The organism is Streptomyces sp. NPDC102462, from assembly GCF_044765425.1.
GTDB lineage: Bacteria > Actinomycetota > Actinomycetes > Streptomycetales > Streptomycetaceae > Streptomyces.
Genome location: NZ_JBIWKB010000007.1, coordinates 55,618 through 167,074, shown reverse-complemented (window position 1 = coordinate 167,074; position 111,457 = coordinate 55,618). Strand labels below are relative to the sequence as shown.

Here is a 111,457-nt window from a genome sequence, read left to right as displayed (position 1 = left end):
GCGCGGCGGCGCGCAGGTAGGCGATCAGTCCCTCGATGGAGATGATCGTCAGGCCGTGTTTGCGGGCGAACGGGATCAGCTCGGGCAGGCGCAGCATGCGGCCGTCCTCGCCGGCGATCTCCACGATCGCGCCGGCCGGCCGCAGCCCGGCGAGCCGGGCGAGGTCGACGGCGGCCTCGGTGTGGCCGGGGCGTGCCAGGACGCCGCCGGGCCGGGCGCGCAGCGGGAAGACATGGCCGGGGCGTACCAGGTCGTCCGGTTGGGCCTTGCCGCTCGCCAGCAGCTGGAGTGTGGTGGCGCGGTCGACGGCGGAGATCCCGGTGCTCACGCCGTGCTCGGCGGAGGCGTCCACGGAGACGGTGAACGCGGTCTTCATGGACTCGGTGTTGTCCTCGACCATCTGCGGGAGGTGGAGCCGGTCGAGTTCCGTGCCCTCCATGGGGGCGCAGATCAGGCCGCGGCACTCGCTCATCATGAACGCGATGATCTCGGGGGTCGCCTTCTCGGCGGCGACGACGAGGTCGCCCTCGTTCTCCCGGTCCTCGTCGTCCACGACCACGACGGGGCGGCCGGCCGCGATGTCCGCGACGGCCTGCTCGATCGGGTCCAGGGTGATGTCCTCGGCATGGTCGGTGCCGTACAGGATCGGTGCCGCGGTCATGCGGGCGCTCCTTCCAGGACGGGCCGCGCGTCCTTGCGGGAGCGCAGCCACCAGTCGCGCAGGCCCCACAGGACGAGTGCGCCGTAGATGACGTAGACGAAGCCGGAGAAGGCGAAGCCGTTGGCGAAGTTGAGCGGGACGCCGACGGCGTCGACCAGGAGCCAGGCGAGCCAGAACTCGACCATGCCGCGCGCCTGGGCGTACATCGCGACGACGGTGCCGACGAAGATGTAGGCGTCCGGCCAGGGGTCCCAGGACAGCGAGGGGTAGGCGTGGAACAGCCCGGACACGGCGAGGGTGCCGACGGCCGCGGCGGCGAGCAGGGCGGCCCGCTCGCGCCAGGTGGCGAACCGTACGGCGATGTGGCCGTCCGCGCCCCGCGCGGAGCCGCGGTTCCACTGCCACCAGCCGTAGCCGGCGACGACCATGACCACGACCTGCTTGCCGGCGCTGCCGGAGAGGTGGGCGGTGGCGAACGCGGCGAACAGGATGAGCCCGGACAGGAACTGCGTCGGCCAGCTCCACAGGGAGCGGCGCCAGCCGAAGGCGAGACCGACCAGGCCGATCACGTTGCCGATCATGTCGGACCACTTGATGTGCTGGCCGAAGAGGGTGAACGCCTGTGAGTTGAGCCAGGTCACCGGGTCGCCCCCTGGTCCGCGAGCAGCCGCTCGACGTACTTGGCGATGACGTCGACCTCCAGGTTGACCGGGTCGCCGGGCTGCTTGTGGCCGAGCGTGGTCAGGGCGAGGGTGGTCGGGATCAGGCTGACGGTGAAGTGGTCGTCGCCCGCCGCCACGACGGTGAGGCTGATGCCGTCGACGGTGATGGAGCCCTTCTCGACGACGTAGCGGGCGAGGTCCGCGGGCAGGGAGATCTTCACGATCTCCCAGTGGTCGGAGGGGGTGCGTTCCAGGACTTCGCCGGTGCCGTCCACATGGCCCTGCACGATGTGCCCGCCGAGGCGCGCGCCGACGGCGGTGGGGCGTTCGAGGTTGACACGGGAGCCGACGGTGAGGACGCCGAGGCTGGAGCGGTGCAGCGTCTCGGCCATCACGTCGGCGGTGAACTCGTCGCCCTCGTGGTCCACGACGGTGAGACAGACCCCGTTCACGGCGATGGAGTCGCCGTGCCGTGCGCCCTCGGTGACGACGGGTCCGCGGAGCCGGAAACGGGAGGCATCGCCCAGGTTCTCGACGGCGGTGACTTCACCCAGCTCTTCGACGATTCCGGTGAACACTTCCCGGGTCCTCCTGCCTCTTCGGGCACGGACTCCGGGGCCTGTCGATGACGACAGAAGAAGCGGATGAGCACTTCGGGAACGACGCCGGACGGACCCGTCCGCGGGGGACGCGTCCCAAGACGGCGGCGTGCACGGATGCCCGCCCGCCGCGCACTGCCTCCCATCCGGACTTTAACCGTCGGTCCAGGAATTTCACCTGGTCAACCGGTCGCTGGAAGCGACCGGGTCGCGGACTGTAACCGCCGGTTCGGACTTTCACCGACCCCGGAGTGCGCTGCTTCTGGTACACGCCCAGTGTGCCACGGCGGATGCCCGTCCCGACAGGGAGGCCGTGTGGGGTGGCTCACAGCGTGGCGCGCCGGGCTCGCCCGCCGGGCCGCCCAGGTCAACTCCCCTGTCCGGGACGACACCTGACCGTGATTCAAACCCATTGACCTTACTGGTCTAGTCCTTTTAGGGTGCGGGCGGGCCCGGTGGCGGTGACGACGGCCCTTGCCCGCCGCCGGGCCGCCAGCCTGAGCAAACCGACCGACGGCGGCGAAGCGCCCCAAAGGGGCGCGGGGAACTGCGCGACCGGCCACGATGCCGCCGCAGCCGACCGACGGCACTTCCCGGCCCTGCCCGCGGAGCGCTCAGCGGTCCGCCAGGGTGAACAGGTCGTCCTGGGCGCGTTCCCGGGCGGTCAGCAGGGCCCCGCGGAGCACGGCCGCGCCGCCGAGGGTGCTCGGCCGTACGTCGGTGGCCAGCGGCGACATCCGCCGCACCCGGTCCCGCACCCGGTCCGCGAGCGGGTCTGCGCCGGCCTGGCCGACCTCCCCGCCGAGGACCACGCAGCCCGGGTCCAGGACGGCGACGACGGAGGCCGCGCCGATGGCGATCCGGTCGGCGAGGGCGGCGAGAAAGCGGTCGGCGGCCGCCGTGGCGGCCCCGGTCACGGCCGTCCGCACCAGGCCGGCGGCGCGCGGCCCGTCCGTGTCGTCCGCGGCGCCGGTCAGCCCGCACTCGTCGGCCAGCGCCTCGATGGCCGCGGCGCCCGCCAGGGAGTGGAAACCGCCCTCGCAGTCCGTCGCCGAGGGCAGCGTCGAGGTGCCGGGGACCGGCAGGAAGCCGATCTCGCCGGTGCCGCCGGATGCGCCGCGGCGCAGGGTGCCGTCCAGGACGACGGCGGCGCCCGCGCCATGGCCGAGCCAGAGCAGGACGAAGGTGTCGCGGTTGCGGGCGGCGCCCTCGCGCTGTTCGGCCACGGCGGCGAGGTTGGTCTCGTTCTCGACGCTGACCCGGGCCTCGGGCAGGCGCTCCTGAAGGGCCGCGACCAGCCGCCGGTGCCAGGCGGGCAGGCCGGAGGAGTCGCGCAGTTCACCCGTGGCCGGATCGATCAGGCCCGGTGCGCCGATGCCGACGGTGTGCAGCCGGTCGGCCCCGGCCTCCTTCGCGGCCCGCTCCACGAGCGTCACCGCCTGCTCCACCGCGAGCCCGGTCCCGATGTCCCCGGCGATGGGCAGGGACGCCTCGGTGAGCACCCGGCCCAGCAGATCGGACACCAGCACGGAGACGCCCTCCGTGCGGACGTCGAGCGCGGCGAGGTGGGCGCGGTCGGCGACGATGCCGTAGAGCCGGGCGTTCGGGCCGCGGCGCTGCTCACCCGACTCGCCGACGACCGTGATCAGGCCGCGCTCGGTCAGCCGCTCGACGAGGTCGGCGACGGTCGGCCGGGACAGCCCCGTCAGCTGCTTCAACTGCCCTGCCGTGAGCGGGCCTTCGTCCTGCAGCAGCCGCAGGGCGAGCCGGTCGTTGATGGCCCGGGCGGTGCTCGGGGATGCGGGCATGACGGGAATCCTCCCAGATCGGCGGAGCCGGCCGGCCGGCCGCTGCGTGCCGGGACGGCGACGATACTCCCTATCTATCAGGCAGGGTCCCTGATAGTTTACGGCCCGAGACAGCGGGGCGACCGTCCAGGGAGGGGCCGGAAGATGAGTGGCGTGCGCTACGCGCAAGGTGAGGTGAAACGCGCCCGGTACGCCGTAGCGGCCGTGTTCGCCGTGCACGGGGCCGTCACCGGCTCGTTCGCGACCCGGGTGCCCTGGATCCAGGACCATGCCTCCCTGGGCGCGGGGCAACTCGGGTTCGCGCTCGCCTTCACGGCGTTCGGCGCCTCGTGCTCGATGCCGGTGGCGGGCCGGATCAGCCATCGCTTCGGCAGCCGGACGGCGCTGCGCGGACTGATCGCGCTGTGGACGCTCGCGCTGATCCTGCCGAGCCTCGCGCCGAACCTGTCCACGCTGTGCCTGGCGATGTTCGCCTACGGCGCGAGCGCCGGTATGGCCGACGTGGCGATGAACGCGCTCGGGGTGGAGGTGGAGCGGCTGCTCGGCAAGTCGATCATCTCGGGGCTGCACGGCATGTGGAGCGCGGGCGCCCTGATCGGCTCGGCCGCCGGCACCCTCGCCGCGCACCTGGGCTCGGACGCACGGCTGCACTTCGGGCTCGCGGCGGCCGTCCTCACGCTGCTCGGCGTGCTGGCCGCCGGCCGGGTGCTGGACCTCCAGCCCGCCGAGGACGAGGAGCCGCCGCCGCGGTTCGCGCTGCCGCCCCGCTCGGCGCTGCTGATCGGCGCGGTCGGCTTCTGCGCGGTGTTCGCGGAGGGCGCGAGCCTCGACTGGTCGGCGGTGTTCCTGCGGGACCGGCTGGACAGCTCCGCCGGGCTCGCCGCGGCCTCCACGACCGGGTTCATGCTGACCATGGCGATCGCCCGGATCGCCGGGGACGCGGTGGTGAACCGCTTCGGCGCGGTGCGCACGGTCCGGGCGGGCGGGGTGCTCGCCGGGGGCGGCGGTCTGCTGATCGTGGTCGCGGGGCATCCGGCGGTGGCGATGACCGGGTTCGCGCTGATGGGGTTCGGCATCGCGGTCGTGGTACCGCTGTGCTTCGCGGCGGCCGGGCACAGCGGCCCCAATCCGAGCCAGGCCATCGCGGGCGTGGCGACCATCACATACACCTCGGGCCTGATCGCGCCCAGCCTGATCGGCGGGGTGGCCCAGGCGACCAGCCTGATGGTGTCGTTCTGCCTGGTGACCGTGCTGGCGTGCGGGCTCGCGGTGTTCGCGGGCGTGCTGCGCCCTGGCGGGCGGGCCCAGGCCGAGGCCGGCCGCCCCACCACGGCGGTCCCCGACCCACGCCCCTGAAGCTGCCGCCCGTCGCCTCGGTGCCGCTGGCTCTGGGCTGCGGGCGGCGCCGTAGTTCCCCGTGCCTACCTGCCCAGGGCGGGCGCTCGCCGTGGGACGGCACGTCGTCAGCCGTGTGCCGGCGGCCCGTGGCTGGGCGCGCAGTTCCCCGCGCCCCCTTCGGGGCACGGCAGGCCGTCGGTCGGGTGCGGCACTGTGGGGGCTCAGCGCGCAGTTCCCCGCGCCCCTCGGGGCGTATCAGGTTCCGCAGGTCATATGACAATGGTGCGGATCCTCCTCACGTACAGAGAAAGCGAAACCTCACCATGGACCTCGGCGTGCGCTGGAAGCTGCACGGGGACGGGCGTACGCCCGCGCCCGGAGCGGTGGTACGCCCCGACGAACGGCTGTCCTGGCCCCGCACGATGGGCCTCGGCGCCCAGCACGTCGTGGCGATGTTCGGCGCGTCCTTCGTGGCCCCCGTCCTGATGGGCCTCGACCCCAACCTCGCGATCATGATGTCGGGCGTCGCCACCGTGATCTTCCTGCTCGCGACCCGCGGCCGGGTGCCGAGCTATCTGGGCTGCTCCCTGTCCTTCGTGGGCGTCGCCGCGGTCATCCGCGCCCAGGGCGGCACCAGCGCGACGGTCACCGGGGCGGTCTTCGTCGTCGGCGTCGCCCTGTTCCTGGTGGGGCTCGCCGTGCAGCGGTTCGGGGCGCGCATCATCCACGCGGCGATGCCCCCGATCGTCACCGGCGCCGTGGTGATGCTGATCGGTTTCAACCTGGCACCGGTCACCGCGTCCACCTACTGGCCGCAGGACCAGTGGACGGCGCCGCTCGTGATGCTGTTCACCGGTCTTGCCGTGGTCTGTCTGCGCGGCTTCTGGTCACGTATCGCGATCTTCCTGGGCCTGGTCTTCGGATACGTCGTCTCCTGGGCCTTCGACCGGATCTTCGGCCGGATCCACTCGGTGGACGCGAGCGGCAGGCTCACCGACCACTGGCGCCTGGACCTGTCCGGCGTCGGCAAGGCCGACTGGATCGGACTGCCCTCCTTCCACGGCCCGTCCTTCCAGTGGTCGGCGATCCTGGTCGCCCTGCCGGTCGTCATCGCGCTGGTCGCGGAGAACGCCGGACATGTCAAGGCGGTCGGCGAGATGACCGGTGACCCCCTGGACGACCGGCTCGGCACGGCGATCTCGGCGGACGGCGTGGGGTCGATGCTGTCGACCGCCGTCGGCGGCCCGCCGAACACCACGTACTCCGAGAACATCGGCGTGATGGCCGCCACCCGCGTCTACTCGACGGCCGCGTACTGGGCCGCGGCCGGCTTCGCGCTGCTCTTCGGCCTGTGCCCCAAGTTCGGCGCGGTCGTCGCCGCGATCCCGGGCGGGGTGCTCGGCGGCATCACCGTCATCCTGTACGGCATGATCGGCCTGCTCGGCGCGCAGATCTGGCTGCACGCCGAGGTGGACCTGCGCAACCCGCTGAACCTGGTCCCGGCCGCCGCCGGCATCATCATCGGCGTCGGCAACGTCTCCATGAAGTTCACCGACACGTTCTCGCTGAGCGGGATCGCCCTCGGCACGCTGGTCGTCACCACCGGCTACCACGCGCTGCGCGCCTTCGCGCCCGCCCATCTCAAGGGACAGCAGCCGCTGCTGGACGAGGGCACCTCCACCTACGACGAGAGCGCGGGCCCCGACGGGGAAGGCCACCGCGCCGGCTCGTAGGCGTGCTCCGGCGCGCATCTCACCTGGGCGCCCTCGCGGCCCGCGGCGTTCCGTCCTGCGGCCCACCGCGGGACGGGCCGGTTCCCCCGTTCCGGGGACGCGCCGGGCCCGTCGGCACGCGGCTCGGCCGCGGACTGGGACCCTGCCCCCATGGCGCAGTTGGAACAGTTCACGACGTCCGTCCGCACCGTGGACTCCGTCGTCGCGCGGATGCGCGCCCTGGACGCCGCCCTGCCGGCCCGGGACGGGGTCGCGGTCTTCAACCGCGTCTACCTCACCGTCACCGAAGAGGTGGAACGGCGGCTGGATGCCGGGTACTTCGCCGACCGGCGGGCCGCGACCGCGCTGGACGTCCGGTTCGCACACCGGTACCTGGACGCGGTGGACGCGGCGGCGGACGGCCGGCGCGCCCCCGCCTGCTGGCGGCCGCTGTTCCAGCTCCGCCGCCATCCGGGCGTACGGCCGCTGCAGTTCGCGCTGGCGGGCGTCAACGCACACATCGGCCACGACCTGGCGCTCGCCGTGGTGGACACCTGCCGGACGCTCGGCTGCGCACCCGACGACCTGGAGGACGAGTTCGACCGGGTGGGCGATCTCCTCGTCTCGCTCGAGGAACGCGTACGGGAGGATCTGATGCCGGGTCCCGACCTCCTCCAGATCGCCGACCCGCTCACCCATCTGCTGGGCTCCTGGAGCCTGGAGCGGGCCCGGGACGCGGCCTGGTCGGCGGCGCGGGCACTGTGGGCGCTGCGCCGGTACGGGGACCTCGCCGAGGAGTTGGCCGAACGCCTCGACGCGGCCGTCGGCCTCGCGGGCCGGCTGCTGCTCACCCCCCTACCGGACTGATCCGGCCATTGCCCGAGCGTTGCCCGGAAACCCGTGTACACCGCAGGTAGGTTGACCGGCAGGCACCCGATTGCGAAGGAGCAGCGGTATGGCGATCCGGCTCGGTCTCGGTCTTCCCCAGATGCGGCAGTACTCCATCGGCAAGGACGTACCCGACGTGGCCCGCGCGGCCGAAGGGATCGGCTACGACAGCCTGTGGGTCTTCGAACGGGCCCTGTTCCCCGAGCCGGCCACGCAGGGCCTGTACGGCATCGAGGGGCTTGCCTGGCCGGACAGTTACCGTGATGTCGCCGAACCGCTGGTCACGCTCACCCTGGCGGCGTCGGCCACCGAACGGGCCCAGCTCGGCTCCAGTGTGCTGATCGCGCCGCTGCACCAGCCGTTCCAGCTGGCCAAGGCCCTCGCCTCGCTGGACGCGGCGAGCGGTGGTCGGGTCCTCGCCGGCTTCGGCACGGGCTGGTCCCTCGACGAGTACGCGGCGGCCGGGATCCGGCCGTTCGAGGAGCGCGGCCGGGTGCTGGACGAGCTGATCGAGGTCTGCCGGGCGGTGTGGGGCCCCGACCCGGTGCGCTACGAGGGCGGCATCACCAAGATCGCCTCGGCCGTGGTCGGGCCGAAGCCCGCCCGGCCGATCCCGATCCTGCTGGCCGCGGGCACCAAGCGGGCGCTGCGGCGGCTGGTCGACCACGCCGACGGCTGGCTGCCGGTGGGCCTGGGCGCCGACCAACTCGCCGCGCAGTGGCGGCAGGTGCAGGACCTGGCGGCCGAGCGGGGCCGCACGGAGCCCGTCCGGACGGTGCTGCGGGTGAACACGACCCTGACGGCCGCGCCCTACGCCGGCGCCGACCGCCGGCCCTTCCAGGGCGATGCCGGCCAGATCGTCGAGGACCTGGTGGCCCACGCGGCCGTCGGCCTGGAGGAGATCATCGTCGATCTGCAGAGCGGCGCCCGCGACGCCGCACACCTCAAGGACGTCGCCGCGGAGGTGTACGAGAAGGCACGGGCCGCGGGCGTCTGAGCGCGGTCATTCCTCGGGGAGTTCCACCGGGGCTATCGCGTCGTAGACGTCGCCCGGGCCGGGGTTGGCGGGGTCCGTCGCCCCGCCGAGGTGGTGCAGCACGCCCCAGACCGCGTTGAGCGCGGTCTGGACGGCGCCCTCGGCCCAGCCGGCCGTCCAGGAGATGTCGTCGCCCGCGAGGAAGATGCCGCGCTTGCCGGCGGGCAGCCGGTCCTGCATGAAGTGGGTGAACAGGCGCCGCTGATAGCGGTAGTGGCCGGGCAGGTTGGCCTTGAACGCGCCCATGAAGTAGGGCTCGTTCTCCCAGGAGACCGTCACCGGGTTGCCGATGATGTGACTGCGGATGTCGACGTTCGGATAGATCTCGCCGAGGGACTTCAGCATGACCTCCATCCGCTCCCGGGCGCTGAGCGGCAGCCACTTCAGGCTGTCGTCGCACCAGGTGTAGGACAGGCAGATCACGGCCGGCCGGTCCGGGCCGTCGTCGAGCAGATAAGTGCCGCGGGTCATACGGTCGGTGAGCGTCATCGACATCACGTCCCGGCCGGTGGCCGGGTCCTTGTCCCGCCAGAACGGCCGGTCGACCGGGACGAACAGTTTGCTGGACTCCATGTAGTGGGTGCGCTCGATCGCCGTCCAGTGGTCGATCGGGAACAGCGAGTCGTCGCAGGCGATCTGGGAGAGCAGCATCCAGGACTGGGCGGTGAACACGACCGCCCGGTAGGTGCGGATGTCGCCGTGCGCGTCCGTCACCGTGATCCGGTCGCCCGCCGTACGGTGCAGCCGGGTCACCGCGGGCCGGGGCGCACCACCGTCGTGCAGCGCCGCGAGGGAGGTCCCCTGGGCCCAGTGCACGATCTTCTCCGGCGCCCGCTCCCACAGCCGCAGCGGCAGTTGCTGGGAGCCGCCGACGATGCCGCGGTGGTGGTCGTCGGCCTCGGTGTAGACGACGCGCAGGATCTCCAGGATGGAGTTGGGGAAGTCGGTGTCCCAGCCGCCGGTGCCGAAGCCGACCTGTCCGAAGATCTCCCGGTGCCGGAAGGAGCGGAACGCCGCGGAGTCGCACAGGAAGCCGTAGAAGGTCTGGTTGTCGAGTCCGGCCACCAGCCGTGCCCAGATCTCCCGGATGCGCGGCACGTCCCGCTCGCGTATCGCCCGGTTCATGGCGGAGAAGTCCGCGCCCTCTTCGAGGCACCTGTGCCAGGCGTCGGCGACGTCTCGGTAGACCTGCGGCAGATCGTCGATCGTCTCGGCGTAGTGCGACTCGCCCTTGAGGTCGACGACGGTCGACGGCGTCGCCTCGGCGAGGGGGTTGGGGAAGGGGCGCGTCCGCAGGCCGACCAGGTCGATGTAGTGCTGGAAGGCCGTGGAGGACGGCGGGAAGCGCATCGCGCCCATCTCGGCCGTCAGGGACGGGTCGCAGCCGTCGAAGCCCACCGTGCGCAGCCGGCCGCCGAGCCGGTCGGCCTCGTACACGACGGGCCTCAGGCCCATCTTCATCAGCTCGTAGGCGGTCACCAACCCGGACAGGCCGCCGCCGACGACCGCGACCTCGGTGCCGTGCTCGGTCGCGGGGATCTGGCCGAGGCCCGCCGGGTGGGCGAGGTAGTCGTCGTACGCGTACGGGAAGTCCGGTCCGAACATGGTGATCGGCGGCTGCTGCCCGGGGGCGCGCCCGGCGGCACCGGGCACCGTGGACGTCATGGGCTGGGGACTCCTTGCTCGGGTGAACTCGGGTGAGCTGTACGGGGGTTCAGACGACGGGCCGGTACAGGCCGGGGCGGCGGTCGCGCAGATACGGGTTGGCCTCGCGGGAGGCCGCCAGGAAGCCGGGGTCGACGTCGGCGACGAGCAGGTCCTCGGTGCGGCCGGCCCGGGCGCGGGCGGTGCCGTCCGGACCGGCCAGCGTGGACAGCCCGACGAAGTCGAACTCGCCCTCAGGGCCGACCCGGTTGACGTAGGCGACGTACATCTGGTTCTCGAAGGCCCGCACGGGGACCAGCGACTCCGCGACGAACTGGTACGGGTGCATCTGTGCCGTCGGCACGACGAGCAGGTCGGTGCCGGCCAGCGCGTGCGCGCGGACGTTCTCCGGGAACTCGACGTCGTAGCAGATCAGCAGGCCGACGGTGAGGCCGTCCAGGTGGGCCTGGACGACCGGCCGGTCGCCGGGGGTGAAGTGCGCGTGCTCGAAGGGGCCGAAGAGGTGGGTCTTGCGGTAACCGGCGAGCCGGGTGCCGTCGGCGGAGATCAGCTGGGCGGAGTTGTGCACGGCGGCGCCCGCGCGCTCCGGGTAGCCGTAAGCGATCGCAAGGCCGTGCCGGCGGGCGATGTCGGCGACCGCGGCGGCCCGGTCGCCGTCGGCGGGCTCGGCGAGGCGGCCGATGTCCGCGCCGATCGCGTACCCCGTCAGGAACATCTCCGGCGTCGCCAGCAGCGCGGCGCCCGCGGCGGCGGCACGGGCCGCGGCCTCGTCGAGGACCTTGAGGTTCTCGGCGACGGAGCCGGGGCGGCCGGAGCTCTGGAGCAGGGCGATGCGCATGGGTGATCCTCACCGGTGCGGGGGTTGGGGGCCACCTAGACCGTACGGTCGGCGTACGGGCCGGACAAGAAGCACCCGTTGCGCGCCGACGAGCGGTTCATTGCGCGCGTCCGGGCCCACCCGGCGATTCGTTGCGCAGCCTGAGCGCTCCGCTGGATGAGCCGCGCTGTGCCGTCAGTTGTCCGCGGCGCCGTCGTGGCTGGGCGCGCCCGCGCGGCGGAGCCGCATATCAATACAGCCCCGCGCCCCTTCGGGGCGCGCTGCCGCACCGCAACGGACTTCGTCGGGCCTGCTCAGCGACGTCGGTCAGGTCTTCCAGGGTGAGGCCGACGAGGCTGGTGCGGACGGTGCGGCCGGGTGCGGCGTTGATCGGCGCGAGGGACGGCACGGCCAGGACGGCGCAGCCGGCCGCCTCGGCGGAGGCGACTCCGGTGCCGGTGTCCTCGACCGCCACACAGGCCGCCGGGTCGACGCCGAGGGCGCGGCAGGCGGCGAGGTAGGGGTCCGGGTCGGGCTTGGTGCGGCCGGTGTCGTCGGCGGTGACGGAGACCGCGAACCGGCCGGGCCCGAGGGCGTCGAGCACGATGTCGGCCACGGCCCGCGGGGACGCGGTGACCAGGGCGGTGGGAATGCCGGCCCGGCCGAGCGCGTCGAGCAGGCCGACGGCGCCGGGGCGGGGCACGACGCCCGTGCGGACGCGGGCCGTGAACTCCCGGTGCAGTTCGTCCGCGAGGCCGGCGGCCGGGCGCCCGGCCGCCGCGGCCAGCCAGCCGGCGGTGTGTTCGACCGCGCGGCCGAGCACTTCGGGCCGGTCGGCCGCGGTCAGCGGGCGTCCCGCGACCCGCTCCACCGCCTCCCACCACAGCCGCTCGGTGTCCACGAGCGTGCCGTCCATGTCGAACAGGACGGCCTGCAGCGGGAGTCGGGGATGGGAGGTCACGTCGGTCCTGCTCCTCACTTCTGGATACGTTCCGCCACCAGCACCGGCCGCTCGGGCAGCGACACCCGCACGGTGGTTCCCGCGCCGAGCCCGGCGGCCTCGTGGGCGGGCAGGTCGGCCTTGGCCTCGGTGCCGTCGGCGAGCCCGACGGTGACCCGGACCACGGCGCCCAGGAAGGCGGTGGCGGCGATCCGGGCGGTGCCCGTCTCGTCGGCGCTGACCCGGACGGCCTCGGGCCGGACCAGGACGTCCACCTCGGTGGCGGCCGGGGCCGTCCCGTCGACGGGCAGCCGCTGCCCGAGCACGTCCACCGTGTCGCCGGCGAGGGTTCCCGGGATCCGGCTCATCGTGCCGACGAACTCGGCGACGAAGGCGGTGGCGGGCCGCCCGTACAACTCGGCGGGCGCCGCGCACTGTTCGAGCCGTCCGGCGCGCATGACGGCGACCCGGTCGGCGACGGACAGCGCCTCCTCCTGGTCGTGCGTCACGAACAGCGTGGTGATGCCGAGTTCCTGCTGGAGCCGGCGGATCTCCTCGCGCAGGGTCAGCCGCACCTTGGCGTCGAGCGCCGACAGCGGTTCGTCGAGCAGCAGCACGCGCGGGCGCAGCGCGAGGGCCCGGGCCAGCGCGATGCGCTGCTGCTGGCCGCCGGAGAGCTGGTGCGGGAAGCTCCGGCCCTTGTCGGCGAGGCCGACCAGCTCCAGCAACTCGGCGGCACGGGCCCGCCGTTCGGCGGTGCGCACGCCCCGCATGCGCAGTCCGAAGGCGACGTTGTCGAGGGCGTTGAGGTGCGGGAAGAGGCTGTACGACTGGAAGACCATCCCGGCGTCGCGGCGGTGGGCCGGCACCCGGGTGATGTCCTCGCCGTCCACCAGCACGGCGCCGGCGTCCGGCTGCTCGAACCCGGCGAGCATGCGCAGCGCGGTGGTCTTGCCGCACCCGGACGGGCCGAGCAGCGCCAGGAACTCCCCCTGCCGCACGGCCAGGTCGAGCCCGTCGAGGGCGACGGTGGTTCCGAACGCGCGGCGCAGTTCACGGAATTCGACGGTGGCGGCCCGCTGAGCGACGGCCTTCTCCAGCGTGGTGGCGGTCATGGTGTCTGTCATCCCTGGGACGAAGCGGTTCGGGTACGCCCGCCGGCACCGGCGAGCGCGAGGAGCAGGGCCCAGGTGACGAGCAGGCTGAGCACGGACACGGCGACGGACAGCTGGGCCTGGGAGCCGCCGACGTTGTAGATCCATACCGCGAAGGGCTGGAAGCCCAGCAGCCGGGCGACGGTGAACTCGCCGAGCACCAGCGCCAGCGTGAGGAAGGCCGCGTTCAGCAGCGCCGGGCGCAGATTGGGCAGGACGGCCCGCAGCAGGGCCTGCGGCCAGGAGGCGCCGCAGCTGCGGGCGGCCTCGACCAGGGTGCGCACGTCGATGGCGCGCAGCCCGGCGTCCAGCGCCCGGTGCACGAACGGCAGCGCCATCACGACGTAGGCGAGGACGAGCACGATCGGGAAGTCGGGGTTCTGGACGGCCATGAACGTCTGGAACAGCGGTGTGCGGGAGAGGTGTTCGGGTCCCCATCTGAGCACCGTGGCGATCCCGGCGACGAACGCGATGGGCGGCACGACCAGCGGCAGTGAGCACACCACCTCGACGACGGGCCGCAGCCGGGGCGCGCCGAGCCGCAGGGCGACCAGGGCGGGCACCATCAGCAGCAGCACGACGGCGATGGTGGCCGCGGCCAGCTCCAGCGAGAGCAGCAGGCCCGGGACGAAGCCGTCGGCGGACAGGATCTGCGCGTAGGCGTCGACGGTGAGGCCCTGCCCGGGCACGTCCACCGTGAAGACCACGGACGCGGCGAGCGGCACCAGGAAGTACAGCGCGGCAAGGCCGAGCACGGCCCACCGCCCGGGGTTCAGGCGTCGAGCCATCGGGTGCTCCGTCGTTGCAGGGGCAGGTACACGGCCATGACGAGGCCCGCGACCAGGACCATGTCGAGGCTGAGGGCGAGTGCCACGTTCTCCTGGCCGACCAGCACGTTGCCGGAGAGGGCGTCGGCGATCTGCAGGGTCACCAGCGGGACGGTGCTGCCGACCATGGCGGCGGCGGTCGCGTACGCGGCGAACGCGCTGCCGAAGAGCAGGACCAGGGCGCCGAGCAGTGACGGCGCGAGGACGGGCAGGGCCACGTGCCGCCAGTACTGCACGGCGGTGGCGCCGTTGTTGCGGGCGGCCTCGCGCCACTGGGAGCGCAGTCCGTCCAGCGCCGGGGTGATGGTGAGGACCATCAGCGGGATCAGGAAGTACAGGTAGACGATCACCAGCCCCCAGAAGCTGTAGAGGTTCCAGCCGGCGTCCGCGAGGCCCAGGTGCCGGGTCAGCACGCCGGCGTTGCCGAGGGTGGCGACGAAGGCGAAGGCCAGCGGGACGCCGCCGAAGTTCGCGAGGACGCCGGAGCCGGTGAGCACCGCGTCGCGCAGCGCCGGGGAGCGGGAGGCCACGACCGCCTGCGCGAGCGGCAGTCCGAGCAGGACGCCGAGGACGGCGGTGACGGCGGACAGCTTCACGCTGCCGGCGAGGGCGGTGAGGTACGGCCCCTGCAGCGAGGTGGTCAGGTTCTCGACGGTGTACGACGTCGTGCCCGTGGCCCGGTCCTCGATGGTGAAGGCGCCGTGCAGCATGGCCAGCGCGGGCACGCCGAAGGCGACGGCGGTGAAGACCAGCAGCGGGGCCACGGCGAGCCAGCCGGGGGCGCGGCGCCGCCGCTTGGGGGAAGCGGTCGGCGCCACGTCCGCGCGCGGGAGGGCGGCGGTCATCCGGAGACGGCCTTCGACCAGCCCTGCGCGAGGACCGTCTTGGCCTTGCTCTGCTGCTCCTCGGTGGGGAAGGCGGGGGTGCCGGTGACGCTCGGGAGCTTGGCGGCGGCCTCCTTGTCGAGGGTGCCGGCCTTGTCCAGGGCGGCCATCAGAACCGGGCGGGCGTACCCCTTCAGCCACAGGTTCTGGCCCTCGGCGCTGTAGAGGTACTCCTGCCACAGCCGGGCGGCGGCCGGGTGCGGGGCGTCCTTGTTGACGGCCTGGGAGTAGTACTGGGCGAACTTTCCGTCGGTGGGCACCGCGACCTTCCAGTCGACGCCCTTGGCGCGGAACTCGTCGGCGTAGCCGGCGTTGAGGTAGTCCCAGTCGATGCTGATCGGCGTCTCGCCCTTCTCGACGGTGGCCGGCGTGGACTCGACGGGCGTGTAGTTGCCGTTCTTCTTCAGCTCGGCGAAGAAGTCGAGGCCGGGCTGGATGTCGTCGAAGGAGCCGCCGCCCGCCAGGGCCGCCGCGTATACGCCGCCGAAGGCCGAACCGGACTGGGTGGGGTTGCCGTTGAGCGCGACCTGGCCCTTGTACTGCGGCTTCAGCAGGTCCTTGAACGTGGTCGGGCACTGCTTGACCCGCTTGGCGTCGCAGCCGATGGAGATGTAGCCGCCGTAGTCGTTGTACCAGCGGGCCTGCGCGTCCTTCTGGCCCTCGGGGATGTCGGCGAACGAGGCCACCTTGTAGGGCGCGAGCAGTCCCTGCTCGGCGGCGCTGAGCGCGAAGGAGCTGCCGAGGTCGAGGACGTCGGGGGCGCGTTTTTGTCCCTTGCGGGAGGTGACGGCGTTGATCTCGTCCTGGCTCGATCCGTCGGGGCTCTCCACCGCGATCTTGATGCCGTACTTCTTCTGGAAGCCGTCGATGAGGGCGCCGTAGTTGGCCCAGTCGCGGGGCAGCGCGATGGCGTTCAGCGTGCCCTCCTTCTTGGCGGCCTCGACCAGCGCGTCCATGCCGCCGAAGTCGGCGGCGGAGGTGGCGGTGGCGGCGCTCTTGCCGTCGGCGGTGGTGGAGGCGTCGTCGGGGGCGGCGCCGCAGGCGCTCAGGGCGAGCGCGGCTACGACGGCGAGGGAGCCGCTGAGGACGGCGGTTCGCGGCAGGGACACGGTCACGGTCTCTCCAGGAGTACGCACGAGGGTGAGGTGACGCAGAAAACTTGTCTGAACAAGTTGGCACTCAGTACGCCCGCCGCCGATGTCCTGACCGTGAACATCGCCCAAACCCCGACCAGAGATTCCCTGCACAATCCCGGCTGGCACACAGCACGGGGAAGCGTCGATTAGGCTGCTCACGCTGTGCACAGCGACCTACGCAGAGGGGATACATGGCCGCGCGACACGAGGAGATCGCCGACGAACTGCGACGGGCGATCGACCGCGAGGAGTACACAGTCGGCAGCCGGCTGCCCGCGGAGACCGAACTCATGGCGCGGTACGGCGTCTCGCGCGGCACGGTGCGCCAGGCCGTCGCGGCCCTCACCGCCGAGGGGCTGATCGGCTCCCGCCAGGGCGCCCGGCGGGTGGTCCTGGCCAGCCGCCGCAGCCAGAGCTTCGCGGAGCTGCGCAGCTTCGCCCAGTGGGCGCGGGCGATGGGCCGCGAGGCGCGGGGGCGGGTGGTGGCGCAGGAGCACCGCGCGGCCACCGAGGAGGACGCCGTGCGCCTCCAACTGCGGGCCGGGACACCGGTGTTGCATGTGCTGCGGGTGCGCGGTCTGGACGGCGCACCGGTCCTGCTGGAACGGACCGTGTACGCGGACTGGATCGCGCCGGCGGTCGAGGCGATCGAGCCGGACTGCCCGTCCGTCACCCAGCGGCTGTTCGAGGACACGGGCCTGGTCTTCGCCTACGGCGAGCATGTCATCGACGCGGTCGCGGCGGGCGCCCAGGACGCGGAACTGCTCGGCGTGCGCCGGACGAGCCCGCTGCTGCGGGTCCGCCGGGTGACCACGACCCGCGAGGGCCGCCCGGTGGAGTGGTCGGATGACCGCTACCGCTCGGACGCCGTCAGCTTCAGCGTGCGCAATTCGATCGGGAACAACGCCCTGACCCGCAAGACCGCCGACCGACCCCGCTGAAGGAAACCCGACGCCCGGGGCGCGCGGCGCCTGGTGACGGCGGTCGGCCGCCGCTGCGGGTGACGGCGGTCAGCCCGGTGTGCCCGAGGTGAAGCGGCGGAGCAGGGGGGACAGGACCAGCACGGACTTGGTCCGCTCCACGAACGGCTCGCCCGCGATGCGTTCCAGCACCCGCTCGAAGTGGCGCATGTCGGCGGCGAAGACCTGCACGACGGCGTCCGCGTCCCCGGTGACGGTGGACGCGGCCACCACCTCCTGGTAGCGCTCCAGGCCCCGCTGGATGGTCTCCGGTGAGGTGTTGCGCCGGCAGTACAGCTCGATGAACCCCTCGGTCTCCCAGCCGAGCGCCGCCGGGTCCACCCGCACCGTGAATCCGGTGATGGCCCCGGTGGCACGCAGCCGGTCCACCCGCCGTTTCACGGCCGGCGCGGACAGGCCGACCAGCTGCCCGATGTCCGCGTAGGAGCGGCGGGCGTCCTCGGCGAGGGCGTGCACGATGCGTTCGTCGAGTTCGTTCAGCACTGCGCGTGGTTCACTTCTTCGTTCGGGTCCCCCTCCGCCGCCGCGGGGGCCTGCGCCGACGCGGGACGGGAACGGCGATGGCCGTACCCGAAGTAGAACACGGGCCCGGCCGCCGTCCACACGCACAGGCCGGGGCCCGGCGCGGACGGCACCGTTGACAGCGGGGTCAGTTCCAGCTGGCGTGCAGGGGCTTGCCCTCGGCGTAGCCGGCCGCGCTCTGGATGCCCACGACGGCCTTCTCGGCGAACTCCTCCAGGGAGCCCGCCCCGGCGTAGGTGCACGCCGAGCGGACGCCCGCGATGATCGAGTCGATCAGGTCCTCGACGCCCGGACGGACCGGGTCGAGGAACATCCGGGAGGTGGAGATGCCCTCCTGGAACAGCCCCTTGCGGGCCCGGTCGTAGGCCGACTCCTCCGAGGTTCGGTTGCGCACGGCGCGCGCGGACGCCATGCCGAAGGACTCCTTGTACAGGCGCCCGTCGGCGTCCTGCTGGAGGTCGCCCGGCGACTCGTACGTGCCCGCGAACCAGGAACCGATCATCACGTTGGAGGCGCCGGCCGCCAGCGCCATCGCCACGTCCCGCGGGTGGCGGACCCCGCCGTCGGCCCACACGTGCTTGCCGTACTTGCGTGCCTCGGCGGCACACTCGAGCACGGCCGAGAACTGCGGCCGGCCCACGCCGGTCATCATGCGGGTCGTGCACATGGCGCCCGGCCCCACGCCCACCTTGACGATGTCCGCGCCCGCCTCGATCAGATCCTGTACGCCCTCGGCGGAGACGACGTTGCCCGCCACGACCGGGACCCGCGGGCCGAGGTCGCGCACCAGCTTGAGCGCGCTGATCATCGACTCCTGGTGGCCGTGCGCGGTGTCGATGACGAGCGTGTCGATCCCGGCGTCCAGCAACTGCTGCGCCTTGCCCGCCACATCGCCGTTGATGCCGACCGCGGCGGCGATGCGCAGCCTGTCGTGCGCGTCGGTGGCCGGGGTGTACAGCGTGGCGCGCAGCGCGCCCTTGCGGGTGAGGATGCCGGCCAGCCTGCCGTCCTCGTCCACCGCCGGGGCGTAGCGGCGGTTGGCCGCGTCCAGCGTGTTGAACGCCTCGCGCGGGTCGATGTCCGCGTCGAGCAGCAGCAGGTCGCGGGACATGACCACGGCGAGCTGGGTGAAGCGGTCGACGCCGGACAGGTCCCGGTCGGTGACGACGCCGACCGGCCGTCCGGCCTCGTCTACGACGACACCGGCGTTGTGCGCACGCTTCGGCAGCAGGGCCAGCGCGTCGGCGACGGTCTGGTGCGGGGCGAGCACGATCGGTGTGTCGAGGACCAGGTGGCGGCTCTTCACCCAGGTGACGACGTCCGTGACGACGTCGATCGGTATGTCCTGCGGGATCACCACCAGGCCACCGCGCCGGGCCACCGTCTCGGCCATGCGGCGGCCCGCGACGGCGGTCATGTTGGCGACGACCAGCGGAATCGTGGTGCCCGTGCCGTCCGGGGAGCTGAGGTCCACACCCTGACGCGAGCCGACCGCGGAACGGCTCGGCACCATGAACACGTCGTCGTACGTCAGGTCGTACGCGGGCTGGATGTCGTTGAGGAAACGCACGTGCTGCACATCCCAGTCGATCAGAGGTGGCCCCCGGACAGGTCTGCCCAGGGGAAGAGCACGTACTTCATTGTCCCATGGCGACCGGAATGCGTGGACCGGGCAGATCGTCCAGGCAGGTCAGGGGCGGATTCGGAGGATCCGACGAAGACCGGCCGGGCGCCGCCGCGGCGACGCGAGGGGGGCCGCCGTCAGCCGAGGGCGAGGGCGACGGTCAGCCGGGGTTCACGCCCGGACGCCTCGGTGAACACCTCCTGCGCGACGGACCACTCCTCGGGCCGCTCACGGGCGTACTCCCGCCAGCCGGTGACGACGACGAGCAGCGCACGGCCGGCCGTCGCCGTCGGCCACACGGACGGATCGGCGAGGCTGTCGGCGAGGGCGTCCCAGTTGCGGCCGAACCAGTCGGGCAGGCCCAGCGCGTGCGCCGACCGGTCCATCAGCCCGGCCTTGTCGGCGATGCCGCCGAGGTCGACCGTCACCACGTACGGGGTCGTCATCTCAGCACCGCCCGGAACGACTCGTAGTGGTCATCGGTGTAGTAGACCTCCTTGCCCTGCCCCGTGACAATCCGCCGGGCGCCGCGGTCGCGCGATCCCGGGGTCCGCACGGTGTATTCGTGGTAGTAGCCGCGCGGGTGCCGGGGCAGCCGTCCCTCGAAGTTGCCGAAGACGACGCCGTCCCTGGCGTACGGGAAGGGGCCGCCGCGGTCGATGAGGGCCAGGGTCTGCCGGGCCTGCTCCGGCAGCCGGGACTCGGCGACGGTGGGCAGGCCGGCCGCCCAGGGCGGCGCGGAGGCGTCTGCGGCACCGGTCGGGGCCGACGAGCAGCCCGTGAGAAGGACGGCCAGACAGAGCAGGAGCGCCGAAAGCGCACGGGGGACGAACCGTGGCAGCATGCGTCGATGCTGCCACGGCCGTCCCCGCATCGCATCGGTCCGCTGCCGCGGCCGGTCAGGGTCCGTCGGGGTCCGCCCGGTTCAGGGCGGGGCGCGGGGTGGGGCCCGCGGTCATCAGACAGTCCGCGGCCGAGGTGTCCGTCACCAGGCTGGTGACCAGGCCGGAGCGCAGCACCGCGTCGATCGCCGCCGCCTTGCGCTGCCCGCCCGCGATCGCGACGACCTCGGGGACCCGGCGCAGCTGGTCGGCCTTGACGGTGATGCACCGCTCCCCCAGGTCCCGGCCGACCCGGCGGCCCTCCGCGTCGAAGAGGTGCGCGGACATCTCGGCGGCGACCCCGAGCGAGGCGTAGTGGCCGCGCTCCTCGTCGCTGAGCATGTCGTGCACCGTCGAGATGCCCGGTTCCCAGGAGCCGATCGAGACACAGGCGACCGTGACCTTGTCGAAGTACTCGAAGGCCCGGGCGATCCCCGTCTGGTTGCGCAGCGCCGCCGCGGTGGCCGCGTCCGGCAGCAGCATCGGCGCGTAGATGGGGTGCGCGTCGCCGCCGGACACCTGGGCGGCGCGGCGGACGGCCTCGACCGAACCGCGCTCGGCGGTCCCGGCGTCGTACACACCGGTCAGCTGGACCACCGTGCACGGCGGCAGCCGGTCGAGGGCGGCGGCCATGTGAATGGTGGACCGGCCCCAGGCCAGGCCCAGCACATCGCCCTCGTTGACCAGCTCGCCGAGCAGGTCGGCCGCGACCTCGCCGAGGTTCTCCGGATCCGGGGTCTCCTCCGCCTCGGCCGGGGACTCGACCACGACGGCGTGTCTGAGGCCGTAGCGGGCGCGGAGCGCGTCGGAGCGATCGGCGTCCAGTTCGGCCGGCACACGGATCTCGATGCGCACGAGATCCCGTTCCAGGGCCGTCTCCAGGACCCGGGCCACCTTGAAGCGGCTGACGCCGAACTCCTCCGCGATCTGGATCTTGGACTTGCCCTCAAGGTAGAAGCGGCGGGCCATGGCCGCCGCCTGCACCAGCTCAGCGGGTCCCATCCGCATGCGGCCCGCCGACATACCCGACACGGCGCTCTCCTCACTGCTGTTCACACTCTGGATTCGCCGTTCATCCTTGCAGATCCGGCGCGGTTGATCAGCCCTGATGGCCGCCGTTCACGTACCTGTGGCTCAGTGGCCGCATGCCCAGGACGCCTTCGCGGTGGCCGTCTGCGCCTGTGCGCGCAGTGCACGGACCGCCGCCGCCGGGTCCTGCGCCCCGTAGACGGCCGAGCCTGCCACGAAGACGTCGGCTCCCGCGTCCGCGCACCGCTCGATCGTGGCCGCCGAGACGCCGCCGTCCACCTGGAGCCACAGTTCGAGGCCGTGCTTGTCGATCAGCTCACGGGTGCGGCGGATCTTCGGCAGCATGATGTCGAGGAACGCCTGGCCGCCGAAGCCGGGCTCGACCGTCATGATCAACAGCATGTCGAGTTCGGGGAGCAGGTCCTCGTACGGCTCGATGGGCGTCGCGGGCTTGAGCGCCATGGAGGCGCGGGCGCCCTTGGCGCGGATCTCGCGGGCGAGCCGCACGGGCGCGGCGGCCGCCTCGACATGGAAGGTGACCGAGGAGGCGCCCGCCTCGACGTACTGCGGGGCCCAGCGATCGGCGTCCTCGATCATCAGATGGCAGTCGAGCGGCGTGTCCGTGGCCCGGGCCAGGGACTCCACGACCGGCACGCCGAGCGTGAGGTTCGGCACGAAGTGGTTGTCCATGACGTCGACGTGGAGCCAGTCGGCGCCCTCGACCGCCTTCGCCTCGTCCGCGAGACGGGCGAAGTCGGCGGACAGGATGCTGGGGTTGATCTGCACGGCCATGCCCCAAGCCTGCCACGCCGCTGCGCTCGGCTGTAACGGCGGTGCGTTCCGTTGTGGTTTGTCTGCGGGTCGGTGGGGGCAGGTCGCGCAGTTCCCCGCGCCCCTGGGCCGGCCGGCCCCAGCGGTGTCTCAGCCGGTTCTGCGGATCAGGGCCAGGTACATGGCGTCGGTGCCGTGCAGGTGCGGCCACAGCTGGATGTCGGGGCCCTCGCCCAGCGCGGGCATCCCCGGCAGCAGCGGTCGGGCGTCGATGAGTTCGGTGTGCGGCCGCTGCTTGAGCACGTCCGCGACGACCGCCCGGGTCTCGGCGAGATGCGGCGAGCAGGTGGCGTAGCCGACGACGCCGCCGACCCGCACCGAGTCCAGCGCGCTGCGCAGCAGGGCCCGCTGCAACGGCGCGAAGCCGTCCAGGTCCTCCGGGCGCCGCCGCCAGCGGGCCTCGGGCCGCCTGCGCAGGGCGCCGAGACCGGTGCACGGCACGTCCACCAGCACCCGGTCGAAGCTGCCCGCACGCCACGGCGGCCGGGTCCCGTCGGCGACGACGACCTGGTACGGCCCCGGATTGCCGTGCAGCGCCCTGGCCACGAGACCGGCCCGGTGCGGCTGCCGCTCGGCGGCGACCAGGACGGCCCCGCGCTCGGCCGCCAGCGCCCCGAGCAGCGCGGCCTTGCCACCGGGTCCCGCGCACCCGTCGAGCCACGACTCGTCCGGCCCGTCCAGGGGCGCGCCGGCCAGGGCGAGCGCGACCAGCTGGCTCCCCTCGTCCTGCACACCGGCGCGGCCTTCCCGTACCGCGTCGACGGCGCCGGGCTCCCCGCCCTCGGTGAGCCGCACGGCGTACGGCGACCAGCGTCCCGGCACGGCGGCGTCCTCGCCGAGCAGTTCCTGCGGGTCGGCCCGGCCCGGCCGGGCGACGAGGGTCACCTCGGGGCGTTCGTTGTCGGCTTCCAGCAGCGCCTCGATCCCGGCGCGCCCGCCGCCGAGCGAGTCCCACAGCGCGGAGACGACCCAGCGCGGGTGCGAGTGCACGACCGCGAGATGGTCCTCGGGGTCCTCGTCGTAGGACGGTGCCACCTTGGCCAGCCAGCCGTCGAGGTCGTCCTGCGCGACCTTCCGCAGCACCGCGTTGACGAACTTGGCCCGCCCGTCGCCGAGGACGACCCGGGCCAGCTCGACGGAGGCGGACACGGCGGCGTGCGTCGGGATCCGGGTGCCGAGGAGCTGGTGCACGCCGAGGCTGAGCACGTCGAGGACCGGCGGGTCGACCTCGCGCAGCGGCCGGTCGACACAGGCCGCGATGATCGCGTCGTAGGTGCCCTGCCGGCGCAGCGTCCCGTACACCAGCTCGGTGGCGAGGGCGGCGTCCCGGACGTCGAAGTCGCCCTTCTCCCGTGCCTTGCGCAGCAGCGGCGGCAGGACGAGGTTGGCGTACGCGTCCCGCTCGTCCACGGCCCGCAGGGCGTCGAAGGCGAGGATGCGGACGGGGTCCTTGTGGGGACGGCGGTAGGGCTTGCCGGGCCGACGGGGCCGGCGGGACTGCTCGCTCACGAAAAAGGTGCTCCGGTGGTGGAATGGGTGCGCCCGCCCAGCGTACGTCGCCTGGCGGGCGCCGGGGCCGGGCGGGGCGTCAGCCGTCCAGCGTCTCCCCGTCGGCGATCCGCACGCCGCGCGCCCAGTCCGCCGCCCGCATCGGCTTCTTGCCCTGGGCCTGCACCCACAGCAGCTCGACGGCGTACGAGCCGGTGCCCACGTGGACGCTGTTCTTGCCGACCGCCGACTGCCCCGGGGCGAGGTCCGTGCGCTCCGGTACGGGGGCGACCTGGATGAGTTTGAGCCGCTCGCCGCGGAAGGTGGTCCAGGCGCCCGGCGCCGGGGTGCAGCCGCGCACCACCCGGTCGACGCGCAGCGCCGGGGCGCGCCAGTCGACCCGGGCGTCCTCGACGGTGATCTTCGGCGCGATGGTGATGCCGTCCGTCGGCTGCGGTACGGCCTTCAGCGTGCCGTCCTCGATGCCGTCCATGGTCGCGGCGAGCAGCCCGGCACCGGCGAAGGCGAGCCGGGTGAGCAGGTCGCCGCTGGTGTCGGTGGGCCGGATCCGCTCCGTGACCGTCCCGTAGACGGGGCCCGAGTCGAGCCCTTCCTCGATCAGGAAGGTGGAGGCGCCGGTGATCTCGTCACCCGCCATGAGGGCGTGCTGCACGGGCGCGGCGCCGCGCCAGGCGGGCAGCAGCGAGAAGTGCAGATTGACCCAGCCGTGGGCGGGGATGTCCAGGGCCACGCGCGGCAGCAGCGCCCCGTAGGCGACGACGGGGCAGCAGTCGGGGGCGATCTCACGGAGCCGTTCCAGGAATGCGGGGTCGCGTGGCTTCGCCGGCTTCAGCACCTCGATGCCGGCCTCCGCCGCCCGCTCGGCCACGGGGGACGCGACCAGCCGGCGCCCGCGCCCGGCCGGCGCGTCGGGCCGCGTGACGACGGCGGCCACCTCGTGCCGCCCGGCGGCGATGAGTGCGTCCAGGGCGGGAACGGCGACCTCGGGGGTACCGGCGAAGACGAGCTTCATGGGCGGATGGGGGCCTCTCGGGCGGGGGCGGACGGGCAGCGCACCAGTCTATGCCGACGAGGCCGCCCGGAGCCGGGCGGTCGCGGGCGGGGGGCCCGGCGTCCGCGCATCTGCCACGGCCGGGTGGTGTGTGGGTGGACCGACGGCGTACGCATATGCCCACGCGCCCCCACACCGTGACCAGCCGCGGGCAGACGCGTTGGTCAAGAAAGAGTTGACCACAACGGGCCGCCAGCGCGGCCCGATTCCTTTCAACGCCGGTTCGAGAGGCTTGTTCATGGCCGACCACGCAACCCACGACGCCCAGGCCCGGGCCAGCCTGCACTTGTTGGTGCGGGACATCGAGCGGGTCCGCCGGCAGGTGGACGCACTGCGTACGCTCACCGCCCAGTTGGGCAATGTCTACCGCCCGCGCCGCTCCGGCCCCTCCACGGGCTTCGTCGTCTACGGACGTGCACCCGCCCCGACCGTCCGTCTCGCCCAGGAACTCCGGGACAGTGTGGAAACCCTGGTCACGGCCGCCGTGGACTTCGACCGCTCGCTGGGCTTCTCGTGGGACGCGGTGGGTTCGGCCCTCGGCGTCACCAAGCAGGCGGTGCACCGCCGTTACGGCGCCCGCCGGGCCGCGGCCCGGGCGACGGCGGAGGCCGAGCACGCGCCGGAGCCGACGGGCACCCGCACGGTGAACGTGAACACCGGCCTGCCCGCGGTGCCGACGGTCCCCGCGGCCCGCTCGATGCCGACCCAGCCGACCGCCGGCAGCCCCACCCTCCGCGAAGAGTCCCGCCCCACGGCCTTCCCGGCCCCCCGCAACGGCTGACCCCCAGTCACCCGCCCTCCCACCCAAGCCCCCGGGAGGGCGACTGAGGCCCCCAACAAAGCACGTCGGGCGACAGCAGCGCCCCCAAAGGGGCGCGGGGCTGTATCGACATGCGGCTCCGCCGCGCGGGCGCGACAAACCACAACGAAGCCGCAGACGACCGACGGCAGGCCCCACCCCAAAGGGGCGCGAGGCTGTATCGACATGCGGCTCCGCCGCGCGGGCGCGACAAGCCACAACGAAGCCGCAGACGACCGACGGCAGGCCCCACCCCAAAGGGGCGCGAGGCTGTATCGACATGCGGCTCCGCCGCGCGGGCGCGACCAGCCACAACGAAGCCGCACACAACCAACGACCCAGCGCGGCCCCACCCAGCGGAGCGCTTAGCCGATGTCCGGCGGGTCGATCCGAATCCGTACCGGCTCGCCGCCGCCCCGTACCATCCGTGCCGCCTGGGCCGTCTTCAGGGCCGCCGCCAGTGCGGACCCACTGCCGGGCGGTACCCGGACCAGCGCCCGTTCCCACCGCTCCCCGGGCGGCGGCCCCCCGGTACGCCGGGGCCGTCCGGCCGCCACGACCGGCAACGGCACCGGACCCAACACCTCGGCGTCCGGCGGAAGTTCGACCGTCGCCAGGAATCCGGCCACGGCCTCGACGGGACCCGACACGGCCGCCATCCGGGAGACCGGCGGGAACCCCAGCTCGGCCCGCTCCGCCAGCTCCCGCACCGCGTGCCCGACCGGATCCCACCGCACCAGGGCCTGCACCGGCCGCAGGGTCGGCTCGGCGACGACCACCACCGTGCCCCCTTCCTGCTGCGGCCGCACCAGCGCCGCCGCCCCGAGCCAGCGCCGCAGCGCGTCCTCACCGGCGCGCAGGTCCGGCCGGCCGAGCATGGCCCAGCCGTCGAGGAGCAGCGCCGCCGCATAGCCACCCTCGGCGACCGGCTCGGCCCCCGGTGTGCTCACGACCAGCGCGGGCGCCCCCGGCACCGTGTCCAGCACCTGCTCGCGCCCCGATGTGCGCACCGGCACCGCAGGGAAGGCCCGCCCCAGTTCCTCGGCGGTCCGGCGCGCCCCCACGACCTGCGCGCGCAGCCGGAACGAGCCGCACTCCGGGCAGTGCCAGGCGGCCTCCTCACGACCGCACCAGCCGCACCAGAGCGCCCCCGCGTCCCGCGCCTCCAGCGGCCCTGAGCAGTGCCGGCACCGGGCGGGCGCCCGGCATGTCGCGCAGGCCAGGCGCGGCACGTATCCCCGCCGTGGCACCTGCACCAGCACCGGGCCGTGCCGCAGTCCGTCCCGGACCGCCTGCCAGGCGAGCGTCGGCAGCCGGGCGGCACGGGCGGCCTCGTCCCGCGCCAGGTCGCCGTCGCCCACGGTCCGCACCAGCGCGGCGGACCGCCGCACCTGTTCCCGGCCGGCGACCAGGGGCCGCGCCCAGCCGCTCTCGACGAGCTGCGCCGCCTCCACGGTGCAGCTCCAACTCCCCAGCAGAAAAGCGCACTTGTCCAGGGCGGCGCGCAGCAGGAGTACATCCCGGGCATGCGGCTGGGGGGCGTGCGGCTCGCTGTGGCTGTCGTCCCCGTCGTCCCAGATGGCGAGGAGCCCGAGGTCGCGCACCGGCGCGAACATGGCGGCCCGCGTCCCGACGACGGCCCGTACCGCCCCCCGGCGCACGGCGAGCCACTGCCCGTACCGCTTCTCGGGCCCGGCGTCCGCGGTGAGCAGTGCGTGCCGTCCCCGGCCGAGCTGCGCGGTGAGCGCGGCGTCCACCCGGGCCGCGGCACGCCCGTCCGGTACGACGACGAGCGCGCCGCGCCCGGAGGCGAGTGTGGCGGCGACGGCGAGGGCCAGTTCCTCGCTCCACCGCGGGCCCGGCAGCGCGTTCCACACGGCGCGCGGCGTGCCCCCTGCGGCCAGCGACGCGATGAACGCCGCCCCCCGCTCGTACCGGGTCCATGGCCCGGCCTCGGGCGGTGGCGGCGGTGGCGGTGGCTCGGGCGACGGCCGTCGCTCGGCCCGCGCGCTGCGCGGTGGCACGGCCAGCTGGAGCACATCGGCGAGGCTGCCCGCGTACCGGTCGGCGACGGCGCGCGCGAGCCCCAGCGACTCCTCGCTCAGCACCGGCTCGGGGGACACCACCTGGGCCAGCGCGGCCAGCGGCCCGGAGTAGTCGGACTCGGCCCGTCGCTCGATGAGGAACCCGTCGATGAGCCCGCCGCCCTCCCGGCGCCCCTCCCGCACCCGGTGCCGGCCGGCCCCGAACCGCACCCGCACCCGCACCCCGGGCTGTGCCTGCTCGTCCAGTTCCTCGGGCACGGCGTAGTCGAAGTACCGGTCGAGGTGGAGCACGCCCTTGTCGACCAGCACCCGCGCGACGGGCAGTTCCTTGGCCAGTGCGGCCCCGCGCCAGGTCCGCGGCTTGGCCCGCGGCACCTTGGCACCGCGCACGCTCTCCCGGATGAGCGCGAGCTGCTCCGGCGGCGCCCCGTCGGCCCCGCCGTCCCGCTGCCCGTTCTCGCTGCTCACGCTTGCATTCTTACCAAATCCCACCGACAACCGACGGCCGACCGCCGCACCGGCGGACCGCTGCGGGCCCGTGCCCTCCGCGCCGCCCGTGTGCGTGGCGCGGCGAGGCCCGGCTCCCCGCGGGAAGCCGGGCCTCGCCCTCGTGCGTCGTCGTGGACTACAGGCCCACGGCCTGGCGCAGGGCGTCCACGCGGTCCGTGCGCTCCCAGGTGAAGTCCGGCAGCTCACGGCCGAAGTGGCCGTAGGCGGCGGTCTGGGCGTAGATCGGGCGGAGCAGGTCGAGGTCGCGGATGATGGCGGCCGGGCGCAGGTCGAAGACCTCGTCGATGGCCTTCTCGATCCGCTCGGGCTCGACCTTGTGCGTGCCGAAGGTCTCCACGAACAGCCCGACCGGCTCGGCCTTGCCGATCGCGTACGCCACCTGGACCTCGCAGCGGGCGGCGAGGCCCGCGGCCACCACGTTCTTCGCCACCCAGCGCATCGCGTACGCCGCCGAGCGGTCCACCTTGGACGGGTCCTTGCCGGAGAACGCGCCGCCGCCGTGCCGCGCCATGCCCCCGTAGGTGTCGATGATGATCTTCCGGCCGGTCAGGCCGGCGTCGCCCATCGGACCGCCGATCTCGAACCGGCCCGTCGGGTTCACCAGCAGCCGGTAGCCCTCCGTGTCCAGCTTGATGCCCTCGTCCAGGAGCGCCTTCAGCTCCGGCTCGACGACGAACTCACGGATGTCGGGGGCGAGCAGGGACTCCAGGTCGATGTCCGAGGCGTGCTGGCTGGAGACGACCACCGTGTCCAGGCGCGCCGCCTTGTCGCCGTCGTACTCGATGGTGACCTGCGTCTTGCCGTCCGGCCGCAGATAGGGGATCGTGCCGTTCTTGCGCACGTCGGACAGCCGCTTGGACAGCCGGTGCGCCAGGAAGATCGGCAGCGGCATCAGCGTCGGCGTCTCGTCGGTCGCGTAGCCGAACATCAGGCCCTGGTCGCCCGCGCCCTGCTTGTCCAGCTCGTCGCCCTGCTCCCCGCGCAGGGCGCCCTCGACCCGGGACTCGTACGCCGTGTCCACGCCCTGGGCGATGTCCGGGGACTGTGCGCCGATCGACACCGAGACACCGCAGGAGGCGCCGTCGAAGCCCTTCTTCGAGGAGTCGTAGCCGATCCCCAGGATCGTGCCCCTGACCAGGGTCGCGATGTCCGCGTACGCCTTGGTCGTGACCTCGCCGGCCACATGCACCAGGCCGGTCGTGATCAGCGTCTCCACGGCGACCCGGGACGTCGGGTCCTCGCGCAGGAGCGCGTCGAGAATGGTGTCGCTGATCTGGTCAGCGATCTTGTCGGGGTGGCCCTCGGTCACGGACTCCGAGGTGAACAGGCGACGGGACACAACGCTCCCTGGGGTTGCAGCGGCTGCTGGCTGATCATTGACGGACGACGCGGGAGCTGCGCCCAGCGACGTCCGACAACAGTTTATCGGTCGCACTCCGTCGCAGGGGCACCCTCCCCCGCTCTCGCCTTCGCTCGACGGGGGCGCGCGCCCACCGGCGGCCGGGGACGCCGTGACCTGCGGCACGGGCATTCTGCCCAATGCCCGGCCCCATTGGCCAGAGGCTCCCCGGGAGAATGTCGGGTTCGCGAAAACCGTCGAACGGCTGAAACACTTCAGGCCAAACGGCCGCGCACCAGGTCCCAGACGGCCTCGGCAAGGGCCTCCTTGGGGCCGCGCGGCACGGGCGTCTCGCTGCCGTCGGCGCCCAGCACCAGGGCCTCGTTCTCCTCGGAACCGAACGTCTTCCCCTCCCCCACCTCGTTCACCACGAGGAGGTCGCACCCCTTGCGCGCCAGTTTCGCCCGGCCGTTGGCGAGGACGTCGTCGGTCTCGGCGGCGAAGCCGACGATCACCTGTCCGGGCCGCGCACGCTCGGCCGAGATCTCCGCGAGGACGTCCGGATTGCGCACCAGGACGACGGGCTCAGGTTCCTGGCCGTCCTTCTTCTTGATCTTCCCCGTGGCGTAGGTGGCCGGACGGAAGTCGGCCACGGCCGCGGCCATCACCACCGCGTCGGCGTCCGCGGCGGCCTTGAGCACCGCCTCGCGCAGCTGGACGGCCGTGCCGACCCGGACGACGTCCACCCCGGCCGGGTCGGGCAGGCCGGTGTTCGCCGCGACCAGGGTCACCCGGGCGCCCCGCGCGGCGGCGGTGCGGGCGAGGGCGTAGCCCTGCTTGCCGGAGGAGCGGTTGCCGAGGAAGCGGACCGGGTCGAGGGGTTCGCGGGTGCCGCCGGCGGAGACGACGACATGCCGTCCGGCCAGGTCGGGCTCCGTGACCCCGCGGGCCAGCACCCGCCGGCAGACCTCGAAGATCTCCACGGGATCGGGCAGCCGTCCCTTGCCGGTGTCGACGCCGGTGAGCCGCCCGACCGCGGGCTCGATGACGACGGCACCCCGGCGGCGCAGCGTCGCCACGTTCTCCTGGGTGGCCGGGTGCTCCCACATCTCCGTGTGCATGGCCGGGGCGAAGACGACCGGGCAGCGGGCCGTCAGGAGCGTGTTGGTCAGCAGGTCGTCGGCGAGGCCGTGGGCGGCCCTGGCGAGCGTGTCGGCGGTCGCGGGGGCCACCACCACGAGGTCGGCGTGCTGGCCGATGCGGACGTGCGGTACCTCGTGGACGTCGTCCCAGACCTCGGTGGCGACGGGGTTGCCGGACAGCGCGGACCAGGTGGCGGCGCCGACGAAGCGCAGCGCGGCGGCGGTGGGGACGACGCGCACATCATGGCCCGACTCGGCGAATCTGCGCAGCAGCTCACATGCCTTGTACGCGGCGATGCCGCCGCTGACCCCCAGAACGACCTTCGGCTTGTCCACCGTCTCTCCCCCGTCTCTCCCCGGACTCGGAACGTACATCCCCATGCTGCACGACGGCGGGGGACGTGTTTCCCCGCACCCCCGAGCAGACCACAGGCCCGGCAGTCGTGCTGCCGGGCCTGTGGAAAAGCCGAGCACAGTCAGAACGTACGAACGTACGACTGCGCGTGCTCCCGCTGCCGCGCGGGTTACTGCGCCGGGCCCTCGATGGCCTCGGAGGTCAGCAGACCCGCGTTGATCTCACGCAGGGCGATCGAGAGCGGCTTCTCGTGGACGTGGGTGTCGACGAGCGGACCGACGTACTCAAGCAGGCCCTCGCCGAGCTGCGAGTAGTACGCGTTGATCTGGCGGGCACGCTTGGCCGCGTAGATCACAAGGCTGTACTTCGAGTCGGTGGCCTCAAGCAGCTCGTCGATCGGCGGGTTGATGATGCCCTCGGGCGCGGTGATGGAAGAGGACACGCTCTACCTTCCGAAAGATGGGAAAAGATCAGACACAATCACACAACGTCCATCAAGGCTAGCAGCTCGCGCGCCACGTCCTCGACGGAGGTGTTCACCAAGGTCTCGTCGAACTCCGGCTCGGCCGCCAGCTCGATCCTGGCCGCCTCGAGGCGGCGCTCGATCACCTCGGGCGGCTCGGTGCCGCGTCCGGTGAGCCTGCGCACCAGCTCCTCCCAGGAGGGCGGAGCCAGGAACACCAGCTGGGCCTCCGGCATGGACTCGCGTACCTGCCGGGCGCCCTGGAGGTCGATCTCCAGGAGGACGGGCTCGCCCGCCTCCAGGCGGTCCAGCACGGCGGCACGCGGCGTGCCGTAGCGGTTGCCGGCGAAATCGGCCCATTCCAGCAGCTCGCCGTTGGCGATCAGCTTGTCCATCTCCTCGTCGGTGACGAAGAAGTAGTGGACGCCGTGCTGCTCGCCGGGGCGGGGCTCGCGGGTGGTCGCCGACACCGAGAGCCAGACCTCGGGGTGTTCCTTGCGCATATGGGCGACGACCGTGCTCTTACCGACCCCGGAGGGGCCGGAGAGCACGGTCAGCCGCGGACGTTCACTCATGCAGCGATTATTCCAGCAATCCCGGGGTGCCCGGGACTCAGGAGCCGGTGCTGCCGAACTCGCGCTCCAGGGAGGCGATCTGGTTGGAACCGAGGCCACGCACGCGGCGGCTCTCGGAGATCCCGAGTCGCTCCATGATCTGCTTGGCGCGGACCTTGCCCACGCCCGGCAGGGACTCCAGCAGGGCGGAGACCTTCATCTTGCCGATGACCTCGTTCTCCTGACCCTGCTTGATGACCTCGTGGAGGGAGGCGCCGGAGTGCTTGAGTCGATTCTTGACCTCGGCCCGCTCCCGGCGAGCCGCGGCGGCCTTTTCGAGCGCGGCTGCGCGCTGTTCAGGGGTAAGGGGCGGAAGAGCCACGCCTACGTCACCTCGGATGTCGAACTGTCGGATACGGACCGGTGAGGAACCTAGTCGCCCCACACCTGGGGAGGCACGAGCAACACGCTGCCCGTTCTCCCCCACTGCCTTGAGCAGCGCGGGAGGTGTCCCCACTGCTCGGAGACTAGCGGGCAAGTCCGCCAGAGTCAGCGAGAACAGCGGAAAAGTCCTGGTCAGCCTCCATCAGGCCGGACATTTGAGACATATTGCCCCGGATTTGAGGATGTATTCAGGCTCAAGGCGGCCCGGCGGCGCTCCTCAGCGCCCCGTCGTGGGACTCAGGCACCCGTCACACCGGCCCGGATCGCGTCCGCGAAGCGTTCCGCGGCGGCCCGCAACGCCCCGACCTCGGGACCGTGACGAAGAACACTCCGGCTGATGTGCGGCACGACGTTGCGCACGGCCGGCCCGAAGAGCCCGGGCAGATCCGCCGGGCTCGCCCCCTGGGCGCCGATCCCGGGCGCGAGGAGCGGCCCGTTGATGTCGAGGTCGTAGGCCGACAGATCGCCGAGCGTCGCGCCCACGACCGCGCCGAACGAGCCGAGCGGCGTCGCGCCGGCGTTCTCCGCGGCGAGGTGGGCCAGCATCGTGGCGCCGACGGTCCTGCCGTCCGCGCGCACCGCGTGCTGCACCTCCGCGCCCTCCGGGTTGGAGGTCAGCGCCAGCACGAACACACCCGTCCCGTGCTCCCGCGCCAGGGCGAGGGCCGGGCTCAGCGAGCCGTAGCCGAGGTAGGGCGAGACGGTCAGGGCGTCCGAGAACAGCGGAGCGTCCGGGTGCAGGAACGCCTCGGCGTAGCCGGCCATGGTCGAGCCGATGTCCCCGCGCTTGGCGTCCATGACGACCAGGGCACCGGCCGCGCGCGCCTCCCGGACCGACGCTTCCAGGACGGCGATGCCGCGCGATCCGAAGCGCTCGAAGAACGCGCTCTGCGGCTTGAGGACCGCGACCCGGCCGGCCACCGCCTCGACGACCGTGCGGCTGAACCGCTCCAGACCGGCGATGTCGTCGTTCAGGCCCCACTCGGCGAGCAGGGAGGCGTGCGGGTCGATGCCCACGCACAGCGGGCCCCGCTCGTCCATGGCGCGCCGCAGGCGGGCCCCGAAGGGTTCGGCCGGCGGGGCAGGCGGCCCGGACGGACCCGCTGAGCGCTGCCGGCCGGGTGACGGGTGGGCACTCATACGGCTGCCTTCTTCACATCGGCGCCGACCGCGTCGGCGAGGGTGGCGTACGGGCTGGTGCGGAGGCGGGCGGCGAGGCCCTTGTGGACGGCGCGGCTCCAGAAGGGCCCCTCGTAGACGAAGGCGCTGTAGCCCTGGACCAGGGTCGCGCCGGCCAGGATGCGCTCCCAGGCGTCCTCGGCGTTCTCGATGCCGCCGACCCCCACCAGGGTGATCCGGTCGCCCACGCGCGCGTACAGCCGGCGCAGCACCTCCAGGGAGCGTGCCTTCAGGGGCGCTCCCGACAGCCCGCCGGTCTCCTTCACGAGCGCCGGGTCGGACGCCGGGCAGAGGCCGTCGCGGGCGATGGTGGTGTTCGTGGCGATGATGCCGTCCAGGCCCAGCTCCACGACGAGGTCGGCGACGGCGTCGACGTCCTCGTCGGCGAGGTCGGGCGCGATCTTCACCAGCAGCGGCACCCGGCGGCCGGGCACCGCGCGGTCGGCGGCCCCGCGGACCGCGGTGAGCAGCGGGCGCAGTGCCTCGGTGGCCTGCAGATCGCGCAGCCCCGGCGTGTTGGGCGACGACACGTTCACGACCAGGTAGTCGGCGTACGGGGCCAGCCGCTCCGCCGACTTCACGTAGTCGGCGACCGCGTCCTTCTCGGGGACGACCTTGGTCTTGCCGATGTTGACGCCCACGACGGTCCGGAAGACGGGTTCGCGCGCGGCCAGCCGGGCGGCGACGGCGAGCGAGCCCTCGTTGTTGAACCCCATGCGGTTGATCAGCGCCCGGTCGGCGACGAGCCGGAACAGCCGCTTGCGCGGGTTGCCGGGCTGCGGCTCGCCGGTCACCGTGCCGATCTCGACGTGGTCGAAGCCGAGCATCGCCATCCCGTCGATCGCGACGGCGTTCTTGTCGAAGCCGGCGGCGAGGCCGAACGGGCCGTGCATGCGCAGCCCGAACGCCTCGGTGCGCAGCTCCTTGTGGCGGGGTGCGAGGGCGGCGGCGAGGAACGTGCGCAGCACCGGGAGACGGGCGGCGAGACGGATCCAGCGGAAGGCGAGCCGGTGCGCCCGCTCCGGGTCCATCCGGGTGAAGACGAGTCGGAAGAAGAGCTTGTACATGTGGATGTCCTCGTGAGGAGCCCCGGCAAGGGGCCCCTGGAAGAGCCCCAAGAAGAGGGGGACACCGTCTCCGGTGTCCCCCTCGGGGCTGCTAGTCGCGGGCCGCGGTCAGGTGGTGCGCGTGTTCCTGGAGCGAGCGGACGCCCACGTCGCCGTGGGTGAGCGCGTCGATGCCCTGGACCGCCGCGGCGAGCGCCTGGACCGTCGTCAGACAGGGCACCGAGCGGGCCACCGCGGCCGTGCGGATCTCGTAGCCGTCGAGGCGGCCACCGGTGCCGTAGGGGGTGTTCACGATGAGGTCGACCTCGCCGTCGTGCACGAGCTGGACGATGGTCCGCTCGCCGTTCGGGCCGGTGCCCTCGGACTGCTTGCGCACGACCGTGGCGTTGATGCCGTTGCGCTTGAGGACCTCGGCGGTGCCGGAGGTGGCGAGCAGTTCGAAGCCGTGGGCGACCAGTTCCCGGGCCGGGAAGATCATGGAGCGCTTGTCGCGGTTGGCGACCGAGATGAACGCGCGGCCCTTCGTCGGCAGCGGCCCGTACGCACCCGACTGCGACTTGGCGTACGCCGTGCCGAAGACCGAGTCGATGCCCATGACCTCGCCGGTGGAGCGCATCTCCGGACCGAGCACGGTGTCCACGCCCCGGCCGTGGATGTCCCGGAAGCGCGACCAGGGCATGACGGCCTCCTTGACGGAGATCGGCGCGTCCAGCGGCATCTCGCCGCCGTCGCCGTGCGCCGGGAGCAGCCCCTCGGCGCGCAGTTCGGCGACGGTCGCGCCGAGCGAGATCCGGGCGGCGGCCTTGGCCAGCGGCACCGCGGTCGCCTTCGAGGTGAAGGGGACCGTGCGGGAGGCGCGCGGGTTGGCCTCCAGGACGTACAGGATGTCGCCGGCCAGCGCGAACTGGATGTTGATCAGGCCGCGGACACCGACGCCCCGGGCGATCGCCTCCGTCGAGGCGCGCAGCCGCTTGATGTCGAAGCCGCCGAGGGTGATGGGCGGCAGCGCGCACGCCGAGTCGCCGGAGTGGATGCCGGCCTCCTCGATGTGCTCCATGACCCCGCCGAGGTACAGCTCCTCGCCGTCGTAGAGCGCGTCGACGTCGATCTCTATGGCGTCGTCGAGGAACCGGTCGACGAGCACCGGCCGGGAGGGGCTGATCTCGGTGGACTCGGCGATGTAGGAGGCGAGGCGGGTCTCGTCGTAGACGATCTCCATGCCGCGTCCGCCGAGGACGTACGAGGGCCGGACCAGGACCGGGTAGCCGATCTCGTCGGCGATGGCCTTCGCCTCCGCGAAGGCGGTGGCGGTGCCGTGCTTGGGGGCCGGCAGGCCGGCCTCCGCGAGGACGCGGCCGAAGGCGCCGCGGTCCTCGGCGGCGTGGATCGCCTCGGGCGGGGTGCCCACGATCGGCACGCCGTTGTCCTTGAGCGCCTGCGCGAGGCCGAGCGGGGTCTGGCCGCCGAGCTGCACGATCACGCCCGCGATCGGGCCGGCCTGCGACTCCGCGTGGACGATCTCCAGCACGTCCTCCAGCGTCAGCGGCTCGAAGTAGAGGCGGTCGGAGGTGTCGTAGTCCGTGGAGACGGTCTCCGGGTTGCAGTTGACCATCACGGTCTCGTACCCGGCGTCGGACAGCGCGAAGGAGGCGTGCACGCAGGAGTAGTCGAACTCGATGCCCTGGCCGATCCGGTTGGGTCCGGAGCCCAGGATGATCACCGCGGGCTTCTCGCGCGGCGCGACCTCGCTCTCCTCGTCGTAGGAGGAGTAGAAGTACGGCGTCCGGGCGGCGAACTCGGCGGCGCAGGTGTCGACCGTCTTGTACACCGGGCGGATGCCGAGGGCGTGCCGCACCTCGCGGACGACGTCCTCGCGCAGCCCGCGGATCTCGCCGATCTGCTGGTCGGAGAAGCCGTGCCGCTTGGCCTCGGCCAGCAGGTCGGCGGTCAGTTCGGCGGCGGCGCCCAGCTCGTCCGCGATCTCCTTGATCAGGAAGAGCTGGTCCACGAACCACGGGTCGATCCGGGTGGCCTCGAAGACCTCCTCGGGCGTGGCGCCCGCGCGGATGGCCTGCATCACGGTGGTGATCCGGCCGTCGGTGGGGCGCACGGACTGCGCGAGGAGGGCGGTCTTGTCGCCCGGATCGCCGACGAACGTGAACTGGCTGCCCTTCCGCTCCAGGGAGCGCAGCGCCTTCTGGAACGCCTCGGTGAAGTTGCGGCCGATGGCCATGGCCTCACCGACCGACTTCATGGTGGTGGTCAGCGTGGAGTCGGCGCTCGGGAACTTCTCGAAGGCGAACCGGGGCGCCTTGACGACGACGTAGTCGAGGGTCGGTTCGAAGGAGGCCGGGGTCTCCTGGGTGATGTCGTTCGGGATCTCGTCGAGGGTGTAGCCGACGGCGAGCTTGGCCGCGATCTTGGCGATCGGGAAGCCGGTCGCCTTGGAGGCGAGGGCCGACGAACGCGACACGCGCGGGTTCATCTCGATGACGATCACTCGGCCGTCGTCGGGGTTCACCGCGAACTGGATGTTGCAGCCGCCGGTGTCCACGCCGACCTCGCGGATCACCGCGATGCCGATGTCGCGCAGGATCTGGTACTCGCGGTCGGTCAGGGTCATCGCCGGGGCGACGGTGATCGAGTCACCGGTGTGCACGCCCATGGGGTCGAAGTTCTCGATGGAGCAGACGACCACGACGTTGTCGTTCCTGTCGCGCATCAGCTCCAGCTCGTACTCCTTCCAGCCGAGGATCGACTCCTCCAGAAGGACCTCGGTGGTCGGGGACAGCGTGAGGCCCTGGCCGGCGATGCGGCGCAGTTCGTCCTCGTCGTGGGCGAAGCCGGAGCCGGCGCCGCCCATGGTGAAGGAGGGGCGCACGACGACCGGGTAGCCGCCGAGTTCGCCGACGCCCGCCAGCACCTCGTCCATGGAGTGGCAGATCACGGAGCGGGCGGACTCGCCGTGGCCGGTCTTGCGGCGGACCTCCGCCACGACGTCCTTGAACCGGTCGCGGTCCTCGCCCTTGTGGATGGCGTCCACGTGGGCGCCGATCAGCTCGACGCCGTACTTCTCCAGGACGCCGTTGTCGTGCAGCGAGATCGCGGTGTTGAGGGCCGTCTGGCCGCCCAGGGTGGGCAGCAGGGCGTCGGGGCGCTCCTTGGCGATGATCTTCTCGACGAACTCCGGGGTGATCGGCTCGACGTAGGTGGCGTCGGCGATCTCCGGGTCGGTCATGATCGTCGCCGGGTTGGAGTTGACGAGGACGACGCGCAGTCCCTCGGCCTTGAGCACCCGGCACGCCTGCGTACCGGAGTAGTCGAACTCGGCGGCCTGGCCGATGACGATCGGACCGGAGCCGATGACCAGGACGGACTGGATATCGGTGCGCTTAGGCACGCTGGCCCTCCATCAGGGATACGAAGCGGTCGAACAGGTAGGCGGCGTCGTGCGGGCCCGCTGCCGCTTCGGGGTGGTACTGGACGGAGAAGGCCGGCTGGTCGAGCAGCTGCAGCCCCTCCACGACGTCGTCGTTGAGGCAGACGTGGGACACCTCGGCGCGGCCGAAGGGCGTCTCGCTGACCCGGTCGAGCGGCGCGTCCACGGCGAAGCCGTGGTTGTGCGCGGTGACCTCCACCTTGCCGGTCGTACGGTCCTGCACCGGCTGGTTGATGCCCCGGTGGCCGTACTTGAGCTTGTAGGTGCCGAAGCCGAGGGCGCGGCCCAGGATCTGGTTGCCGAAGCAGATCCCGAACAGCGGCGTGCGCCGTTCGAGGACGGCGGTCATCAGCGCGACGGGGCCGTCGGCGGTGGCCGGGTCGCCGGGCCCGTTGGAGAAGAACACGCCGTCGGGCGCGACGGCGTACACGTCCTCGGGGGTGGCGGTGGCGGGCAGCACATGGACCTCGATGCCCCGCTCGGCCATGCGGTGCGGGGTCATGCCCTTGATCCCGAGGTCGATCGCGGCGACGGTGAACCGTTTCTCGCCGATCGCCGGGACGACGTACGCCTCCTCGGTGGCGACCTCCTCGTAGAGGCTCGCGCCCTTCATGTGCGGCTGGGCCCGCACGCGCGCGACGAGGTCCGCGTCGGCGGCGATCGCGTCGCCGGAGAAGACTCCGGCCCGCATGGAGCCGCGCTCGCGCAGATGGCGGGTGAGGGCGCGGGTGTCGATCCCGGAGATGCCGACGACGCCCTGCGCGAGCAGTTCGTCGTCCAGGGAGCGCTTGGCGCGCCAGTTGGACGGCACGCGCGCGGGGTCGCGCACCGCGTAGCCGGCCACCCAGATGCGACGGGACTCGTCGTCCTCGTCGTTCCAGCCGGTGTTGCCGATCTGCGGGGCGGTCGCGACGACGATCTGGCGGTCGTACGACGGGTCCGTGAGGGTTTCCTGGTAGCCGGTCATGCCGGTGGCGAACACGGCCTCGCCGAAGGTCTCCCCCATGGCCCCGTAGGCGCGGCCGCGGAAGATCCGGCCGTCCTCCAGGACGAGTACCGCGCAGGGCACCTGTTTCCTCTGTGAGGCGTTCTGCTTCGTGGAGGTCGTCATCGTTCGGCGCCTTCCGTGCTGTCTGTCTTGATCATGGAGTTGATGGCGTCGACCCAGTCGCCGTGCTCGGCCGCGTGGTCGGAGCGGAAGCCGGAGTCGATCAGCCGGTCGCCGTGCGCCCAGGTCACCACGAGCAGGCCGCCCTCGGTGAGGACCTTGCCCGCGATGCCCTTGTCGAGCCGGGCCTCGCGCAGCGCGCCGGCGGGGACGAAGAAGTCGGCGGCCCCCGGGCGTGAGACGTCCAGGCCCGCGTCCGTCAGCGTCAGCTCGGCCCTGCTGCGGGCGCCGAGGCCGTGCGCCACGATGCGGTCGAGCCACTGCCCGGCGGTGGTGGAGCCGTGGTAGCGGCCGCTCATCGTCAGTCTGGCCGGGCCGGGGTCGTGCGGCGCGGTTTCCAGCGCGGGCAGGTCGCCCTGGAGGTGGCCGCGCCACTTCCAGCCCTCACGCATCAGCCAGTAGACGAGCGCCACGAAGAGGGCGAGTGCGACGAGCCAGCCGATCCGGGCGGCCCAGTCGGTGACCGGGGCCGACTTCTGTTCGGCGGCGAACGCGGGCACCAGTCGGGCCGCGAGCTGGGGTGCAGGTGTCACGTGAGTTTCCCGTCGACGAGCGTGGCCTTGCCCCGCAGCCACGTGTGGGTGACACGGCCCGGCAGCTCGCGGCCCTCGTAGGGGGTGTTGCGGCTGCGCGAGGCGAAGCCCGCGGGGTCCACCCGGCCACGGTATGCCGTGTCCACCAGGGTGAGGTTGGCGGGCTCGCCTGCCGAGACGGGACGGCCGTGGCCGGCGGCCCGGCCGATGCGCGCCGGTGCGAACGACATGCGCTCGGCGACGCCCGCCCAGTCCAGCAGGCCCGTGTCGACCATGGTCTCCTGGACCACCGACAGAGCGGTCTCCAGGCCGACCATGCCCATGGCGGCCGCGGCCCACTCGCAGTCCTTGTCCTCGTGCGGGTGCGGGGCGTGGTCGGTCGCGACGATGTCGATCGTGCCGTCGGCGAGGGCCGCGCGCAGGGCCCGTACGTCGCGCTCGGTGCGCAGCGGCGGGTTGACCTTGTAGACCGGGTCGTAGGAGCGCACCAGTTCGTCGGTGAGCAGCAGGTGGTGCGGGGTGACCTCGGCGGTGACGGCGATGCCGCGGGACTTGGCCCAGCGGACGATCTCCACGGATCCCGCGGTGGACAGGTGGCAGATGTGGACGCGGGAGCCGACGTGTTCGGCGAGCAGTACGTCGCGGGCGATGATCGATTCCTCGGCGACCGCGGGCCAGCCGCCCAGGCCCAGCTCCGCGGAGACGACGCCCTCGTTCATCTGGGCGCCCTCGGTCAGCCGCGGCTCCTGCGCGTGCTGGGCGACCACGCCGCCGAACGCCTTCACGTACTCCAGCGCGCGCCGCATGATCACGGCGTCGTCGACGCACCTGCCGTCGTCGGAGAAGACGGTGACGCCCGCGGCGGACTCGTGCATGGCGCCCAGTTCGGCGAGCTGCTTGCCTTCGAGGCCGACGGTGACGGCGCCGATCGGCTGGACGTCGCAGTAGCCGTGCTCCCGCCCGAGCCGGTAGACCTGCTCGACGACGCCCGCCGTGTCGGCGACCGGGAAGGTGTTGGCCATGGCGAACACGGCGGTGTAGCCGCCCGAGGCGGCGGCGCGGGTGCCGGTCAGCACGGTCTCGGAGTCCTCGCGGCCGGGCTCGCGCAGGTGGGTGTGCAGGTCGACGAGGCCGGGGAGCAGGACCTTCCCCGCGGCGTCGACCACCTCGGCGCCGTCGGCGCCCAGCCCGGTGCCCACCGCGGCGATGGTCTCGCCGTCGATCAGGACGTCCTGCGGTGCGCCGCCGAGCACTTCGGCACCACGGATCAGGGTCTTGCTCACGGTTCTCACTTCTCCTCGGTGGTGCGGGCGTGGGTGACGGCGGGTTCGTTGCCGCCGAGCAGCAGGTAGAGGACGGCCATCCGGATGGACACTCCGTTGGCGACCTGTTCGACGGCGGTGCAGCGGTCGGAGTCGGCGACCTCGGCGGTGATCTCCATGCCGCGGACCATCGGGCCGGGGTGCATGACGATGGCGTGCTCGGGCATCCGCGCCATCCGCTCGGCGTCGAGGCCGTAGCGCCGGGCGTACTCGCGCTCGGTGGGGAAGAAGGCGGCGCTCATCCGCTCCCGCTGCACCCGCAGCATCATCACCGCGTCGGACTTGGGCAGCGTGGCGTCGAGGTCGTAGGAGACCTCGCAGGGCCATGTCTCGATGCCGACCGGCAGCAGGGTGGGCGGGGCGACCAGGGTGACCTCGGCGCCCAGGGTGTGCAGCAGGTCGACGTTGGAGCGGGCGACGCGGCTGTGTAGGACGTCACCGACGACGGTGATGCGCCGGCCGGCGAGGTCCCGGCCGAGGCCGGCGTCCCGGCCCACCAGCCGGCGGCGCATGGTGAACGCGTCGAGCAGCGCCTGGGTGGGGTGCTGGTGGGTGCCGTCGCCCGCGTTGATCACGGCTGCGTCGATCCAGCCGGAGTTGGCCAGGCGGTAGGGGGCGCCGGATGCGCCGTGCCGGATGACGACCGCGTCGACGCCCATGGCCTCCAGGGTCTGTGCGGTGTCCTTCAGGGACTCGCCCTTGGAGACGCTGGACCCCTTGGCGGTGAAGTTGATGACGTCCGCGGACAGCCGCTTCTCGGCGGCCTCGAAGGAGATCCGGGTGCGGGTGGAGTCCTCGAAGAAGAGGTTGACGATCGTCCGGCCGCGCAGGGTCGGCAGCTTCTTGATCGGCCGGTCGGCGACCCGGGCCATCTCCTCGGCGGTGTCGAGGATCAGGACGGCGTCGTCGCGGGTGAGGTCGGCGGCCGAGATGAGATGGCGCTGCATCTGTCAGGCTCCGTAAGGCAGTTCAGGTATCGGGAGAATCCGGGCAGGCGTGGGCGCGGTGACGCGGCGCACGGCGTGGCGCGCGCGCCGACGTGCTACTGGTCGCCCGGGGCGGCCTGCTTGACGCCGAGCAGCACGGTGTCGCGACCGTCCTCCTCGGTGAGCTGGACCTTGACCGTCTCCCGCAGCGACGTGGGGAGGTTCTTGCCGACGTAGTCGGCGCGGATGGGCAGCTCGCGGTGGCCGCGGTCGACGAGGACCGCGAGCTGCACGGCACGCGGGCGCCCGATGTCGCCCAGGGCGTCGAGGGCGGCGCGGATGGTGCGGCCGGAGAAGAGCACGTCGTCGACGAGGACGACGAGGCGGCCGTCGATGCCGTCACCGGGGATGTCGGTGCGGGCCAGCGCGCGCGGCGGGTGCAGGCGCAGGTCGTCGCGGTACATCGTGATGTCGAGCGAGCCGGCCGGAATCTTGCGGTCGGTGATCTCGGCGAGCTTGGCGGCGAGCCGCTGGGCGAGGAAGACACCCCGGGTCGGAATGCCGAGGAGCACCACGTCGTCGGCGCCCTTGGCGCGCTCGACGATCTCGTGGGCGATGCGGGTCAACACCCGCGCGATGTCGGCCCCTTCGAGCACGGGCCGGGCATCGGAGGCTTGCATGTCCATACGAAACGGACCTCCTTCTCCGCCTCACGGGACGGACCTTAAAGGACGCCGGAATTGCGCCATCCACCGTAGCAGGTCGTCCGGGGCGCCCCGGTCACCCGATTGGCGCAGTCGTTCGCCGGCACCACGGAAGAGTCGGTGTGGACCATTCGGCTTGACGCAGAAGTGTCACGCTGCGTAACCTCACAGTGAGTTACCAGCCGCGCGGCGGGAATCGCAGCCGGCCGCGTCGACACAGTGTCCGGGGAGCTATATGTCCAGCGAATACGCCAAACAGCTCGGGGCCAAGCTCCGGGCCATCCGCACCCAGCAGGGCCTTTCCCTCCACGGTGTCGAGGAGAAGTCCCAGGGCCGCTGGAAGGCAGTCGTCGTCGGCTCGTACGAGCGCGGCGACCGCGCCGTGACCGTGCAGCGCCTCGCGGAGCTGGCGGACTTCTATGGCGTTCCCGTGCAGGAACTGCTGCCCGGTACGACCCCGGGCGGCGCCGCCGAGCCGCCGCCGAAGCTGGTCCTGGACCTGGAGCGGCTGGCCACCGTGCCGGCCGAGAAGGCGGGTCCCCTGCAGCGTTACGCGGCGACGATCCAGTCGCAGCGCGGAGACTACAACGGCAAGGTGCTGTCGATCCGCCAGGACGACCTGCGCACACTCGCCGTCATCTACGACCAGTCGCCGTCGGTCCTCACCGAGCAGCTGATCAGCTGGGGTGTGCTGGACGCGGACGCGCGTCGTGCCGTGGCCGCCCACGAGGAGAGCTGAGCCGCTGAACGACTCAGCAGAAACGTGCCGCCGGGCTGGCCGGAACCTCATGGTTCCGGCCACCCCGGCGGCTTTTCCTGTCATACGACCGCCAGGGGCGCGGCGACCTGCGTGGATGGCCCGAGGGGCTCCCCAGCCGCCCTTCTGCCGCCTTCCCGCGGCGCCCACGCCCCAGTGGGTGCGAGCCGGGCTAGTCGCGCCGCAGCGACGGCTTCAGCTCCTTGAGCCGGCCGAGCAGCCCGTTGACGAACGCGGGTGACTCGTCCGTGGAGAACTCCTTGGCCAGCTGCACCATCTCGTCGAGGACGACGGCGTCCGGGGTCTCGTCGCCCCAGATCAGCTCGTGGGCGCCGAGCCGCAGGATGTTGCGGTCCACGACCGGCATCCGGTCGAGCGTCCAGCCGACCGAGTACTGGGCGATCAGCTCGTCGATGCGCTCCGCGTGCTCCGCGTAGCCCTCGACCAGCTGCATCGTGTACTCGCTCACCGGCGGCTGCCGCGGGTCGGACCGCGAGAGCCGGATCCAGTCCGCGAGGACCGTCAGGACCCCGGCACCGCGCTGGTCGGCCTCGAAGAGGATCTGGAAGGCACGTTTGCGGGCCGTGTTGCGGGCAGCCACGGTTAGCTGTTCACCCGGCCGAGGTAGTCGCTGGTGCGGGTGTCGACCTTGATCTTCTCACCGGTGGTGATGAAGAGCGGAACCTGGATCTGGTGGCCGGTCTCCAGCGTGGCGGGCTTGGTGCCGCCGGTGGAGCGGTCGCCCTGGACGCCGGGCTCGGTCTCCTGGATGGTCAGCTCGACGGCGGCGGGCAGCTCCACGAAGAGCACTTCGCCCTCGTGCTGCGCGACGGTGGCCTCGAAACCCTCGATCAGGAAGTTGGCGGCGTCGCCGACGACCTTGCGGTCGATGTGCAGCTGGTCGTAGGTCTCCATGTCCATGAAGACGAAGTAGTCGCCATCCATGTACGAGAACTGCATGTCGCGCTTGTCGACAGTGGCCGTCTCGACCTTGACACCGGCGTTGAAGGTCTTGTCGACGACCTTGCCGGAGAGCACGTTCTTGAGCTTGGTACGCACGAATGCCGGGCCCTTGCCGGGCTTGACGTGCTGGAACTCGACGACGGACCAGAGCTGGCCGCCTTCGAGCTTGAGCACCAGGCCGTTCTTGAGGTCGTTCGTGGAAGCCACGGTTGCGGAATCTCCTGGACTGACGTGGACGACCCCGGTGCACGAACCGAGCGGCGGCGGGACGTGCCTGCACCTCCCTGCGTTCGCTACAGCGCGAGCAGCTCCTTGGTCGTGATGGTGAGTAGCTCGGGTCCGCCGTCCGCCTCGGGGCGCACGACGAGCGTGTCATCGATCCGGACACCGCCCCGGCCCGGGAGGTGGACCCCCGGTTCGACGGTGACCGGCACGCAAGCGTCCAGTTTACCCATGACGGCGGGGCCCAACTGAGGGTCCTCGTCGATTTCGAGTCCGACGCCATGTCCGGTGACCGGTGGCAGGCCCTCGCCGTAGCCCGCGCAGTCCAGCACCTGGCGGGCGGCGCGGTCCACGTCGCGGAACGCGGCGCCGGGCGCCAGGGCCTCCCGGCCGGCCCGCTGCGCGGCGAAGACCAGGTCGTACAGCTCGACCTGCCAGTCGGCGGGTGACGTACCGATGACGAAGGTCCGGCCGATCTCGCAGCGATAGCCCCGGTAGGCGGCGCCCAGGCAGACGGAGAGGAAGTCGCCCTCCTCGACCCGCCGGTCGGTGGGGCGGTGACCGCGGCGCCCGGAGTGGGGTCCGGTGGCGACCGAGGTCGAGAACGCGGGTCCGTCGGCGCCGTGGTCGACCAGGCGCCGTTCCAGCTCCAGCGCGAGGTGCCGCTCGGTGCGGCCCACCAGGATCGACTCCAGCAGCTCACCGAGGGCCTGGTCGGCGATCTCCGCGCCGATCCGCAGCAGGGAGATCTCCTCCTCGTCCTTGACCACCCGCAGCTGCTCGACGGCCGCGCCGAGATCGGTGAGGCGCAGACCGGGCGCGACCGAGGCGGCGGCCCGGTAGCGGGCCATGGTGAGGTGGTGTTCCTCGACCGCGAGGGTGTCGGCCCCCTGGCCGGCGGCGAGACCCGCGGCGGCCACGGCCGGGTCACCGCCGGGCATGGGCAGGACGTGCACCCGCAGGTGCTCGTCCGGCCGCCCCTCGGTGGGGCGGTCGTCGGGCGGCTCGGCGCACACCAGCAGGTCCTCGCTGCTGCCGAGGAGCATGACCGCGCCCTGCGGGGCGGCGCCCGCCAGATAGCGCACATTGGCGGGGCGGGTGACGAGCGCCGCCGCGGTGCCGGCCGCGGTGCAGCGCTCCCTCAGCCGGGAGCGGCGGTTCGCGTACACCTCTGACATGAGTCGAGCCTAGAAGCGGTGACGGGATTGTGCCGGTTGGGAGACTGCCGTTCGAGGGATCGGGGGGCACGGACGGCCGTGTCCCGGGTGCCGGGCAGCCCGTAGTCGGGCACCGGCGAGGGGTGCGCCCGTCCCGCTCACCAGGTGGGCGGGCTCGCTATCGCCCTGGCCAGGACGTCGTTCAGGACGCGGGCCGTGCCGGGCACGTCCAGCTGGGAATTGTCGATGATCGGCAGCCCCGAGCCGTACCACCCGGCCATGCGGCCGTGGATGCGGGCGACCTCCTCGTCGGTCAGCCTGCGGTTGCCGGTGCGTTCGGCATTGCGCTCCAGGACGATGTCGAGGCCGGGCAGCAGCACCACCGGGAGCAGGCCCGGGCCGACGTGCCGCTTCCAGCCGCCGAGGCCCACCACCGGACGGTCCGGGAACACGGCGTCGTCCAGGATGCAGGAGATGCCGTTGGCCAGGAAGTTGCGCGCGGCGAAACCGCAGGTGCGGCGGGCCAGCCGGTACTGCGCCTCGGAGTGGTCGTTCCAGCCGGTCTGCGGGTCGGCGAAGCCGGAGCGCACCCATTCGCGTACGTCGTCCAGGCTGATGTGGGCGGTGGGGACCCGTCGGTGGTCGGCCCAGTACTTGGCGACGCTCGTCTTGCCGGCGCCCGCGGGGCCGATGAGCAGCACGGCCAGCGTCGTGGTGGTGGCGTCCGGCGCGGTGGCGGTGGCGGGCGGTGTGCTGGGCGCGGGGACGGGGCCGCCCGGTGGCAGTGGCACATGCCCGGTGCCGTCCGGCACGGGCGGGGCGGCCGGGGCGGGGATGTGCCGCGGGGGTGCGGGCGGCACCGGTCCCGCGGGGGCGCCCGAGCCGGTGTAGCCCGGCACGGGTGGCGGTGGGGGCGCGGGTGCGGGAGGCTGGTGGGCTCCCGCACCCGGGTGGTGTGCGGCCGGCGACCAGCCGGCGGCCGGTTCCTGCCCCGGCTGGTGGGGCTGCGGCAGCGGTGACCCCACTGCGTGCTGCATCCGGTGCCACTCCGTCTCGTTCCTTACGGGCTCGGTCCGCCGCTGGCCCTGGGCGCCGGCCGCGGAGTGCGAGCCCCCGCTTGCTACCGAACGGTACCGTCCCCGGCCGTCGTTTGGTGAAACGGCCGGGGACGGTCCGAAGTGCCCGCTGCGCGAGGGGAATCGGACGTATGGAGCGCGGACGGACTTACTGCCCCACTTCGCCGTAGGCGGCGAGCAGCACGGCCGGGTCCGGTCCTTCGAGGACGGTGGGCTTGGCGAGCCCGTCGAGGACGACGAAGCGCAGCAGGTCGCCGCGGGACTTCTTGTCGACCCTCATGGTCTCCAGCAGCTTGGGCCACTGGTCGTAACGGTAGTGCAGGGGCAGCCCGACCGACTCCAGGACGGCGCGGTGGCGGTCGGCCGTCGCGTCGTCCAACCGGCCCGCGAGACGGCCGAGTTCGGCGGCGAAGTGCATGCCCACGGCCACGGCCGCGCCGTGCCGCCACTGGTAGCGTTCGTTCTTCTCGATGGCGTGGCCGAGCGTATGGCCGTAGTTGAGAATCTCCCGCGGGCCGGACTCCTTCAGGTCGGCGGAGACCACCTCCGCCTTCACCCGGATCGACCGCTCGACCAGTTCGGCCGTGTGCGGTCCTGCCGGGGTGCGCGCGGCCTCGGGGTCCGACTCGATGAGGTCCAGGATGACCGGGTCGGCGATGAACCCGGCCTTGATGATCTCGGCGAGGCCGGAGACGTAGTCGTGCACGGGCAGCGTCTCCAGCGCGGCGAGGTCGCACAGCACGCCCGCGGGCGGGTGGAAGGCGCCGACGAGGTTCTTGCCCTCGGCGGTGTTGATCCCGGTCTTGCCGCCGACCGCCGCGTCCACCATGGCCAGCACGGTTGTCGGTACGGCGATCCAGCGCACACCGCGCAGCCAGGTCGCGGCGACGAATCCGGCGAGGTCGGTGGTCGCGCCGCCGCCCACGCCGACGATGACGTCGGTGCGGGTGAACCCGGACTGGCCGAGCGCCTTCCAGCAGTAGGCGGCGACCTCGGCGGTCTTGGCCTCCTCCGCGTTCGGCACCTGGACGGCGATCGCCTCGTAGCCCTGCTCGGCCAGGTCGGCGCGGAGCGCGTCCCCGGTCTCGGCCAGCGCTTCGGGGTGGATGACCGCGACCCGCTTGGCGCGCGGTCCCACCAGGTGGGGCAGTTCGCCCAACAGCCGGCGGCCGACCAGCACCTCGTAGGCTTCGGTGCCCGCCGTGCCGGCGACCTGGATCCGCGTCACCGTCTCGCTCATGCTTCCTTCAACTCCAGTGCGTCCAGGGCTTCTTGGGTGACCTCTTCGGGCGTGCGGCCGTCGGTGGCCACGACCGCGGTGGCGACCTCCTCGTACAGGTGCCGGCGCGCCTCCATCAGCTCCCGCCACTGCCGGCGCGGATTGACCGCCAGCAGCGGCCGGGCCGCGTTCAGACCGGTGCGCCTGACCGCCTCCTCCACGTCCATGGAGAGATAGACCACCCGGTGCGCGGACAGCAGGGCGCGGGTGTCCGCGTCGAGGATCGCGCCGCCGCCCAGCGCCAGCACGCCCGCGTGCTCGGCGAGCGCGGTGCGCACCGCGCGCTTCTCGATCGCGCGGAACGCGGCCTCGCCGTCGTCCACGAAGATCTCGGCGATGGTCCGGCCCTCGGCGGCCACGATGTCGTCGTCGGTGTCCCGGTAGGGCACGCCCAGCCGGACGGCCAGCAGCTCTCCGACGGTGGACTTGCCGACCCCCATCGGCCCCACGAGCACGATCGCAGGCACGGCGCTCACCGGATCGTGAGACTGTCGAGGTAGGAGCGCACGTTACGGCGGGTCTCCGGCACGCTGTCGCCGCCGAACTTCTCCGCGACCGCGTCCGCCAGCACCAGGGCGACCATCGCCTCCGCGACGATCCCCGCGGCCGGCACCGCGCACACATCCGACCGCTGGTGGTGCGCCCGGGCCGGCTCGCCGGTGGCCACGTCGACGGTGGCGAGGGCGCGCGGCACCGTCGCGATCGGCTTCATCGCCGCCCGTACCCGCAGCAGCTCACCCGTCGACAGCCCGCCCTCGGTGCCGCCGGAACGCCCCGACGCACGCCGGATACCCTCCGGCGTGGTCACGATCTCGTCATGCGCCTTCGACCCCGGCACCCGCGCAAGGCCGAACCCGTCACCCAGTTCGACGCCCTTGATGGCCTGGATGCCCATCAGCGCCGCGGCCAGCCGCGCGTCCAGCTTCCGGTCCCAGTGCACATGCGAACCGAGCCCCACCGGCACCCCGTAGGCCAGCACCTCGACCACACCGCCGAGCGTGTCACCGTCCTTGTGGGCCTGGTCGATCTCCGCGACCATCGCCTTCGACGCGTCCGCGTCCAGGCAGCGCACCGGGTCCGCGTCCAGCCGCTCCACGTCGGCGGGCGTCGGGTACACGCCGTAGGGCGCCTTCGCCGCGGCCAGTTCCACGACGTGGCTGACGACCTCGATCCCCGCGGTCTCCTTCAGATACGACCTGGCCACCGCGCCGAGCGCCACCCGCGCCGCGGTCTCCCGCGCCGAGGCACGCTCAAGGACCGGCCGGGCCTCGTCGAACCCGTACTTCTGCATCCCCGCCAGATCGGCGTGCCCCGGCCGCGGCCGGGTCAGCGGCGCATTGCGGGCCAGGCCCTCCAGCACCTGGGGGTCCACCGGATCGGCCGCCATGACCTGCTCCCACTTGGGCCATTCCGTGTTGCCCACCATGACCGCCACCGGCGAGCCCAGCGTCAGCCCGTGCCGCACCCCGCCCAGGAACGTGACCTCGTCCCGCTCGAACGACATGCGCGCGCCCCGCCCATAGCCGAGCCGCCGCCGGGCCATCTGGTCCGCCACCATCTCCGTGGTGATCGGCACGCCGGCGGGAAGGCCCTCCAGCGTCGCGACGAGTGCGGGACCGTGGGACTCCCCCGCGGTCAGCCAACGCAGCCTGCTCAACGGTGCTCCTCTGGGATCGCGCCCTGGTACTGCCCTGCGTACGCGCGTCCTCGCGTACGGCGACGGCGTGCCCGGGTGCGCGGCCCCGGTCCGCCACCTCCGATCCTCCCACGTCCGGCCCGGCGCAAGGCCGCCGGTCCAGCAGGCGGACGCCGAATGGACACGTCAGCGTTCGGCGAGGGCCTTCTCCCCCGCCCGGCGCATGGCCTCCAGCGGGGCCGGTGCGCGGCCGGTCATCTGCTCGACCTGGAGCACGGCCTGGTGCACGAGGAGGTCGAGGCCGCCGACGACGGCCCCGCCGGCCATGGACCAGCGGGCCGCGAGGGCGGTCGGCCAGGGCTCGTAGAGCACGTCGAAGAGGGTGGCGGGCCGCTCCGGTACGGCGGTGGCGAGCGCGTCGGTGGTGCCCGCCGGGGTGGTGGCGACGACCAGCGGGGCGTGCAGCGCCTCGGCGGCATCCGCCCAGTTCGCGGTGCGGACGTCGACGTCGAGCCGTTCGCCCCACTGCCGCATCTCGGCGGCGCGGGCCGCGCTGCGGACGTAGGCGACGACCTCGCCGGTGCAGATCCGCGCCAGGGCGGCGAGCGCGGAGGAGGCGGTGGCGCCGGCGCCGAGGATCGCGGCGGTGTGGACCTGTTCGATTCCGTGCTCGCGCAGCGCGGCCACCATGCCCGGGATGTCGGTGTTGTCGCCGACGCGACGGCCGTCCTCGGTGCATACGACCGTGTTGACCGCGTCGACCGAGGCGGCCGTCTCGGTGATCTCGTCGACCAACGGGATGACCGCGCGCTTGAGCGGCATGGTCAGCGAGAGCCCCGCCCACTCGGGGCCCAGCCGCGCGAAGAACCCGGGCAGCCCGGCCTCGTCGACCTCGAAGCGCTCGTACACCCAGTCGGTGAGCCCGAGTTCGGCGTACGCGGCGCGGTGCAGCACCGGGGAGAGCGAGTGCGCGATGGGGGATCCGAGCACGGCGGCCCGCTTGTACCGAACGTTTTCCATCACCGCTCCGCCGCTGTTCACCGACCCGATGTGCATCGGGCTGCAACGGTACCCGAGCCGCCCGCCGCCGAGTGCGGCGGGCGGGCGGTGTCAGCGGCCGTTGTTGGCGTTGAACTTGTCCTTCAGTTTCTGGAACTCGTCGTAGGTCTTGGCAAATTCCGTGTTGCTCTGTCCGTCGGTCGCCACGAAGTAGATCCAGCCGTCGTGGGTGGGATTGAGCGCGGCCTTCAGGGCGTCGTCGCCCGGGTTTCCGATCGGTCCGGGCGGCAGGCCCGTGTTGGTGTAGGTGTTGTACGGGTCCTTGTTGCTGTTGATCTCGGACTCGCTGATGTGGATATTGCTCTGGCCCTTCAGGTAGTTGAAGGTCGAGTCGAACTGCAGCAGCCGGTTGGTCTCGGTGTTCGTGGGCTTGAGACGGTTGTAGATCACTTCCGCCATCTTGCGGAAGTCGTCGTGCGTCTTGCCCTCGGCCTGGACCAGGCTCGCGACCGTGACGAGTTGGAAGGGGTCGGCCAGGTCGAGTTCCTTGGCCTTGGCCTCCAGTCCGTAGCCGACGTACTTCTGCTTGGCCTGGGCGACCATCTGCTTCAGGACGGTGTCGGGCTTCATGCCCTTCGCGGCCGGGTACGTGCCGGGGAAGAGGAAGCCCTCCAGCGGGTCCCGGATCCGGCTGTTCTTCTGCGCCCAGCTCGGCATCCCGAGCTTCTTGTACTCCTTCTGGGCGGTCTTTTGCGTGGTGCCGGACGCGAGGCCGAGCTGTTTGTCGATCGCCTGGTACACCTGGGCATTGCGTTCACCCGGTTTGACCAGCACATTACTCTGGCTCGTCGGGTCGAGCATCAATTTCACGGCGCTGGCGGCGGACATCTCTTTCTTCAGCAGATAGGCGCCGGCCTGGATCGTGTCGCCCTCGGGATTCTGCGACTGGGCGGAGACGAACGCGTCGACGCTCTTGACGACCCCTGCGTCCTTCAGCCGTCGCCCGATCTCGTAACCGCCCGCGCCTTTGGGGATTTCCACGGTCACGGTTTCGTTCGTGCCGTTGCCCGCAAAGTCCGGGGCCGCGCCGAAACGATTTTGGTAGAACTTCAATCCGAAGTATCCGACCCCGCCGAGTCCGCCGCCGAAGACGAGCACGACCACCATGCACGCGCAGCCGTTGCGCCGTTTCTTGGCTCCTTTGCCGCCTTTGGCGCCCTTGCCCCTGCGGTCGCCGCGCCCGCGCCGCGTCGCCGGGTCGTGGTCGAGGTCGTCGTCGGTCTCGTCATCGCCGCCGCCCGCGAAGAACGCGTGCTCGCCCTGGTCAGGGCCGGGGTCCCAGTCGGTCTCGGGCTCCGGCTCGGATCGTCTGCGGCCGGGCGGCCGCGGCGGCGGATAGGCGTCGGGGGTGCCGTAGAGGTCGGGCTGCTCCGCGCCGTACGCCCCCGGCTGCTGGCCGTAGGGGTCGCCCGGGTCGGCGGCGTAGGGCACATGGCCGTGGGTGCCGGTGGCGTCCCAGCCGCCCTGCGGGTACTGCGGCTGGGACTGCCCCGGGTACTGCTGCTGGTCGTGCTCGGGGTACTGCTGCTGACCGTGGCCGCCGTAGTGCTGCTGGTCATGACCTGCGTGGGGCTGCTGCTGGTGACCGGGGTACTGCTGCTGGCCGTGGCCGCCGTAGTGCTGCTGGTCGTGACCCGCGTGGGGCTGCTGCTGGTGACCGGGGTACTGCTCGTCGCCCTGCTGTGCGTACTGCTGATGACCCTGTTCGCCGTAGTGCGGGTACTGCTGCCCGCCGTACTGGTCGTACCCGGACTGCTGCTGGTGCCAGCCGTCGTACTGCGGCTGCTGCGGGTGGTGCTGGGGCAGGCCGCCGTAGGGGGCCTGCTGACCCGGCTGGGTCTGCTGGCCTCCCCATCCGCCGTCCCCGTACAACGGGTCCTCCGGATGCCACGGTTCGGAGCCTTGGCCCCGGCCATACTCAGTCATCGATCCCCTAGAGCCGCGAGGCGCCGGTCCCGCGGCTGCCGCCGGTCCCTTTCCGCCTCTTGCTGTGCGGCAGCTGTTCGAACACCACCGCATCGCGCGGAACGTTACCGTATCGCGATCAGATGACCACTTCGACGCCCTCGCCGGGTGGCCTGCCTGACACCCGTTCGGATTCGAGGGTCTGCTGAAGGATGACCACGGCCGCGGCCTGGTCGATGACGGAGCGGCCCTTCTTCGACCTGACCCCCGAGGCGCGCAGTCCCTGGCCGGCCGTCACGGTGGTCAGCCGCTCGTCCACGAGCCGCACCGGGACGGGCGCGATGCCCTTGGCCAGCTCCTGGGCGAAGGCGCGCACCTTGACCGCGGCCGGGCCCTCGCCCCCCTTGAGGGAGCGGGGCAGGCCGACGACGACCTCGATCGGCTCGTACTCCTCGACGAGTTGCCCGAGCCGGCGGTGGGCGGCCGGGACGTCCCGGCCGGGGACGGTCTCCACCGGGGTGGCGAGGATCCCGTCGGGGTCGCACGAGGCGACCCCGATACGGGCGTCCCCGACGTCGATCGCGAGCCGACGTCCTCTGCGCATGATCTGGGCCGTCCCTACTTGGCGGTCTCGGCGACCAGGCGTTCGACGGCGTCCACGGCGTCGCCGATGGCGGCCGGGTGCTGGCCGCCGCCCTGGGCGACGTCCGGCTTGCCGCCACCGCCGCCGCCGAGCGTCTTGGCGGCGGTGCGGACCAGGTCACCTGCCTTGAGGCCGCGCTCGCGGGCGGCCTCGTTGGTGGCGATGACCGTGAGCGGCTTGCCGTTGGCCACGGTGAACAGGGCGACGACGGCGCCCCGGCCGCCCTGGATGCGCCCGCGCACGTCGAGGACCAGCCTGCGCAGGTCGTCCGGCGTGGTGCCGTCCGGCACCCGGCCCGTGACGACGGCGATCCCGCGGACGTCCTTGGCGGACTCGGCGAGACCGGCGGCGGCCTGGAGCACCTTCTCGGCGCGGAACTTCTCGATCTCCTTCTCGGCGTCCTTCAGCTTGCCGAGCATCGAGGAGACCTTCTCGGGCAGGTCCTCCGGGCGGCCCTTGAGCAGTTCGGTCAGCTGGTTGACGACCGTGTGCTCGCGGGCGAGGAAGGCGTAGGCGTCCACGCCGACCAGGGCCTCGATGCGGCGCACACCGGAGCCGATGGAGGACTCGCCGAGCAGCTTGACCAGGCCCAGCTGGGCGGTGTTGTGCACATGCGTGCCGCCGCACAGCTCCTTGGAGAAGTCGCCGATGGTCACGACGCGGACCCGCTCGCCGTACTTCTCGCCGAACTCGGCGATGGCGCCCTGCTTCTTGGCCTCGTCGATGCCCATGACCTCGGCGTGCACGTCGAGGTCGCGGGCCAGCACCTCGTTGATCTTCTGTTCGACGTCGGTCATCACGGCCGTGGGCACGGCGGACGGGGAGCCGAAGTCGAAGCGGAAGCGGCCCGGCTGGTTCTCCGAGCCGGCCTGGGCGGCGGTCGGGCCGAGGGCGTCGCGCAGCGCCTGGTGGGTGAGGTGGGTGGCCGAGTGGGCGCGGGCGATGGCCTTGCGCCGGCGGTGGTCGATGGCGGCGTGGGCCTTGGCGCCGACCGTCACCTCGCCGACCTGGACGACGCCCTTGTGGACGTACACGCCGGGCACCGGCTTCTGGGTGTCGCGGACGTCGATGACGGCACCGGAGTCGACCCTGATCCGGCCGGTGTCGCCGATCTGGCCGCCGCCCTCGGCGTAGAACGGGGTGCGGTCGAGGACGACCTCGACCTCGTCGCCCTCCGTGGCGGCGGGCGAGGAGACGCCGTCGACCAGGATGCCGACGACCGTGGACTCGCCCTCGGTGTCGGCGTAGCCGATGAAGTCGGTCTCGCCGGCCGAGTCGGCGATCTCCCGGTAGGCGCCGAGGTCGGCGTGGCCGGTCTTCTTGGCCTGGGCGTCGGCCTTGGCGCGCTCCCGCTGCTCCTTCATCAGGCGGCGGAAGCCGTCCTCGTCCACGGACAGGCCCTGTTCGGCGGCCATCTCCAGGGTGAGGTCGATGGGGAAGCCCCAGGTGTCGTGGAGCAGGAACGCCTTGTCGCCGGGCAGGACCGTGCCGCCGGCGGCCTTGGTCTCGGTGACGGCGGTGTCGAGGATGTTGGTGCCGGCCTTCAGCGTCTTGAGGAAGGCGGCCTCCTCGGCGAGGGCGACCTTCTCGATGCGCTCGCGGTCGGTGACCAGTTCCGGGTACTGCCGGCCCATCGTGCCGATCACGGTGTCGATCAGGTCCTTGACGACCAGACCGGTGGCACCCAGCAGCCGCATGTTGCGGATGGCGCGGCGCATGATGCGGCGCAGCACATAGCCGCGGCCCTCGTTGCCGGGGGTCACGCCGTCGCCGATGAGCATGGTGGCGGTGCGCATGTGGTCGGTGACCACGCGCAGGGAGACGTCCGAGTCGTGGGCGTCGCCGTAGGGGACACCGGTCAGCTCGGTGGCCTTGGCGATCACGGCCATGGAGGTGTCGATCTCGTACATGTTCTGCACGCCCTGCAGAATCATGGCGAGGCGTTCCAGGCCGAGGCCGGTGTCGATGTTCTTGCTCGGCAGGTCGCCGAGGATCTCGAAGTTGTCCTTGCCGGTGCCCTCGCCGCGCTCGTACTGCATGAAGACGAGGTTCCAGATCTCCACGTACCGCTCGTCGTTGACGGCGGGGCCGCCCTCGGCGCCGAACTCGGGGCCGCGGTCGTAGTTGATCTCGGAGCAGGGACCGCACGGGCCGGGGACGCCCATGGACCAGAAGTTGTCCTTCATGCCCAGGCGCTGGATGCGCTCCTTGGGCACGCCGACGACCTCGTGCCAGATCTGCTCGGCCTCGTCGTCGTCCTTGTAGACGGTGATCCACAGGCGCTCGGGGTCGAGGCCGTAACCGCCCTTGTCCTGGGGGGTGGTGAGCAGTTCCCAGGCGAGCTTGATGGCGCCTTCCTTGAAGTAGTCGCCGAAGGAGAAGTTGCCGCACATCTGGAAGAACGTGCCGTGCCGGGTGGTCTTGCCGACCTCCTCGATGTCCGGCGTGCGCACGCACTTCTGCACGCTGGTGGCGCGCGGGAACGGCGGCTTGACCTCGCCCAGGAAGTAGGGCTTGAAGGGCACCATGCCGGCCGGGACGAGGAGCAGAGTCGGGTCGTCCGCGATGAGCGACGCCGAAGGGACGACGGTGTGACCGCGCTCCTCGAAGAAGCTCAACCAGCGGCGACGAATCTCGGCCGACTCCATCAGTGGTCCTCATTCCGGTCGTGCGAGTACGTCGTGGGGTCGACGTACGTCGGGTTGCTGCGGTTCTCGATGGCGGCGTAGCGCCTGGGGGCGGGGAGCTGCGGGTCCTCGTGGATGCCGAGGGCGTCTTCGAGTTCGGCTTCCCGCTGGGCCATGTTGTCGCGGACGTCGAGGGCGAAGCCCACCGCTCGGTCCTTGACGCGCCGGCCCGTCACGAGTGCCTTGTTGGCCGCGGTCGCGGCGAGGCTTTCCGGGGTCAGCTGCTTCAGCTTGCGGTTGACCTTGGTGGTGGCCCACACACCGGCGGCGACGCCCGTGGTGAACCAGAACGTACGGCGGAACATCGCTCGGTCAGTCTCTCTTTTCCCGGGTGTTCCGCTTCCCCCGCCGCGCGGACGGGATGGTGCGGCCCACGATCACGGTACGCCGGGGCGCCTTGCCGGGCACGTCCTCACGCCGGCCGGTGATGGCCCGGCGCACGCCGTAGCCGAACGCCGCGACCTTGACGAGGGGGCCGCCGAAGGTGGACGCGACGGTCGTCGACAGCGCCGAGGCGTTGGAGGTGACCTCCTGGACGTCCGAGGCGATGGCGTCGACCCGGTCGATCTGGGTCTGTGCGGAGCGCACCGCGGCGGAGGCGTCGGAGAGTAGCGGGACGGCCTGGTCGGTCACGTCCGCCACCAGTTTGGTGGTCGCCTTGAGCGTCTGGGCCAGCCTCGCCAGGGCAACGGCGAGGAAGGAGACCAGGATCGCCCAGAAGACGGCCACCAGGATTCCGGCAACCTCTCCACCGGACACGCTGCACCGCTCCCTGCTGTCACTGGGGTGCCCACGGGCTGTCGCTGGGCACTTGCCGACGGGCACTTTCGAAAGTCGCCATCCGACCCTATCGCGCCCGCGGTGGCCCGCCGTACCGGATTTCGGCTTCCGCAAGGCGTCGGGTGGACGAAAGCGCCCGCCGCTTCCCACCGGTGCGGTGGGAAGCGGCGGGCGAGGCACAAGGCCCGGTGGTACTGCCGCCGCCGAGGGTGATCAGCGGGCGTAGTACTCGACGACGAGCTGCTCGTCGCAGATCACCGGGACTTCCTTGCGGTTCGGCTCGCGATCCAGGCGGAACGCCAGGGCCTTGAGGTTCACCTGGAGGTAGCGCGGGGTCTCGCCGTCGGGGGCGAAGCCGCCCTCACGGGCGATCTGGAAGAGCGTCTTGTCCTTGCTGCGGTCGCGGACCTGGATGACGTCGTCCGGGCGCACGCCGTAGGACGGCTTGTCCACCTTCTGGCCGTTGACCTGGATGTGGCCGTGGACGACCATCTGGCGGGCCTGGTAGATCGTGCGGGCGATGCCCGAACGCAGGACCAGCGCGTCGAGACGGCGCTCCAGCTCGACGATCAGGGCCTCACCGGTCTTGCCCTGGACCTTGGACGCACGCTCGTAGGCGCGCACCAGCTGGCGCTCGGAGATGTCGTACTGAGCGCGCAGGCGCTGCTTCTCCAGCAGACGGACCTTGTAGTCCGAGTTCTGCTTGCGGCCGCGGCCGTGCTCACCCGGCGGGTAGGGACGGGCCTCGAAGTACTTGACGGCCTTCGGGGTCAGCGCGATGCCGAGGGCACGCGACTTCTTGACCTTGGGGCGGGACTGGTTCGCCACTGTTCCTGTCTTCTTTCGTCGTTCGGCTTGTCAGTGTTGAGGGAGGTCGCATCCGCAGCCGGGGAATCCCGCCGGGTCCGCAGGGGACCTGCCGGGCAGCCGCTTCCCTGGTCTGGGCACATACGTGCAGCACGCGAGTGGCCCACCGGCCGGTCCCGGGACTCCGGGGGGTGGTGGGCTGCCCGCGACACCGTTCGACGGTGCGCGACGCTCCTGGAGCCAGCCCCGAGGGACTGGGTCTCCGGCTGGCTGTCCCGCTCTGACGGCGCGGGACTCAGCGCTTCGAGGAAGTCTACAGGGCGCTCAGGACCGCTTGCGACCGAGGTGCTTCCTGGTCCATTCGACCGCGTCCGCGTACCGGGCCTCGGCGCCGTGCCGGGTCGGGGTGTAGTACTCACGGTCCTGGAGAGCGTCCGGCGCGTACTGCTGGGCGGCGATGCCCTCGGGCAGGTCGTGCGGGTACACATACCCCTGGGCGTGGCCGAGCTTGGCGGCGCCCTTGTAGTGCCCGTCGCGCAGATGCGGCGGGACCGGGCCAGCGAGCCCCTTGCGTACGTCGTCCAGGGCGGCGCCGATCGCCGTCGTCGCGGCGTTGGACTTGGGGGCGAGAGCCAGGGCGATGGTGGCGTGGCTGAGGGTGAGGGCCGCCTCCGGGAAACCGATCATGGCGACGGCCTGGGCGGCGGCCACCGCGAGCGGCAGGGCGTTCGGATCGGCGAGCCCGATGTCCTCGCTGGCGGAGATCATCAGCCGGCGGGCGATGAAACGGGGGTCCTCGCCGGCCTCGATCATCCGCGCCAGATAGTGCAGGGCCGCGTCCACGTCGGAGCCGCGGATGGACTTGATGAGCGCGCTCACCACGTCGTAGTGCTGGTCGCCGTCGCGGTCGTACTTCACGGCGGCCCGGTCGACCGTCTCCTCCAGGGTGCCGAGCGCGATCTCCGGCTCGCCCTTGTCGAGCGCGGCGCCGGCCGCCGCCTCCAACGCGGTCAGGGCGCGGCGCGCGTCGCCGCCGGCGATCCGCAGCAGGTGGTCCTCGGTGTCCTCGGGGAGGGCGACGGCCGCGCCGAGGCCCCGCTCGTCGGCCAGCGCGCGGCGGAGCAGCCCGCGCACGTCGTCGTCCGTGAGGGGTTCGAGGGTGAGCAGCAGGGAGCGTGACAGCAGGGGGGAGATCACCGAGAAGTACGGGTTCTCGGTGGTGGCCGCGATCAGGGTCACCCAGCGGTTCTCGACCGCCGGGAGCAGGGAGTCCTGCTGGGCCTTGCTGAAGCGGTGGATCTCGTCCAGGAAGAGGACCGTCTCCTTGCCGAAGCCCCCGGTGGCGCGGCGTGCGCCGTCGATGACCGCGCGGACCTCCTTGACGCCCGCGGTGATCGCGGACAGTTCCACGAAGCGCTTGTTGGTGGCCTTGGAGACGACGTACGCCAGGGTCGTCTTGCCGGTGCCGGGCGGGCCCCAGAGGATCACCGAGGAGGGTCCGGCCGGGCCGCCCGCTCCCTCGCCGACCAGCCGGCGCAGCGGCGAGCCGGGCTTGAGCAGGTGTTGCTGGCCCACCACCTCGTCCAGGGTGCGCGGGCGCATCCGCACCGCCAGGGGGCTGCCTGCCGGGTCCTTCTCCTGGCGCTCTTCCGCCGCCGCGGTGAACAGGTCGGGTTCCACGCTGAAACCCTAAATCACCGCACTGACAACGCGGCCGGGACCCGGTGCCGGCGACGTGGCCGGGGCCCGGTCCGGGCTCAGCCGGTCCAGAAGTCCCACCAGCGGGTCAGGATCAGCATGCCGATGACGCCGACGTGCAGCACCGGGAGCACCCAGGTGAACTCGCCGAAGAAGCCCTTCAGCCAGCGCGGGGCGGGCAGGAAGTCCTTGCGGACGTTGAACGACGTCACGTACCAGAACATGATGATCGTGGCGACCCAGGCCAGGCAGCACCACAGGCACAGCGCGTTGATCCGGTACAGGGACTGGAACTGCAGCCAGGTGCAGAAGCCCACGCCGAAGAGCGTGCCGGCGTTGAAGGTCAGCCAGTACCAGCGCGGGAAGCGGGCCCGGGTGAGCAGGCTCATGCCGACGCAGATGACGACGCCGTAGCAGACCAGGCCGAGCATGGGGTTCGGGAAGCCGAAGACGGCGGCCTGCTTGCTCTCCATGACGCTGCCGCAGGAGACGACCGGGTTGAGGCTGCACCCGGGGGTGAAGGTCTTGCCCTCGACCTTCGCCTCCAGCAGCTTGAACTTGTCGATCGTGATGACCCAGGCGGCGAGCACCCCGGCCGCGCCGGTGATCACCAGCAGCAGGGCGAAGGCGCGGCTGCCGCCCTCCGTCCGCGCTCCGGCGGCACGCTCGGGCCCGGGCTCGGTGGAGGCGTCCTTGACTGTCGTCTTGCTCATCACGCCGATTCCGTCTGCTTGAGAGTTGGACCTTCTTCGGGCAGGGGCCATTGTGCCGCACCTGGGGTCCTGTCCACCGTTCGGTGGACATAAGGAAGTACGCACGGTCGTCCCGGAACGCTCGGTTCCGGCCGACCCTCAGTGCCATGACAGCACACGCGAACGACGTCGCGGTGGACGTACGGGGGCTGCGCAAGCAGTACGGGGACGTGACCGCGGTGGACGGCATCGATCTCGGCATCCGGCGGGGCGAGGTGTTCGGCCTGCTCGGACCCAACGGAGCGGGCAAGAGCACCACGGTGGAGATCCTTCAGGGCAACCGGTCCCGGGACGGCGGCGAGGTCTCGGTCCTGGGGGCGGACCCGGCGACCGCCACGCGCGCGTGGCGATCCCGTGTGGGAATCGTCTGGCAGGACGAATCGGCACCCGCCGAGTTGACGGTGCGCGAGAGCGTGCGGCATTTCGCCCGCTACTACCCGTCTCCGCGCGACCCGGAGGAGGTGATCGGCCTGGTCGGCCTCCGGGAGAAGGCGGACAGCCGGATCAAGTCCCTCTCCGGCGGGCAGCGCCGCCGGCTCGACGTGGCGCTCGGGGTGATCGGCGGACCCGAACTGCTGCTCCTGGACGAGCCGACGACCGGTTTCGACCCGGCGGCCCGCCGGCGCTTCTGGGAGCTGATCCGGCTGCTCGCGGCCGAGGGCACGACGATCGTGCTGACCACGCACTACCTGGAGGAGGCCGAGGCGCTCGCCGACCGGCTCGCCGCCGTCGCCCGGGGCCGGGTCGTCGCCCTGGGCGAGCCCGGTGAACTGCGCGACCGGTACGGCACCGAGGCCACCGTGGAGTGGACCGGACCCGACGGCCGGGTGCGCACGGAACGCACGGCCACCCCGACGCGCACGATCGCGCGGCTCATGCGGCGCTTCGCCGGAGAGATCCCGGGGCTGCGGGTCGGCCGCCCCACGCTGGAGGACGTCTATCTGCGGCTCATCGGACAGAGCACGGACCCGCTTGGCGCGCGGCCCGCCGAAGAAGGCGCCGCGGACCTCCCCGGCGACGGCGCCGACGGCCTCCTCGGACGGGAGGACGCACGGTGACCGCGACCGGGACGCGCCCCCGCACCCAGGCGCCCGCCGACCGGCTGCCCGGGGCCTTTGCCGTCGGGCTGCACCGGGGCGCACTGGAGATCAGGCAGTTCTTCCGGCAGCGCGACCAGGTGGTGTTCACCTTCGCCTTCCCGGTCGTCCTGCTCTTCCTGTTCGCGTCGATCTTCCAGGACGACGTGCGCGGCAGCGGCGTGACCGCCTCCCAGCTGTACGTGCCCGCGATGATGGCCTCGGGGATCATGTCGACGAGCTTCCAGTCGCTGGGCATCTCGATCGCCGTGGAACGGGACGAGAAGGTGCTGCGGCGGCTGCGCGGCACCCCGATGCCGCCGGCGGCGTACTTCCTCGGCAAGATCTGGCTGGTTCTGGTCACCGGATTCCTGGAGACGGCGATCCTCCTGCTCGTCGGCACCACGCTGTACGGCGTCGACCTGCCGTCCGACGCGGGCCGGTGGTTCGACTTCGGGTGGATCTTCGTGCTCGGTCTGACCGGATGCGCGCTGCTCGGCATCGCGGTCAGCTCGGTGCCCAGGTCGGCCAGGAGCGCGAGTTCCGTCGTCGTACTGCCGTTCCTGGTCGTGCAGTTCATCTCCGGGGTGTACATCTCCATCGACAGCATTCCGGACTGGATGCTGAACATCGGTGCCCTGTTCCCGCTGAAGTGGCTGTGCCAGGGGCTGCGCGGGGTGTTCCTGCCCGACTCCGCGCGGGTCCTGGAGCAGGCGGGCAGCTGGGAGTTCGGCCGGATCGCCCTGGTGCTCGCCGCCTGGTGCGTCGGAGGATTGGCGCTGTGTCTGCTGACCTTCCGCTGGAAGAACCGGCGCGACGGATGACCGGCCGGGGCTCGGCGCGCGACGTGCACGCCTGGGACCGCACGATGCGGCTCTGGGACGCGTACTTCGCCATCGCCTGGGCGGCCACCCTGGTGCTCGTCCTCACGGCGGGCCGACCGGGGTGGCCCGTGCGGGCGCTCGCCGCCGGGCTGCTGCTCCCTCTGGTGCCCTGGTACGTGGCGCTCGGCCGGCCGCTGCTCAGGGAGGACATGCCGGACGGGCGGCGGGTGGTGCGCTATCTGTCCGGGGCGATCGCGCCGTTCCTGTCGTCGGCGGTGCTGGCGGGCGAGGCGCGGCTGGCGACGTTCGCGCTCGTCCCGCAGTGCTTCATGACGCTGCGGCTGCGCGGGGCGCTGGTGGCGGTCACCGTGATCAACCTGGTGCCGGTGCTCGGCGGGGCGCTGCTGTGGCGGCCGGCCGGCGCGGAGCTGTTCGCCGAGGCGCTCTCCGCCCTGGTCTCCCTCACCTTCTCGGTGGCGGTCGGCGGCTGGATCATCCGGATCATCCAGCAGAGCTGGGAACGGGCGGAGCTGATCGCGGAGTTGGACGCGAGCCGGCACGAGGTCGCCCGGCTGTCGGCCGCGCACGGCGCGCTGGCCGAGCGCGAGCGCATGGCACGCGAGATCCACGACACCCTCGCCCAGGGTTTCACCAGCCTGCTGATGCTGGTCCAGGCGGTCGAGGCCGAGCTTGAGCACGACCTGCCGCTCGCCCGGCGCCATCTGACGCTGATGGACGAGACGGCCCGGCAGAACCTCGCCGAGGCCCGGGCGCTGGTGGCCGGGGGCACCCCGGCCGACCTCGACGGCGCGTCCCTGCCGGACGCCCTGGGCCGGCTGGCCGCCCGGCACGGTGCGCTGCTGGAGGTGACCGGTGAGGTGCGGGCGCTGCCCGCCGGGCCGGAGGTCGTGGCGCTGCGCTCCTGCCAGGAGGCGCTGGCCAACGCCCGCAAGCACGCGGGGAGTCCGGCGGCGGTGGACATCCGCCTGCGGTACGCCGCGGGGACCCTGACCGTCTCGGTGCGCGACGACGGCCGTGGCTTCGACCCGGGGGCCGTCCAGAGTGGTTACGGTCTTGCCGGGCTGCGCGCCCGGGCCGCCGAGGCGGGCGGGACGGCTTCGGTGCGCAGCGCGCCCGGTGCCGGCACGACGGTCACCGTGTGCCTGCCCGTCCCTGCGGCCCCCGCCGACACCGGTCACGGCACAGGACCGGACACCGGCCCCGCAAACGACCCCGCCCCGGATCCCGGCACCGCGGCGGACACCGACTCCCCCACCCGCCCCCGCACCGCGGTGGACACCGGTTCCCAGGCGTGCCCCCGGACCGGGCCCGGCCCGGATCCGCATACCGGCGCGGGCGCCGATTCCCAGGCCGACCCCGGTGCCGCACCCGTTGCCGACCCCGGTGCCGACCCGGCGTCCGCCGCTGTTCCGTTCGCTGTGAGGAGTGAGAACCCGTGATCCGGATCGTCCTGGCCGACGACCATCCCGTCGTACGGGAGGGCCTGCGCGCCATGCTGAGCGCCGAACCGGACCTGGAGGTGGTGGCGGACGCGTCCAGCGGTCCGCAGGCGGAGGCGCTGGCGGCCCAACTGCGGCCCGACATCGTGCTGATGGACCTCAGGATGCCGGGCGGCGGGGGCGTCGAGTCCATCGTGCGGATGGTCGAGTCCGGGCTGACGTGCCCGGTGGTCGTCCTGACGACGTACGAGACGGACCGGGACATCCTGCGGGCCGTGGAGGCGGGGGCCGCCGGCTATCTGCTCAAGGACCTGGCACGGGGCGAACTGGCCGCCGCGGTACGGGCCGCGGCACGCGGCGAGACGGTGCTGGCGCCGTCGGTCGCGGCCCGTCTTGTGGACCGGCTGCGCACCAGGCCGGAGCGCCCGCGGCTGTCTCAGCGGGAGGTCGCGGTGCTGCGGCTGGTGGCCGAGGGCCGCACCAACGCCGAGATCGGGCGGGAGCTGTTCATCGGGGAGTCCACGGTGAAGACCCATCTGCTGCGGATCTTCGGCAAGCTGGGCGTGGCCGACCGGACGGCCGCGGTGACCACCGCGATGCGCGACGGGCTGTTGTGACGTCCGCGTTCGCGTCGTCACCGTCGGCGCGGGCAGCGGGGCCGGACGGCGGCGCGCCGTCCGGCCCTCAGGTCACCCGAGCCGTGCCTCCAGCTCCGCCACGATCTCGTTCACGCTGACCGGCTGCTGCTCGCCGGAGGCCATGTCCTTGAGCTGGACGACACCCTCCGCCAGGTCGCGCTCGCCGAGCACCAGGGCGTACCGCGCGCCGGAGCGGTTGGCCGCCTTCATCGCGGCCTTGAGTCCCTTGGCGCCGTAGGAGAAGTCCGCCGCGACGCCCACCTTGCGCAGCTCGGTCACCTTGCCGAACAGCACGCGCCGCGCCTCGTCCCCGAGGGGGACCGCGAACACGCTGGTCGGGGCCGGCAGGTCGAGCGCGATGCCCTCCGCCTCCAGGGCCAGCACCGTACGGTCGACGCCGAGGGCCCAGCCGACCGACGGGAGCGCCGGGCCGCCGATCATCTCCGACAGGCCGTCGTAGCGGCCGCCGCCACCGACCGCGGACTGCGAGCCCAGGCCGTCGTGCACGAACTCGAAGGTGGTGCGCGTGTAGTAGTCCAGGCCGCGCACCAGCTTCGGGTCGTCCTCGAAGGCCACGCCCGCCGCGGTGATCAGCTCACGGACCTCCTCGTGGTAGGTCTTGCAGGCGTCGCACAGGTAGTCGCGCAGCAGCGGCACGCCCGTCAGTTGCTTCTGCACCGACTCGCGCTTGTCGTCGAGCACCCGCAGCGGGTTGATCTCGATGCGGCGGCGGGTCTCCTCGTCCAGGTCGAGGCCGCGCAGGAAGTCCTGGAGCGCGGCCCGGTACACCGGCCGGCACTCCCGGTCGCCGAGGCTGTTCAGCAGGATCCTGAACTGCCGCAGCCCCAGCGAGCGGTACGCCTGGTCCGCCAGGATGATCAGCTCTGCGTCGAGCGCCGGGTCCTCGGCGCCGATCGCCTCGGCGCCGACCTGGGAGAAGTGCCGGTAACGGCCCTTCTGCGGGCGCTCGTAGCGGTAGTACGAACCGGAGTACCAGAGCTTGACCGGGAGGTTGCCGGCCTTGTGCAGATTGGCCTCAAGTGCCGCGCGCAGCACGGACGCCGTGCCCTCGGGGCGCAGGGCGAGCCGGTCGCCGCCCTTGGTCTCGAAGGCGTACATCTCCTTCGTCACGATGTCGGTGGACTCGCCGACACCGCGTGCGAAGAGTTCCACGTTCTCGAAACCGGGCGTTTCGATGTAGCCGTAGCCGGAGTTGCGCAGGGGCGCGGCGATCGCCTCGCGGACGGCCAGGTACTTGGCGCTCTCCGGCGGGATCAGGTCGTACGTGCCCTTGGGGGCGCTGAAGGTGCTCACGAAGGTCTCTCGTCACATTCCTCGTCGGGGAGCGTCGGCACGCGCTCCCGGGCCGGCGGCCACCTGCCGCAGATACGGATTGGTGGCGCGCTCCTGGCCGATGGTCGTCTGGGGGCCGTGGCCGGACAGCACCACGGTCGAGTCGTCGAGCGGCAGGCACACGCGGGCCAGCGAGTCGAGCATCTCGGCCATGTCACCGCCGGGCAGGTCGGTGCGTCCGATGGAGCCGGCGAAGAGCAGATCGCCCGAGAAGAACACCGGCGGGACGTCCGCCGACTCGGGCATCCGGAAGGTCACCGACCCCTTGGTATGGCCCGGTGCGTGCGCCACGGCCAGCTCAAGACCGGCCAGTTCGAGCGTCGCCCCGTCCGTCAGCTCCTTGACATCGTCCGGCTCCCCCACGGTCAGCTCACCCATCAGGGGCATGCCGATGGAGCGGCCGAGCGCCTTCTCGGGGTCGCTCATCATGTACCGGTCCTCGGGGTGGATCCAGGCGGGCACGTCGTGCGCGCCGCACACCGGGACGACCGAGGCCACATGGTCGATGTGGCCGTGGGTGAGGACGACGGCGACGGGCTTGAGCCGATGCTTCGTGAGTGCTTCCTCGACTCCTGGGGCGGCCTGGTGGCCCGGGTCGATGATCACGCACTCCTCGCCGGCGGCGGGGGCGACGAGATAACAGTTCGTCCCCCAGGCCCCGGCGGGGAACCCGGCAATGAGCACGATCGTCCTTCGTTGTGTCGATTATGGGCGGCTTCCGCTGTCGTCAGAGCCTACCGGCGCTGCCGTTTCCTCAGCTAACCCATATACGGTACGGGGCTACACGCAGCGGTCGGCTCACAGGACACACGCGTACCGGTCGACACACGACACGCATGAGGAGAGAACCCGGTGGTCAGCCAGGAGCAGCGGCGGCGTCAGCTCGCCCGGGAGAAGTTCTTGCGGCAGCAGCAGCGGCGTACGTCCGCGCGGCGCAAGGCACGGATGCGGAACTCCGTGATCGCGTCGGTACTCGGCGTGGTCGTCATCGGCAGCCTCGCGCTGTACACGACCGGAGTGCTCAAGAACGACGACGACAAGGCCAACGCGAACGCCGAGGTGACGCCCAGCGCCTCGGCGAGCAGCAAGGCCCCCGATCCGTGCGAGAAGGCCGCCAAGGGGTCGGTCGAGAAGCTGAGCTGGAAGAAGGAGCCGGCGATGACGGTCGACAAGTCGGCCGACTACACCATGAAGCTCGCGACGACCTGCGGTGACATCGACGTCGCGCTGAAGACCTCGGCGGCGCCGCACACCGTCAACTCGTTCAACTTCCTCGCCGGCAAGGGCTACTTCGACCACACCAAGTGCCACCGGCTCACCACGAACGGCATCTACGTGCTGCAGTGCGGCGATCCGACGGGCACCGGCAGCGGCGGTCCCGGCTACACGATCCCGGACGAGAACCTGAAGGACAAGAGCCTGAAGAACAACGTGTACCCGGCGGGCACGGTCGCGATGGCGAACACCGGCCAGGCGCACACCGGCGGCAGCCAGTTCTTCCTGGTGTACCAGGACAGCCAGTTGCCGCCCAGCTACACACCGTTCGGCACCATCGACGAGGCAGGATTGAAGGTGCTCAAGAAGATCGCCGACGCCGGCGAGAACACGGGCGCCGGCGACGGTGCTCCGAACGCGACGGTCGTGATCAACAAGGCGACGGTCACGAAGTCCTGACACACATATGACGGCCCACTGCGGAATTTCGGTCGCGCGGGATGCGGACAGGCCACCCGCCGGTCGCCTATGTTGGCCGTGACGAAACTGTGGACGATGCCCGGGGGTGCACAAGCCCTGCGCAGGCATCATGTGGAGGAGGCGCTGTGAGCAGCGACCCGTGGGGCCGCGTCGACGAGACGGGGACCGTGTACGTGCGTACGGCCGACGGCGAGCAGGTCGTCGGTTCCTGGCAGGCCGGCTCCCCCGAGGAGGCGCTGGCCTACTTCGAGCGCAAGTACGAGGGCCTGGTCGTCGAAATCGGCCTCCTCGAAAAGCGAGTCCAGACCACCGACCTGTCGGCGAAGGACGCCCACATCGCGATCGGCCACCTGCGCGAGCAGGTGGACGCGCATCATGCGGTGGGTGACCTCGAATCGCTGCGGGCCCGGCTGGACAAGCTCGTGGCGACGGTGGACGCCCGCCGCGAGGAGCGCAAGGCGCAGCGTGCCAAGCAGACCGACGAGGCCCGCAGGTCCAAGGAGGAGCTGGTCGCCGAGGCCGAGCGGCTGGCGCAGTCCGATCAGTGGCGGGCCGCCGGTGAGCGGCTGCGCGCCCTGGTGGACACCTGGAAGGGCCTGCCGCGGCTCGACCGCAAGTCGGACGACGAGCTGTGGCACCGCTTCTCCCACGCCCGGTCGGCGTTCTCCAAGCGTCGCAAGGCGCACTTCGCGCAGTTGGACGCGCAGCGCGAGGACGCCCGCAAGATCAAGGAGCGGCTGGTCGCCGAGGCCGAGTCGCTGTCCGACTCGACGGACTGGGGTCCGACGGCGGCCCGCTACCGCGAGCTGATGGCGGAGTGGAAGGCCGCGGGCCGCGCCCAGCGCGAGCACGAGGACGACCTGTGGAACCGCTTCCGCGGCGCGCAGGACGTGTTCTTCGCCGCCCGCAGTTCGGTGTTCGCGGAGCGTGACGCCGAGCAGGCGGAGAACCTGAAGCTGAAGGAGGAGCTGGCCGAGGAGGCCGAGAAGCTGCTGCCGATCGGCGACCTCAAGGCCGCCAGGGCCGCCTTCCGTTCGATCAACGAGCGCTGGGAGGCCATCGGCCATGTGCCGCGCGACGCGCGTCCCAGGGTCGAGGGCCGGATGCACACGGTCGACCGGGCGATCCAGGAGGCCGAGGAGGCCGAGTGGCGCCGGACCAACCCGGAGGCACGTGCGCGTGCCGAGGGCCTGACCGGTCAGCTCCAGGCCGCCGTGGACAAGCTGAAGGGCCAGATCGAGCAGGCCCGGGCGCAGGGCAACGCGTCCAGGGCCGAAAAGCTCGAACGGGAGCTGGAGAGCCGCCAGGCGCTCCTCGACCAGGCGCTGAAGGGCCTGCAGGAGTTCGGCGGCTGACGCCACCGCGTCCGCTTCCGCCGTCGCGCGTCGCGTGAGAGGGCCCCGTACAGCCGTACGGGGCCCTCTCACCGTCCGCGGGGCCGCGTCACCTGCTGCGGGCCGAGGTCACCCGGTACACGTCGTAGACGCCCTCCACGCCCCGCACGGCCTTCAGCACGTGCCCGAGGTGTTTCGGGTCGCCCATCTCGAAGGTGAAGCGTGAGGTGGCGACGCGGTCGCGGGAGGTCTGGACGGCCGCGGAGAGGATGTTGACGTGCTGGTCGGACAGGACACGGGTGACGTCCGACAGCAGCCGGGAGCGGTCCAGGGCCTCGACCTGGATGGCGACGAGGAAGACCGAGGACTGGGTGGGTGCCCACTCGACCTCCAGGATCCGCTCGGGCTCGCGCGACAGCGACTCCACGTTGACGCAGTCGCTGCGGTGCACCGAGACGCCGCTGCCGCGCGTGACGAAGCCGATGATCGGGTCGCCGGGCACCGGCGTACAGCAGCGGGCCAGCTTGACCCACACGTCCTCGACGCCCTTGACGACCACACCCGGATCGGCACTGGAGCGGCGCTTGCCCCGGCCGCGCGAGGGCGGCACGCTCTCGTCGATCTCCTCGGTGGCCGCCTCCTCGCCGCCGAGCGCCTGCACCAGTTTCTGCACGACGTTCTGCGCGGAGACGTGTCCCTCGCCGATCGCCGCGTACAGGGCGGAGATGTCCGGGTAGCGCATCTCGTGCGCGAGCGTGACGAGCGAGTCGCCGGTCAGGATCCGCTGGATCGGCAGGTTCTGTTTGCGCATCGCGCGGACGATGGCGTCCTTGCCCTGCTCGATCGCCTCGTCGCGGCGCTCCTTGGAGAACCAGGCGCGGATCTTGTTGCGGGCACGCGGCGACTTGACGAAGCCCAGCCAGTCACGCGAGGGTCCGGCGCCCGGCGCCTTGGAGGTGAAGACCTCCACCAGATCGCCGTTGTCCAGGGTGGATTCGAGCGGTACGAGACGGCCGTTGACCCGCGCTCCTATGGTGCGGTGGCCGACCTCGGTGTGCACCGCGTACGCGAAGTCGACCGGGGTGGCACCGGCGGGCAGCGCGATGACATCGCCCTTGGGTGTGAAGACGAAGACCTCGTTGCGGGACAGGTCGAAGCGCAGCGACTCCAGGAACTCGCCCGGGTCCTCGGTCTCCTTCTGCCAGTCCAGCAACTGCCGCAGCCACGCCATGTCGTTGATGGCGGCGGATTCCTTGCCGGCCTTGCCCGCGGGCTTGGGCACGTCGGTGCGGACCTTGGAGGCGCCGGCGACGGCCTCCTGCTTGTACTTCCAGTGCGCGGCGATGCCGTACTCGGCGCGGCGGTGCATGTCGAAGGTGCGGATCTGCAGTTCGACGGGCTTGCCGTTGGGGCCGATCACCGTCGTGTGCAGCGACTGGTACATGTTGAACTTGGGCATCGCGATGTAGTCCTTGAAGCGCCCCGGAACCGGGTTCCAGCGCGCATGGACGGTGCCCAGCGCCGCATAGCAGTCGCGGACGGTGTCCACCAGGACGCGGATGCCCACCAGGTCGTAGATCTCCGCGAAGTCACGGCCGCGGACGATCATCTTCTGGTAGACGCTGTAGTAGTGCTTGGGCCGGCCGGTGACGGTCGCCTTGATGCGGGCGGCGCGCAGGTCGGCCTGGACCTCGTCGGTCACTATGGCGAGGTACTCGTCCCGCTTGGGCGCGCGCTCGGCGACCAGCCGGACGATCTCGTCGTACATCTTGGGGTAGAGGATGGCGAAGGCCAGGTCCTCCAGCTCCCACTTGATGGTGTTCATGCCCAGCCGGTGGGCGAGCGGCGCGTAGATCTCCAGCGTCTCGCGCGCCTTCTTCTCCTGCTTCTCCCGCTTGAGGTAGCGCATCGTGCGCATGTTGTGCAGGCGGTCGGCGAGCTTGATGACCAGGACGCGCGGGTCCTTGGCCATGGCGACGACCATCTTGCGCACGGTCTCGGCCTGCGCGGCCTCGCCGAACTTGACCTTGTCCAGCTTGGTGACGCCGTCGACGAGGAGGGCCACCACATCGCCGAAGTCGCGGCGGAGGTCGTCCAGGCCGTACTCGGTGTCCTCGACGGTGTCGTGCAGCAGGCCCGCCATCAAGGTGGCCGGGTCCATGCCCAGCTCGGCCAGGATGGTGGTCACGGCGAGCGGATGCGTGATGTACGGGTCGCCGCTCTTGCGCTTCTGACCGCGGTGCCAGCGCTCGGCGACCTGGTAGGCGCGTTCGATCTGGCGCAGGGTGGCGTTCTCGATCTTGGGGTCGTTGCTGCGCACTATCCGCAGCAGCGGCTCCAGGACCGGGTTGTACGGGTTGGCACGCTGCACGCCGAGCCGGGCGAGGCGGGCGCGGACGCGGTTGGAGGAGCCGGAGCGGGCCGGCTGCCCGGTGCCGGGACGGACCGCGGGCGGGGCGGGCTTGGGGCGCACGGGCTGGATCGACTGGTCGACCGGCGCGGACTGGGCGTGCTCGACCGGCCCGCGGGTGTCCTTCTTGGCGGGCAGCGCGGGCTTCGCCGCGGGCGCCGAGGCGGACTCGGGCTTGGCGGCGGTCAGTGGCTGGGCCTCGTCTGGCAAGAGGACTCCTCGTGCGCGATCCGGGTCCCCCGGTCAGGCTCCGGAGACCCCATGGTATCGACTGCGGGCTTCGGCATCGCCTTGAGACCGAAGTGCGGACCGTCTACCCGGGCAACGCAAGAGGCGGGCGCCAGATTCCTCCGGGCCCGCCTCAGCGGTGTCCCACGGGTGTCGCTGGGGTGTCCCGCGGTGTCCGCACGGGTTGCGCGCTGCCGCGCACGCCCCCGGCAGCCGTGCTCAGAGCTGGAGCAGCGCCTCCAGCGGAGCCCCGTCCAGCGCCTGTTCCAGCCGGGCCCGGCCGCCCAGGAAGCCGAGTTCCATCAGCACCGCGACGCCCGCGACCTCGGCGCCCGCCCGCTGGATGAGCTGGATCGCGGCCTGAGCTGTGCCGCCCGTGGCGAGGACGTCGTCGACGATCAGGATGCGGTCGGCCTCGGTCAGGTCCTCGGCGTGCACCTCGATCTCGGCCGAGCCGTACTCCAGGTCGTACGCCTGGCGCAGGGTGGCGCCGGGGAGCTTGCCGGCCTTGCGGACGGGCACGAAACCGAGGCCCGCGCGGACGGCGACCGGGGCGCCCAGGATGAAGCCCCGGGCCTCCAGGCCGACGATCTTGGTGGCGCCGGTGGCACCGGCGACGTCGGCCAGCGCGTCGGTGAGGGCCGTGAACGCCGCCGGGTCCGCCAGGAGCGGGGTGATGTCCTTGAACATCACACCCTGCTCCGGGTAGTCGGCCACGTCGCGGATGCGGCTGAGCAGCAGTTCCTGGATGTCGGTCATCGACGCTTCCCGGAGGGTCGGCCGCGTCCCCGGTTGCGGGAGGCGGGCTGGTTGCGCGGTCCCACCACGGCGGGTGCGGCGTCCTCCGGGTCGCTGTCGGACGCCGGCCGGCCGGCCGCCACGTCCTCCCCGGCCACGGCCTGGGCCCGCTTGGCCTTGACCCGCTTCCTGAGGGCCTTCATCTGCGGCTCGCGTTCCTTGAGGTCGGCGACGAGCGGTGTGGCGATGAAGATCGACGAGTACGCGCCTGCCGCGAGGCCGACGAACAGCGACAGCGAGATGTCGTTGAGCGTGCCGGCGCCGAGGAAGCCGCCGCCGATGAACAGCAGGCCCGCGACCGGCAGCAGCGCGACCACCGTGGTGTTGACGGAGCGGACCAGGGTGCCGTTGATCGACTGGTTGGCGATCTCGCTGTAGGTGAAGCGGGTCTGCTTCGTGATGTCCTTCGTCTGCTCCTTGAGGCTGTCGAAGACGACGACCGTGTCGTACAGCGAGTAACCGAGGATGGTCAGCAGCCCGATGATCGTGCCGGGCGTGACCTCGAAGCCGACCAGGGCGTAGATGCCGGTCGTGATGGTGATGTCGTGGATCAGCGCGACGAGCGCCGCGACGGCCATCCGCCACTCGAAGGCGATCGCCAGGTAGATCACGACGAGCACCATGAAGATCGCCAGGCCCTCCCAGGCCTTGTTGGCGATCTGCTCGCCCCAACTGGGGCCGACCAGGTCGGCGTTGATGGTCTCCGGGTTGACCTTGAAGTCCTGGGCGAGGGCGGACTTGACCTCGTCGGACTTCTGGGTGTCCATGCCCGCGATCTGGATGCGCAGACCGCCGGTGCCGAGCTTCTGCACGACCGCCTCGTGGTCGGCCGCGTCCTTGGCGAACTCCTCGGCCTGCGCCACGGAGACGCTGGTCTTCGGAGTGGTGAAGACGGCACCGCCCTGGAAGTCGATGCCCATGTTCAGGCCGCGCACCGCCAGGCCGACGATGGCCGTGATGGTGATCAGGATCGAGATGCCGTACCAGAGCTTGCGGTGGCCGACGAAGTCGTAGCTGATCTCGCCGCGGTGCAGTCGGGCGCCGAGGTTGCCGAGTTTCGACATCGCTCACGCTTCCTTCGGGTCGACAGAGCCGGCGGCAGGACCGGCGGGACGGCGGGTGCGGCGCAGCGGTGGCTTGGCACCCAGGCTCTTCGGGTCGAGTCCGGACCACTTGTGGCCCTGTGCGAAGAACTTCCGGCGGGCGAGGATGGTCATCAGCGGCTTGGTGAAGAAGAAGACGACGACGACGTCGAGCACGGTGGTCAGACCCAGCGTGAACGCGAAGCCCTGGACCTTGCCGACGGTCACGACGAACAGCACCGCGGCGGCGAGGAACGACACGAAGTCGGAGACCAGGATGGTGCGCCGGGCCCGCGGCCAGCCGCGTTCGACGGCCGGACGCAGCGAGCGTCCCTCGCGGATCTCGTCCCGGACGCGTTCGAAGAACACGATGAACGAGTCCGCCGTGATACCGATCGCGACGATCGCACCGCAGACCGCCGGAAGGTTCAGCGCGAAGCCGATCGTCGGTCCGAGCAGCGACATGAGCACGTAGGTGAGGGCCGCGGAGACCAGCAGCGAGGCGATGGCCACGAGCGACAGGCCGCGGTAGTAGACCACCAGGTAGATGACGACCAGGGCGAGACCGATCGCGCCGGCGAGCAGACCGGCGTGCAGCTGCTCACCGCCGAGCGCGGCGGTCACCGTGGTCACGCTCTGCTCCTTGAAGGACAGCGGGAGCGCGCCGTACGACAGCATGTTGGCGAGGCTCTGGGCCTCTTCCTGGGTGAAGCTGCCGGAGATCTCCGCCTGGCCGCCGGCGATGGACTGGCTGACGTACGGGCTGGAGACGACCTCGCCGTCCAGGACGATGCCGAACTGGTTCTGCGGGGAGGAGTTCTTGGCGAGCTGGCCGGTGATGTCGGCGAACTTCTTCGCTCCGGTGGAGTTGAAGTTCATCTGGACCTGCCAGCCGGCCGCGGTCTGCGTGTCGAAGACCGCCTGCGCCTTCTTGACCTCGGTGCCGTCGACGGCGGCCGGGCCGAGCATGTACTTGTACCAGGCGCCGCTGATCTCGCCGCAGGCCACGGTCGACTCGGACGGCTTGGCCGTCTTCCCGGCGGTGGCCCGGTCGGCCGGCTTGGAGCAGTCCAGCTTGGCGTACTGGTCCTCCAGCTTGCCGCCGGAGGAGCCGGTGCCGCTCGCCGAGGGGCTGGCGGAGTCCGCGCCCGGGGTCGCGGACGGCGTGGCGTCGGCCTTCAGCGCGTCCGTGACGGCCCGTCCCTGGGAGGTCGCGGAGGTCGAGGGCGACGGCGAGGAGGAGGACGCCTTCTCGTCCGCCGACGCGCTGCCCGACGGCGACGGGGAGGCGCTGCCGCCCGCGGAGCCGCTGGGCGAAGGGCTCGGTGAGGCGGCGGCGCCGCTGGGCTCACTGGCCAGGACCGGGCGGAAGTACAGCTTTGCGGTGGTGCCGACCTGCTGGCGGGCCTCTTCGGAGTTGGTGCCCTTGGGGATGTTGACGATGATGTTGCTCGTCCCCTGGGTCTGCACCTCCGCCTCGGAGACACCGAGGCCGTTGACACGGCGGTTCATGATCTCGACCGCGGTGTCCATGTTGGCCTTGTTGATCGCGGACCCCTGGTCGGCCTTCGCCTGGAGCGTGATGCTCGTGCCGCCGGCAAGGTCGATGCCGAGACGCGGGGTGGTGTGCCCGGAGGCGAACATGCCCCCGGTGAGCGCCACGATGGCGATCAGGATGAGGGCCAGCGAGCGCCCCGGCTTGCCCGGGGCGCTCGCGCTCCGGCCCTTCTTAGGTGCTGCCACCTTCTCGTACTCCCTCTCGGGCCGCCCCGCGCCGGATGGGCGCGGCGGCGGCCATGACGTGGTTCGGTACCCCCTGCGAGGAGTACACGCCGTGGGACGCGCGAGCCGGAACCGCGCGCCCCTCGGCGTGTCTACTTCGCTTCGGAGCCGCCGTCGGTCTTCTTCGCCTCGTCGTCCGCCGCCGGCTCCGCGTCCGTCTTCGGCTCCGCGTCCGTCTTCGGCTCGGCGTCCGTCTTCGCGTCGGCGGCCGGCTCCTCGGCCGCGTCCTTCTTGCCGAGGTCGACGGCCTGGTCGGAGGCGGCGTCGGCGGGCCCGTCGTGCTCGGTGAGGGAGGAGGCGTCGTCCGGGACGATGTCGGCGTCGGACTTCAGGTCGTGCTCGATGCCGTGCACGATGCGGTTGTACTCGTCGTCGGTGAGGACGGCGCCGATGGCGTTCTTCGCGAAGAGCAGGTCGACGCCCGGACCGGCGTCGAGGAGGACTGTGTCCTCGTTGACCTCCTTGACCGTCGCGTACATGCCCCCGATCGTGCGGACGCCGGAACCGGGCTGCATCTGGTTCCGCATGTCACTGGCCTGCTGCTGCTTCTTCTTGGCCGAACGCGTCATCAGGAACATGGCCGCGATGAGCACGATGAACGGGAGGAGGGTCAAGGTATTCACGGGACGGGGTTTCCTTCGCACGACCGCGGCGGACAGCGGCCTGGTGGCTGGGGGCGTGGACGGCGCCGCCCACAAGGGCGGCATCGGCGGAGTCTAAGCGAGTCCGCGCGCATGGAACAACGCTCAGCATGGCACCTGGGTTCCTGCCCCGGCCAATGCGCTCGCCGTCACGTCCCGAACAGGTCCTGTTGTCCGTTTCCCGCCGCCGCCGAGCGGGGCGGGGTGAGGCCGAGATGCGCCCATGCGGCGGGCGTGGCGACCCGGCCGCGCGGGGTACGGGCCAGCAGGCCCTCACGGACCAGGAACGGCTCGGCGACCTCCTCGACCGTCTCGCGCTCCTCCCCCACCGCCACGGCCAGCGTGGACAGGCCGACCGGGCCGCCGCCGAACAGCTTCAGCAGGGCCCGCAGGACGGCGCGGTCGAGGCGGTCGAGGCCGCGCGCGTCGACCTCGTAGACGGCGAGGGCCGCTTGGGCGATCTCGCGCGTGATGAGGCCGTCGGCCTTGACCTGCGCGTAGTCCCGGACGCGGCGCAGCAGCCGGTTGGCGATGCGGGGCGTGCCGCGCGAGCGTCCGGCGATCTCGGCGGCGCCCTCGGGCTCGATCTCGACGTCGAGCAGCCGGGCCGAGCGGTGCACGACGCGTTCCAGTTCGGCGGGCTCGTAGAACTCCATGTGGGCGGTGAAGCCGAAGCGGTCGCGCAGCGGGGGCGGCAGCAGGCCCGCGCGCGTGGTGGCGCCCACCAGGGTGAACGGGGGCAGTTCGAGCGGGATGGCGGTGGCGCCGGGGCCCTTGCCGACGATGACGTCGACACGGAAGTCCTCCATCGCCATGTACAGCATCTCCTCGGCGGGCCGGGACATGCGGTGGATCTCGTCGAGGAACAGGACCTCGCCCTCCTGGAGGGAGGAGAGGATCGCGGCGAGGTCGCCGGCGTGCTGGATGGCGGGGCCGCTGGTGATGCGGATCGGGGCGGCCATCTCCGCCGCGATGATCATCGAAAGGGTGGTCTTGCCCAGGCCGGGGGCGCCGGAGAGCAGCACATGGTCGGCGGTGGCGCCACGCGCGCGTGCGGCGCGCAGGACGAGGTCCAGCTGCTCGCGCACCTTCTCCTGGCCGATGAACTCGCCCAGGTCCTTGGGGCGCAGAGCGGCCTCGACGGCCTGGTCCTCGCGGTCGGCGACCGAGCCGACCAGCCGCTCCGCGGCGGGGCCGCCCGGCCCCTCGGAGGCGGGGGTGCCGGTCGTGTCGTCCCAGTTCACTGAGGTCTCCTAGCTGCGGCTCGGGGCGCAGGCGGTCAGCGGGCGCGGTTGAGGGTCTGGAGGGCGGCCTTCAGCAGCTGTCCGACCTGGGGGACGCCGTCGGCCGCCTCGGCCTGCGGGGTCACGGCGGCGACCGCCTCGTCGGCCTCGCGGGTCGCGTACCCGAGGCCGATCAGGGCGGCGTGCAACTGGTCGCGCCAGCCCTGGCTGACCGGGGCGCCGACGGCCGGTGCGCCGACCGGCTCGCCCAGCCGGTCCTTCAGCTCCAGCAGCAGCTTCTGCGCGCCCTTCTTGCCGATGCCGGGGACTGCGACGAGCGCCCTCTCGTCGCCTGTGGCGACCGCCCGGCGCAGCGCGTCCGGAGTGTGCACCGCCAGCATGGCCTGGGCGAGCCGGGGGCCGACGCCGCTGGCGGTCTGGAGCAGTTCGAAGACCTGGCGCTCGTCGTCGTCCACGAAGCCGTACAGGGTCAGCGAGTCCTCGCGCACCACGAGGGAGGTGGCGAGCTTGGCGGGCTGTCCCACGCGCAGCGTGGAGAGCGTGTTCGGCGTGCACTGGACGGCCATGCCGACGCCGCCCACCTCGACGACGGCGGTGTCGGGAGCGAGTGCGGCGACCGTGCCGCTCACGAAGGCGATCATGCCGTACGGCCTTTCGGTGCTTTGGCTGCGTGCAGGGCCACGGCCTGCTGGAGTCGGTTCTGCGCGGGGGCGCGCCAGATGTGGCAGATGGCCAGGGCGAGGGCGTCGGCCGCGTCGGCGGGCTTCGGCGGCGCGTCGAGCCGCAGCAGCCGGGTGACCATGGCGCCGACCTGCGCCTTGTCGGCGCGTCCTGTGCCGGTGACGGCGGCCTTGACCTCGCTGGGGGTGTGCAGGGCGACCGGGATGCCCCGGCGGGCCGCGCAGAGCATGGCGACGGCGCTCGCCTGGGCCGTGCCCATCACGGTGCGCACGTTGTGCTGGCTGAAGACGCGCTCCACGGCGACGTACTCGGGGCAGTGTTCGTCGAGCCAGGTCTCGATGCCCCGCTCCACGGCGACCAGCCGGTGGGCCGGCTCCGCGTCCGCGGGGGTGCGGACGACGCCGACGCCGAGCATCGTCAGCGGGCGCCCCGCGACGCCCTCGACCACCCCGATGCCGCAGCGGGTCAGCCCCGGGTCCACCCCCAGCACGCGCACGCGCCCCTCCCTTCGATCTGCTGTTTGGGCAAGCTTTGTGCAGGCTATCGGCTGCCACCGACAACGCCCCGCAAAGGGACGGGCCGACGGGTGTGTCCCGTCGGCCCATGCGCCCGTGCAGTCCGTGGCGGCGTTACGCGTCGACCTTCTCCATGACCTCGTCGCTGACGTCGAAGTTGGCGAAGACGTTCTGCACGTCGTCGCTGTCCTCCAGTGCGTCGATCAGCTTGAAGATCTTCTTGGCGCCCTCCTCGTCCAGCTCGACCTGCATGGTCGGGACGAAGTTGGCCTCGGCGGAGTCGTAGTCGATCCCGGCGTCCTGGAGGGCGGTGCGGACCGCGACCAGGTCGGTGGCCTCGCTCAGCACCTCGAAGGACTCACCCAGGTCGTTGACCTCCTCGGCGCCCGCGTCCAGGACGGCACCGAGCACGTCGTCCTCGCTCAGCTCGCCCTTGGGGACGATGACGACGCCCTTGCGGTGGAACAGGTACGACACCGAGCCCGGGTCGGCCATGGAGCCGCCGTTGCGGGTCATGGCGACGCGGACGTCGGAGGCGGCGCGGTTGCGGTTGTCGGTGAGGCACTCGATGAGCACCGCGACGCCGTTGGGGCCGTAGCCCTCGTACATGATCGTCTCGTAGTCGGCGCCGCCGGCCTCAAGGCCCGCGCCGCGCTTGACGGCGGAGTCGATGTTCTTGTTCGGTACCGACTGCTTCTTCGCCTTCTGGATGGCGTCGTAGAGAGTCGGGTTGCCCTCCGGGTCGGCGCCGCCCATCCGCGCCGCGACCTCGATGTTCTTGATCAGCTTCGCGAAGAGCTTGCCGCGCTTGGCATCGATCACGGCCTTCTTGTGCTTCGTCGTGGCCCATTTAGAGTGGCCGGACATCTGCCTGTCTCCTTCGCGTAACCCATCTCTGCAACGAACGCCAGAGATCCTACAAGGACTCCGCCGCCCGGTTCGCGTGCACCATGTCGACGAACAGGGCGTGCACGCGGTGGTCGCCGGTCAGTTCCGGGTGGAACGACGTGGCGAGCGCGTTGCCCTGCCGGACCGCGACGATGTGACCCTCGTGTTCGGCCAGCACCTCGGCCGCCGCACCGACGGACTCGACCCAGGGCGCGCGGATGAAAACGCCCTCTACAGGATCGCCCGCGATCCCCGCGACGTCGACCGCCGCCTCGAAGGACTCGTTCTGCCGTCCGAACGCGTTGCGCCGCACGATCATGTCGATCCCGCCGACCGTCTCCTGGCCCGAGCGCGGGTCGAGGATCTTGTCGGCGAGCATGATCATGCCCGCGCAGGTGCCGTAGACGGGCATGCCGTCCCGCACGCGCGCGCGGAGCGGGTCCATCAGGCCGAAGAGCACGGCGAGCTTGGAGATGGTCGTGGACTCACCGCCGGGCAGGACGAGCCCGTCGACGCCGGACAGTTCCTCGGGGCGCCGCACCGGCCTGGCCACGGCGTCGGCCGCGGCCAGGGCGACAAGGTGTTCCCGTACGTCGCCCTGGAGGGCCAGGACGCCGATGACAGGAGTGCTCATGGGTCACCAGCCGCGGTTGGCGTAGCGCTCGGTCTCGGGGAGGGTGTCGCAGTTGATGCCGACCATGGCCTCGCCGAGGTTGCGGGAGGCGTCCGCGATGATCTTCGGGTCGTCGTAGAAGGTGGTGGCCTTCACGATGGCCGCCGCGCGCTTGGCCGGGTCGCCGGACTTGAAGATGCCGGAGCCGACGAAGACGCCCTCGGCGCCGAGCTGGCGCATCAAGGCGGCGTCGGCCGGGGTGGCCACGCCGCCCGCGGAGAACAGCACGACGGGGAGCTTGCCGAGTTCGGCGACCTCCTTGACCAGCTCGTACGGGGCGCGCAGCTCCTTGGCGGCGGCGTACAGCTCGTGCTGGTCGTAGCCGCGCAGCCGGGCGATCTCGTTCTTGATCTGGCGCAGGTGGCGCACGGCCTCGACGACGTTGCCGGTGCCGGCCTCGCCCTTGGAGCGGATCATCGCTGCTCCCTCGGCGATGCGGCGCAGGGCCTCGCCGAGGTTGGTGGCACCGCACACGAACGGCGTGGTGAAGGCCCACTTGTCGGAGTGGTTGACCTCGTCGGCCGGGGTCAGCACCTCGGACTCGTCGATGTAGTCCACGCCGAGGGACTGCAGCACCTGGGCCTCGACGAAGTGGCCGATGCGCGACTTGGCCATCACGGGGATCGACACGGCGTCGATGATGCCCTCGATCATGTCCGGGTCGGACATGCGGGCCACTCCGCCGTCCTTGCGGATGTCGGCCGGGACCCGCTCCAGGGCCATGACGGCGACGGCGCCCGCGTCCTCGGCGATCTTCGCCTGCTCCGGCGTGACGACGTCCATGATCACGCCGCCCTTGAGCTGTTCGGCCATGCCGCGCTTCACGCGGGCGGTGCCGGTCTCGGGGGCCTGGTTGTCGGGAAGCGTGGTGGACACGGGGACCTCACTCGATGCAAGAGGGTTTCTGCCGCACCGAGGAAACGTGAACGGACCAGTCCACAGCAAGGGCCAATGGCAAGCGGGTGGATCGTTTTGCGGCCGGGACCGCGCGCCGGAGCGGGAGCGCTCCGCTGTTGGTGCCGCGCCGTGCGTCGGTCGGCTGCGGCGCCGTCGTGGCTGGTCGCTCCCCCAAGTTCTCGGCTTCGTTCTCGGCTTCGCTCGAACAGGGGGGACCCCCATCGCGGCGGAGCCGCATGTCGATACAGCCTCGCGCCCCGTCGGGGCGCCGCTCAGCCGGCCCTGTCCACCAGGGCGGGTGGCGGTTCGTCGTCCATTTCGAAGGCCGGGGGGAAGGGGGCGTGGCCGGCCAGGCGGAACCAGCGGACCTTGCGGTGCTCGCGCAGCCGGCGGGCCGCGCCCACGGCGTCGTTGTGGAAACGGCGGGCCATCGGCACCCTGCGCACCGCCTCGGTCAGCTCATGGGCCGCCGCCTCGCCGCCGGGCGCCCGGCGGACCTCCTCGACCTGCTGGGGCTCGGCGAAGACGGCGCGCAGCGCCTGGCTCAGCTCGCTCTCGGCGACCTCCCGCTGTTCCTCCTCGGCCTGTCTGGCGGCGTGCGCGGCCTCGTACAGCACCATCGAGGCGGCCGGGTCCAGCACGCCCGAGGTCGCCAACTCCTGGGCCACCGAGGCGCGGCGCAGCAACTGGGCGTCGAGTGCGGCGCGGGCCGCGTCGATCCTGGAGTGCAGTCGGTCGAGGCGGCCGGCCGTCCAGCTCAGGTACAGGCCGACGGCGACCAGGACGACGAGGATCCAGATGAGGGTTGCGGTCACGGCGGGCAAGGCTACCGGTGCGGTCCGCTGGGTTGGCCGGGGTGGGGGCGCGGCTTCTCGCTGGGGTTGCCGGGGGTTGGGGTTGCCGTCACCGGGGGCTGCCGCCCCCGGGCCCCCGCTTCGGCCTGAACGGCCTCGTCCTCAAACGCGGACGGGCTGATCATGACCACCCCCGCCACCACACCCCGCCACGCCCGGCACAAGGACCCGAAGCGCCCCGCCACGCCCGCCAGGGCCGGGAACGCCGCTTCTCGCCGGGTTGCCCAGGTCGGGGTCGCCGTCACCGGGGGCTGCCGCCCCCGGACCCCCGCTCCGGCCTGAACGGCCTCGTCCTCAAACGCCGGACGGGCTGATCACAACCGCCCGCCGCCACACGACCCGGCAGGCTCAGTCGCGGTCGCGGACCAGGCCGAAGCGGGCGCGTAGGCCCGTGGTGCGTTCGTCGGTCGCCACCGCTGCCGCGCCGGTCGTCACCGTCTCGTAGACGGACAGGATGTCCGCTCCGACCGTGGACCAGTCGAAGCGGCGCACGTGGGCGCTGCCGCGCTCGCGCAGTACGGCGCGGCGTGCCGGGTCGGCGAGCAGCCGGACCGCCGCGTCGGCGAGCGCGTCGGCGTCCTCGTTGGCGAACAGTTCCCCGGCCGCGCCCTGGTCCAGGACCTGGGCGAAGGCGTCCAGGTCGGAGGCGAGGACGGGGGCGCCCGCCGACATCGCCTCGACCAGGATGATGCCGAAGCTCTCGCCGCCGGTGTTGGGCGCCACGTACAGGTCGATGCTGCGCAGCAGCCGCGCCTTGTCCGCGTCGCTGATCATGCCCAGGAACTCGACCCGGGAGCGCAGCTCGGCGGGGAGCGTTTCGACGGCCTCCTCCTCGTCGCCGCGCCCGGCCACCAGCAGCCGGGTACCCGGGCGCGCGGCGAGGATCTTCGGCAGGGCCTTCATCAGCACCGGCAGGCCCTTGCGCGGCTCGTCGATCCGGCCGATGAAGCCGATCGTGTCGCCCTGCCACTGCGGCTTCGGTTCGGCGCGGGCGAAGAAGCCGACGTCGACGCCGTTGGGGATGACCACCGCGTCCCCGCCCAGGTGCTCGACCAGCGTGCGCCGGGCGTACTCGCTGACCGCGATGCGCGCGCTGATCTTCTCCAGCGCCGCCTGCAGGATCGAGTACGCGGCGATCATCGCGCGTGAGCGGGGGTTGGAGGTGTGGAAGGTGGCCACGATGGGACCCTGTGCCGCCCAGCAGGTCAGCAGGCCCAGCGACGGCGATGTCGGCTCGTGGATGTGCACCACGTCGAAGGCGCCGTCGTGCAGCCACCGGCGCACCCGGGCGGCCGAGAGGAAACCGAAGTTCAGGCGGGCCACCGAGCCGTTGTAGGGCACGGGCACCGCGCGGCCGGCCGAGACGACGTACGGCGGCAGTGGGGTGTCGTCGTCGGCGGGCGCGAGGACGGAGACCTGGTGGCCGAGGCCGATGAAGTACTCGGCCAGGTCCCGGATGTGGAACTGGACGCCGCCCGGCACGTCCCAGGAGTACGGGCAGACGATGCCGATCCTCACGAGGCTCCCTCCGGCGGGTCCAGATCAGCGAGCCACAGGCGCTGCAGCATGTGCCAGTCCTCCGGATGCTCGGCGATCCCCGAGGCGTAGGCATCGGCCAGCGCCTGTGTCATGACAGACGTCTTCTCGGCCCGCGTACCTGTCTCGGGTACCTCGATCGGGGGATGGACCCGGCCCTGCATCACCGGGGAGTCGTCGTACCAGAGCGTGACGGGCAGGAGCAGCGCGCCCGTCTGCTGGGCGAGCAGCGCCGGGCCCGCGGGCATCCGGGCCGGCTCGCCGAAGAAACCGACCCGCACGCCGGAGGCGGACAGGTCGCGGTCGGCGACCAGGCAGACCAGGCCGCCGTCGCGCAGCCGCCGGGCCAGCGTGCCGAACGCGGAGCCGCCGCTGTGCGGCAGGACCTCCATGCCAAGGCCCTCGCGGTAGGCGACGAAACGGTCGTAGAGCGTCTCCGGCTTCAGGCGTTCGGCGACCGTGGTGAAGGGGGTGCCCAGTGCGGTGGTGACCCAGGCGCCCGCGAGGTCCCAGTTGGCCATGTGCGGCAGCGCGAGGACCACGCCCCGGCCGGCGGCCAGGCCGTCGGTCAGGTGGTGGACGTCCTTGGGGTCGAAACCGTTCCTGATCCGCTCGTGGCTCCAGGCGGGCAGCCGGAAGGACTCCATCCAGTAGCGCAGGTAGGAGCGCATGCCGGCGTGCGACAGCTCGCCGAGGCGCTCGGGACTGGCGTCGGGCAGCACGCGCGCGTAGTTGCTCTCCAGCCGTCGTACGCCCTTGCCGCGCCGCTTCCAGGCGAGGTCGGCCACGGTGCGGCCGAGCCGCACGGCGACCGGCTCGGGGAGCGTCTTGACGGCGCTCCAGCCGAACCCGTACAGGGCGTCGGTCAGGCGCTCCTGAGCGCTCACTTGGCCGCCTCGCTCCCCTGTGACTCGTTGCGGTGGCCCGCCGCCTCGTCCGCCTCGGCGGCCTCCCGGCGGACCGTGACGACGCGCTGGACCAGGGTGACCAGGCTGCCGACGGCGACGATCCACAGGGCGATCGGCAGCAGCCACTGGATGCCCGGCACGCCGAACTTGTGGAAGCCGGCGAGGCCCGCGGCGACCAGCGAGATCACCAGCCGTTCGGCACGCTCGACGAGGCCGTTGACGGCCACCGGGAGCCCGATCGACTCGCCGCGCGCCTTGGTGTACGACACCACCTGGCCGCTGGCCAGGCAGAAGATGGCCACGGCACACAGCACATTGTTGTCGCCGTTGCCCGCGTACCACAGGGCGAAGCCGCCGAAGACGGCGCCGTCCGCGACCCGGTCCAGGGTGGAGTCCAGGAAGGCGCCCCAGCGGCTTGAGCGGCCCAGCTGGCGGGCCATGTTGCCGTCGACCAGGTCGGAGAAGACGAAGAGCGTGATCACGACGGTGCCCCAGAAGAACTCGCCCCTGGGGTAGAGGACCAGTGCGCCCGCGACCACACCGGCCGTGCCGATGAGCGTCACCGTGTCGGGACTGACGCCCCTGCGGATGAGAAACGCGGCGAACGGTGTGAGGACACGCGTGAAGAATGCACGCGCGTACTTGTTCAGCATGGCCTTCCCGACGGTCGGTGTCGCCGCGCGGCCCCTGCTGGCCACGCCGGCTGGCCCATCGTAGCCACGCGCGCGGGTGCCCGACGGCCGGGCACCCGGACCCGCGCGCAGCGGGGCGGCCGGGCCGCAACTCCCGGCGGGCGTCGCGATCACGTCGCTTGTATGGACGCACCGTGACGGGAGTGGAAAGCTCGAATAACCGCGGGCGTCGCCGAAGCCGCCACCGCACGCGGCTGACGCGGTCCCGCGCCCACTGTGACCTCACCGTGCACGGGAGGCTAGGCCATGGGCGACAAGGCGAACACACACCCTGGGGCCGCCGGCAGGGCTACGGCGGCCGACCACCCCGCGTCCGTACGGAATGTGGTGCTGGTCGGCCACTCCGGATCGGGCAAGACCACGTTGGTGGAGGCTCTCGCGCTGGCCGCGGGAGCGGTGAACCGGGCGGGCCGCGTGGAGGACGGCGGCACCGTCTCCGACTACGACGAGATCGAGCACCGGCAGCAGCGTTCCGTACAGCTGTCGCTGGTGCCCGTCGAATGGGACGGTTTCAAGATCAATCTTCTGGACACCCCGGGGTACGCCGACTTCGTCGGAGAGCTGCGGGCCGGTCTGCGCGCCGCGGACGCGGCCCTCTTCGTGGTGTCGGCCTCGGACGGCGTGGACGGCTCGACCCGGATGGTGTGGGAGGAGTGCGCGGCCGTCGGTATGCCGCGGGCCATCGTCATCACGCATCTGGAGGCGGCCCGCGCCGACTTCGAGGAGATGACGCGGGTGTGCGCGGAGGTGTTCGGCGCGGCCGACCCGGACGCCGTGCTCCCGCTCTACCTGCCGCTGCGCGGGGCGCAGGCCGCCGACGGGCACGCGCCCGTGACCGGGCTGATGGGACTGCTGTCGCAGCGGCTGTTCGACTACTCCTCCGGGGAGCGCACGGAGTCCGAGCCGGGCCCCGACCTGCTGCCGCAGATCGAGGACGCCCGCAACCGGCTGATCGAGGGGATCATCTCCGAGAGCGAGGACGAGACCCTGATGGACCGCTATCTCGGCGGTGAACAGGTCGACGTCAAGACGCTGATCGACGATCTGGAGCGGGCCGTGGCGCGCGGGGCGTTCTTCCCGGTGCTGGCCGCGGCGCCCGCCGCCGAGGGCGCCCGCCGGGGGCTCGGCACGGTGGAGCTGCTGGACCTGGTCACCCGCGGCTTCCCGACCCCGACGGAGCACGCGTGTCCGGAGGTCACCACGATCGACGGCAGGCCGCGCGAGCTGAAGCCGTGCGATCCCGACGGGCCGCTGGTCGCCGAGGTCGTCAAGACCTCCTCCGACCCCTATGTCGGCCGGGTCTCCCTGGTCCGCGTCTTCTCCGGGACGCTGCGCCCCGACGAGACGGTGCACGTCTCCGGGCACGGGCTGGCCGACCGCGGCCACGAGGACCACGACGTCGACGAGCGGATCGGCGCCCTGTCCACGCCGTTCGGCAAGCAGCAGCGTCCGGTGACGCACGCCGTCGCGGGCGACCTGGCGTGCGTGGCGAAGCTGGGCCGCGCGGAGACCGGGGACACGCTCTCGGCCAAGGACGATCCGCTGCTGATGGAGCCCTGGCAGATGCCCGACCCGCTGCTGCCTCTCGCCATCCAGGCGCACAGCAAGGCGGACGAGGACAAGCTCTCGCAGGGCCTGGGCAGGCTGGTCGCCGAGGACCCGACGATGCGTCTGGAGCAGAACCAGGACACGCACCAGGTGGTGCTGTGGTGTCTGGGCGAGGCGCACGCGGACGTCGCCCTGGAGCGGCTGCGCAGCCGGTACGGCGTCCAGGTCGACGTGGTGCCGCACCAGGTGTCCCTGCGGGAGACGTTCGCGACCCGGTCCGCCGGGCGCGGCCGGCATGTGAAGCAGTCCGGCGGGCACGGGCAGTACGCGATCTGCGAGATCGAGGTCGAGCCGCTGCCGGGCGGCGCGGGCATCGAGTTCGTGGACAAGGTGGTCGGCGGCGCCGTGCCGCGGCAGTTCATCCCGTCGGTGGAGAAGGGCGTAAGGGCCCAGGCCGCCAAGGGAGTTGCGGCCGGCTATCCGCTGGTCGACGTGCGGATCACGCTGCTGGACGGCAAGGCGCACTCGGTGGACTCCTCCGACGCCGCGTTCCAGACGGCGGGCGCGCTGGCGCTGCGGGAGGCCGCGGCGGACGCGACGATCCATCTGCTGGAGCCGGTGGCCGAGGTGTCCGTCCTGGTCGGCGACGACTATGTGGGCGCCGTGATGAGCGACCTGTCGGGGCGGCGCGGGCGGGTGCTGGGCACCGAACAGGTGGGCACGGGCCGGACGCTCGTCCGGGCCGAGGTGCCCGAGTTCGAGATCGGCCGGTACGCGATCGACCTGCGGTCCCTCTCGCACGGCACGGCACGCTTCGGCCGCTCGTACGCCCGGCACGAGCCGATGCCGGCGCAGATCGCGGAGAAGATCCGTGCGCAGGCGAAGGAGGCTTCGTAGGGGGCGGGTTGAGAGTCCGCCGCCGGCTTCGGTGAGGTCGCGTGGCCGGCGGTGGACACGGTGCTCTCCTTCGCCTGCGCGGGCCGCAGGGGTGCCGGTGCCGAGCGGCCGAGCGTGCGAAGGGCCCGAAGGGCTCGGCACGTTGGGCCGCTCGCCTTTGGCCGGAGCGTGACCGGAGGGTGCCGGCCGGGAGGTGTCTTTGGCCGGTCCGCCGACGGATGTCGGTGGCTGCGGATACGCTGATCACCTGATCAGGTCGTGCCGAATCGGCACGACGACCTGTTCAACAGGTGTGCGGAGCACGGAAGTCGGGAAGGCCGCAGAAGCGACACCGGCGGCGATCGGGGGCGGGCATGTCGATTGGAACCGAGTGGGACGGACCACAGGTACCCATCGCGGGCGACGGAAGCCAGGCGGCGACCTACGCGCTGGCCTCGGCCGCCTACCGGGACAGCGCGATGGAGGACATCAAGAAGGCCGACAACGAGTGGCACCAGTCCACCGTCAAGGCCGGCCGGATCGCCCTGTTCAAGCCGAATCTGGGCGAGGCGTTCTCCCGGGCCGTGGTCGACCGCATGCTCGGCTCCGGGCGCAAACCGCTGATCCAGTCCTTCGGTTCCGAACCGCAGGTCGTCGTGGAGCACTGCCTGGCGGCCAACAACATCCGCCGCACCCGTGACAACCAGCTCAGCACCGTGATGGTGCTGTGCGGCCTGCTCGTCCTGCCCGGCCTCCTGGTCTGGCTGCTGGTCTTCCAGCTGCGTACGTTCATGGCCAAGCGGGACGCCAAGCGCGCAGGGGCGCTCGCCACCGCCCTGCTCGTCGCGGTCGGCGCGGTCGTCCTGATCTTCCTGATCCGCATGCCGTTCACCGGGTTCTGGGGCTGGTACGCGCGCGCGGCGGCCGTCCTGCCGGTGCTCGGCTGGTTCTGGGCCCGGCGGATCTGCGAGCGCGCGGCGAAGGACCTGCGGGCGCGCTGGGACGGCCTGCTCTCGGGCACCAGCGTCGGCGCCAAGGTCCCGGAGGCCGTGCCGAGCAGCCCGGGCGAGACGGCCGCGGAGCAGCTGCGCCAGTCCCTGGCCCGGCTCAGCGCGGAGCAGCAGTCCAACTCGGTCTTCTACGCCGGGCCCAAGGGCATACTCGGCATGGGCACGCGCTGGGGCAGCTGGCAGCTCGCCGAGGACCTGCTGCCCGCCGACCCCGCCCGGGAGATCCACCCGTTCCGCAGCTGGGACGTCATCCGCGCGATCCACGACCAGCTGGGGATGCTGGAGCGCGGCCCGCTGAACACCGGCGGCTTCCCGAAGCCGTCCATCCGCCACTGGATCGTCACGCCGATCGGCGAGAACGCGAAGGCGGTCTCCCGTCCGGAGGGCGCGGACGTCGAGGCGTTCCAGGTCAAGCCGCACGCGATACAGGAGATCTGCAACAAGCAGCAGTTCGGCAGCGGCGACCGGCACTACCTGGGCGTGCAGTGGACGCTGTGGGACGGGCAGTTGATCATCACGATGCTGATCACGGTCACCGTGCTGCACCAGACGCTGCGCATCGAGGTGACGGGGCATGCGCTGGGGCCGGTGCACTCGCTGTTCACCTCCAAGCCGGAGGCGCCGAAGAAGGAGGTCACTAAGTCCTTCAAGCCGTGGGAGACCCGGTCGATCAGTCTGCCGCTGGTCGGCACCGACGAGGTGGTGCGGCTCGCGGCGAGGGCGCCGCTGACCTGGTACCCGCCGATGCTGAACTGGCTGGGCGGCTCGCTGGGCCTGCCCGAGCCGTTCGGTCTGCGGCACGCGTGGGCGGACAAGCCGTGGCGGCACCGGTTCATGGCCGACGACGCGCTGCGCGCGGCGGCGCCGGTGCTGCGGGTGGTGCACTCCGCGGCGATCCGGGTGCTGGAGGAACACGGCGTGGACACGGACAAGTTCGGCGCCCGTTCGGCGTTCCTCAGCACGAACGTGCAGGACCCGTCGCCGAGGAAGGCCGATCTGTACGACGCGTAGCGCCCTGTGGCCTGTGCCTCAGGGCGTCGGCCAGGACTGCGCCAGCATGGTGCGGGTGTCGGCCAGCAGCTGCGGCAGCACCCTGGTGTGGCCGACCACCGGCATGAAGTTGGTGTCACCGCCCCAGCGGGGCACGACGTGCTGGTGGAGGTGGGCGGCGATGCCGGCGCCCGCGACGGCGCCCTGGTTCATGCCGATGTTGAAGCCCTGGGCGCCCGAGGCGGTGCGCAGCGCCGTCATCGCCTGCTTGGTCAGCTCGGCCAGCTCCGTGGTCTCCGGCCCGGTCAGATCGGTGTAGTCGGCGACGTGCCGGTAGGGCACGGTCATCAGATGGCCGCCGTTGTACGGGTACAGGTTGAGCACCGCGTACACGTGCTCGCCGCGGCGGACGATCAGCCCGTCCTCGTCGGACTTGGCCGGGATCGCGCAGAAGGGGCAGCCGTCGTCGGCCCCCGGACCGGTCGGCTTGTTCTCGCCCTGGATGTAGGCCATCCGGTGGGGCGTCCACAGGCGCTGGAACGCGTCCTGCGTCCCCACTCCGATCTGCTGCTCCGGCTCACTCGTCATGCTAGGCAGCATATGGCTTCGCCCGTTCGCGGCGTGTCGTCGGGGTTGCGGCACCCGGCTCCCGGGCGAAGCTGGGCCGGTGTACGACGACAGCCCCGCAGATCGCTGGGAGCGCCGCACGGAGGTCCCGCTCGCCGTGGCGTCGCTGGTCTTCCTCGGCGCGTACGCGGCCCTGGTGCTGGGTCCCGGCGTCGGCACCGGGTGGCGCCGCCTGTGCCAGGCCGCGCTCTTCGCGGCCTGGGCGCTGTTCGCCGTGGACTACGCGGTGCGCTGGCGGCTGAGCGGGCGACGGCTGCGCTTCGTGCGGGCGCACTGGCTGGACACGCTGGTGCTGCTGTTGCCCCTGCTGCGCCCGCTGCGGGTGGTCCGGCTCTACGAGGCGGTGCAGCGCCGGCACGGCCGGCCCCGGCTGGCGCTGCACGCGCGCGTGATCGTGTACGCGGGCCTGTCCGCCCTGCTGCTCGGCTTCTCCGGCGCGCTCGCCGTCTACCAGCAGGAGCGCGGGGCGCCCGATACGTCGATGCAGACGTTCGGGGACGCCCTGTGGTGGACCTGCGCGACGCTGAGCACCGTGGGCTACGGGGACGTCGTCCCGGTGACCCGGCTCGGGCGGACGATCGCGGTGGGCATGATGGCCGGCGGTCTCGCCCTGCTCGGCGCGGTCACCGGGTCGTTCTCGTCCTGGATGCTCCAGGTGTTCTCGGACGAGAACGGAGACGAGCGCAGAGACGACGAGCGGCCCCCGAGGCGCTGAGCCTGTCCGGGGGCCGCCGCGCGGGTCCGCTCAGACCTGTGCCCGCTCCTCCACGACCTTCACGATCTTGGCGATGGCCTCGTCGACCGGGATGCCGTTCTCCTGCGAGCCGTCGCGGTAGCGGAAGGACACCGAGCCGTTCGACATGTCCTCGTCGCCGACGATGATCATGAACGGAACCTTCTGCTTCTGCGCCGTCCGGATCTTCTTCTGCATCCGGTCCGAGGACGAGTCCACCTCCACGCGCAGGCCCCTCTTGCGGGCCTTGGCGGCGAACTTCTCCAGGTACTCGACGTGCGCGTCGCCGATCGGGATGCCCACCGCCTGCACCGGCGCCAGCCAGGCCGGGAAGGCGCCCGCGTAGTGTTCGAGGAGCACCGCGAAGAAGCGCTCGATGGAGCCGAACAGGGCGCGGTGGATCATGACCGGGCGCTGCTTGGAGCCGTCGGGGCCGGTGTATTCCAGGTCGAAGCGCTCCGGCAGGTTGAAGTCGAGCTGGATCGTCGACATCTGCCAGGTGCGGCCGATGGCGTCGCGTGCCTGCACGGAGATCTTCGGGCCGTAGAAGGCGGCGCCGCCCGGGTCAGGCACGAGCGGCAGGCCCTGCTTCTCGGCGACCTCGCGCAGCGTCTCGGTGGCCTCCTCCCAGGCGTCGTCGGAGCCGACGAACTTCTCCGGGTCCTTGGTGGACAGCTCCAGGTAGAAGTCGCTCAGGCCGTAGTCGCGCAGCAGGCCGAGGACGAAGGTGAGCGTCTTGTCCAGTTCCTCGGACATCTGCTCGCGGGTGCAGTAGATGTGCGCGTCGTCCTGGGTGAAGCCGCGTGCCCGGGTCAGGCCGTGCACGACGCCCGACTTCTCGTAGCGGTACACGGTCCCGAACTCGAAGAGGCGCAGCGGCAGTTCGCGGTAGGAACGGCCGCGCGCGTCGAAGATCAGGTTGTGCATCGGGCAGTTCATGGGCTTGAGGTAGTAGTCCACGCCCTCGTCGAGCTGCATGGGCGGGTACATGCCCTCGGCGTACCAGTCCAGGTGGCCCGAGGTCTCGAAGAGCTTCCCCTTGGTCGCGTGCGGGGTGTAGACGAACTCGTAGCCCTCCTCCTCGTGGCGGCGCCGCGAGTAGTCCTCCATCACGCGGCGGACGATGCCGCCCTTGGGGTGGAAGACGGCGAGGCCGGAGCCGATCTGCTCCGGGATGGAGAACAGGTCGAGTTCGCTGCCCAGCTTGCGGTGGTCGCGCTTCTCGGCCTCGGCGAGGAAGTCGAGGTACGCCTTCAGCTCGTCCTTGGACGGCCAGGCGGTGCCGTAGATGCGCTGGAGCATGGGGTTCTTCTCGCTGCCGCGCCAGTAGGCGGCAGCGTTGCGCATCAGCTTGAACGCCGGGATGGCGCGGGTGGAGGGCAGGTGGGGGCCGCGGCAGAGGTCCTTCCAGCACAGCTCGCCGGTCTTGGCGTCCAGGTTGTCGTAGATCGTCAGCTCGCCGGCGCCGACCTCGACGTCCGCGCCGTCGTCGGCGGACGCGGCCCCCTTGAGGCCGATCAGCTCCAGCTTGTACGGCTCGTCGGCCAGTTCCTCGCGGGCGGCCTCGTCGGTCACGACCCGGCGGGAGAACCGCTGCCCCCGCTTCTGGATCTCCTGCATCTTCTTCTCGACGGCCTTCAGGTCCTCCGGCGTGAACGGTTTCTCGACGTCGAAGTCGTAGTAGAAGCCGTCCCTGACGGGCGGGCCGATGCCCAGCTTGGCCTCCGGGAACAGCTCCTGCACGGCCTGCGCCATGACGTGCGCGGTGGAGTGGCGCAGGATGTTCAGACCGTCCTCGGAGGAGATCTCGACGCCTTCGACGGTCTCGCCGTCCTTGACCTCGTAGGCGAGGTCCTTCAGCTCTCCGGCCACCCGGGCGGCGATGATCGAGCGCTCGCCGGCGAAGATCTCGGCGGCCGTAGTGCCCGTCGTCACCGTGCGCTCTTCCCGCTCGGAATCGCGTTGGATGATCACACGGACGTCTGACACCGGTCTCTCCTGACTGCTGGTGGATGCGGGCGCCGTACCAGGAGCGCGCGCAATAGGGGATCGTACCGACCCGGGCGCGCCGACGGCGAAACGGTGGCCCTGTGTGAGGGGCCGCCCCCGGTCAGTCGCAGTCGTCGCCGCTGCACGCCTCCTCGAAGAAGTCGAGATCTTCTTGCAGGGACTTCATCAGACGGTCCCGCTCGGCCTCGTCCACCTGCACCGGTACCACCCCGAGGGCGCCGGACAGCCGGCGGAACCCGCCCCGGCTCTCCAGCCGGCCCTGCACCCGCACCGGCAGCCCGACGAGGTGCGCGTGCCCGGCGATGCGGTAGTCCTCCTCGTCCAGGGTGACCCGGACGTGCGGCACCTCGGCGCCGGATATCACCCGCAGTCGTACGGTGCCCGCGCCGCGCGGGCCGGAGCGGCGCAGGCGGACCACGGTGCCGGTGACCCGGACCGGGACGGCGGGCTCGTCGCGCACATACCGCTTGCCCGCCTCGCGCAGCACGGGCAGGTCGCCGGGCGAGAACTCGACGGGCTCGGCGGCGCTCGCGCAGTCCTCGGGGACCTGGGCGGCGGGCGCCCATGCGACGGCGATCCGGGCGCCCTCGGCGCCGCGCACGAGGGCCACCAGCGCCTCGGTCAGCTCGCGGCTGACGCCGGCCTCGACGGCCGCGTCGAAGGCGTCCATGCCGCCGGTGGCCCGCCGGTAGTCGATCGCCTCGCGGGCGGCGTACAGGGCCTGGTGCAGGCGCACGCACAGGGGGCGTCCGGTGCCCACCGGGACGAAGGCGGTCAGGTGGCCGCCGGCCGCCGGCCCGACCAGGACGTCCGCCAGTGCCGCGGCGGCCGACCGGCGGTGCCGGGCGCCGTAGTAGCCCGCGCGCCCGCGGCCGGCAAGCGCGCCCGCGAGCAGCATCTGCCGGGCGGCGGTGCGCAGTTCTTCCTCGGCGGTCCAGGACGTGGCGCCCGCCGGGCCGCTCGGCACGTCCCGCCACCAGTGGATCTCGTCGCTGGGCACGGCGAGCCCGACAAGCACCTCGCGCGCGGAGGGCGTACCGCTGCGGGCGAGCGCGACCAGGGCCTCGCCGAGCAGGTCCTCGCTGTCGGGGAAGTCCCGGCTCTCGGGCACCAGCAGGCTGGTCCCGCCGCCGCCCGGTCCCGGTGGGGTCCAGCGGCCGTACCGTCCGGCGGCCCCGCCGCGGCGCTGCCAGCCGTGCCGGTGCAGCAGGGCGCCGAGCACCGCGGGGTCGACGGTGGCGGGGTCGGGCCCAGCGGGCTCGGGCGGGTGGTGGCCGTGGGCGTCGACCGGGTGCGGCCTGACCTCCCGCAGCGGCTCGTCGGCCGGACGGTGCCTCATGGTCTGCCTCCCGTCCCGACCCGCGTCATGATCTCGCACAGCGCCCGGTCGTCGAAGATGCGCGCGGTGGGGATGCGCACGGTGGTCCGGTGCCGGCCGGTGACCGGGTGGCCCGCCAGGTTCACCCAGTAGCAGCAGTGCCGCAGGTCGAGCCGGTCGTGGCCGGCGCGCAGCCAGTCCTCCTGGGAACGCGGGACGAGCATCACGACCAGGATCTTGTGCACCGAGACGGGGGTGCGGGCGAGCTTGCGCAGGTGGTCGTTGTCGAGGGTGAAGGAGAAGGAACGGCCCGGAGGGTTGGGCGCGATCTGATAGGTGCACTTGAGCTGCACCTTGATGGTCACCTCGTCGTCGACGGTGTGTCCGGGCGCGCTGTGGCTGACGTGCCAGTCGATGCCGTTGTCCGGGAACGGCTGGGACAGCGAGCAGCCCGCGGCGGCGGCGACCGCGTGCAGATAGCCGACCTGCAGTGTCTCCATGCAGGCGGTGGTGGCGAGTGTGCCGCGATGGGGGCCCGTGCGTTCGGGCAGCAGCCCGCCCCGCTCGGGCTGCGCTATCGCCATGACCAACAGCCTTCCAAGCCAAGTGTTTTCCCGCAACGAGCCGCTGAACTGCAAAGACCCGTAGTCCTGTTGTCTCCTTGCGGCGTACGGCGCAAACGGCCCGGGTATCACCAAACAGGCGGAAGACGGGTCGTCATCTGCCGTGGGTGAACGAGGAGTTGTGTGGGCATGACGTGCTGGTACGAGGGACCCCTGGCCGCCTTCGACACGGAGACCACGGGCGTGGATGTCGAGACCGACCGGATCGTGTCGGCCTCCGTCGTCGTCCAGGACGCGCCGGGCACCCGGCCCCGGGTGACCCGCTGGCTGGTGAACCCGGGCGTGCCGGTGCCGCGGGCGGCGACGGCGGTGCACGGGCTGACGGAGGAACACCTGCAGCGCAACGGCCGCTGGCCGGCGCCGGTGATGTTCGAGATAGCCGAGGAGCTGGCGGGGCACGCGGCGCTGGGCCGGCCGCTGGTGGTGATGAACGCGCCGTTCGATCTGACGTTGCTGGACCGGGAGTTGCGCCGCCATCGGGCGTCGTCGCTGGACCGCTGGTTCGAGTCGGCGCCGTTGCTGGTGCTGGACCCGCGGGTGCTGGACAAGCATCTGGACCGCTATCGCAAGGGCCGCCGGACGCTGACCGATCTGTGTGCGCACTACGGTGTGGCGCTGGAGGGCGCGCACGAGGCCTCCGCGGACGCGCTGGCCGCGCTGGGCGTCGTACGGGCGCTCGGGCGGCGCTTCGCCACCCGGCTGGAGCGCCTGTCCCCGGCCGAGCTGCACACGCTGCAGACGACCTGGCACGCGGCGCAGGCCCGAGGTCTTCAGGCATGGTTCGCGCGCAGCGGCTCCGACGAGGCGGTCAGCACGGACTGGCCGTTGCGTCCGGAACTGCCGAGGGCGGCCTGAGGCACGAAGACGGCGACGGGGCCCGCATCGGATGCGGGCCCCGTCGCCGTCGGACGGTGGGCGATACTGGGTTCGAACCAGTGACCTCTTCGGTGTGAACGAAGCGCTCTCCCACTGAGCTAATCGCCCGGGAACGCACTGAACAATACAGGTCCCCGCGGGATTCGTTCAAACCGCTGCCAGGTGCCCGAGCAGGCCGCGCCGGCCGGCCCGCATCATCAGCCGGTGGTTGACACGGAAGAAGGGCCGGCCGGGCACGGCCAGTCGCCGCAGCAGCGGCTTGGCGACGACGACGGCCTGGTCGTAGCGGACGAGGGTGCCGGTGCCGCGGGCGGTGACGGTCCAGCGGGCCCAGCCCTCGATGTCCCCGGTCAGGGTGGCCTCCAGGACACCGGCGGCGGGGTCCCGCCGCGCGGCGCGTGCGGTGAACGTCATCTCCAGGGGCAGGACGGAGCGGATGGTGACGACGCCGGTGGTGTCGTCGAGCCGGCTCACCGTGCGCACCTGGGGCCACCAGCGCGGATAGTCCTCGGCCCGCTCCAGCGCCGCGAAGACGGCCGCGGGCGGCGCGGGCAGGGGCCACCGGCTGCGGAAGCGGTAGTGGTTCCAGTCCATGGGCGGAGTCTGCCCGCGGGGGTCATCTGAGTACGCGTACTCATGCCGGACGGGGTGAGGTGGGCCACACTCCTCGGTACGAGCGCCGCCGCCCGTGCGACGGCGCTCCCCCTTCCGCTACGCGGGCATCCGGTCGCCCAGCAGCGCCAGGTTCTCGATGGCGGCCAGGCCGTACAGGGCGGTGTCGTTGGTGGACACCCAGCTCGCCTCGCTGCCCGGGACCAGGGTGGCCGGTCCGGTCAGCCGCTCCGTCTTCCACGGCGCCGACTCGGTGTAGCCGTCGGAGGCGTAGAACTTGCTCCAGGCGCGCCGGGCGAGTGCGGCGTCGCCGGTCTGCACGCGTCGGAGGCGCCGGCCATGGCCGGTGGGGACCGTGGGTCAGCGGCGGCGGTAGCGCTCCTCCACGGCGACGGCCGCCGCGGCGACCGCCCCGAGCACGGGGACCGCGAGCGGCGCGACGAGCACGGCGCAGCAGCCGACGAGCACCGCTCCGCCGATCAGCAGGAAGGAGCCCGCGGGGTCGAGGACGGTGCGCCGGGCGGCGCCGGCGAACAGCGTGCGCCAGCTCGCGCCGGGCGCCCAGAGCGCCGCCGCGCGCAGCCCGGCCACGGCGAGGCCGATCAGCGCGAACAGTCCGACGGCGCCGACGAGCGGCCCGCCGGGCAGTCCGGCCCGCACGGCCTGGACGTCCACCCAGGCCAGCGCCGCCGCGACCCATCCGGCGACCCCGACGGCCCAGCCGCCGCCGAGGGCGCCCCGGAAGTCGGCGGCGAACTCCCGCAGGCCGCCGCGCTGGTGCGCGGTGCGGCGGCGCAGATGCCGGGCGCCCGCCGCGAAGGCGGCCGGGTACGTGACCACGCCGAGGGCGGCCACGGCGATCCACACCCCGGTCAGCAGGCACTCGGCGAACAGGCCGAACCGGTCGGCGAACACCGACTCCCTGCGCGGTTTCACACGTGCTTGCGCCATGGGGATCGCCTCAGCCCTTCAGTCCGGAGGTCGCCATCCCGTCGATCAGGTAGCGCTGGAAGGCGAGGAAGAACAGCAGCACGGGCAGCAGCGCGACCAGCGACATGGCGATCATGCCGCCGTAGTTGGCGGCGACGCCGTCGGAGTCGCGGAACATCATCAGGCCGAGCGAGACGGTGTACTTGCCGGGCTCGTTGAGGTAGATCAGCGGTCCCATGAAGTCGTTCCAGGCGTTGATGAAGGTGAAGATCGCGCTGGTGATGAGCGCCGGGCGGCACAGCGGCAGCACGATCGACCAGTAGATCCGCAGGTGCCCGCAGCCGTCCAGGCGGGCCGCCTCGTCCAGTTCGCGGGGCAGGTTGCGCATGAACTGCACCATCAGGAAGACGAAGAACGCCTCCGTGGCGAGGTACTTGCCGATCAGCAGCGGGGTGTAGGTGTTGACCAGCCCCAGCTTCTGGAACATCACGTACTGCGGGATCAGCAGCACGTGGTACGGCAGCAGGAGCGTGCCGATCATCAGGGAGAACAGCAGGTTGCGCCCGGCGAACCGGATGCGCGCGAACGCGTACGCGGTCAGCGAGCAGGAGACCAGCACGCCGACGACGGAACCGAGCGCGTAGAAGAGGGAGTTCTGGAAGAACGTCCAGATCGAGATGTCCGCGATGCCGTCCGCGAGGCCCTTGAAGTTGGACAGGATCGGGTCGGCCGGGAACAGCGTGAGGCTGTTGATGATGTCCTTGCTCGGCTTGAACGAGGCGCCGATGACCCAGACGACCGGATAGAGGATGACCGCGAGGATCACCAGGGCGCCGAGATGCCAGACGAGGGAACCCGCGCGCCCGCGGTGCGCCGCCCACGGCCTGCCTGCGGCCGGGGGCATCCGCTGATCGAGCGGAGCAGGCAGATGGGGGGATGTCATCGGGCCGCCTCCTCGTAGTGCACCCACTTCTTCTGCGACCAGAACAGGACGGCGGTCACCAGGGCCACGGCGAGCAGCAGCATCCAGGCCATCGCCGAGGCGAAGCCCATCTGGGCGTTCTTGAACCCCTGCTGGTACAGGTAGCAGGTGTAGACGAGCGTGGCGTCGGCCGGTCCGCAGTACGTGTTGGAGACGACGTAGGCGGAGCCGAAGATCTGGAACGAGTGGATCGTCTCCAGCAGGACGTTGAAGAAGAGGACCGGGGAAATCATCGGCAGAGTGATGTTCCAGAACCTCCGCAACGTCCCCGCGCCGTCCATCTCGGCCGCCTCGTACAGCTCCCTCGGCACCTGTTTGAGGCCCGCCAGGAAGATGACCATGGGCGCCCCGAACTGCCAGACGGTCAGCGCCACCAGGCAGTACAGCACCCAGTCCGCGTTGCCGACCCAGCCGCCGACGGGGAAGCCGAGGAACGTCTGGGTACGGTCCACGATCGCGCCGTCGGAGAAGAGCGACCGCCACACGAAGCCGACCGAGACGCTCGCGCCGATCAGCGAGGGGGCGTAGAAGGCGGCCCGGTAGACGGCCTGGCCACGGCGGCTCTGCGCGAGCAGCAGCGCGACGCCGAGCGCGAGCAGCAGCTTCAGCGGGGTGCCGATGACCACGTACTTGGCGGTGACCTCGACCGACTTCTGCCAGCGCGGGTCGTCGAACATGCGGGTGAAGTTGTCGAACCCGATCCACGTGGGGGTGTTGAACAGGTTGTAGTCGGTGAAGGCGAAGTACAGGGAGGCCACCATGGGGCCCGCGGTCAGCAGCAGGAAGCCCGCGATCCACGGCGACATGAACAGGTAGCCGGCCAGGTTCTCCCGGCGGCGACCGGGCCGGCCCGCGGGCGCGGGGGCGGCCGAACGTGCCGTGCGGGCGGGCACGGAGTCCTTGACGAGCGTCATGGGACCCCCATCAGGCCTGGAAGGCGGCCTCGGACTCGGTGAAGAACTGCTTCACCGCGTCCGTGACCTTGGTCTTGCCCTGTCCGAGGTCGCCGCCGATGCGCAGGAAGGCGGCCTCGACGGTGTCGGCTCCGGACGGGTGCGGGGTGATCGTGCCGAGCACACCGGCCTCGGCGGTGTCCGCCTCGTACTGCGCGATCTCCTTGTTCACCGCGTCGGCGGGCGTGAACGCCTCGTACTGCTCGGTGCTCGCGAGGATGCCCCGGTCGTAGCCCATGATCGTGCCGACCTCCGGGTCGTGGACCATGAAGTCGATGAACTGGGCGACCTCCTTGGGGTGCGAGGTGCGGGCCGAGGCGCTGAGCATCAGGGAGGCGAGGTACTGGCCGGTGTGCTTGCCGTCCGTGGTGGGGATCGGGGCGAGGCCGTAGGTGCTGTCGCCCTCCGCGGAGTAGCGCACGGTGAAGTTGTCCCAGGTGAACTCCGAGGCGCCGTGGCCGGCGGAGAGGGAGGACTTGGGCATGTCCTGCTGGACGACCTTGGGGTCGGTGACGATGCCGGCCTTGACCCGGTTGTAGCCGTCCGTCCACCACTCCGTCAGATCGGCCTGGTCGAAGCCGAGTCCGTCCTTGGTGAAGAACGCCCTGCCGTTCTGCCGGAGGTAGAGGTCGTACAGGTACATGATGGTGAAGTAGCCGGTGTCACCGGGGATCTTCGTCTTGTCGTGAACGGTCTTCAGGGCCTTGAAGTACTCGTCCCAGGTCCAGCCCGCCTGCGGTTCCACCCCGGCCTTCTCGAAGACCTTCTTGTCGACGACGAGGGACATGGTGTTGGAGCCGACGGGCACACCGAGCTGCTTCCCGTCCACCTCGCCCACCTTCGTGACGCCGGCGCGGAAGTGATCGAGGCTCAGATTCCCTGCCTGCGCCTGTGACTTGAGGTCGAGGAGAACGCCTCTCTTGTCGTACTTGCGAAGGAACCCGACGGCATTCTGGAAAACGTCCGGTGGATTTCCGCCGGCGGCCTGCGTCTGGAACTTCTCCCAGAACGATTGATACGTCTGGAAGTCCGTCTTCACCTTGATCTTCGGGTACTTCTTCTCGAAGAGCGCAATGGTCTGGTTGATCCTCTTGGCCCGTTCCTCAGCGCCCCACCACGAATAACGGATCGTCACCGTGCCGTTTCCGGATCCGCCGCCGCCCCCGCACCCGGTCGTCGCGGCCAGCCCCAGCGCGGCGGCCGTGGACCCGGCCGCCTTCAGGACCGTACGCCGCTCCACGTGCCTGTCGGTTCCCACCGTCGGACCCCTCCCCGCGACGCCGTCGTCGCCGTTGTGAATCGTTTCAAGTAAGCGCTTGCTGGCACAAGGTACGGAGGGGCCAGGGGTGCGTCAATGATTCGGACAGGAATATCTCAGGCCGCCGCCCGGGCCTCGGCGGGCCGTTCGCGGGCCGGTGCCGCGCCACCCGGACGAGGGCGCAGGTCGCGCGGGTGCGGTCGGCCGGCCGAACGCAACGGCCCGGACGATCCGCGGCCGGGAGCGGGCGGGTGCGCCCCGCGGGCCGCGCCGGACGGCCACCACCGGGGCGGGCGGGGGGCGGGTGTGGGCGCAGACGACGGCGGCCCGTCTGCACTGTCGCAGACGGGCCGCCGACCCGGGTGGGCGATACTGGGTTCGAACCAGTGACCTCTTCGGTGTGAACGAAGCGCTCTCCCACTGAGCTAATCGCCCGGGCGCAGGAAGAAGATTACCCCATGTCAGGGAATGCCTCCGACCATGGCGCGGTGGCGCCGAGAGCCGGGGCGGCGCCGGGAGCCGGGCTGGCACCGGGAGCCGGGGTGGCGCCCGGCCGCCGGATCACTGGTCCTTGATCTTCCAGGGCATCACGATGCCGAACTTCCAGAGGTAGATCGCGAGCAGCACCGCCACGATCACCAGGCCGATCACCGTCAATGTGATGTTGCGGCGGCGCACCTTGGGATCGAGCGCCCGCTGGGCCGCCTCGGTCACTTTCCGTTTGGTCCAGCGGAGCACCAGCTGGGCCCAGACGAACTCGGTCGCCCAGATCGCCATGCCGCCGAAGATCACCACCCAGCCGGGTCCCGGCAGCGGCAGCATGATGATGCCGGCCACCACGACCGCGAGGCCGACGACGAAGACGCCGACCTGCCAGCTCACGTGCAGCACGCGGCGCGCCTTGATGAACTCCGGCGCCCGCGACCCGAGGCCCCGCTCCTGCGGCGCGCCCGGCACTTCGGACTCCGCCTCGGACGGGCCGGAGACCGTGGCGGCCTCGCCCGATCTGTCACTCCCCGTATTCATACGACCAAACCCTACCCGAGTGAAACCAGTCACCGGAATGGCGGTGACCCTCGGTCGGGTTCTCGGCCGGAAGAGGTACCTAAAGACACGCAAAACACTCAGAGGGGTTTACAACGGCACCGTAGGTGGCATGTCGATTTCGCCGACGTGCGAATCCCCGAGCGCACACTGAGCGAAAGGCCCTGGCGCTTATGAACACCACGGTCAGCTGCGAGCTGCACCTGCGCCTCGTTGTGTCGAGCGAGTCCTCCCTGCCTGTCCCCGCAGGCCTGCGGTACGACACGGCCGACCCCTACGCCGTGCACGCCACCTTCCACACCGGAGCCGAGGAGACCGTCGAGTGGGTGTTCGCCCGCGACCTCCTCGCCGAGGGTCTGCACCGGCCCACCGGCACCGGCGACGTCCGCGTCTGGCCCTCCCGCAGTCACGGCCAAGGCGTCGTGTGCATCGCCCTCAGCTCCCCGGAGGGGGAGGCCCTGCTGGAGGCCCCGGCGCGGGCCCTGGAATCCTTCCTGAAGCGAACCGACGCCGCCGTGCCGCCCGGCACGGAACACCGGCACTTCGATCTGGATCAGGAGCTCTCGCACATCCTGGCGGAGAGCTAGGCCGCCCTCGAAGCAGCCCGGCGCCGTCCACTCGGGGAGACGGCTCGGGCCAAGACAACCGCATACGGCGTGGTCGAAGCCGCCGCCGCGAGCCTCGCGGCGGCGGCTTCGGCGTGCCCGGGCCGGTTCTGCGGCTCCCCCGGGCCGCGGGCCGACGGGAACCGCGATGCGCGGGGAGCCGTTCTTCCGGCTACCGGCCAACTACCATCGGCGGGCACCCGCCCGACCTTCACGCCAGGGAGCGAAACGTGCTGATCACCCACGACACCCGGTGCGCGCTCGACACGGTGGTGGATCTGGTGAACACCGTGCCGGAGGACGACGCGGCGCCGGACGGGCTGCCGGACGTCGCCACGCTCCAGGATTTCGTACGAAAACACGAAATCAGTGAGGTGGGGGTGCTCTCCGAGTTCGACCTGTCGGCGGTGCGCAAGGTCCGCGGGCGGTTCGCGGGGATCTTCGCGGCCCCGGACGCGCGGGCCGCCGCGGGGATGATCAACGAACTGATCGCGGCGGCGGGGACGACGCCGCGGCTCACGGACCACGACGGCTACGACTGGCATGTGCACTACTTCGCGCCGGGCGCCTCCGTGGCGGACCATCTCGCCGCCGACTGCGGGATGGCGCTCGCGTTCTTCGTGGTCGCCGGGGAGCAGGAGCGGCTGCGGCGCTGCGAGGCGCCTGACTGCCGGCGGGCCTTCGTCGACCTGTCCCGCAACCGCTCGCGCCGCTACTGCGACAGCCGGACCTGCGGAAACCGGCTGCATGTGGCCGCGTACCGGGCCCGCCGCAAGGAAGCGACAGGCTGACCGCGCCCAGCGGCTCCCGCCTGGACGCGCCCCGGGTTCCGGGCGCCACCCCCGAGGTGGGTGCGGGTGAGTTTTCGAGGCCGAGCGCCGCGGGCGTGCGCGGCCGGCGGGTCCCGCGTCCCGGTCGCCGCCGCGGTCCGAGGGCCGGGCCCGGCGCGCTTGTGCGGGTGAGCATTCGAGAGCGGTCGCCGCGGGCGTGCGCGGTCGGCGGACCCCGATCCGGGCCGCCCAGCCGCGCCCCGGCTTTCCGGCGCCACCCCGACCGCGTTCCGGGGGCCGGGCCCCGAGGTGGGTGTGGGTGAGTTTGCGATGTCGAGTTCCGCGGGCGTGCGTGGCCGCTCCCCCGGGCTCGTCTCGATGCCGAGCGCCGCAGGTCTTCGTGCCAGTTGGTCCGCCGTCCCGGCCGCGCTTCGGGTTCCGGTCCCACAGGGCCCCGCGGTCGCCGCGGGTGTTTGTGGCGGCCGGTCCCACGTCTTGGGTGCCCGGGCGTGGTTCCGACGCCGGCCGCTCGGTCGGGGGTGCGCCCCGCCACCCCGTCGGGGCCGGCCCGGAACCCGCACGGCGACCGCCCAGGGGTGGTTGGTGGCGTCGACGCCCGTCCCGGCGGGTGGCGCCGGGACCGGCGTGTACGACTCACAGCAACAGCAGATCGTGCAGCGCAGCCATGAGGAGCAGACACCCGATCACCGCCAGGAAGATCATCAGCGGTGGCTGGGAAAGGGCGAAAAGGCACCCGCGCGGCTCGTCCTTCGGCGGCGCGGCCTCGCTCTGTGTCGTGTCCAGCATCTCGGGGTGATCATGGCCCAGGTGACGGACCGTTCGCGATCAACACGCCCGGATCATGCGGGAGTTCGCCGAATTCCGTGATGTCCGTTTCGGATCCGCTCGGCTCATGATCACTCGGGGCGCGGTCCCGACGGACTGTGTCGTTTCAGTGCCAGGGCCGATGCCGGCTGCCGGGGCTCAGATGCCGTGCTTCTTCAGGATGGCCTCTATGTCGCTGAAGTCGTCCGTGGAGTCGGCGGAGTCGGCGCCGCGGGTCGTCGCGGGCCGGGCCGCGGGCCGGGAAGCCGGGCCAAGTGAGGGCGCCGAGGCGGCCGGGGCCACCGCGTCGGGCCGCGATCCACGGGCGGCCTTGCGCTGCGCGCGGGTACCGCCGCGGCGGCGCTCGACCGCGCGCGTGGTCGCGAACAGGGCCCATGCGGCGCCCAGCACGCCGAAGCCCGCCCACGCGGTGGGGCTGAACGCCGTGTCGGCCAGCCAGCCGACGACCCCCGTCATCACCAGGCCCACGGGGACGAGCGAGTAGGCCGCGATGCGGGCGGCGGCGAGGAATCGCTTGCGGTACGCGGTGACCACCGCGATGCCCAGGCCGGCCGCGGACACGGCGGAACAGACGGTCTCGGCAATCATCCGGTCCTCCTGGCGGGCTCGGGCGGGCAGACCGAAGCACGGGTGCGCTTCGTCCCTTCCATCCTGCACCGTCCCCTCCCCGCGATGCCATGGCCGGGCCCGAGATCAGGGACATCTCCGGGTCGTCTCCTTCGCAGGTGCCGGTCGGCCGCGTACGGCGCCGATTCGGTCATGCGGGCCGCGCCTGGAAGACTGGCGTCCATGAGCGAGTCCTCTCCCGCGCCCAGCGACGCCCCCGTGCCCGTGCTCGACGTCTGGTGCGAACTCCAGTGCCCTGACTGCCGCACCGCCCTGGACGACATCCGCGCGCTGCGCGCCCGCTACGGCGAGCGGCTGGAGCTGCGGCTGCGGCACTTCCCGCTGGACAAGCACCGGCACGCCTTCGCCGCCGCACAGGCTGCCGAGGAGGCGTTCACGCAGGGGCGGGGCTGGGCGTACGTCGAGGCGGTCCTCGGCCGCGTCGCGGAACTGGACCGCGAGGGAGAGCCGCTGCTGGTCCGAGTCGCCGGTGAACTCGGCCTGGACGCCGAGGAGTTCGACACGGCGCTGATCGACGGCCGGCACATCCTCATCGTCGACGCCGACCAGGCCGAGGGCAAGGCGATCGGCGTGACCGGCACCCCGACGTACGTCATCGGCGGCGAGCGCCTGGACGGCGGCAAGAGCCAGCAGGGCCTGCGCGAGCGGATCGAGGAGATCGCCGACCGGCTGCTGTCCGGGCGTACCTGACGGCGCCGTGCGCCGCGCGAACGGGCCCGGCGCCCCGGTGACCGCCGATGACCGAGCGCGCCTCAGAGCAGGTTCTTGTACAGCGAGTACTCCACCGTCTCGTACCCCAGCGACTCGTACAGCCGCTCGGCCGGTGTGTTGCCCGCGAACACGTTGAGGGCGAGGACGCGCTGTCCCGCGGCCACCGACTGGGCCTCGGCCAGCAGCATCAGGGCGCGGCCGTGGCCCCGGCCGCGGAAGCGTTCGTCGGCCTCCACGTCGAAGACGAACGCCCGGTCGCCGGCGACCGACAGCCACAGCGTGCCGACCGGGGTGCCCTCGTGCTCCAGGACGCTGAGCAGGGTGTCCGCGGTGGCCGGGCCGTCCGGCAGGGCCCGCGCGTGGTCCCGCTCCGCCTTGGCGCGCGCCGCGTCGGCGGGCACCCCGCGGTCGATCCAGCTCCGCGTGTAGTCCTTGATCGCCTTCTCCAGCCAGGGCCCGAACTCGGCCTCGGTCATGAGCCTGCTCCGGCTGCCCGCCGACAGCTTCGGCGGCACGTCGCCGAGCCGCTTGCTCATCCGGCGGTTGCGCTGGACGTAGCCGAGCGCCGTGGCCAGCCGCACCGCGGCCCCGGCCGCCGCGGGCACCGTGATCTCGACGCGCTCGCAGCCCCAGCCGCGCGCCACCTCCTCGGCGGCGAGCACAGCCACCGTGCCGCGGCCACGGCCGCGGTCCGGCTCGTCGATGCTCAGCTCGTCGAGCCGGGCCACGGTGGGCCCGAACAGCTCGTGCGTGGCGAGGTGCACCCCGCCGACGGGGCGGCCGTTCACACACACCTGGAAGTGCCGGGACAGCGCCCCGTCGGCGGCGTGCTGGAGCGGCCCGGTCGGCCGCAGGGTCGTGGTCATCACCGGATTTCTACCCCCTGCGGCGCCACGCGTCAGCCCATTTACCCGCCGCTACGGGTCGAGGTCGTCCGCGGACCGCTCCGCGAAGACCCGCATGGCCTTCGCGGTCACCGGGCCCGGCGCGCCGGGCAGGTCACGGCCGTCCACCCGGTGCACCGCCTGGACGTCGCGCAGGGTGGAGGTGAGGAAGATCTCCTCGGCGCGCTCCAGCACGTCAAGCGGCAGGTCGGTCTCCTTCGCGCCGGTCCACTCGACGGTCAGCGCGCGGGTGATCCCGGCCAGGCAGCCGGAGGCCGGCGGCGGGGTGTGCAGCTCGCCGTCCACGACGACGAAGACATTGGAGCCCGTCCCCTCGCAGAGCTGTCCGACCGTGTTGGCGAACAGCGCCTCGGACGCGCCGTGCCGGACGGCGCGGGCGAGGGCGACGACGTTCTCCCCGTACGAGGTGGTCTTCAGGCCGGTGAGGGCGCCGCGCTCGTTGCGGGTCCAGGGGACGGTGACGACGGCGGTGGAGTCGGGGCGGCGCGCGGTCTCGCCGAGTGCGACCACCAGCGTCGGGCCCTGCCCTCCGCGGTCGGAGCCGAGCGGGCCCTCGCCCGCGGTGTAGGTGATGCGCAGCCGGCCCAGCGGCACCGGGTCGGCCGCCAGGACGGCCGCGCAGGCGCGGCGGACCTCGTCCAGGTCGGGGTCGGGCAGGCCGAGGCCGCGCGCGGAACGGGTCAGCCGGTCCAGGTGCCGGGTGAGCGCGAACGGCCTGCCGTGCACCGCCTTCACCGTCTCGAAGACGCCGTCGCCCACGGTCAGTCCGTGGTCCAGCGCGGATACCCGGGCGGACTCGATGTCCCGCAGGCCGCCGTCGAGCCAGATCTTCACGTCAGGATTCCTCCCCGCTCGGGTCGTATGCGCCCGACGCTATCGCGAGCAGCCGGGACGCCTTCAGTTCGGTCTCCCGCCACTCCGCCTCCGGGTCCGAGCCCCAGGTGATGCCGGCGCCGGTGCCGAAGCGCAGCGTCGGCCCGGGCGCGCCGGTCCGGTCGAGCCAGAAGGTGCGGATGCCCACGGCCAGCTCGCCGGTGCCCCGGTCCGCGTCCACCCAGCCGATGCCGCCGCAGTACGGGCCGCGGGATGCCGTCTCCAGCGCCTCGATGATCCGCAGCGCGCTCGACTTGGGCGCGCCGGTCACCGAGCCGGGCGGAAACGCGGCGGCCAGCAGTTGCGGCCAGCCGGCCCCCGTGCGCAGCCGGCCGCGGACCGTGGACACCAGGTGGACGAGGCCCGGGTGCTTCTCCACGGCGCACAGATCGGGCACGGTCACACTGCCGGTGGCGCAGACGCGGCCGATGTCGTTGCGGACCAGGTCCACGATCATCACGTTCTCGGCGTAGTCCTTCGCCAGGAGGTCCGCCTCGGTGCGTCCGGTGCCCTTGATCGGGCCGGACTCGATCGTCGCGCCGTCGCGGCGCAGGAACAGCTCGGGCGACGCGGTGGCGATCTCCACCCCGTGCCCGGGCAGCCGGATCGTTCCGGCGTACGGCGCCGGGTTGCCGCGGGCGAGCAGCGCGGTCAGGGCGTCGACGTCGGTGTCGGGGGCGACGGGCGCGGACAGCACCCGGCACAGGTTGGCCTGGTAGACCTCGCCGGCCGCGATGTGCCTGCGGATCCGGTCCACGGCCGCCGTGTACGCGGCGTGGTCCAGGGACGACGTCCACTCCCGGGGCGCCGGCCCCCGCCACCGCCCCGGTACCGGAGCCGGTACCGGCTCCGTCCGGACGTCCGCGAAGCGGGCACAGGTCAACCGGCCCTCGAAGTCGGCCGCGACCGCCCAGAAGCCCGTGGAGTCCAGGGCCGCCGGGTCGTCGGTGACATCGAGGAGACCGGTGGCGACACGGTCGCCGAAGCGGGCGAGAGGGGACAGGTGGGGCACGCGGTCGAGTCTAGGCGGGTGTCCTCGGGGTGATGCGGGTATGTCCCGTGGGTGCCCTGACCATGCCGTTCGGTGAGCGCAGGGCAGCACGCTGCGCAAACGCGTTTTTGTGCTGGCTCGGGAATCCGCTAGAGTTCAACTCGTCGCCGGGACGCTGACGCCGACCGAAACGACAAGCGGACGTAGCTCAGTTGGTAGAGCGCAACCTTGCCAAGGTTGAGGTCGCGAGTTCGAGCCTCGTCGTCCGCTCGAAGGAACCGGGGGTTCGTCCCGATCCCCTACACTCCTGGTGGAGTGGCCGAGAGGCGAGGCAACGGCCTGCAAAGCCGTCTACACGGGTTCAAATCCCGTCTCCACCTCCATGGACGATTAGCTCAGCGGGAGAGCGCTTCCCTGACACGGAAGAGGTCACTGGTTCAATCCCAGTATCGTCCACTGGATCCGCGAGGGTCCCCGCGCGATTAGCTCAGCGGGAGAGCGCTTCCCTGACACGGAAGAGGTCACTGGTTCAATCCCAGTATCGCGCACGCACGATCCGTGACCGCGAGGTCACGGTCCCGAGGACGATTAGCTCAGCGGGAGAGCGCTTCCCTGACACGGAAGAGGTCACTGGTTCAATCCCAGTATCGTCCACACACCGAAGCCCCCGGCCGTCTCGTACGGCCGGGGGCTTCTTCGTGGGCTCAGCTGGAGAACAGCATGTGGCCGAAGCTCTTGTGACGGTGGTGGCCGTAGTGGCCGTGCCCGCCGTGCGGGGCGCCCCATGCGGGAGCGGACGGGGCCGGGTACGCCTGCGGGGCGGGCGGGGGCGGCGGGGCCGGCTGGGACCACTGGGCCTCCAGTCGGGTCAGCGCCTCCAGCTCTCCGTAGTCGAGGAAGATGCCGCGGCAGCCGCTGCACTGCTCGATCTGAACGCCGTTGCGGTTGTAGGTGTGCATCGGCGCATGGCACTTCGGACACTGCATGGTCGGCTCAACTCCTCGCCGGTCGGTCCTGCTTCGCGGTTCGCCAGGACAGACTCCGCCAGGCCCCGGCCGGTTGCAGCCTACGTCGGGAAACCGGGCGTCAACTCGGCGGGTGCGCGCTCCATTCGGGCACAGGCGTCGACGAGGGCCGCCGCCACCTCGTCCAGCGGGCGGTCCGCGGCCAGCGCCTTGGCGACGGCCACGGCGGCGGTCTGCGCGGTGAGGGCGCGGGCCGGGACGTCCAGGGCGGGCCAGGGGTCGCCGTGGCCGGGGACGGCGGGGCCGCCGGCGGCGCGGTAGGCGGTCAGGAAGCGGGTCCACTCGTCGGGCGGGAGGAGCCCGCAGGCGTACCAGGCGGCGGGGCGCGCCAGGTCCCAGGCCGGGACGCCGACGCCCAGGTCGTCGACGTCGATGAGCCGCCAGGGACCGTCCGGGGCGGGGTGCCGCACCAACTGGCCGAGGTGGACGTCGCCGTGGCAGAGGGTGGCGGGGCCCGGCATGGGGGCCGCCCCGCGCGCCCAGGCCGGCAGGGCGGCCCACGCGCGCAGGACGGGGGGTGCGGCGGGGGTGCCCGCCGTGGTGAGCGCGGTGCGAAGGCGGGTGAGCGCGCGGGCGGCCTTGAGCGGGCCGCGCATGGGCGGTGGCGCGGGGGCCGCCCGGAGGGTCGCCGTCACGGGGCCGGCCGTGGGGGTGCGGTGGAGGCGGGCGAGGAGGGTGCCGGCCGCCTCCCAAGGCGCCGCGTCGGGGGTGTGCGGGTCGACCGGAGTGCCGTACGGCCAGAGCGTCGCGAGCCGGTCGCCGAGGGTGAGCGGTGCCGTGCCGAGCGGTGGTACGAAGACGTCCGGCAGGCGGGCGGCGACGGCGAGCCGGGCGTCCAGTCCTGCACGGTCGGTGCCTGGGGCGTGGGCCTTCGCGACGACGTCCGCGTGCCGTACGACGGTGGCGTCGGGGCGGTCGGCGAGGGTGACGGCCGCTGTGCAGGCGCACGGTGTCCCGTCCGGGTGGGCCGCGCCCCTGGCCTTCGCGGCCAACGGCGGCAGGACGGAGACGGTCACGAAGATTCCTCAGGGCAGGCGGCTGCTGCCGTGAGCCTACGCGGTGGCTCCGGGCACCCGGCCGTACGCGCGGCGTGCGGGCAGAGCAATGCCGGCGCAGCTCCCCAGCTGCGCCGGCATTTGTGCCGTCCGCCGCACCCCCGTCCCCACGGGGTTTCATGGGTGGATGTCCCCGCCCGGACCGCTCTTCCGGGCCTGGGGTCGCCGGTCAGCGCCCCAGCATCACGCCCACGGACGACGCCTGTGTGGCCACCGTCTCCCAGCCGTCGAAGACGACGAGGAGCAGGGCCGCCAGGGGAAGGGCCATGAGCGTCGCCACCAGCGGGTGGCGACGGCCCTGACGGCGCGGACGGAACGCGGTGCGTCCCTGTGTGCGGAGCAGTGTCCGCGGTGCCGTGTAGGCCATGGTCCCTCTCCTGACCGTGTCGGTTGTCCTTGGCAGCGGCGGGCGTCTGACCTCGGGGGACGAGTGCTGCACCCGCCGCTTGACCTCAAATCTAGGGGGGCGGGGCCCGCGGGACGTCATGCCGTCGTATCGATTCGCGGGCCTACGGGAGGATGAGCCGTCACCTGCTGCGTACTCCCCTGGGTGGAGACGTGGTCCTACGTCTCGGGGTCTTCCCGGAGGGGGCGTCCGAAGTGATCGTGCTTTTCCGGGTTGTCCTCGCGGGGCACCGGCTGCTCGACCAGGGCGAGGACCCGGTTCGCCAGGAAACGTACGGTGCGCACGACCGTGCCGCTTCTGGTGACTTCGCTCACTTCCACCACCCCTCGGCGCACCGCCGTCTCCACCCGGCGGCCCGCCCTGCCCGCCACCACCGCGTAGGTTCGCCTCATGTCCCCGGCGTCCACGACCAACTCCACGCGGTCACCCTTCACCGGGCCAATCCCCCTTCCGTGACGGTCGGTTGGAGTCACGACACGGTCAAGGGCCGCGCGAAGGCAAGGTCCCTGACCGCTCTTCAAGTCCCCCACCGGGCACCGACAATCCGTAGGGCCGAGAGGGCGCGGCCTCTGCGCGCGGGCGGCCGGGGAAACGTAAGCTGTGCCACGTCACACGGACCGGGCAGCGGGGATGAACATGGCGATGATGCGCCTGAGGCGCGAGGACCCGCGTGTCGTCGGCTCGTTCAGGCTTCACAGACGGCTCGGCGCGGGGGGAATGGGCGTTGTCTACCTCGGGTCCGACAAGAAGGGACAGCGGGTCGCGCTCAAGGTGATCCGGCCCGATCTGGCGGAGGACCAGGAGTTCAGGTCGCGCTTCGCGCGCGAGGTCTCGGCGGCTCGGCGGATCCGGGGCGGCTGCACGGCGCGGCTCGTCGCGGCGGATCTGGACGCCGACCGGCCGTGGTTCGCCACCCAGTATGTGCCGGGCCCCTCGCTGCACGACAAGGTCGCCGAAGAAGGGCCGCTCGGGGCCGCCGATGCGGCGGCCGTCGGGGCCGCCCTGTCCGAGGGCTTGGTCGCCGTGCACGAGGCCGGGGTGGTGCACCGGGATCTGAAGCCGTCCAACATCCTGCTGTCCCCGAAGGGGCCGCGGATCATCGACTTCGGCATCGCCTGGGCGACCGGCGCCTCCACGCTCACCCACGTCGGCACGGCGGTCGGCTCCCCGGGGTTCCTCGCGCCCGAGCAGGTGCGCGGGGCGGCCGTCACGCCGGCCACCGACGTGTTCTCGCTGGGGGCCACGCTGGCGTACGCGTCGACCGGTGACTCGCCGTTCGGGCACGGCAGTTCGGAGGTGATGCTGTACCGGGTGGTGCACGAGGAGCCGCAGTTGCACGGTGTGCCGGACGCGCTCGCCCCGCTCGTGCGGGCCTGCCTCGCCAAGGACCCCGAGGAACGGCCGAGCACGCTCCAACTGTCGTTGCGGCTCAAGGAGATCGCGGCCCGCGAGGCACAGGGCCTGCCCGATGTACGGCCGCCCTCGCCGCGCGTCGCCGAGGCGGAGCGGCCCACCGGCCGGCTCACCGAGACCTACCCGCAGCCGCAGCGCACCCAGCGCCGCCCGCCGTCCTCGCAGGGCGGTACGCCGGCGCCGCGCAGCGGGGCTCCCTCGCGGGGCGGTACGCCGGCGCCACGGGGCGGGGCTCCCTCGCGGGGCGGCACACCGTCGCGCGGGGGCGGTGCCGCACGCGGGAGCGGGGGCGCCGCGCGGCCCGGCGGCGCACGGCCGGCCCCGGCGTCGCGCGGCACGACGCGGTCCGGCAGCGGGAGCAGGCCCGCTCCGCGCAGCGGGGCCGGGCGCACGGGGCCGCGCCCCACGGGCACCGGCAGGCGGCCCGCCAATCCGCGGCTGCTGCGGCAGCGGCTGTTCGTGTTCGTCGTGGTGACCCTGCTGGTCGCGCTCGGCATCGCGCTGGCCCAGGGGTGTCAGGGCCCCGCACGCGGCCTGGGCGGCGGCGCGAGCGGCGGCGTCGTCGGCACGCAGGAGCGAAACGTGCCACCGCAGACCGGTCACCGGAGCGCCGCGGCTCCGCAATAGCCCCGGAACCGGAAGCCATGGCTCCGCAATGACCCCGGAC

105 protein-coding genes, 7 tRNA genes, 3 pseudogenes and 1 riboswitch (1 of these 116 cut by a window edge) are annotated in these 111,457 nt (G+C 72.0%); of the genes and pseudogenes, 27 read left to right on the top strand and 88 right to left on the bottom strand.

Features of this window, described 5'->3' with window-relative positions; translation table 11 throughout:
- The 4 genes from ACIRFL_RS09070 to ACIRFL_RS09055 all read right to left on the bottom strand — a co-directional run.
- On the bottom strand, positions 1-661 hold the 5' end (the start) of the coding sequence (locus ACIRFL_RS09070) for a bifunctional 3,4-dihydroxy-2-butanone-4-phosphate synthase/GTP cyclohydrolase II (protein ID WP_404025627.1). It extends 668 nt beyond the left edge of the window; 661 of the gene's 1,329 nt are visible here — the first part of the coding sequence; its start codon is at positions 659-661; the stop codon falls past the left edge of the window.
- On the bottom strand, positions 658-1,302 hold the full coding sequence (locus ACIRFL_RS09065) for a nicotinamide riboside transporter PnuC (protein ID WP_404025625.1): 645 nt from the start codon (positions 1,300-1,302) through the stop codon (positions 658-660). Before ACIRFL_RS09065 ends, ACIRFL_RS09070 begins: the two co-directional genes overlap by 4 nt.
- Positions 1,299-1,901 (bottom strand): riboflavin synthase, encoded by a 603-nt coding sequence (locus ACIRFL_RS09060; RefSeq protein WP_404025622.1) that lies wholly within the window; start codon positions 1,899-1,901, stop codon positions 1,299-1,301. Before ACIRFL_RS09060 ends, ACIRFL_RS09065 begins: the two co-directional genes overlap by 4 nt.
- A 149-nt stretch (positions 1,902-2,050) precedes the next feature.
- A riboswitch (FMN riboswitch) is annotated at positions 2,051-2,181 on the bottom strand.
- 355 nt (positions 2,182-2,536) lie between these two features.
- A complete protein-coding gene (locus ACIRFL_RS09055) occupies positions 2,537-3,730 on the bottom strand; it encodes an ROK family transcriptional regulator (RefSeq protein WP_404025620.1) in 1,194 nt (397 codons plus the stop codon).
- Between the two features lie 144 nt (positions 3,731-3,874).
- Between ACIRFL_RS09055 and ACIRFL_RS09050 the strand changes: the two genes are divergently transcribed.
- From ACIRFL_RS09050 to ACIRFL_RS09030, 5 genes are all read left to right on the top strand, one after another.
- Positions 3,875-5,086, top strand: coding sequence for an MFS transporter (locus ACIRFL_RS09050; RefSeq protein WP_404025617.1), 1,212 nt, complete (start codon positions 3,875-3,877; stop codon positions 5,084-5,086).
- Positions 5,087-5,147: 61 nt separating this feature from the next.
- Positions 5,148-5,345 (top strand): phage DNA packaging protein J, encoded by a 198-nt coding sequence (locus ACIRFL_RS09045; RefSeq protein ID WP_404025615.1) that lies wholly within the window; start codon positions 5,148-5,150, stop codon positions 5,343-5,345.
- A gap of 46 nt (positions 5,346-5,391) precedes the next feature.
- On the top strand, positions 5,392-6,801 hold the full coding sequence (locus tag ACIRFL_RS09040) for a uracil-xanthine permease family protein (RefSeq protein ID WP_404025613.1): 1,410 nt from the start codon (positions 5,392-5,394) through the stop codon (positions 6,799-6,801).
- Between the two features lie 150 nt (positions 6,802-6,951).
- Positions 6,952-7,647: a DUF5995 family protein gene (locus ACIRFL_RS09035; RefSeq protein WP_404025611.1), complete on the top strand. Its 696-nt coding sequence runs from the start codon at positions 6,952-6,954 to the stop codon at positions 7,645-7,647.
- 88 nt (positions 7,648-7,735) lie between these two features.
- Positions 7,736-8,665: an LLM class F420-dependent oxidoreductase gene (locus ACIRFL_RS09030; protein ID WP_404025608.1), complete on the top strand. Its 930-nt coding sequence runs from the start codon at positions 7,736-7,738 to the stop codon at positions 8,663-8,665.
- Positions 8,666-8,671: 6 nt separating this feature from the next.
- Here ACIRFL_RS09030 and ACIRFL_RS09025 read toward each other — a convergent pair whose 3' ends face one another.
- The 7 genes and pseudogenes from ACIRFL_RS09025 to ACIRFL_RS08995 form a co-directional block, all read right to left on the bottom strand.
- Positions 8,672-10,369 (bottom strand): flavin monoamine oxidase family protein, encoded by a 1,698-nt coding sequence (locus tag ACIRFL_RS09025; RefSeq protein WP_404025606.1) that lies wholly within the window; start codon positions 10,367-10,369, stop codon positions 8,672-8,674.
- Positions 10,370-10,418: 49 nt separating this feature from the next.
- A complete protein-coding gene (locus ACIRFL_RS09020; RefSeq protein ID WP_404025604.1) occupies positions 10,419-11,207 on the bottom strand; it encodes a carbon-nitrogen hydrolase family protein in 789 nt (262 codons plus the stop codon).
- Positions 11,208-11,526: 319 nt separating this feature from the next.
- A pseudogene (locus tag ACIRFL_RS09015) lies at positions 11,527-12,147 on the bottom strand (HAD family hydrolase); the annotation flags it as partial.
- Between the two features lie 14 nt (positions 12,148-12,161).
- Complete coding sequence (locus ACIRFL_RS09010) at positions 12,162-13,241, bottom strand: ABC transporter ATP-binding protein (protein WP_404025601.1); 1,080 nt, start codon at positions 13,239-13,241, stop codon at positions 12,162-12,164.
- A gap of 8 nt (positions 13,242-13,249) precedes the next feature.
- Positions 13,250-14,068 carry an ABC transporter permease gene (locus tag ACIRFL_RS09005; RefSeq protein ID WP_404025599.1) on the bottom strand — a complete coding sequence of 273 codons (819 nt, stop codon included), beginning with the start codon at positions 14,066-14,068 and terminating at the stop codon, positions 13,250-13,252.
- Positions 14,053-14,952: an ABC transporter permease gene (locus tag ACIRFL_RS09000; RefSeq protein ID WP_404025597.1), complete on the bottom strand. Its 900-nt coding sequence runs from the start codon at positions 14,950-14,952 to the stop codon at positions 14,053-14,055. Before ACIRFL_RS09000 ends, ACIRFL_RS09005 begins: the two co-directional genes overlap by 16 nt.
- On the bottom strand, positions 14,949-16,106 hold the full coding sequence (locus ACIRFL_RS08995; protein ID WP_404025594.1) for an ABC transporter substrate-binding protein: 1,158 nt from the start codon (positions 16,104-16,106) through the stop codon (positions 14,949-14,951). The genes ACIRFL_RS09000 and ACIRFL_RS08995 overlap by 4 nt, the downstream gene beginning before the upstream one ends.
- A gap of 212 nt (positions 16,107-16,318) precedes the next feature.
- On the opposite strand from ACIRFL_RS08995, the gene ACIRFL_RS08990 reads away from it, so the two are divergent.
- A complete protein-coding gene (locus tag ACIRFL_RS08990) occupies positions 16,319-17,068 on the top strand; it encodes a GntR family transcriptional regulator (RefSeq protein WP_404025591.1) in 750 nt (249 codons plus the stop codon).
- Between the two features lie 69 nt (positions 17,069-17,137).
- On the opposite strand, the gene ACIRFL_RS08985 is transcribed toward ACIRFL_RS08990, so the two are convergent.
- From ACIRFL_RS08985 to fmt, 8 genes are all read right to left on the bottom strand, one after another.
- On the bottom strand, positions 17,138-17,590 hold the full coding sequence (locus ACIRFL_RS08985) for an Lrp/AsnC family transcriptional regulator (RefSeq protein WP_404025588.1): 453 nt from the start codon (positions 17,588-17,590) through the stop codon (positions 17,138-17,140).
- Between the two features lie 166 nt (positions 17,591-17,756).
- Positions 17,757-19,199 (bottom strand): GuaB1 family IMP dehydrogenase-related protein, encoded by a 1,443-nt coding sequence (locus tag ACIRFL_RS08980; RefSeq protein WP_404025748.1) that lies wholly within the window; start codon positions 19,197-19,199, stop codon positions 17,757-17,759.
- Between the two features lie 191 nt (positions 19,200-19,390).
- Positions 19,391-19,699 (bottom strand): barstar family protein, encoded by a 309-nt coding sequence (locus tag ACIRFL_RS08975; protein ID WP_404025586.1) that lies wholly within the window; start codon positions 19,697-19,699, stop codon positions 19,391-19,393.
- Entirely contained in the window at positions 19,696-20,097 is a 402-nt protein-coding gene (locus ACIRFL_RS08970) for a ribonuclease domain-containing protein (protein ID WP_404025583.1), read from the bottom strand. Before ACIRFL_RS08970 ends, ACIRFL_RS08975 begins: the two co-directional genes overlap by 4 nt.
- A gap of 55 nt (positions 20,098-20,152) precedes the next feature.
- Entirely contained in the window at positions 20,153-21,190 is a 1,038-nt protein-coding gene (locus ACIRFL_RS08965; protein ID WP_404025580.1) for a sugar-binding transcriptional regulator, read from the bottom strand.
- 78 nt (positions 21,191-21,268) lie between these two features.
- Positions 21,269-21,955: a ribulose-phosphate 3-epimerase gene (gene rpe, locus ACIRFL_RS08960; protein WP_404025578.1), complete on the bottom strand. Its 687-nt coding sequence runs from the start codon at positions 21,953-21,955 to the stop codon at positions 21,269-21,271.
- 129 nt (positions 21,956-22,084) lie between these two features.
- Positions 22,085-23,503, bottom strand: coding sequence for an RsmB/NOP family class I SAM-dependent RNA methyltransferase (locus tag ACIRFL_RS08955; protein ID WP_404025575.1), 1,419 nt, complete (start codon positions 23,501-23,503; stop codon positions 22,085-22,087).
- Positions 23,504-23,582: 79 nt separating this feature from the next.
- Positions 23,583-24,515, bottom strand: coding sequence for a methionyl-tRNA formyltransferase (fmt, locus tag ACIRFL_RS08950; protein WP_404025572.1), 933 nt, complete (start codon positions 24,513-24,515; stop codon positions 23,583-23,585).
- A 277-nt stretch (positions 24,516-24,792) separates the two neighbouring features.
- Between fmt and ACIRFL_RS08945 the strand changes: the two genes are divergently transcribed.
- Positions 24,793-25,335 (top strand): hypothetical protein, encoded by a 543-nt coding sequence (locus ACIRFL_RS08945; RefSeq protein ID WP_404025570.1) that lies wholly within the window; start codon positions 24,793-24,795, stop codon positions 25,333-25,335.
- Positions 25,336-25,718: 383 nt separating this feature from the next.
- On the opposite strand, the gene ACIRFL_RS08940 is transcribed toward ACIRFL_RS08945, so the two are convergent.
- The 14 genes from ACIRFL_RS08940 to pyrR form a co-directional block, all read right to left on the bottom strand.
- A complete protein-coding gene (locus ACIRFL_RS08940) occupies positions 25,719-27,866 on the bottom strand; it encodes a primosomal protein N' (RefSeq protein WP_404025569.1) in 2,148 nt (715 codons plus the stop codon).
- A gap of 157 nt (positions 27,867-28,023) precedes the next feature.
- Complete coding sequence (gene metK / locus ACIRFL_RS08935) at positions 28,024-29,247, bottom strand: methionine adenosyltransferase (protein ID WP_404025567.1); 1,224 nt, start codon at positions 29,245-29,247, stop codon at positions 28,024-28,026.
- Positions 29,248-29,522: 275 nt separating this feature from the next.
- Positions 29,523-30,725 (bottom strand): bifunctional phosphopantothenoylcysteine decarboxylase/phosphopantothenate--cysteine ligase CoaBC, encoded by a 1,203-nt coding sequence (gene coaBC / locus ACIRFL_RS08930; RefSeq protein WP_404025564.1) that lies wholly within the window; start codon positions 30,723-30,725, stop codon positions 29,523-29,525.
- A 188-nt stretch (positions 30,726-30,913) separates the two neighbouring features.
- Positions 30,914-31,186, bottom strand: coding sequence for a DNA-directed RNA polymerase subunit omega (gene rpoZ / locus ACIRFL_RS08925; RefSeq protein ID WP_005319902.1), 273 nt, complete (start codon positions 31,184-31,186; stop codon positions 30,914-30,916).
- Between the two features lie 38 nt (positions 31,187-31,224).
- Positions 31,225-31,782 (bottom strand): guanylate kinase, encoded by a 558-nt coding sequence (gene gmk / locus ACIRFL_RS08920; protein ID WP_404025563.1) that lies wholly within the window; start codon positions 31,780-31,782, stop codon positions 31,225-31,227.
- Between the two features lie 37 nt (positions 31,783-31,819).
- Complete coding sequence (locus tag ACIRFL_RS08915; RefSeq protein ID WP_030810589.1) at positions 31,820-32,143, bottom strand: integration host factor; 324 nt, start codon at positions 32,141-32,143, stop codon at positions 31,820-31,822.
- 299 nt (positions 32,144-32,442) lie between these two features.
- A complete protein-coding gene (gene pyrF, locus ACIRFL_RS08910) occupies positions 32,443-33,345 on the bottom strand; it encodes an orotidine-5'-phosphate decarboxylase (protein ID WP_404025561.1) in 903 nt (300 codons plus the stop codon).
- Positions 33,342-34,451, bottom strand: coding sequence for a quinone-dependent dihydroorotate dehydrogenase (locus tag ACIRFL_RS08905; protein ID WP_404025559.1), 1,110 nt, complete (start codon positions 34,449-34,451; stop codon positions 33,342-33,344). The genes pyrF and ACIRFL_RS08905 overlap by 4 nt, the downstream gene beginning before the upstream one ends.
- Positions 34,452-34,542: 91 nt before the next feature.
- Positions 34,543-37,851, bottom strand: coding sequence for a carbamoyl-phosphate synthase large subunit (gene carB, locus ACIRFL_RS08900; protein ID WP_404025557.1), 3,309 nt, complete (start codon positions 37,849-37,851; stop codon positions 34,543-34,545).
- Entirely contained in the window at positions 37,844-39,001 is a 1,158-nt protein-coding gene (gene carA, locus ACIRFL_RS08895) for a glutamine-hydrolyzing carbamoyl-phosphate synthase small subunit (protein WP_404025556.1), read from the bottom strand. Before carA ends, carB begins: the two co-directional genes overlap by 8 nt.
- Positions 38,998-39,591, bottom strand: coding sequence for a hypothetical protein (locus tag ACIRFL_RS08890; protein ID WP_404025555.1), 594 nt, complete (start codon positions 39,589-39,591; stop codon positions 38,998-39,000). The genes carA and ACIRFL_RS08890 overlap by 4 nt, the downstream gene beginning before the upstream one ends.
- Positions 39,588-40,874, bottom strand: a complete 1,287-nt coding sequence (locus ACIRFL_RS08885; RefSeq protein WP_404025553.1) for a dihydroorotase — start codon at positions 40,872-40,874, stop codon at positions 39,588-39,590. The genes ACIRFL_RS08890 and ACIRFL_RS08885 overlap by 4 nt, the downstream gene beginning before the upstream one ends.
- Before the next feature lie 5 nt (positions 40,875-40,879).
- Positions 40,880-41,860, bottom strand: coding sequence for an aspartate carbamoyltransferase catalytic subunit (locus tag ACIRFL_RS08880; protein ID WP_404025551.1), 981 nt, complete (start codon positions 41,858-41,860; stop codon positions 40,880-40,882).
- A gap of 95 nt (positions 41,861-41,955) precedes the next feature.
- Entirely contained in the window at positions 41,956-42,525 is a 570-nt protein-coding gene (pyrR, locus tag ACIRFL_RS08875) for a bifunctional pyr operon transcriptional regulator/uracil phosphoribosyltransferase PyrR (RefSeq protein WP_404025549.1), read from the bottom strand.
- Between the two features lie 253 nt (positions 42,526-42,778).
- On the opposite strand from pyrR, the gene bldD reads away from it, so the two are divergent.
- Positions 42,779-43,282 (top strand): transcriptional regulator BldD, encoded by a 504-nt coding sequence (gene bldD, locus ACIRFL_RS08870; protein ID WP_043498969.1) that lies wholly within the window; start codon positions 42,779-42,781, stop codon positions 43,280-43,282.
- 190 nt (positions 43,283-43,472) lie between these two features.
- Here the strand turns inward: bldD and nusB are convergent, their stop codons facing one another.
- The 16 genes from nusB to ACIRFL_RS08790 form a co-directional block, all read right to left on the bottom strand.
- Positions 43,473-43,901 carry a transcription antitermination factor NusB gene (gene nusB, locus ACIRFL_RS08865; RefSeq protein WP_404025546.1) on the bottom strand — a complete coding sequence of 143 codons (429 nt, stop codon included), beginning with the start codon at positions 43,899-43,901 and terminating at the stop codon, positions 43,473-43,475.
- Positions 43,902-43,903: 2 nt separating this feature from the next.
- The gene (gene efp / locus ACIRFL_RS08860; RefSeq protein ID WP_388706899.1) at positions 43,904-44,470 is read right to left on the bottom strand and encodes an elongation factor P; all 567 of its coding nucleotides are present in this window, start codon (positions 44,468-44,470) and stop codon (positions 43,904-43,906) included.
- 86 nt (positions 44,471-44,556) lie between these two features.
- Positions 44,557-45,663 (bottom strand): aminopeptidase P family protein, encoded by a 1,107-nt coding sequence (locus tag ACIRFL_RS08855; RefSeq protein WP_404025543.1) that lies wholly within the window; start codon positions 45,661-45,663, stop codon positions 44,557-44,559.
- Positions 45,664-45,800: 137 nt separating this feature from the next.
- Positions 45,801-46,679, bottom strand: coding sequence for a Pro-rich N-terminal domain-containing protein (locus ACIRFL_RS08850; RefSeq protein WP_404025541.1), 879 nt, complete (start codon positions 46,677-46,679; stop codon positions 45,801-45,803).
- A 187-nt stretch (positions 46,680-46,866) separates the two neighbouring features.
- A complete protein-coding gene (gene aroB / locus ACIRFL_RS08845) occupies positions 46,867-47,958 on the bottom strand; it encodes a 3-dehydroquinate synthase (protein WP_404025539.1) in 1,092 nt (363 codons plus the stop codon).
- A complete protein-coding gene (locus ACIRFL_RS08840; protein ID WP_404025745.1) occupies positions 47,955-48,437 on the bottom strand; it encodes a shikimate kinase in 483 nt (160 codons plus the stop codon). Before ACIRFL_RS08840 ends, aroB begins: the two co-directional genes overlap by 4 nt.
- A 32-nt stretch (positions 48,438-48,469) precedes the next feature.
- Entirely contained in the window at positions 48,470-49,654 is a 1,185-nt protein-coding gene (gene aroC / locus ACIRFL_RS08835) for a chorismate synthase (protein ID WP_404025537.1), read from the bottom strand.
- A 165-nt stretch (positions 49,655-49,819) separates the two neighbouring features.
- Positions 49,820-50,653 carry a shikimate dehydrogenase gene (locus ACIRFL_RS08830; RefSeq protein WP_404025535.1) on the bottom strand — a complete coding sequence of 278 codons (834 nt, stop codon included), beginning with the start codon at positions 50,651-50,653 and terminating at the stop codon, positions 49,820-49,822.
- Between the two features lie 90 nt (positions 50,654-50,743).
- Positions 50,744-52,618, bottom strand: a complete 1,875-nt coding sequence (mltG, locus tag ACIRFL_RS08825; RefSeq protein ID WP_404025532.1) for an endolytic transglycosylase MltG — start codon at positions 52,616-52,618, stop codon at positions 50,744-50,746.
- Positions 52,619-52,736: 118 nt separating this feature from the next.
- The gene (ruvX, locus tag ACIRFL_RS08820) at positions 52,737-53,201 is read right to left on the bottom strand and encodes a Holliday junction resolvase RuvX (RefSeq protein ID WP_404025530.1); all 465 of its coding nucleotides are present in this window, start codon (positions 53,199-53,201) and stop codon (positions 52,737-52,739) included.
- Between the two features lie 14 nt (positions 53,202-53,215).
- Positions 53,216-55,888 carry an alanine--tRNA ligase gene (alaS, locus tag ACIRFL_RS08815; protein ID WP_404025527.1) on the bottom strand — a complete coding sequence of 891 codons (2,673 nt, stop codon included), beginning with the start codon at positions 55,886-55,888 and terminating at the stop codon, positions 53,216-53,218.
- Complete coding sequence (locus ACIRFL_RS08810) at positions 55,888-56,232, bottom strand: hypothetical protein (RefSeq protein ID WP_388706923.1); 345 nt, start codon at positions 56,230-56,232, stop codon at positions 55,888-55,890. The genes alaS and ACIRFL_RS08810 overlap by 1 nt, the downstream gene beginning before the upstream one ends.
- A 7-nt stretch (positions 56,233-56,239) precedes the next feature.
- Positions 56,240-56,686, bottom strand: a complete 447-nt coding sequence (locus ACIRFL_RS08805) for a DUF948 domain-containing protein (RefSeq protein WP_404025525.1) — start codon at positions 56,684-56,686, stop codon at positions 56,240-56,242.
- A gap of 234 nt (positions 56,687-56,920) precedes the next feature.
- On the bottom strand, positions 56,921-57,535 hold the full coding sequence (gene rpsD / locus ACIRFL_RS08800) for a 30S ribosomal protein S4 (protein WP_351732269.1): 615 nt from the start codon (positions 57,533-57,535) through the stop codon (positions 56,921-56,923).
- 303 nt (positions 57,536-57,838) lie between these two features.
- The gene (locus ACIRFL_RS08795; protein WP_404025523.1) at positions 57,839-59,194 is read right to left on the bottom strand and encodes a replication-associated recombination protein A; all 1,356 of its coding nucleotides are present in this window, start codon (positions 59,192-59,194) and stop codon (positions 57,839-57,841) included.
- Positions 59,195-59,271: 77 nt separating this feature from the next.
- The gene (locus tag ACIRFL_RS08790; protein WP_404025521.1) at positions 59,272-59,925 is read right to left on the bottom strand and encodes a vitamin K epoxide reductase family protein; all 654 of its coding nucleotides are present in this window, start codon (positions 59,923-59,925) and stop codon (positions 59,272-59,274) included.
- Between the two features lie 146 nt (positions 59,926-60,071).
- Between ACIRFL_RS08790 and ACIRFL_RS08785 the strand changes: the two genes are divergently transcribed.
- The 4 genes and pseudogenes from ACIRFL_RS08785 (at position 60,072) to ACIRFL_RS08770 (ending at position 63,941) form a co-directional block, all read left to right on the top strand.
- Positions 60,072-61,022 (top strand): ABC transporter ATP-binding protein, encoded by a 951-nt coding sequence (locus tag ACIRFL_RS08785; RefSeq protein WP_404025519.1) that lies wholly within the window; start codon positions 60,072-60,074, stop codon positions 61,020-61,022.
- Complete coding sequence (locus ACIRFL_RS08780) at positions 61,019-61,864, top strand: ABC transporter permease (protein ID WP_404025516.1); 846 nt, start codon at positions 61,019-61,021, stop codon at positions 61,862-61,864. The genes ACIRFL_RS08785 and ACIRFL_RS08780 overlap by 4 nt, the downstream gene beginning before the upstream one ends.
- Positions 61,861-63,039: pseudogene (locus ACIRFL_RS08775) on the top strand (sensor histidine kinase); the annotation flags it as partial. The gene ACIRFL_RS08780 and the pseudogene ACIRFL_RS08775, both read left to right, overlap by 4 nt.
- 281 nt (positions 63,040-63,320) lie before the next feature.
- Positions 63,321-63,941, top strand: coding sequence for a response regulator (locus tag ACIRFL_RS08770; RefSeq protein WP_404025514.1), 621 nt, complete (start codon positions 63,321-63,323; stop codon positions 63,939-63,941).
- Between the two features lie 72 nt (positions 63,942-64,013).
- Here ACIRFL_RS08770 and hisS read toward each other — a convergent pair whose 3' ends face one another.
- Together hisS and ACIRFL_RS08760 are read right to left on the bottom strand one after the other, a co-directional pair.
- Positions 64,014-65,276, bottom strand: a complete 1,263-nt coding sequence (gene hisS / locus ACIRFL_RS08765; RefSeq protein ID WP_404025511.1) for a histidine--tRNA ligase — start codon at positions 65,274-65,276, stop codon at positions 64,014-64,016.
- A 12-nt stretch (positions 65,277-65,288) separates the two neighbouring features.
- Positions 65,289-65,999 carry an MBL fold metallo-hydrolase gene (locus ACIRFL_RS08760; protein WP_404025508.1) on the bottom strand — a complete coding sequence of 237 codons (711 nt, stop codon included), beginning with the start codon at positions 65,997-65,999 and terminating at the stop codon, positions 65,289-65,291.
- A gap of 168 nt (positions 66,000-66,167) precedes the next feature.
- On the opposite strand from ACIRFL_RS08760, the gene ACIRFL_RS08755 reads away from it, so the two are divergent.
- Entirely contained in the window at positions 66,168-66,989 is an 822-nt protein-coding gene (locus ACIRFL_RS08755) for a peptidylprolyl isomerase (RefSeq protein ID WP_404025505.1), read from the top strand.
- Positions 66,990-67,135: 146 nt separating this feature from the next.
- Entirely contained in the window at positions 67,136-68,365 is a 1,230-nt protein-coding gene (locus ACIRFL_RS08750) for a DUF349 domain-containing protein (RefSeq protein WP_404025502.1), read from the top strand.
- 88 nt (positions 68,366-68,453) lie between these two features.
- On the opposite strand, the gene ACIRFL_RS08745 is transcribed toward ACIRFL_RS08750, so the two are convergent.
- From ACIRFL_RS08745 to pgsA, 15 genes are all read right to left on the bottom strand, one after another.
- The gene (locus ACIRFL_RS08745; protein ID WP_404025500.1) at positions 68,454-70,964 is read right to left on the bottom strand and encodes a RelA/SpoT family protein; all 2,511 of its coding nucleotides are present in this window, start codon (positions 70,962-70,964) and stop codon (positions 68,454-68,456) included.
- A gap of 237 nt (positions 70,965-71,201) precedes the next feature.
- Positions 71,202-71,741 (bottom strand): adenine phosphoribosyltransferase, encoded by a 540-nt coding sequence (locus ACIRFL_RS08740; RefSeq protein WP_404025497.1) that lies wholly within the window; start codon positions 71,739-71,741, stop codon positions 71,202-71,204.
- Positions 71,738-72,844 (bottom strand): protein translocase subunit SecF, encoded by a 1,107-nt coding sequence (gene secF, locus ACIRFL_RS08735; protein WP_404025495.1) that lies wholly within the window; start codon positions 72,842-72,844, stop codon positions 71,738-71,740. The genes ACIRFL_RS08740 and secF overlap by 4 nt, the downstream gene beginning before the upstream one ends.
- Before the next feature lie 3 nt (positions 72,845-72,847).
- Positions 72,848-74,605, bottom strand: a complete 1,758-nt coding sequence (gene secD, locus ACIRFL_RS08730) for a protein translocase subunit SecD (protein WP_404025493.1) — start codon at positions 74,603-74,605, stop codon at positions 72,848-72,850.
- Between the two features lie 131 nt (positions 74,606-74,736).
- The gene (yajC, locus tag ACIRFL_RS08725; protein WP_404025491.1) at positions 74,737-75,267 is read right to left on the bottom strand and encodes a preprotein translocase subunit YajC; all 531 of its coding nucleotides are present in this window, start codon (positions 75,265-75,267) and stop codon (positions 74,737-74,739) included.
- 167 nt (positions 75,268-75,434) lie between these two features.
- The gene (gene ruvB, locus ACIRFL_RS08720) at positions 75,435-76,529 is read right to left on the bottom strand and encodes a Holliday junction branch migration DNA helicase RuvB (RefSeq protein ID WP_404025489.1); all 1,095 of its coding nucleotides are present in this window, start codon (positions 76,527-76,529) and stop codon (positions 75,435-75,437) included.
- A 35-nt stretch (positions 76,530-76,564) separates the two neighbouring features.
- Positions 76,565-77,170, bottom strand: coding sequence for a Holliday junction branch migration protein RuvA (gene ruvA, locus ACIRFL_RS08715; protein ID WP_388706970.1), 606 nt, complete (start codon positions 77,168-77,170; stop codon positions 76,565-76,567).
- A complete protein-coding gene (gene ruvC / locus ACIRFL_RS08710) occupies positions 77,167-77,706 on the bottom strand; it encodes a crossover junction endodeoxyribonuclease RuvC (protein WP_404025487.1) in 540 nt (179 codons plus the stop codon). The genes ruvA and ruvC overlap by 4 nt, the downstream gene beginning before the upstream one ends.
- Positions 77,707-77,839: 133 nt before the next feature.
- The gene (locus ACIRFL_RS08705; protein ID WP_388706976.1) at positions 77,840-78,592 is read right to left on the bottom strand and encodes a YebC/PmpR family DNA-binding transcriptional regulator; all 753 of its coding nucleotides are present in this window, start codon (positions 78,590-78,592) and stop codon (positions 77,840-77,842) included.
- Positions 78,593-78,641: 49 nt separating this feature from the next.
- Complete coding sequence (gene pdxT, locus ACIRFL_RS08700) at positions 78,642-79,247, bottom strand: pyridoxal 5'-phosphate synthase glutaminase subunit PdxT (protein ID WP_404025485.1); 606 nt, start codon at positions 79,245-79,247, stop codon at positions 78,642-78,644.
- A 3-nt stretch (positions 79,248-79,250) separates the two neighbouring features.
- Entirely contained in the window at positions 79,251-80,162 is a 912-nt protein-coding gene (gene pdxS, locus ACIRFL_RS08695; RefSeq protein ID WP_404025483.1) for a pyridoxal 5'-phosphate synthase lyase subunit PdxS, read from the bottom strand.
- Positions 80,163-80,455: 293 nt separating this feature from the next.
- Complete coding sequence (locus ACIRFL_RS08690; RefSeq protein WP_404025481.1) at positions 80,456-80,998, bottom strand: hypothetical protein; 543 nt, start codon at positions 80,996-80,998, stop codon at positions 80,456-80,458.
- Between the two features lie 387 nt (positions 80,999-81,385).
- A complete protein-coding gene (locus tag ACIRFL_RS08685; protein ID WP_404025479.1) occupies positions 81,386-82,555 on the bottom strand; it encodes a glycosyltransferase family 4 protein in 1,170 nt (389 codons plus the stop codon).
- Positions 82,552-83,460: a phosphatidylinositol mannoside acyltransferase gene (locus ACIRFL_RS08680; RefSeq protein WP_404025476.1), complete on the bottom strand. Its 909-nt coding sequence runs from the start codon at positions 83,458-83,460 to the stop codon at positions 82,552-82,554. The genes ACIRFL_RS08685 and ACIRFL_RS08680 overlap by 4 nt, the downstream gene beginning before the upstream one ends.
- Positions 83,457-84,179: a phosphatidylinositol phosphate synthase gene (gene pgsA, locus ACIRFL_RS08675; RefSeq protein WP_404025475.1), complete on the bottom strand. Its 723-nt coding sequence runs from the start codon at positions 84,177-84,179 to the stop codon at positions 83,457-83,459. Before pgsA ends, ACIRFL_RS08680 begins: the two co-directional genes overlap by 4 nt.
- A gap of 240 nt (positions 84,180-84,419) precedes the next feature.
- On the opposite strand from pgsA, the gene ACIRFL_RS08670 reads away from it, so the two are divergent.
- Positions 84,420-86,618: an elongation factor G-like protein EF-G2 gene (locus ACIRFL_RS08670; protein WP_404025473.1), complete on the top strand. Its 2,199-nt coding sequence runs from the start codon at positions 84,420-84,422 to the stop codon at positions 86,616-86,618.
- A 353-nt stretch (positions 86,619-86,971) separates the two neighbouring features.
- Complete coding sequence (locus tag ACIRFL_RS08665) at positions 86,972-88,618, top strand: hypothetical protein (RefSeq protein WP_404025471.1); 1,647 nt, start codon at positions 86,972-86,974, stop codon at positions 88,616-88,618.
- Positions 88,619-88,636: 18 nt separating this feature from the next.
- Here the strand turns inward: ACIRFL_RS08665 and ACIRFL_RS08660 are convergent, their stop codons facing one another.
- On the bottom strand, positions 88,637-89,197 hold the full coding sequence (locus tag ACIRFL_RS08660) for an HIT family protein (protein ID WP_404025470.1): 561 nt from the start codon (positions 89,195-89,197) through the stop codon (positions 88,637-88,639).
- Between the two features lie 67 nt (positions 89,198-89,264).
- Between ACIRFL_RS08660 and ACIRFL_RS08655 the strand changes: the two genes are divergently transcribed.
- Positions 89,265-89,939: a potassium channel family protein gene (locus ACIRFL_RS08655; RefSeq protein WP_404025467.1), complete on the top strand. Its 675-nt coding sequence runs from the start codon at positions 89,265-89,267 to the stop codon at positions 89,937-89,939.
- Positions 89,940-89,969: 30 nt separating this feature from the next.
- Here ACIRFL_RS08655 and thrS read toward each other — a convergent pair whose 3' ends face one another.
- The 3 genes from thrS to ACIRFL_RS08640 all read right to left on the bottom strand — a co-directional run bounded on the left by thrS (position 89,970) and on the right by ACIRFL_RS08640 (position 93,869).
- Positions 89,970-91,946, bottom strand: a complete 1,977-nt coding sequence (gene thrS, locus ACIRFL_RS08650) for a threonine--tRNA ligase (RefSeq protein WP_404025464.1) — start codon at positions 91,944-91,946, stop codon at positions 89,970-89,972.
- Positions 91,947-92,067: 121 nt separating this feature from the next.
- The gene (locus ACIRFL_RS08645) at positions 92,068-93,306 is read right to left on the bottom strand and encodes a hypothetical protein (RefSeq protein WP_404025462.1); all 1,239 of its coding nucleotides are present in this window, start codon (positions 93,304-93,306) and stop codon (positions 92,068-92,070) included.
- Positions 93,303-93,869 carry a DUF4365 domain-containing protein gene (locus ACIRFL_RS08640; protein ID WP_404025460.1) on the bottom strand — a complete coding sequence of 189 codons (567 nt, stop codon included), beginning with the start codon at positions 93,867-93,869 and terminating at the stop codon, positions 93,303-93,305. The genes ACIRFL_RS08645 and ACIRFL_RS08640 overlap by 4 nt, the downstream gene beginning before the upstream one ends.
- Before the next feature lie 168 nt (positions 93,870-94,037).
- Between ACIRFL_RS08640 and ACIRFL_RS08635 the strand changes: the two genes are divergently transcribed.
- Entirely contained in the window at positions 94,038-94,763 is a 726-nt protein-coding gene (locus ACIRFL_RS08635; protein WP_404025458.1) for a 3'-5' exonuclease, read from the top strand.
- A gap of 57 nt (positions 94,764-94,820) precedes the next feature.
- Here ACIRFL_RS08635 and ACIRFL_RS08630 read toward each other — a convergent pair.
- The 9 genes and pseudogenes from ACIRFL_RS08630 to ACIRFL_RS08590 all read right to left on the bottom strand — a co-directional run bounded on the left by ACIRFL_RS08630 (position 94,821) and on the right by ACIRFL_RS08590 (position 100,545).
- A tRNA-Val gene (locus ACIRFL_RS08630) sits at positions 94,821-94,892 on the bottom strand.
- Positions 94,893-94,931: 39 nt separating this feature from the next.
- Positions 94,932-95,378 carry an SRPBCC family protein gene (locus ACIRFL_RS08625; RefSeq protein ID WP_404025456.1) on the bottom strand — a complete coding sequence of 149 codons (447 nt, stop codon included), beginning with the start codon at positions 95,376-95,378 and terminating at the stop codon, positions 94,932-94,934.
- Between the two features lie 117 nt (positions 95,379-95,495).
- Positions 95,496-95,717, bottom strand: a pseudogene (locus ACIRFL_RS08620) (hypothetical protein); the annotation flags it as partial.
- Between the two features lie 39 nt (positions 95,718-95,756).
- On the bottom strand, positions 95,757-96,347 hold the full coding sequence (locus tag ACIRFL_RS08615; RefSeq protein ID WP_404025454.1) for a hypothetical protein: 591 nt from the start codon (positions 96,345-96,347) through the stop codon (positions 95,757-95,759).
- Between the two features lie 10 nt (positions 96,348-96,357).
- Positions 96,358-97,230: a carbohydrate ABC transporter permease gene (locus ACIRFL_RS08610; protein WP_404025743.1), complete on the bottom strand. Its 873-nt coding sequence runs from the start codon at positions 97,228-97,230 to the stop codon at positions 96,358-96,360.
- 35 nt (positions 97,231-97,265) lie between these two features.
- Positions 97,266-98,222: a carbohydrate ABC transporter permease gene (locus ACIRFL_RS08605; RefSeq protein WP_404025452.1), complete on the bottom strand. Its 957-nt coding sequence runs from the start codon at positions 98,220-98,222 to the stop codon at positions 97,266-97,268.
- A gap of 10 nt (positions 98,223-98,232) precedes the next feature.
- Complete coding sequence (locus tag ACIRFL_RS08600) at positions 98,233-99,519, bottom strand: ABC transporter substrate-binding protein (RefSeq protein WP_404025450.1); 1,287 nt, start codon at positions 99,517-99,519, stop codon at positions 98,233-98,235.
- A gap of 363 nt (positions 99,520-99,882) precedes the next feature.
- Positions 99,883-99,954 (bottom strand) — tRNA-Val (locus tag ACIRFL_RS08595).
- Positions 99,955-100,080: 126 nt separating this feature from the next.
- Positions 100,081-100,545 (bottom strand): TIGR02611 family protein, encoded by a 465-nt coding sequence (locus tag ACIRFL_RS08590; RefSeq protein WP_404025448.1) that lies wholly within the window; start codon positions 100,543-100,545, stop codon positions 100,081-100,083.
- A gap of 191 nt (positions 100,546-100,736) precedes the next feature.
- Here ACIRFL_RS08590 and ACIRFL_RS08585 point away from each other — a divergent pair, with 191 nt between their 5' ends.
- Together ACIRFL_RS08585 and ACIRFL_RS08580 are read left to right on the top strand one after the other, a co-directional pair.
- Positions 100,737-101,150, top strand: coding sequence for an SsgA family sporulation/cell division regulator (locus ACIRFL_RS08585; RefSeq protein WP_004002642.1), 414 nt, complete (start codon positions 100,737-100,739; stop codon positions 101,148-101,150).
- Positions 101,151-101,398: 248 nt separating this feature from the next.
- Complete coding sequence (locus ACIRFL_RS08580; RefSeq protein ID WP_404025446.1) at positions 101,399-101,959, top strand: CGNR zinc finger domain-containing protein; 561 nt, start codon at positions 101,399-101,401, stop codon at positions 101,957-101,959.
- Between the two features lie 633 nt (positions 101,960-102,592).
- Here the strand turns inward: ACIRFL_RS08580 and ACIRFL_RS08575 are convergent.
- Positions 102,593-102,745, bottom strand: coding sequence for a hypothetical protein (locus tag ACIRFL_RS08575; RefSeq protein WP_167345734.1), 153 nt, complete (start codon positions 102,743-102,745; stop codon positions 102,593-102,595).
- Positions 102,746-102,922: 177 nt separating this feature from the next.
- Positions 102,923-103,372: a hypothetical protein gene (locus ACIRFL_RS08570; protein WP_404025444.1), complete on the bottom strand. Its 450-nt coding sequence runs from the start codon at positions 103,370-103,372 to the stop codon at positions 102,923-102,925.
- A gap of 201 nt (positions 103,373-103,573) precedes the next feature.
- Here ACIRFL_RS08570 and ACIRFL_RS08565 point away from each other — a divergent pair, with 201 nt between their 5' ends.
- Positions 103,574-104,101 carry a DsbA family protein gene (locus ACIRFL_RS08565; protein WP_404025443.1) on the top strand — a complete coding sequence of 176 codons (528 nt, stop codon included), beginning with the start codon at positions 103,574-103,576 and terminating at the stop codon, positions 104,099-104,101.
- 62 nt (positions 104,102-104,163) lie between these two features.
- Here ACIRFL_RS08565 and ACIRFL_RS08560 read toward each other — a convergent pair whose 3' ends face one another.
- From ACIRFL_RS08560 to ACIRFL_RS08550, 3 genes are read right to left on the bottom strand one after another with little or no spacing between them, the layout of a single operon-like run.
- Positions 104,164-104,988, bottom strand: coding sequence for a GNAT family N-acetyltransferase (locus ACIRFL_RS08560; RefSeq protein ID WP_404025441.1), 825 nt, complete (start codon positions 104,986-104,988; stop codon positions 104,164-104,166).
- 51 nt (positions 104,989-105,039) lie between these two features.
- Positions 105,040-105,861 carry an aminotransferase class IV gene (locus ACIRFL_RS08555; RefSeq protein WP_404025438.1) on the bottom strand — a complete coding sequence of 274 codons (822 nt, stop codon included), beginning with the start codon at positions 105,859-105,861 and terminating at the stop codon, positions 105,040-105,042.
- A gap of 1 nt (position 105,862) precedes the next feature.
- Entirely contained in the window at positions 105,863-106,912 is a 1,050-nt protein-coding gene (locus ACIRFL_RS08550; RefSeq protein WP_404025437.1) for a chorismate-binding protein, read from the bottom strand.
- Positions 106,913-107,088: 176 nt separating this feature from the next.
- Here ACIRFL_RS08550 and ACIRFL_RS08545 point away from each other — a divergent pair.
- From ACIRFL_RS08545 to ACIRFL_RS08525, 5 genes are all read left to right on the top strand, one after another.
- Positions 107,089-107,161, top strand: a tRNA-Gly gene (locus ACIRFL_RS08545).
- Positions 107,162-107,200: 39 nt separating this feature from the next.
- Positions 107,201-107,274, top strand: a tRNA-Cys gene (locus ACIRFL_RS08540).
- Between the two features lies 1 nt (position 107,275).
- Positions 107,276-107,347: transfer RNA gene (locus ACIRFL_RS08535), tRNA-Val, on the top strand.
- 20 nt (positions 107,348-107,367) lie between these two features.
- Positions 107,368-107,439, top strand: a tRNA-Val gene (locus ACIRFL_RS08530).
- A 34-nt stretch (positions 107,440-107,473) separates the two neighbouring features.
- Positions 107,474-107,545 (top strand) — tRNA-Val (locus ACIRFL_RS08525).
- A 50-nt stretch (positions 107,546-107,595) separates the two neighbouring features.
- Here the strand turns inward: ACIRFL_RS08525 and ACIRFL_RS08520 are convergent.
- From ACIRFL_RS08520 to ACIRFL_RS08505, 4 genes are all read right to left on the bottom strand, one after another.
- On the bottom strand, positions 107,596-107,877 hold the full coding sequence (locus ACIRFL_RS08520) for a zf-TFIIB domain-containing protein (protein ID WP_404025434.1): 282 nt from the start codon (positions 107,875-107,877) through the stop codon (positions 107,596-107,598).
- A gap of 80 nt (positions 107,878-107,957) precedes the next feature.
- Entirely contained in the window at positions 107,958-108,932 is a 975-nt protein-coding gene (locus tag ACIRFL_RS08515) for a phosphotransferase family protein (RefSeq protein WP_404025432.1), read from the bottom strand.
- A 208-nt stretch (positions 108,933-109,140) separates the two neighbouring features.
- Positions 109,141-109,338 (bottom strand): hypothetical protein, encoded by a 198-nt coding sequence (locus tag ACIRFL_RS08510; protein WP_404025430.1) that lies wholly within the window; start codon positions 109,336-109,338, stop codon positions 109,141-109,143.
- A gap of 197 nt (positions 109,339-109,535) precedes the next feature.
- Positions 109,536-109,811, bottom strand: a complete 276-nt coding sequence (locus ACIRFL_RS08505) for a hypothetical protein (RefSeq protein ID WP_404025428.1) — start codon at positions 109,809-109,811, stop codon at positions 109,536-109,538.
- 196 nt (positions 109,812-110,007) lie between these two features.
- On the opposite strand from ACIRFL_RS08505, the gene ACIRFL_RS08500 reads away from it, so the two are divergent.
- Positions 110,008-111,417, top strand: a complete 1,410-nt coding sequence (locus tag ACIRFL_RS08500; protein ID WP_404025741.1) for a protein kinase — start codon at positions 110,008-110,010, stop codon at positions 111,415-111,417.
- Positions 111,418-111,457 lie beyond the last annotated feature (40 nt).

Excerpts from the sequence above, each read along its gene's own strand:
- ACIRFL_RS09055 (WP_404025620.1), bottom strand. The coding sequence starts at position 3,730 with ATGCCCGCATCCCCGAGCACCGCCCGGGCCATCAACGACCGGCTCGCC.
- ACIRFL_RS09050 (WP_404025617.1), top strand. The coding sequence starts at position 3,875 with ATGAGTGGCGTGCGCTACGCGCAAGGTGAGGTGAAACGCGCCCGGTAC.
- ACIRFL_RS09040 (WP_404025613.1), top strand. The coding sequence starts at position 5,392 with ATGGACCTCGGCGTGCGCTGGAAGCTGCACGGGGACGGGCGTACGCCC.
- ACIRFL_RS09035 (WP_404025611.1), top strand. The coding sequence starts at position 6,952 with ATGGCGCAGTTGGAACAGTTCACGACGTCCGTCCGCACCGTGGACTCC.
- ACIRFL_RS09030 (WP_404025608.1), top strand. The coding sequence starts at position 7,736 with ATGGCGATCCGGCTCGGTCTCGGTCTTCCCCAGATGCGGCAGTACTCC.
- ACIRFL_RS09025 (WP_404025606.1), bottom strand. The coding sequence starts at position 10,369 with ATGACGTCCACGGTGCCCGGTGCCGCCGGGCGCGCCCCCGGGCAGCAG.
- ACIRFL_RS09020 (WP_404025604.1), bottom strand. The coding sequence starts at position 11,207 with ATGCGCATCGCCCTGCTCCAGAGCTCCGGCCGCCCCGGCTCCGTCGCC.
- ACIRFL_RS09010 (WP_404025601.1), bottom strand. The coding sequence starts at position 13,241 with ATGACCGCCACCACGCTGGAGAAGGCCGTCGCTCAGCGGGCCGCCACC.
- ACIRFL_RS09005 (WP_404025599.1), bottom strand. The coding sequence starts at position 14,068 with ATGGCTCGACGCCTGAACCCCGGGCGGTGGGCCGTGCTCGGCCTTGCC.
- ACIRFL_RS09000 (WP_404025597.1), bottom strand. The coding sequence starts at position 14,952 with ATGACCGCCGCCCTCCCGCGCGCGGACGTGGCGCCGACCGCTTCCCCC.
- ACIRFL_RS08990 (WP_404025591.1), top strand. The coding sequence starts at position 16,319 with ATGGCCGCGCGACACGAGGAGATCGCCGACGAACTGCGACGGGCGATC.
- ACIRFL_RS08975 (WP_404025586.1), bottom strand. The coding sequence starts at position 19,699 with ATGACGACCCCGTACGTGGTGACGGTCGACCTCGGCGGCATCGCCGAC.
- ACIRFL_RS08970 (WP_404025583.1), bottom strand. The coding sequence starts at position 20,097 with ATGCTGCCACGGTTCGTCCCCCGTGCGCTTTCGGCGCTCCTGCTCTGT.
- rpe (WP_404025578.1), bottom strand. The coding sequence starts at position 21,955 with ATGGCCGTGCAGATCAACCCCAGCATCCTGTCCGCCGACTTCGCCCGT.
- fmt (WP_404025572.1), bottom strand. The coding sequence starts at position 24,515 with ATGAAGCTCGTCTTCGCCGGTACCCCCGAGGTCGCCGTTCCCGCCCTG.
- ACIRFL_RS08945 (WP_404025570.1), top strand. The coding sequence starts at position 24,793 with ATGGCCGACCACGCAACCCACGACGCCCAGGCCCGGGCCAGCCTGCAC.
- gmk (WP_404025563.1), bottom strand. The coding sequence starts at position 31,782 with ATGAGTGAACGTCCGCGGCTGACCGTGCTCTCCGGCCCCTCCGGGGTC.
- pyrF (WP_404025561.1), bottom strand. The coding sequence starts at position 33,345 with ATGAGTGCCCACCCGTCACCCGGCCGGCAGCGCTCAGCGGGTCCGTCC.
- ACIRFL_RS08905 (WP_404025559.1), bottom strand. The coding sequence starts at position 34,451 with ATGTACAAGCTCTTCTTCCGACTCGTCTTCACCCGGATGGACCCGGAG.
- carA (WP_404025556.1), bottom strand. The coding sequence starts at position 39,001 with ATGACGACCTCCACGAAGCAGAACGCCTCACAGAGGAAACAGGTGCCC.
- ACIRFL_RS08880 (WP_404025551.1), bottom strand. The coding sequence starts at position 41,860 with ATGCAGCGCCATCTCATCTCGGCCGCCGACCTCACCCGCGACGACGCC.
- pyrR (WP_404025549.1), bottom strand. The coding sequence starts at position 42,525 with ATGGACATGCAAGCCTCCGATGCCCGGCCCGTGCTCGAAGGGGCCGAC.
- bldD (WP_043498969.1), top strand. The coding sequence starts at position 42,779 with ATGTCCAGCGAATACGCCAAACAGCTCGGGGCCAAGCTCCGGGCCATC.
- ACIRFL_RS08855 (WP_404025543.1), bottom strand. The coding sequence starts at position 45,663 with ATGTCAGAGGTGTACGCGAACCGCCGCTCCCGGCTGAGGGAGCGCTGC.
- ACIRFL_RS08850 (WP_404025541.1), bottom strand. The coding sequence starts at position 46,679 with ATGCAGCACGCAGTGGGGTCACCGCTGCCGCAGCCCCACCAGCCGGGG.
- aroB (WP_404025539.1), bottom strand. The coding sequence starts at position 47,958 with ATGAGCGAGACGGTGACGCGGATCCAGGTCGCCGGCACGGCGGGCACC.
- ACIRFL_RS08840 (WP_404025745.1), bottom strand. The coding sequence starts at position 48,437 with ATGGGGGTCGGCAAGTCCACCGTCGGAGAGCTGCTGGCCGTCCGGCTG.
- ACIRFL_RS08830 (WP_404025535.1), bottom strand. The coding sequence starts at position 50,653 with ATGGAAAACGTTCGGTACAAGCGGGCCGCCGTGCTCGGATCCCCCATC.
- mltG (WP_404025532.1), bottom strand. The coding sequence starts at position 52,618 with ATGACTGAGTATGGCCGGGGCCAAGGCTCCGAACCGTGGCATCCGGAG.
- ruvX (WP_404025530.1), bottom strand. The coding sequence starts at position 53,201 with ATGCGCAGAGGACGTCGGCTCGCGATCGACGTCGGGGACGCCCGTATC.
- alaS (WP_404025527.1), bottom strand. The coding sequence starts at position 55,888 with ATGGAGTCGGCCGAGATTCGTCGCCGCTGGTTGAGCTTCTTCGAGGAG.
- ACIRFL_RS08810 (WP_388706923.1), bottom strand. The coding sequence starts at position 56,232 with ATGTTCCGCCGTACGTTCTGGTTCACCACGGGCGTCGCCGCCGGTGTG.
- ACIRFL_RS08790 (WP_404025521.1), bottom strand. The coding sequence starts at position 59,925 with ATGAGCAAGACGACAGTCAAGGACGCCTCCACCGAGCCCGGGCCCGAG.
- ACIRFL_RS08785 (WP_404025519.1), top strand. The coding sequence starts at position 60,072 with ATGACAGCACACGCGAACGACGTCGCGGTGGACGTACGGGGGCTGCGC.
- ACIRFL_RS08740 (WP_404025497.1), bottom strand. The coding sequence starts at position 71,741 with ATGACCGACATCCAGGAACTGCTGCTCAGCCGCATCCGCGACGTGGCC.
- secF (WP_404025495.1), bottom strand. The coding sequence starts at position 72,844 with ATGTCGAAACTCGGCAACCTCGGCGCCCGACTGCACCGCGGCGAGATC.
- ruvA (WP_388706970.1), bottom strand. The coding sequence starts at position 77,170 with ATGATCGCCTTCGTGAGCGGCACGGTCGCCGCACTCGCTCCCGACACC.
- ACIRFL_RS08705 (WP_388706976.1), bottom strand. The coding sequence starts at position 78,592 with ATGTCCGGCCACTCTAAATGGGCCACGACGAAGCACAAGAAGGCCGTG.
- pdxT (WP_404025485.1), bottom strand. The coding sequence starts at position 79,247 with ATGAGCACTCCTGTCATCGGCGTCCTGGCCCTCCAGGGCGACGTACGG.
- ACIRFL_RS08670 (WP_404025473.1), top strand. The coding sequence starts at position 84,420 with ATGGGCGACAAGGCGAACACACACCCTGGGGCCGCCGGCAGGGCTACG.
- ACIRFL_RS08665 (WP_404025471.1), top strand. The coding sequence starts at position 86,972 with ATGTCGATTGGAACCGAGTGGGACGGACCACAGGTACCCATCGCGGGC.
- ACIRFL_RS08660 (WP_404025470.1), bottom strand. The coding sequence starts at position 89,197 with ATGCTGCCTAGCATGACGAGTGAGCCGGAGCAGCAGATCGGAGTGGGG.
- ACIRFL_RS08645 (WP_404025462.1), bottom strand. The coding sequence starts at position 93,306 with ATGAGGCACCGTCCGGCCGACGAGCCGCTGCGGGAGGTCAGGCCGCAC.
- ACIRFL_RS08640 (WP_404025460.1), bottom strand. The coding sequence starts at position 93,869 with ATGGCGATAGCGCAGCCCGAGCGGGGCGGGCTGCTGCCCGAACGCACG.
- ACIRFL_RS08635 (WP_404025458.1), top strand. The coding sequence starts at position 94,038 with ATGACGTGCTGGTACGAGGGACCCCTGGCCGCCTTCGACACGGAGACC.
- ACIRFL_RS08625 (WP_404025456.1), bottom strand. The coding sequence starts at position 95,378 with ATGGACTGGAACCACTACCGCTTCCGCAGCCGGTGGCCCCTGCCCGCG.
- ACIRFL_RS08615 (WP_404025454.1), bottom strand. The coding sequence starts at position 96,347 with ATGGCGCAAGCACGTGTGAAACCGCGCAGGGAGTCGGTGTTCGCCGAC.
- ACIRFL_RS08610 (WP_404025743.1), bottom strand. The coding sequence starts at position 97,230 with ATGCCCCCGGCCGCAGGCAGGCCGTGGGCGGCGCACCGCGGGCGCGCG.
- ACIRFL_RS08605 (WP_404025452.1), bottom strand. The coding sequence starts at position 98,222 with ATGACGCTCGTCAAGGACTCCGTGCCCGCCCGCACGGCACGTTCGGCC.
- ACIRFL_RS08590 (WP_404025448.1), bottom strand. The coding sequence starts at position 100,545 with ATGAATACGGGGAGTGACAGATCGGGCGAGGCCGCCACGGTCTCCGGC.
- ACIRFL_RS08585 (WP_004002642.1), top strand. The coding sequence starts at position 100,737 with ATGAACACCACGGTCAGCTGCGAGCTGCACCTGCGCCTCGTTGTGTCG.
- ACIRFL_RS08575 (WP_167345734.1), bottom strand. The coding sequence starts at position 102,745 with ATGCTGGACACGACACAGAGCGAGGCCGCGCCGCCGAAGGACGAGCCG.
- ACIRFL_RS08570 (WP_404025444.1), bottom strand. The coding sequence starts at position 103,372 with ATGATTGCCGAGACCGTCTGTTCCGCCGTGTCCGCGGCCGGCCTGGGC.
- ACIRFL_RS08565 (WP_404025443.1), top strand. The coding sequence starts at position 103,574 with ATGAGCGAGTCCTCTCCCGCGCCCAGCGACGCCCCCGTGCCCGTGCTC.
- ACIRFL_RS08560 (WP_404025441.1), bottom strand. The coding sequence starts at position 104,988 with ATGACCACGACCCTGCGGCCGACCGGGCCGCTCCAGCACGCCGCCGAC.
- ACIRFL_RS08520 (WP_404025434.1), bottom strand. The coding sequence starts at position 107,877 with ATGCAGTGTCCGAAGTGCCATGCGCCGATGCACACCTACAACCGCAAC.
- ACIRFL_RS08510 (WP_404025430.1), bottom strand. The coding sequence starts at position 109,338 with ATGGCCTACACGGCACCGCGGACACTGCTCCGCACACAGGGACGCACC.
- ACIRFL_RS08500 (WP_404025741.1), top strand. The coding sequence starts at position 110,008 with ATGAACATGGCGATGATGCGCCTGAGGCGCGAGGACCCGCGTGTCGTC.